Annotated in this window: 99 protein-coding genes, 2 tRNA genes and 4 pseudogenes (2 of these 105 running past the window's edge); 90 read left to right on the top strand and 15 right to left on the bottom strand. The window is 37.5% G+C overall.

Annotation, left to right across the window (positions count from 1 at the left end; translation table 11 throughout):
• From P3G65_RS07690 to P3G65_RS07650, 9 genes are all read left to right on the top strand, one after another.
• On the top strand, positions 1–696 hold the 3' portion of the coding sequence (locus P3G65_RS07690; protein ID WP_003134136.1) for a nitroreductase family protein. Its footprint begins 21 nt before the window's first position; 696 of the gene's 717 nt are visible here — the last part of the coding sequence; the start codon falls outside the window, past its left edge; its stop codon occupies positions 694–696.
• Positions 693–1,313 (top strand): pentapeptide repeat-containing protein, encoded by a 621-nt coding sequence (locus P3G65_RS07685; RefSeq protein ID WP_019291828.1) that lies wholly within the window; start codon positions 693–695, stop codon positions 1,311–1,313. Before P3G65_RS07690 ends, P3G65_RS07685 begins: the two co-directional genes overlap by 4 nt.
• A 209-nt stretch (positions 1,314–1,522) precedes the next feature.
• Positions 1,523–3,460: a PTS sugar transporter subunit IIA gene (locus tag P3G65_RS07680; RefSeq protein WP_019291827.1), complete on the top strand. Its 1,938-nt coding sequence runs from the start codon at positions 1,523–1,525 to the stop codon at positions 3,458–3,460.
• Between the two features lies 1 nt (position 3,461).
• Entirely contained in the window at positions 3,462–3,761 is a 300-nt protein-coding gene (locus P3G65_RS07675; protein ID WP_003134140.1) for a PTS sugar transporter subunit IIB, read from the top strand.
• Between the two features lie 52 nt (positions 3,762–3,813).
• A complete protein-coding gene (locus tag P3G65_RS07670; RefSeq protein ID WP_003134141.1) occupies positions 3,814–5,181 on the top strand; it encodes a PTS ascorbate transporter subunit IIC in 1,368 nt (455 codons plus the stop codon).
• A 129-nt stretch (positions 5,182–5,310) separates the two neighbouring features.
• Positions 5,311–7,311 carry a transketolase gene (tkt, locus tag P3G65_RS07665; protein ID WP_019291826.1) on the top strand — a complete coding sequence of 667 codons (2,001 nt, stop codon included), beginning with the start codon at positions 5,311–5,313 and terminating at the stop codon, positions 7,309–7,311.
• Positions 7,312–7,644: 333 nt separating this feature from the next.
• A complete protein-coding gene (locus P3G65_RS07660) occupies positions 7,645–7,860 on the top strand; it encodes a hypothetical protein (protein ID WP_017370674.1) in 216 nt (71 codons plus the stop codon).
• A 230-nt stretch (positions 7,861–8,090) separates the two neighbouring features.
• Positions 8,091–9,428 carry a H2O-forming NADH oxidase gene (gene nox / locus P3G65_RS07655; RefSeq protein ID WP_003134144.1) on the top strand — a complete coding sequence of 446 codons (1,338 nt, stop codon included), beginning with the start codon at positions 8,091–8,093 and terminating at the stop codon, positions 9,426–9,428.
• A 156-nt stretch (positions 9,429–9,584) separates the two neighbouring features.
• Positions 9,585–10,097 carry a helix-turn-helix domain-containing protein gene (locus tag P3G65_RS07650; protein ID WP_238076689.1) on the top strand — a complete coding sequence of 171 codons (513 nt, stop codon included), beginning with the start codon at positions 9,585–9,587 and terminating at the stop codon, positions 10,095–10,097.
• On the opposite strand, the pseudogene P3G65_RS07645 reads toward P3G65_RS07650, so the two are convergent.
• Positions 10,083–11,240: pseudogene (locus P3G65_RS07645) on the bottom strand (IS3 family transposase). The gene P3G65_RS07650 and the pseudogene P3G65_RS07645 sit on opposite strands and share 15 nt — an antisense overlap.
• Positions 11,241–11,322: 82 nt before the next feature.
• Between P3G65_RS07645 and P3G65_RS07640 the strand changes: the two are divergent.
• The 10 genes and pseudogenes from P3G65_RS07640 to der form a co-directional block, all read left to right on the top strand.
• Positions 11,323–12,132: pseudogene (locus P3G65_RS07640) on the top strand (RTX toxin); the annotation flags it as partial.
• A gap of 33 nt (positions 12,133–12,165) precedes the next feature.
• Positions 12,166–13,257 (top strand): WxL domain-containing protein, encoded by a 1,092-nt coding sequence (locus P3G65_RS07635; RefSeq protein ID WP_107106273.1) that lies wholly within the window; start codon positions 12,166–12,168, stop codon positions 13,255–13,257.
• Between the two features lie 154 nt (positions 13,258–13,411).
• Positions 13,412–14,245, top strand: coding sequence for an alpha/beta hydrolase (locus tag P3G65_RS07630; RefSeq protein ID WP_230318208.1), 834 nt, complete (start codon positions 13,412–13,414; stop codon positions 14,243–14,245).
• 24 nt (positions 14,246–14,269) lie between these two features.
• Positions 14,270–14,671: a hypothetical protein gene (locus tag P3G65_RS07625; protein ID WP_019291609.1), complete on the top strand. Its 402-nt coding sequence runs from the start codon at positions 14,270–14,272 to the stop codon at positions 14,669–14,671.
• A gap of 119 nt (positions 14,672–14,790) precedes the next feature.
• Positions 14,791–16,527: a ribonuclease J gene (locus P3G65_RS07620; protein WP_003134229.1), complete on the top strand. Its 1,737-nt coding sequence runs from the start codon at positions 14,791–14,793 to the stop codon at positions 16,525–16,527.
• 131 nt (positions 16,528–16,658) lie between these two features.
• Entirely contained in the window at positions 16,659–17,981 is a 1,323-nt protein-coding gene (locus tag P3G65_RS07615; RefSeq protein ID WP_003134230.1) for a TrkH family potassium uptake protein, read from the top strand.
• Between the two features lies 1 nt (position 17,982).
• Entirely contained in the window at positions 17,983–18,636 is a 654-nt protein-coding gene (locus tag P3G65_RS07610; protein WP_003134231.1) for a TrkA family potassium uptake protein, read from the top strand.
• Between the two features lie 89 nt (positions 18,637–18,725).
• The gene (gene ffh / locus P3G65_RS07605) at positions 18,726–20,282 is read left to right on the top strand and encodes a signal recognition particle protein (RefSeq protein WP_003134232.1); all 1,557 of its coding nucleotides are present in this window, start codon (positions 18,726–18,728) and stop codon (positions 20,280–20,282) included.
• 118 nt (positions 20,283–20,400) lie between these two features.
• Complete coding sequence (locus P3G65_RS07600; RefSeq protein ID WP_003134234.1) at positions 20,401–21,426, top strand: AI-2E family transporter; 1,026 nt, start codon at positions 20,401–20,403, stop codon at positions 21,424–21,426.
• Positions 21,427–21,608: 182 nt separating this feature from the next.
• On the top strand, positions 21,609–22,919 hold the full coding sequence (der, locus tag P3G65_RS07595; protein WP_004256153.1) for a ribosome biogenesis GTPase Der: 1,311 nt from the start codon (positions 21,609–21,611) through the stop codon (positions 22,917–22,919).
• Between the two features lie 65 nt (positions 22,920–22,984).
• Here the strand turns inward: der and P3G65_RS07590 are convergent, their stop codons facing one another.
• Positions 22,985–23,683 (bottom strand): LrgB family protein, encoded by a 699-nt coding sequence (locus P3G65_RS07590; protein ID WP_004256157.1) that lies wholly within the window; start codon positions 23,681–23,683, stop codon positions 22,985–22,987.
• Positions 23,683–24,078, bottom strand: coding sequence for a CidA/LrgA family protein (locus tag P3G65_RS07585; protein ID WP_019291799.1), 396 nt, complete (start codon positions 24,076–24,078; stop codon positions 23,683–23,685). The genes P3G65_RS07590 and P3G65_RS07585 overlap by 1 nt, the downstream gene beginning before the upstream one ends.
• 231 nt (positions 24,079–24,309) lie before the next feature.
• Here P3G65_RS07585 and rimP point away from each other — a divergent pair, with 231 nt between their 5' ends.
• The 13 genes from rimP to P3G65_RS07520 all read left to right on the top strand — a co-directional run bounded on the left by rimP (position 24,310) and on the right by P3G65_RS07520 (position 35,190).
• Positions 24,310–24,786, top strand: a complete 477-nt coding sequence (gene rimP, locus P3G65_RS07580; protein ID WP_004256168.1) for a ribosome maturation factor RimP — start codon at positions 24,310–24,312, stop codon at positions 24,784–24,786.
• A 91-nt stretch (positions 24,787–24,877) separates the two neighbouring features.
• Positions 24,878–26,005 (top strand): transcription termination factor NusA, encoded by a 1,128-nt coding sequence (nusA, locus tag P3G65_RS07575; RefSeq protein WP_004256172.1) that lies wholly within the window; start codon positions 24,878–24,880, stop codon positions 26,003–26,005.
• Between the two features lie 4 nt (positions 26,006–26,009).
• A complete protein-coding gene (gene rnpM, locus P3G65_RS07570) occupies positions 26,010–26,330 on the top strand; it encodes an RNase P modulator RnpM (RefSeq protein ID WP_004256176.1) in 321 nt (106 codons plus the stop codon).
• Between the two features lie 7 nt (positions 26,331–26,337).
• A complete protein-coding gene (locus P3G65_RS07565) occupies positions 26,338–26,643 on the top strand; it encodes a YlxQ-related RNA-binding protein (RefSeq protein ID WP_004256177.1) in 306 nt (101 codons plus the stop codon).
• A gap of 18 nt (positions 26,644–26,661) precedes the next feature.
• Positions 26,662–29,379: a translation initiation factor IF-2 gene (gene infB / locus P3G65_RS07560; protein WP_004256178.1), complete on the top strand. Its 2,718-nt coding sequence runs from the start codon at positions 26,662–26,664 to the stop codon at positions 29,377–29,379.
• A gap of 42 nt (positions 29,380–29,421) precedes the next feature.
• Positions 29,422–29,778 carry a 30S ribosome-binding factor RbfA gene (gene rbfA / locus P3G65_RS07555; RefSeq protein ID WP_003135548.1) on the top strand — a complete coding sequence of 119 codons (357 nt, stop codon included), beginning with the start codon at positions 29,422–29,424 and terminating at the stop codon, positions 29,776–29,778.
• A gap of 169 nt (positions 29,779–29,947) precedes the next feature.
• Positions 29,948–30,880: a cation diffusion facilitator family transporter gene (locus tag P3G65_RS07550; RefSeq protein WP_284071149.1), complete on the top strand. Its 933-nt coding sequence runs from the start codon at positions 29,948–29,950 to the stop codon at positions 30,878–30,880.
• A 69-nt stretch (positions 30,881–30,949) separates the two neighbouring features.
• Complete coding sequence (locus P3G65_RS07545) at positions 30,950–31,123, top strand: hypothetical protein (protein ID WP_153925191.1); 174 nt, start codon at positions 30,950–30,952, stop codon at positions 31,121–31,123.
• 172 nt (positions 31,124–31,295) lie between these two features.
• The gene (gene manA, locus P3G65_RS07540; RefSeq protein ID WP_004256182.1) at positions 31,296–32,252 is read left to right on the top strand and encodes a mannose-6-phosphate isomerase, class I; all 957 of its coding nucleotides are present in this window, start codon (positions 31,296–31,298) and stop codon (positions 32,250–32,252) included.
• A gap of 274 nt (positions 32,253–32,526) precedes the next feature.
• Positions 32,527–32,718, top strand: a complete 192-nt coding sequence (locus P3G65_RS07535) for a hypothetical protein (protein ID WP_232621159.1) — start codon at positions 32,527–32,529, stop codon at positions 32,716–32,718.
• Positions 32,708–32,929, top strand: a complete 222-nt coding sequence (locus tag P3G65_RS07530; RefSeq protein WP_019291794.1) for a hypothetical protein — start codon at positions 32,708–32,710, stop codon at positions 32,927–32,929. Before P3G65_RS07535 ends, P3G65_RS07530 begins: the two co-directional genes overlap by 11 nt.
• Before the next feature lie 184 nt (positions 32,930–33,113).
• Positions 33,114–34,877: an oleate hydratase gene (locus tag P3G65_RS07525; protein WP_004256186.1), complete on the top strand. Its 1,764-nt coding sequence runs from the start codon at positions 33,114–33,116 to the stop codon at positions 34,875–34,877.
• A 225-nt stretch (positions 34,878–35,102) separates the two neighbouring features.
• Positions 35,103–35,190: transfer RNA gene (locus tag P3G65_RS07520), tRNA-Ser, on the top strand.
• Between the two features lie 64 nt (positions 35,191–35,254).
• Here P3G65_RS07520 and P3G65_RS07515 read toward each other — a convergent pair.
• Both P3G65_RS07515 and P3G65_RS07510 read right to left on the bottom strand, forming a co-directional pair.
• Positions 35,255–35,327, bottom strand: a tRNA-Arg gene (locus tag P3G65_RS07515).
• A 33-nt stretch (positions 35,328–35,360) separates the two neighbouring features.
• Positions 35,361–36,353 carry a Gfo/Idh/MocA family protein gene (locus P3G65_RS07510; protein ID WP_029346236.1) on the bottom strand — a complete coding sequence of 331 codons (993 nt, stop codon included), beginning with the start codon at positions 36,351–36,353 and terminating at the stop codon, positions 35,361–35,363.
• A gap of 249 nt (positions 36,354–36,602) precedes the next feature.
• On the opposite strand from P3G65_RS07510, the gene udk reads away from it, so the two are divergent.
• The 11 genes from udk (at position 36,603) to P3G65_RS07455 (ending at position 51,496) form a co-directional block, all read left to right on the top strand.
• Positions 36,603–37,226, top strand: a complete 624-nt coding sequence (udk, locus tag P3G65_RS07505) for a uridine kinase (RefSeq protein WP_003135541.1) — start codon at positions 36,603–36,605, stop codon at positions 37,224–37,226.
• A gap of 158 nt (positions 37,227–37,384) precedes the next feature.
• The gene (gene pta / locus P3G65_RS07500; protein WP_284071148.1) at positions 37,385–38,365 is read left to right on the top strand and encodes a phosphate acetyltransferase; all 981 of its coding nucleotides are present in this window, start codon (positions 37,385–37,387) and stop codon (positions 38,363–38,365) included.
• 222 nt (positions 38,366–38,587) lie between these two features.
• The gene (locus P3G65_RS07495) at positions 38,588–38,977 is read left to right on the top strand and encodes a hypothetical protein (RefSeq protein ID WP_004256197.1); all 390 of its coding nucleotides are present in this window, start codon (positions 38,588–38,590) and stop codon (positions 38,975–38,977) included.
• Between the two features lie 103 nt (positions 38,978–39,080).
• Positions 39,081–39,776 (top strand): ribonuclease III, encoded by a 696-nt coding sequence (gene rnc / locus P3G65_RS07490; protein WP_004256199.1) that lies wholly within the window; start codon positions 39,081–39,083, stop codon positions 39,774–39,776.
• Positions 39,766–43,284, top strand: coding sequence for a chromosome segregation protein SMC (gene smc / locus P3G65_RS07485; protein ID WP_004256202.1), 3,519 nt, complete (start codon positions 39,766–39,768; stop codon positions 43,282–43,284). Before rnc ends, smc begins: the two co-directional genes overlap by 11 nt.
• An 84-nt stretch (positions 43,285–43,368) precedes the next feature.
• Entirely contained in the window at positions 43,369–45,606 is a 2,238-nt protein-coding gene (locus P3G65_RS07480) for an LTA synthase family protein (protein ID WP_284071147.1), read from the top strand.
• Between the two features lie 6 nt (positions 45,607–45,612).
• Complete coding sequence (locus tag P3G65_RS07475; RefSeq protein ID WP_004256207.1) at positions 45,613–46,035, top strand: EbsA family protein; 423 nt, start codon at positions 45,613–45,615, stop codon at positions 46,033–46,035.
• Positions 45,989–47,563, top strand: a complete 1,575-nt coding sequence (locus tag P3G65_RS07470; RefSeq protein ID WP_019292701.1) for a glycosyltransferase family 39 protein — start codon at positions 45,989–45,991, stop codon at positions 47,561–47,563. Before P3G65_RS07475 ends, P3G65_RS07470 begins: the two co-directional genes overlap by 47 nt.
• On the top strand, positions 47,547–49,640 hold the full coding sequence (locus tag P3G65_RS07465) for a hypothetical protein (protein ID WP_004256212.1): 2,094 nt from the start codon (positions 47,547–47,549) through the stop codon (positions 49,638–49,640). Before P3G65_RS07470 ends, P3G65_RS07465 begins: the two co-directional genes overlap by 17 nt.
• Positions 49,633–50,736 (top strand): YibE/F family protein, encoded by a 1,104-nt coding sequence (locus P3G65_RS07460; protein ID WP_004256215.1) that lies wholly within the window; start codon positions 49,633–49,635, stop codon positions 50,734–50,736. Before P3G65_RS07465 ends, P3G65_RS07460 begins: the two co-directional genes overlap by 8 nt.
• Positions 50,729–51,496, top strand: coding sequence for a YibE/F family protein (locus P3G65_RS07455; RefSeq protein WP_019292700.1), 768 nt, complete (start codon positions 50,729–50,731; stop codon positions 51,494–51,496). The genes P3G65_RS07460 and P3G65_RS07455 overlap by 8 nt, the downstream gene beginning before the upstream one ends.
• Before the next feature lie 417 nt (positions 51,497–51,913).
• Here P3G65_RS07455 and P3G65_RS07450 read toward each other — a convergent pair whose 3' ends face one another.
• Entirely contained in the window at positions 51,914–53,239 is a 1,326-nt protein-coding gene (locus P3G65_RS07450) for a hypothetical protein (RefSeq protein ID WP_019292699.1), read from the bottom strand.
• 322 nt (positions 53,240–53,561) lie between these two features.
• Between P3G65_RS07450 and P3G65_RS07445 the strand changes: the two genes are divergently transcribed.
• The 6 genes from P3G65_RS07445 to P3G65_RS07420 all read left to right on the top strand — a co-directional run bounded on the left by P3G65_RS07445 (position 53,562) and on the right by P3G65_RS07420 (position 61,075).
• Positions 53,562–54,371 (top strand): Cof-type HAD-IIB family hydrolase, encoded by an 810-nt coding sequence (locus tag P3G65_RS07445; RefSeq protein ID WP_004256220.1) that lies wholly within the window; start codon positions 53,562–53,564, stop codon positions 54,369–54,371.
• A gap of 8 nt (positions 54,372–54,379) precedes the next feature.
• Positions 54,380–55,681 (top strand): signal recognition particle-docking protein FtsY, encoded by a 1,302-nt coding sequence (gene ftsY, locus P3G65_RS07440; RefSeq protein ID WP_004256222.1) that lies wholly within the window; start codon positions 54,380–54,382, stop codon positions 55,679–55,681.
• 160 nt (positions 55,682–55,841) lie between these two features.
• The gene (locus P3G65_RS07435) at positions 55,842–56,813 is read left to right on the top strand and encodes a ribose-phosphate diphosphokinase (RefSeq protein ID WP_284071146.1); all 972 of its coding nucleotides are present in this window, start codon (positions 55,842–55,844) and stop codon (positions 56,811–56,813) included.
• A gap of 34 nt (positions 56,814–56,847) precedes the next feature.
• Complete coding sequence (locus P3G65_RS07430; protein ID WP_004256228.1) at positions 56,848–57,525, top strand: helix-turn-helix domain-containing protein; 678 nt, start codon at positions 56,848–56,850, stop codon at positions 57,523–57,525.
• Between the two features lie 106 nt (positions 57,526–57,631).
• Entirely contained in the window at positions 57,632–60,112 is a 2,481-nt protein-coding gene (gene leuS / locus P3G65_RS07425) for a leucine--tRNA ligase (RefSeq protein ID WP_004256231.1), read from the top strand.
• 153 nt (positions 60,113–60,265) lie between these two features.
• Complete coding sequence (locus P3G65_RS07420; protein WP_004256233.1) at positions 60,266–61,075, top strand: alpha/beta fold hydrolase; 810 nt, start codon at positions 60,266–60,268, stop codon at positions 61,073–61,075.
• A gap of 13 nt (positions 61,076–61,088) precedes the next feature.
• Here P3G65_RS07420 and P3G65_RS07415 read toward each other — a convergent pair whose 3' ends face one another.
• A complete protein-coding gene (locus tag P3G65_RS07415) occupies positions 61,089–62,258 on the bottom strand; it encodes an AI-2E family transporter (protein ID WP_004256235.1) in 1,170 nt (389 codons plus the stop codon).
• Between the two features lie 134 nt (positions 62,259–62,392).
• On the bottom strand, positions 62,393–62,746 hold the full coding sequence (locus tag P3G65_RS07410) for an iron-sulfur cluster biosynthesis family protein (protein ID WP_004256237.1): 354 nt from the start codon (positions 62,744–62,746) through the stop codon (positions 62,393–62,395).
• A gap of 255 nt (positions 62,747–63,001) precedes the next feature.
• Here P3G65_RS07410 and P3G65_RS07405 point away from each other — a divergent pair, with 255 nt between their 5' ends.
• Together P3G65_RS07405 and menA are read left to right on the top strand one after the other, a co-directional pair.
• Positions 63,002–64,984, top strand: a complete 1,983-nt coding sequence (locus P3G65_RS07405; protein WP_019292698.1) for an FAD-dependent oxidoreductase — start codon at positions 63,002–63,004, stop codon at positions 64,982–64,984.
• Positions 64,985–65,182: 198 nt separating this feature from the next.
• Complete coding sequence (gene menA, locus P3G65_RS07400) at positions 65,183–66,142, top strand: 1,4-dihydroxy-2-naphthoate polyprenyltransferase (protein ID WP_004256242.1); 960 nt, start codon at positions 65,183–65,185, stop codon at positions 66,140–66,142.
• Between the two features lie 49 nt (positions 66,143–66,191).
• Here the strand turns inward: menA and P3G65_RS07395 are convergent, their stop codons facing one another.
• Positions 66,192–67,724 (bottom strand): class I adenylate-forming enzyme family protein, encoded by a 1,533-nt coding sequence (locus P3G65_RS07395; protein WP_284071145.1) that lies wholly within the window; start codon positions 67,722–67,724, stop codon positions 66,192–66,194.
• A gap of 278 nt (positions 67,725–68,002) precedes the next feature.
• Between P3G65_RS07395 and sdaAB the strand changes: the two genes are divergently transcribed.
• The 11 genes from sdaAB to P3G65_RS07340 all read left to right on the top strand — a co-directional run bounded on the left by sdaAB (position 68,003) and on the right by P3G65_RS07340 (position 79,462).
• Positions 68,003–68,674 (top strand): L-serine ammonia-lyase, iron-sulfur-dependent subunit beta, encoded by a 672-nt coding sequence (sdaAB, locus tag P3G65_RS07390; protein ID WP_004256246.1) that lies wholly within the window; start codon positions 68,003–68,005, stop codon positions 68,672–68,674.
• A 9-nt stretch (positions 68,675–68,683) separates the two neighbouring features.
• Positions 68,684–69,556, top strand: a complete 873-nt coding sequence (gene sdaAA, locus P3G65_RS07385) for an L-serine ammonia-lyase, iron-sulfur-dependent, subunit alpha (protein WP_004256247.1) — start codon at positions 68,684–68,686, stop codon at positions 69,554–69,556.
• Positions 69,557–69,699: 143 nt separating this feature from the next.
• Positions 69,700–70,140 (top strand): CopY/TcrY family copper transport repressor, encoded by a 441-nt coding sequence (locus tag P3G65_RS07380; RefSeq protein WP_004256249.1) that lies wholly within the window; start codon positions 69,700–69,702, stop codon positions 70,138–70,140.
• A gap of 15 nt (positions 70,141–70,155) precedes the next feature.
• Positions 70,156–70,365, top strand: a complete 210-nt coding sequence (locus P3G65_RS07375) for a heavy-metal-associated domain-containing protein (RefSeq protein ID WP_004256251.1) — start codon at positions 70,156–70,158, stop codon at positions 70,363–70,365.
• Positions 70,366–70,438: 73 nt separating this feature from the next.
• Complete coding sequence (locus tag P3G65_RS07370) at positions 70,439–72,526, top strand: cation-translocating P-type ATPase (RefSeq protein WP_004256253.1); 2,088 nt, start codon at positions 70,439–70,441, stop codon at positions 72,524–72,526.
• A 76-nt stretch (positions 72,527–72,602) separates the two neighbouring features.
• On the top strand, positions 72,603–74,381 hold the full coding sequence (recQ, locus tag P3G65_RS07365) for a DNA helicase RecQ (protein ID WP_004256255.1): 1,779 nt from the start codon (positions 72,603–72,605) through the stop codon (positions 74,379–74,381).
• A 127-nt stretch (positions 74,382–74,508) separates the two neighbouring features.
• Positions 74,509–75,459 (top strand): N(4)-(beta-N-acetylglucosaminyl)-L-asparaginase, encoded by a 951-nt coding sequence (locus P3G65_RS07360; RefSeq protein WP_019292696.1) that lies wholly within the window; start codon positions 74,509–74,511, stop codon positions 75,457–75,459.
• Between the two features lie 16 nt (positions 75,460–75,475).
• Positions 75,476–76,846 (top strand): PTS sugar transporter subunit IIC, encoded by a 1,371-nt coding sequence (locus P3G65_RS07355; protein ID WP_034999585.1) that lies wholly within the window; start codon positions 75,476–75,478, stop codon positions 76,844–76,846.
• Positions 76,847–76,855: 9 nt separating this feature from the next.
• Positions 76,856–77,374, top strand: coding sequence for a GrdB-related putative oxidoreductase (locus tag P3G65_RS07350; protein WP_004256263.1), 519 nt, complete (start codon positions 76,856–76,858; stop codon positions 77,372–77,374).
• A 28-nt stretch (positions 77,375–77,402) separates the two neighbouring features.
• On the top strand, positions 77,403–78,695 hold the full coding sequence (locus P3G65_RS07345; protein WP_004256264.1) for a Sapep family Mn(2+)-dependent dipeptidase: 1,293 nt from the start codon (positions 77,403–77,405) through the stop codon (positions 78,693–78,695).
• Between the two features lie 41 nt (positions 78,696–78,736).
• Positions 78,737–79,462 (top strand): GntR family transcriptional regulator, LSA1692 subfamily, encoded by a 726-nt coding sequence (locus P3G65_RS07340; RefSeq protein ID WP_004256265.1) that lies wholly within the window; start codon positions 78,737–78,739, stop codon positions 79,460–79,462.
• Between the two features lie 23 nt (positions 79,463–79,485).
• On the opposite strand, the gene P3G65_RS07335 is transcribed toward P3G65_RS07340, so the two are convergent.
• Positions 79,486–82,080: a YfhO family protein gene (locus P3G65_RS07335; protein WP_004256266.1), complete on the bottom strand. Its 2,595-nt coding sequence runs from the start codon at positions 82,078–82,080 to the stop codon at positions 79,486–79,488.
• A gap of 45 nt (positions 82,081–82,125) precedes the next feature.
• Positions 82,126–82,905 (bottom strand): DUF4931 domain-containing protein, encoded by a 780-nt coding sequence (locus P3G65_RS07330; RefSeq protein ID WP_004256267.1) that lies wholly within the window; start codon positions 82,903–82,905, stop codon positions 82,126–82,128.
• 160 nt (positions 82,906–83,065) lie between these two features.
• Here P3G65_RS07330 and mnmA point away from each other — a divergent pair, with 160 nt between their 5' ends.
• The 11 genes and pseudogenes from mnmA to P3G65_RS07280 all read left to right on the top strand — a co-directional run bounded on the left by mnmA (position 83,066) and on the right by P3G65_RS07280 (position 94,106).
• Positions 83,066–84,190 (top strand): tRNA 2-thiouridine(34) synthase MnmA, encoded by a 1,125-nt coding sequence (gene mnmA / locus P3G65_RS07325; RefSeq protein WP_029343388.1) that lies wholly within the window; start codon positions 83,066–83,068, stop codon positions 84,188–84,190.
• 98 nt (positions 84,191–84,288) lie between these two features.
• Entirely contained in the window at positions 84,289–84,816 is a 528-nt protein-coding gene (locus P3G65_RS07320; RefSeq protein ID WP_284071144.1) for a hypothetical protein, read from the top strand.
• 192 nt (positions 84,817–85,008) lie between these two features.
• A complete protein-coding gene (gene rpsA / locus P3G65_RS07315; RefSeq protein ID WP_284071143.1) occupies positions 85,009–86,232 on the top strand; it encodes a 30S ribosomal protein S1 in 1,224 nt (407 codons plus the stop codon).
• 332 nt (positions 86,233–86,564) lie between these two features.
• Positions 86,565–86,879 carry a hypothetical protein gene (locus P3G65_RS07310; RefSeq protein ID WP_019292757.1) on the top strand — a complete coding sequence of 105 codons (315 nt, stop codon included), beginning with the start codon at positions 86,565–86,567 and terminating at the stop codon, positions 86,877–86,879.
• Positions 86,876–87,103: pseudogene (locus P3G65_RS11875) on the top strand (hypothetical protein); the annotation flags it as partial. The gene P3G65_RS07310 and the pseudogene P3G65_RS11875, both read left to right, overlap by 4 nt.
• Before the next feature lie 33 nt (positions 87,104–87,136).
• Complete coding sequence (locus P3G65_RS07305; protein WP_019292756.1) at positions 87,137–87,256, top strand: hypothetical protein; 120 nt, start codon at positions 87,137–87,139, stop codon at positions 87,254–87,256.
• Between the two features lie 16 nt (positions 87,257–87,272).
• Positions 87,273–88,430: a YncE family protein gene (locus P3G65_RS07300; protein ID WP_019292755.1), complete on the top strand. Its 1,158-nt coding sequence runs from the start codon at positions 87,273–87,275 to the stop codon at positions 88,428–88,430.
• 112 nt (positions 88,431–88,542) lie between these two features.
• The gene (locus tag P3G65_RS07295) at positions 88,543–90,171 is read left to right on the top strand and encodes an alpha-glucosidase (RefSeq protein WP_284071142.1); all 1,629 of its coding nucleotides are present in this window, start codon (positions 88,543–88,545) and stop codon (positions 90,169–90,171) included.
• Positions 90,172–90,325: 154 nt separating this feature from the next.
• The gene (gene gnd / locus P3G65_RS07290; RefSeq protein ID WP_004256279.1) at positions 90,326–91,231 is read left to right on the top strand and encodes a phosphogluconate dehydrogenase (NAD(+)-dependent, decarboxylating); all 906 of its coding nucleotides are present in this window, start codon (positions 90,326–90,328) and stop codon (positions 91,229–91,231) included.
• Between the two features lie 9 nt (positions 91,232–91,240).
• Positions 91,241–92,737, top strand: a complete 1,497-nt coding sequence (gntK, locus tag P3G65_RS07285; RefSeq protein ID WP_004256281.1) for a gluconokinase — start codon at positions 91,241–91,243, stop codon at positions 92,735–92,737.
• 16 nt (positions 92,738–92,753) lie between these two features.
• Positions 92,754–94,106 (top strand): gluconate:H+ symporter, encoded by a 1,353-nt coding sequence (locus tag P3G65_RS07280; RefSeq protein ID WP_019292754.1) that lies wholly within the window; start codon positions 92,754–92,756, stop codon positions 94,104–94,106.
• 37 nt (positions 94,107–94,143) lie between these two features.
• Here P3G65_RS07280 and nhaC read toward each other — a convergent pair whose 3' ends face one another.
• A complete protein-coding gene (nhaC, locus tag P3G65_RS07275) occupies positions 94,144–95,559 on the bottom strand; it encodes a Na+/H+ antiporter NhaC (protein ID WP_019292753.1) in 1,416 nt (471 codons plus the stop codon).
• Between the two features lie 628 nt (positions 95,560–96,187).
• Between nhaC and pyrR the strand changes: the two genes are divergently transcribed.
• From pyrR to P3G65_RS07245, 6 genes are all read left to right on the top strand, one after another.
• On the top strand, positions 96,188–96,712 hold the full coding sequence (pyrR, locus tag P3G65_RS07270; protein ID WP_004256286.1) for a bifunctional pyr operon transcriptional regulator/uracil phosphoribosyltransferase PyrR: 525 nt from the start codon (positions 96,188–96,190) through the stop codon (positions 96,710–96,712).
• 2 nt (positions 96,713–96,714) lie between these two features.
• A complete protein-coding gene (locus tag P3G65_RS07265; protein ID WP_014025016.1) occupies positions 96,715–98,001 on the top strand; it encodes a uracil-xanthine permease family protein in 1,287 nt (428 codons plus the stop codon).
• Positions 98,002–98,101: 100 nt separating this feature from the next.
• Positions 98,102–99,025 (top strand): aspartate carbamoyltransferase catalytic subunit, encoded by a 924-nt coding sequence (locus P3G65_RS07260; RefSeq protein WP_004256295.1) that lies wholly within the window; start codon positions 98,102–98,104, stop codon positions 99,023–99,025.
• A gap of 23 nt (positions 99,026–99,048) precedes the next feature.
• Positions 99,049–100,119 carry a carbamoyl phosphate synthase small subunit gene (locus P3G65_RS07255; RefSeq protein ID WP_004256298.1) on the top strand — a complete coding sequence of 357 codons (1,071 nt, stop codon included), beginning with the start codon at positions 99,049–99,051 and terminating at the stop codon, positions 100,117–100,119.
• 106 nt (positions 100,120–100,225) lie between these two features.
• The gene (locus P3G65_RS07250) at positions 100,226–100,774 is read left to right on the top strand and encodes a biotin transporter BioY (RefSeq protein WP_004256300.1); all 549 of its coding nucleotides are present in this window, start codon (positions 100,226–100,228) and stop codon (positions 100,772–100,774) included.
• Positions 100,775–100,985: 211 nt separating this feature from the next.
• Positions 100,986–101,381: an ArsC/Spx/MgsR family protein gene (locus P3G65_RS07245; protein WP_004256302.1), complete on the top strand. Its 396-nt coding sequence runs from the start codon at positions 100,986–100,988 to the stop codon at positions 101,379–101,381.
• 170 nt (positions 101,382–101,551) lie between these two features.
• Here the strand turns inward: P3G65_RS07245 and P3G65_RS07240 are convergent, their stop codons facing one another.
• The 3 genes from P3G65_RS07240 to P3G65_RS07230 form a co-directional block, all read right to left on the bottom strand.
• Positions 101,552–102,124 carry a hypothetical protein gene (locus P3G65_RS07240; RefSeq protein WP_004256304.1) on the bottom strand — a complete coding sequence of 191 codons (573 nt, stop codon included), beginning with the start codon at positions 102,122–102,124 and terminating at the stop codon, positions 101,552–101,554.
• Positions 102,125–103,153 carry a tRNA preQ1(34) S-adenosylmethionine ribosyltransferase-isomerase QueA gene (gene queA / locus P3G65_RS07235; RefSeq protein WP_004256306.1) on the bottom strand — a complete coding sequence of 343 codons (1,029 nt, stop codon included), beginning with the start codon at positions 103,151–103,153 and terminating at the stop codon, positions 102,125–102,127.
• Positions 103,154–103,502: 349 nt separating this feature from the next.
• Positions 103,503–103,856 (bottom strand): helix-turn-helix transcriptional regulator, encoded by a 354-nt coding sequence (locus tag P3G65_RS07230; RefSeq protein WP_017370431.1) that lies wholly within the window; start codon positions 103,854–103,856, stop codon positions 103,503–103,505.
• Between the two features lie 132 nt (positions 103,857–103,988).
• Between P3G65_RS07230 and P3G65_RS07225 the strand changes: the two genes are divergently transcribed.
• The 11 genes and pseudogenes from P3G65_RS07225 to P3G65_RS07175 all read left to right on the top strand — a co-directional run.
• Positions 103,989–104,195, top strand: a complete 207-nt coding sequence (locus tag P3G65_RS07225; protein ID WP_019292751.1) for a helix-turn-helix transcriptional regulator — start codon at positions 103,989–103,991, stop codon at positions 104,193–104,195.
• Positions 104,196–104,299: 104 nt separating this feature from the next.
• Positions 104,300–105,709, top strand: coding sequence for an ATP-binding cassette domain-containing protein (locus P3G65_RS07220; RefSeq protein ID WP_107106262.1), 1,410 nt, complete (start codon positions 104,300–104,302; stop codon positions 105,707–105,709).
• Positions 105,709–106,518, top strand: a pseudogene (locus P3G65_RS07215) (ABC transporter permease). Before P3G65_RS07220 ends, P3G65_RS07215 begins: the two are co-directional and overlap by 1 nt.
• 25 nt (positions 106,519–106,543) lie before the next feature.
• Entirely contained in the window at positions 106,544–108,862 is a 2,319-nt protein-coding gene (locus P3G65_RS07210) for a CDP-glycerol glycerophosphotransferase family protein (RefSeq protein ID WP_284071141.1), read from the top strand.
• A 16-nt stretch (positions 108,863–108,878) separates the two neighbouring features.
• Positions 108,879–109,676 (top strand): hypothetical protein, encoded by a 798-nt coding sequence (locus P3G65_RS07205; protein WP_019292746.1) that lies wholly within the window; start codon positions 108,879–108,881, stop codon positions 109,674–109,676.
• A 26-nt stretch (positions 109,677–109,702) separates the two neighbouring features.
• Positions 109,703–110,800: a non-hydrolyzing UDP-N-acetylglucosamine 2-epimerase gene (wecB, locus tag P3G65_RS07200; RefSeq protein ID WP_019292745.1), complete on the top strand. Its 1,098-nt coding sequence runs from the start codon at positions 109,703–109,705 to the stop codon at positions 110,798–110,800.
• A 39-nt stretch (positions 110,801–110,839) separates the two neighbouring features.
• Positions 110,840–112,456: a CDP-glycerol glycerophosphotransferase family protein gene (locus P3G65_RS07195; RefSeq protein ID WP_019292744.1), complete on the top strand. Its 1,617-nt coding sequence runs from the start codon at positions 110,840–110,842 to the stop codon at positions 112,454–112,456.
• Between the two features lie 8 nt (positions 112,457–112,464).
• The gene (tagD, locus tag P3G65_RS07190; RefSeq protein WP_029346251.1) at positions 112,465–112,890 is read left to right on the top strand and encodes a glycerol-3-phosphate cytidylyltransferase; all 426 of its coding nucleotides are present in this window, start codon (positions 112,465–112,467) and stop codon (positions 112,888–112,890) included.
• Entirely contained in the window at positions 112,891–113,322 is a 432-nt protein-coding gene (locus P3G65_RS07185; protein WP_019292742.1) for a hypothetical protein, read from the top strand.
• A gap of 6 nt (positions 113,323–113,328) precedes the next feature.
• Positions 113,329–114,528, top strand: a complete 1,200-nt coding sequence (locus P3G65_RS07180; protein WP_019292741.1) for a CDP-glycerol glycerophosphotransferase family protein — start codon at positions 113,329–113,331, stop codon at positions 114,526–114,528.
• Positions 114,518–115,343: the 5' portion of a CDP-glycerol glycerophosphotransferase family protein gene (locus P3G65_RS07175; protein ID WP_019292740.1), read on the top strand. 320 nt of this gene lie beyond the right edge of the window; the window shows 826 of its 1,146 coding nt (coding positions 1–826); the start codon lies at positions 114,518–114,520; the stop codon falls past the right edge of the window. The genes P3G65_RS07180 and P3G65_RS07175 overlap by 11 nt, the downstream gene beginning before the upstream one ends.

Here is a 115,343-nt window from a genome sequence, read left to right as displayed (position 1 = left end):
ATGATGCAACACAGTTCTGTACGTAATTTTACGGATGAAAAAATACCAGAACATGTATTAAAAACGATTATTGATGCGGGACGGGCAGCACCAAACTGGAAAAATTTCCAATCTTATTCGGTGGTTCTTGTGCAATCCCAAGAACAAAAAGATGCAATTTTTGCCCAACAGCCCCAAAAAGCCATTAAAAATTGTGCTGCTTTTTTGGTTTTTGTGGGAGACCTTAACCGAGCCAAAACAGCAGTCGAAATGAACGGTGGTGAGTTTCAACCAGAAGGTGTAGAATCGCTCCTTATTACTTCAGTTGATGCGGCAGTAGCCGGTCAAAATACATTGCTTGCTGCTCAATCTCTTGGCTATGGTGGTGTAATGGTGGGCTTGATTCGTGATCAAGCACGAGAAATTTCTGAGATATTAAGTTTGCCTGATTATACTTATCCGATTTTTGCTGTGGCTCTTGGCAAGCCTGCACGTGTAAATCCAGTAAAACCGAGATTACCTTATGAAGCTGTTGTATTTCCTGAGAAGTATATTCCACAAGATGAAGAAGTGCTGCGCCTCTATGATAAAGTTCAAGAGGATTATGCTGGATCACGGCGTCTAAATTCCACTTGGTCGAGTAGAATGGTTGAGCAATGGGGACAACCGGAACTCAAAGCTTCAACAGAGAATCTTAAAGAAAAAGGACTTTTATGAAGAAAATTCTTTCACCCAAGCTTCCTGCGGCGTTAGAAGTTGTCGATTTTACTACCCTTGAAGACAACGAAGCCTACCAAGTAGAGTTGAAAAATCAAGAAATCTATTTAGAGTATCGCCAACTTTTCAGTGGCTGTCGTCTACAAAATATCAATTTTGAGTTAGAGGTAACTGCTGATTTAGAGTTTACAGATTGTATTTTTGAAAAGTGTGATTTTTCTAACCTTGTCTTTTCTAAATTTGGTTTTTACCGTTGCATTTTTAAAGATTGTAAATTGCTCGGTACCGAATTCACCAATGCCTTTTTGCAGGATGTCCAGTTTCAGGATTGTTTGCTTAATTACGTTAATTTTTCAAGTGCTCGTTTGAAAAATGTGCTTTTTGCAGACAATATGATGAAAGAAAGTCTTTTTATTGCCAGTCAATTCAAGCATGTGCGTTTTGAAGGGAACGACTTGGAGCTTACGAATTTCTGGGAAACTTCCTTATCAGGGATTGATTTTTCAAGTAACACTTTTGAGCGCCTCGATGTGAGTCCCGAGCTGGCTAAAAACATTAAAGTCAACTTAAGTCAAGCAGCGTTTTTTGCTGCTTTACATGGGATTGAAATTGTCTAAGTCTTGGGAGATTCAAGACTTTTTATTTTAAAAGAGTTTATCAAAATTGATCGTTTAATTTAAAAATCGCTTTAAACCGAAGCGGTTTTTAAATTAAAAAAATTTTTTAAGAAGAGTCCAATCACAAAAGAAAACGTTTTCTTGTTTTGGACCGAACAGCTTAATTTCGAAGCAAAAATTAGGCTATAATTTAATTGTGAGGAAAAAAGATGCTTAGTTATAACTTAGATATCCTACTGTTTTCAGAAAGACGTTTTTGGAAACTTGATAAAATCCTTGAGGTTACTGGACTTAAAAGTCAGGAATTTCAGAGACAACTCGTCGAATTAAATCGAACATTGCAAGATAAATCTCAAAGACCACTAGAATTTACCAATAATGTGTTAGCAATTCCTGAAAAACCAGAAAATTTCGAAGAAATTCGCTTTAATATCGCAGAATATGGACGAACATTGAGTGAAGAAAAACGTCAATACCTGATTTATTTACTTTGCTTTTCTAAACGTTCAGCATTAGCCATTAGTGATTTCCAGTCGCTTTTAAATGTGAGTCGCAATACCGTCTTGTCTGATATCAAAAAGTTGCGTCAGCAGCTGGATAGCGAAAACATACGTCTAGAATACTCACGGAGGTTAGGCTTTTACCTTGAAGGTGCATCGAAAGAATTACGTAAGACGAGCTGGCGTTTTTTACAAGAACTTCATGAAGAGAGTGATTATTATGTTTTGTCGAAGCATCTCAATCATAAAAATCCACTCTTTATTTACCAAGTAGGACAGCAAATCAGTCGATTAATTGCTGAATTATGTATTCAGGTTATCCATAGTCGGTATATTCCGATGTTGATATACCTTGCCTTACTTCAATCACATCTTGGAGAAACAAATATATTCCAGGAAGATGTACTGGAAGTTGAAGCATTGTTAATTGGCATGAGTGATGGTAGCTTTGAAAGGTCTGGTTTTGATTTTCTTTATCGTATTGGCTTTGAGATTATGGAAAATGTAATGAAACTTGCAGCAGTTCAGTTTGAAGATTTTACAAAAACCTTTGCTGCCTTACGTGCCCATCTGGTCCCTGCCTATTTTCGTTTGAAATATCACTTCGAAATAGAGAATGTTCTTTTGGACAAAATAAAAACAGATTATTCCTCTCTGTTTGAGTTAATGGGCCTTGCTTTAGCGCCATTACGCGAAGCTTGTGGTGAAATTTCCGAAGCAGAACGCGCCTACTTTGTCATTCTCTTTGGTGGAGAAATTTATAAGAAAAAGTATACACAAAGTTTTCGCGCGATTGTCTTATGTGTAAATGGTATAAGTTCGAGTTTAATCATGCGTAAACGATTGGAAAATATGTTTCCAAGCATGACTTTTATTCTGAGTACAGCTGTCTCTGATTTGGACAATATTCCTGCTTTTTCTTATGATATTATTTTTTCGACAGTACCTGTAATGACTGATAAAAAGCTCTATGTTATGTCAGCTATCCCAGACAGTGAAGAAGAGACAAGACTTTACAATCGTATTGCACAAGATTTTGATTTGCCTGGTTTTTATAAACCAGATGCTAAAGCCATCTTACGTGCTATTGAACCTTATGTCGACATTAAAAGTAATGCGACCAAGAAGCAATTGACGCGGGTTATTGACCGCAAGCTTAACAATAAAAAGACAGAAAGTGAGGCATTAGGTGTAATGCTTTCAGATTTATTAACTAAAGAAAAAATTTGTTTTACAGATGAAAAACTTGACTGGAAAAGTGCAATTGAGCTTGCAGCACAGCCTTTACTGAATCAAGGTGAAATCGAGCCCACGTATATTTCCGCTATCATTAACCGTGTAGAGGAGTTCGGCCCTTATATTGATTTAGGAATGGGTATTGCTCTTCCTCATGCACGTCCTGAAGATGGGGTGAAAAAACTTGGGATGTCATTTCTTAGATGTGAACAACCGGTATATCTTCAAGATGATCCCAAACACGAGATAAAAATCTTCATTGTCCTCGCAGCAATTGATAATGAAACGCATCTTCGCGCATTATCCACACTAACACAAATATTATCAAATAAAGATGAACTCAATAAAATGCTGACTGTAGAAACAGTAGCAGAACTAGAACAAATTTTTGCAGAAAAAGAAGGAGAATAATATGAAAATCGCATGTGTATGTCAATCAGGATTAGGAACAAGCTTTATGGTACAAATGAATCTTCAAGCCCTTTTACAAGAAATGGGCTTGAACGTGAATGATTTTGAGCTTGACCATATGGATGTTGGATCAGCCACACCAGATTCTGCGGACTATTTCTTTGTAGAGTCCACATTAACAACAGCTTTGCCTAATATTCCGGAAGAAAAGATTGTACCTTTGACTTCCATTATTGATCGCGATGCAGCGCGTGAAGCACTGGTTAAAGTTTTAGATGAAAGAGGGATTGCCCACAACTAAGCAAAAACAGTAATTAAAAAAGAATCGAAAATAAACTTAGGAGAATTAAAAAATGAATGGAGTTTTAAACTTTATTGTCTCTGTTGCGACTACGCCTGCCCTTCTTGTTGGATTAATTGCCATGCTTGGACTGATTTTACAAAAGAAACCAGCAACTGCAGTTATTCAGGGCTCAGTGAAGACCTTTGCTGGATTCTTGGTCTTGGTTGGAGGAGCTGGTATCTTGGTGGGGGCGCTTGCGCCTTTTGGCGATATGTTTCAACATGCCTTTCATGTGAAAGGTATTGTCCCAACGAATGAAGGTGTTGTTGCCTTGGCACTCGTGGAGTATGGGACACCGACTGCCTTGATTATGCTTGTCGGCATGATTGTGAATATCCTGCTCGCTCGCTTTACACGATTTAAATACATCTTTTTAACAGGTCAAGCCATGCTCTACGTTTCTTGTATGGCAGCCGTGATTCTGGTTTCTGCCGGAATGGGTGAAACATGGATGACCATTCTTCTTGGAGGTATCTTTGAAGGAACACTTTTAACAGTTACACCCGCCATTTGTCAGCCATTTATGCGTAAAATCACTGGAACTGATAATGTAGCGATGGGACATACAGGTAACATCGGTTATGCTCTTGCAGGATGGCTCGGTAAAACTTTTGGTGATCCCGATCCTGAGAAGTCCACCGAAAAACTAAATATTCCTAAATCATTGGGCTTTTTGCGAGATTCTACCGTATCCATTTCCTTACTGATGGCTGCAGTCTACATTCTTTTAGCCATAGCCGCAGGCCCAACTTATGTTGAATCGGAGCTTTCTAACGGTACAAACTTTGTGATTTTCTCACTTGTTCAAGCAGGAACTTTTGCAGCTGGTTTCGTCGTTGTTCTACAAGGGGTGCGCATGATTTTAGCTGAAATCGTACCGGCCTTCCAAGGGATTGCCCAAAAACTGGTTCCCAACTCAAAACCGGCTTTAGATGTGCCAATCGTCTTTCCTTACGCACCAAATGCGGTATTGATAGGTTTCTTCGTTTCCTTTATCACAGGATGTTTATCCATGGTTGCGATGCTTGTTATGGGAACAACGGTTATCATTCCGGGTGTTGTCGGGCATTTCTTCTGTGGAGCAGCAGCAGCAATATTCGGTAATGCCAATGGCGGACGACGTGGAGCAGTAATCGGAGCAATCGCCAATGGTCTCCTCTTATCTTGGTTACCCCTTTTCATTATTCCATCTTTGGGGGCCTTCGGAGCAGATGCCTCAGCCACATTTGCGGATACAGATTACCTGATTCCAGGTATCATTGTTGGCCGAGTGGGTGAAATGGGATCTGGTGCGATTGCCGCTCTTATCTTAGGCTTCCTCGCTATTGTTTTGATTCTCAGTGCAGTCTTAAATGCCAGAGATAAAGCTAAAGCTTAAGTCAATGTCAATGTTTACAAAAATCAGTTTTCGCTCAGGAAATCTGATTTTTTAGTAAGATGAAAATAAAAAACGTTTTCAATTATGTTATAATAAAATGTATTATCAAAAGATTAAATGGAGAAAAATATGTTTGACAACACCGATCAGTTAGCTGTAAATTCAATCCGTACTTTGTCAATGGATGCTATCCAAAAAGCAAACTCTGGACATCCAGGATTGCCAATGGGTGCGGCACCAATGGCTTATGTTCTTTGGAGCAAGTTTTTGAATGTAAACCCACAAACAGGACGTAAATGGTCTAACCGCGACCGTTTTGTCCTTTCTGCAGGACACGGTTCGGCAATGCTTTACAGTCTTTTACATTTGGCAGGATACAAAGTATCAATAGATGATTTGAAAAACTTCCGCCAATGGGGCTCAAAAACTCCAGGACATCCTGAAGTAGACTGGACAGATGGTGTAGAAGCGACTACAGGTCCTTTAGGACAAGGTATCGCCAATGCTGTTGGTATGGCAATGGCCGAAGCACATTTAGCTGCTACTTACAATAAACCAGATTTTGATATTGTGGATCACTATACTTATGCCTTAAATGGTGATGGTGACCTTATGGAAGGTGTTTCTCAAGAAGCAGCGTCACTCGCTGGTAAGTTAAAACTTGGAAAACTTGTACTTTTCTATGATTCAAATAATATCTCTCTTGATGGTGATTTGGATAAATCATTTATCGATGATATTAAAATGCGTTTTGAAAGCTACGGTTGGCAACATATCTTGGTTAAAGACGGCAACGATTTGACTGAAATTGCAGCAGCTGTAGAACAAGCAAAAGCTGAAACTGAAAAACCAACAATTATTGAGGTTAAGACTGTTATTGGATATGGTGCTGAAAAACAAGGCACGTCAGCAGTACATGGTGCTCCTCTTGGTGCAGAAGGTATTGAATTTGCGAAGAAAGCTTATGGATGGGACTATCCAGAATTCACTGTTCCCGAAGAAGTTACTGAGCGTTTCCGTCAAACATTGAATACACGTGGCGAAGCTATGGAACAAGTATGGAACGATACGTTCACAGCTTACGCTGAAAAATATCCAGATCTTGCTGAACAATATGTAAAAGCGTTTGAAAATGAAACACCTGAACTTGAATTAAGCAAGCATGAACTTGGTTCAAGCAAAGCTTCACGTGTAACTTCACAAGAAGCTATCCAAGAACTGTCAGCACAAATGCCAAACCTTTGGGGTGGTTCAGCTGACTTATCAGCATCAAACAATACAATGGCTAAAAATGATACAGACTTTATGCCAGATAACTATGCTGGTCGTAACATTTGGTTTGGTGTCCGTGAATTTGCGATGGGCGCAATTATGAACGGTATTGCTCTCCATGGCGGTACACGTGTTTATGGTGGTACATTCTTCGTTTTCAGTAATTATATGCTTCCTGCTGTCCGTATGGCTGCACTGCAAGAATTGCCTGTTACATATGTTTGGACACACGATTCAATCGCGGTTGGTGAAGATGGTCCAACACATGAACCTGTCGAACAATTGGCTTCAGTACGTTCTATGCCAAACTTAGATACGATCCGCCCTGCAGATGGTAATGAAGTTGTTGCCGCATGGCGTCGTGCAGCTTCAAGCAAAAAACGTCCAACAGCGCTTGTTTTGACACGTCAAAACTTGCCAGTTCTTGAAGGAACAGCACAATTGGCTGAGGAAGGCCTCAATCGTGGTGCCTACATTCTCTCCAAAGAAGAAGGTGAACTTGAAGGAATTATCATCGCAACAGGTTCAGAAGTAGCACTTGCGCTTGAAGCTAAAAAAGAATTAGGAAAAGGCGTACGTGTTGTTTCTATGCCTTCAATGAATATCTTTGACGAACAATCTGCAGAATATAGAGAAGAAATTCTTCCGAAAAATGTCTGCTGCCGTTTGGCTGTCGAAGCAGGAACAAGCTTCGGCTGGGCGAAATATATTGGTTTAGCTGGAGCCACTGTAACCGTAGATAAATGGGGCGCTTCAGCACCTGCAAATATTGTTTTACCAGAGTATGGCTTTACAGTAGAAAATGTTGTAAAAACATATAAAGAAATGAAAGAAAACTGTCCTAAAGATTGCTGCTAATCCCAGATGGTGCCGTGAAAAGCTTTTGTTACGCGGAGACTCACAGATTATGTTATAATAAGCTTATGCGATGAGTCGATGCTCTACTTTGGTAGATTATTGAAGCACGGGAGTTCTGGAACATTGGGTTGTTCGTGCAGGAAGCATGAGAACTTGTTAGCGCGTGTGAACCGTTCTGACACAACGAAAGTTGCCCGAAAGACTTCTCTTTTGAGAGGTCTTTTTTTGTGAAATAAAGAGTGGAGTGAGCTGTTGTTTCCTTTGGAATTAATGCTATAATAGAGGTATGTAAATTTATCTATTATATTTTAGGAGAGACTATTGAGCGTAATGATGTACAGCCTTTTTGATGTAGAGGGTAATGCAGAAGCGATAATATCTTATACAGAAAATGCGATGAAAAAAGAAGGAAAAACTTCAGAAGAGATAGAATTGTATAAAGCTGAAGTTGAAAACAGTGATTATCCCGGTCTTGTCAGTGTATCTGTGAGTATGCTGGATGAGTTAAATGGGATGCACACCCGTCAAGAAGTGAAACATATAAAGTAAGTAAAAAGTGGGTATTTCAAAACTATCCATTTTTTTGATAGAAAAATAATAATGTCTTGAAAGTATCTGAAATGCAGGTAATATAAGGTTTTCTCAGCTATTTACCTTGTGAAGTTTGTGAATTCACAAACTTCACAAGCGCTTACAAAAGAAATGCGAATAAAGTGTGCTAAACTTATATTGTAAAAATATTTACAAGCTTTTACAATAAAAAAAGGAGATTTTCCAACATGAAAATCGTTATTATAGGCACAAATCACGCAGGTATTGCTGCGGCAAATACATTATTAGACAACTATCCTGGTCATGAAATTACCATGATCGATCGTAACAGTAACATGAGTTACTTGGGCTGTGGGACAGCCTTATGGGTGGGCCGTCAAATTGATCAACCGAATGAACTTTTCTATGCACGACCAGATGATTTTGAAGCAAAAGGAGCGAAGGTGTTGACGGAAACTGAAGTTTCATCAATTGATTTCGAGCAGAAAAAAGTGTATGCCACAACAAAAGCCGGAGAAGAGCACGTGGAAGATTATGACAAACTCATTCTTGCTATGGGTTCAAGACCAATCATTCCTAAAATTACAGGTAATGAATTAGAAGGTATTCATTTTCTTAAACTCTTCCAAGAAGGACAAGCAGTGGATGAGGAGTTCGCTAAAGAAGAAGTGAAACGTATTGCCGTTATTGGGGCGGGCTACATTGGTACAGAAATCGCTGAAGCGGCGAAACGTCGCGGAAAAGAAGTTTTGCTCTTTGATGCGGAAACTACATCTTTAGCTTCCTATTATGATGAAGACTTTGCGAAAGGAATGGATGAAAACCTTGCAAACCATGGCGTAGAGCTTCATTTTGGTGAAACTGCCGAGGCTTTTAAAGGCACAAATGGCCGAGTTTCTCAAATTGTGACTAATAAAGGGACCTATGATGTGGATATGGTAATTAACTGTATCGGCTTTACGGCAAACAGCACCCTTGTGGGAGATAAACTGGATACGCTTCGAAATGGAGCAGTGAAGGTAGATAAGCATCAACAGACAAGTAATCCTGATGTCTACGCAGTCGGCGATGTGGCTACGATTTATTCTAATGCTTTGCAAGATTTCACATATATTGCTCTTGCTTCTAATGCGGTACGCTCAGGGATTGTTGCTGGGCATAACATTGGCGGAACAGTCCTCGAATCAGCTGGTGTTCAAGGGTCAAATGGTATCTCGATCTTCGGCTATAATATGACTTCTACAGGTTTTTCTGTTAAAGCCGCACAAAAATTTGGTTTAGAAGTTGCTTACACTGATTTTGAAGATAAGCAAAAAGCTTGGTTCCTCCATGAAAATAATGATACGGTGAAAATTCGTATTGTTTATGAAAAATCAAGTCGACGTATCGTAGGCGCGCAAATGGCGAGCTACGGGGAGATTATCGCGGGGAATATCAATATGTTCAGCTTGGCTATCCAAGATCAAAAAACAATTGATGAACTTGCGCTTCTCGATTTGTTCTTCTTGCCCCACTTTAACAGCCCTTATAACTATATGACTGTTGCTGCTTTAAAGGCAGAATGATATCAAAGTGTAACGTTGAAATCGAAGGATATAAGACACAAAAAATCACTAAAATACTCTTTAGTGATTTTTTGTGCAATTAAGTTACATTTGTGCAATGTTGCCTAATGTTATATAATAGAAAAAATTGACGAGGTAAATGGAGGAAACAGTATTGTGTTAAAATATTTAGACGAAGATGATTTTAAAAAGCTTCAAATTTTATATTATTTAGAAAATCATCATCTCTCTACGGTACTTTTTGATGACTTAATTGAAGAATTACACCTTAATAATTATCAAGTCAAGAAGCTCTTATCTGAGATACAATCAGAAATTAAATCTTGGAAATTAGAAAATTATTACCTCATCGATCTCCAGACGCAGAAAAGTTTCGTACGTTATGAAAGAAGAACCCAAGGAAACATCATGCTTCTTTTAAATCATTACGTTAAGAGATCACAGATGCAAGCCTTGATTCGAGCAGTCTTTACTGAAGAAGTGAACAAAATTGCTGAACTCGAAGATGTTGTCTTTTTATCAAAGTCAGCCACGTATAAACTGGTGAAAAAATTTACGGATTTAACGAGGGAATACGGTGTAACAATTGATAAAAACATGCGCTTTGTCGGTGATGAATGGAAGATTAGAGAGTTTTGGACTAATGTCAAATATTTAGACACAAAATGAGCTATATTTTCTTAAAATAGTTTTCTTCTTTCTGATTTGGAGTTAAACCATTGTTTGCGGAATGAGGATTATAGTTGTTATAAAACTGTTCGATGTATTCAAAGCAAGAGAGTTGAACTTCTTGAATGGAGTGATAAGTTCTTCTGTTTATTTCCCGTTGTTTGAGGTACTTGAAAAAGGCCTCAGTGACAGCATTATCATAAGGATATCCAGGTTTGGAGTAAGAAGCAAGCAATTGATGCTCATCTAATATTTTTCTAAAGGAAGCTGATTTAAATTGGCTACCTTGATCCGAATGAAAAATGATTGGTTCCTTAGGCTTCCTCTTATTTATAGCCATCCCTAATGTGTCACAGGCAAGTTTAGCATCAATCCTGTCACTTACTTTCCAAGCAATACATTTTCTAGAGTAGAGGTCAAGGATGGCGCAGAGATAAACATGCCGTCTATGTCCTATAGAAATATAAGTGAAATCAGTTGTCCATACTTGATTCGGGGACTTAGGATTAAATTCTTGTTTAAGGAGATTATCAGAAGAAAATGCAGGAGAGTGTTTTGATTTAACTCTAGGTTTAATCGTTGACATTTTAGGGAGTGTCATAGACTTTAGAAGTCTTAAGATACGCCCCTCAGAAATATTAACGCCATAATCACGCAGGAGAATAATTTTAAAAGCTCTCGTTCCAATTCTTTTCTTGGCTTTCATATAAATCTCAAGGAGTAATTTTCTCAAGCGTTGATTTTCTATTTCACGTTTTGAGGGCTTCTTGTTTATGAAGTTATAGTAGGTGGAACGATTGACATGTAAAACACGACAGAGCATAACTGTCGTGTGTTCAAATCGGAGTCTATAGACTGCTTTTAATCTCACTTGGAGTTTTGCATGAATATGGCACTTGCTTTTTTTAAGATAAGATTTTCTTCTTCGAGTTGGGCATTCCTTTTTTGTAATTCTTGAATCTGTTTAGCAGTCAAGACCGTATTATCTTCAAGACGAACTTGAGAGTACTGGTTGATCCATTTTGCAAGTGCAGAAGGGGAGACACCATAGTCTTTACAGAGTTCGGATTGAGTTTTACCTGTTTGGTAGAGATTAACGAGAGATTGCTTAAATTCCTCGTCGTAACGTTTAAAACCTGACATAAAAGTCCTTTCATTTTTGTGTCTTAATAGACAGATTATAACACACAATTTTCTGTCCACTTTTTTTTATAGTATAGCTCCAACATTAGATGATCCTAAAGTAGTGACCCTAAATACTCTAGGAGGATCAGTTTTTGATCCCACTGTGAATTCAAGTAACAATTTTCCTATAACGATAGCAGGAAATGGATTAAGGACACATACTTCAACTACAGCAGCCGTATTTGATGCAAATCTCCCAGATTTGGTTACACCTAACCAAAATAATCTGAGCACGGGAGATATCTGGTACAGGCAAAACACAGGAACAATCACTGGCTTAGGTGCTAACGCTAGTTCTGCTTTGGTACCTAATAATTATTCGAGTGCAGATTTAACAGGTATGAAAACTGCCAAATACATATCCTGGTATCAGCCGATAGGCTTCTGGATGGATGCAGCTAAATCATCTATGGCAAGAAGTTTTAATATCTCTTTAAACCCCAACGATAGCAATGGCACACCAGCCGATAGCTCATGGTCAAATTTAATTAATGGAAATGAGACACAAACCTTGGTTGTAGGGGATGATCGGGGACAAGCACCAAACTTTAATCTTTCGGTAACCATGATGCAAAATAATTTTGCAGATAATATCGACTATTATTGGAGTAATCCTGGCAATCCAGCAGATAACAAAACGTTGGGTACTGGCTTGGCTGTGTCTATTGCCTCAGTAACTTCAGATACAAGTTTGCCTTCTTTTATTTCAATGGCGAATGCAGGGCAAAATTATACATTGACTGCTCCACAAACTTCAGGAATAAAAATTAAAGCAAAAAATACACTATTGACGCAAACAGGAACACCATCTGGTACCTTTAAATATACCATCGCAGATGGACCAGCATAGGAGGAGAGGAGAAAAATGAAACGATTTTTTATAATGGGTGCAGTTCTGTCTGTTGCTCTTCCAAGTATGCTTGCAGTTAATCAGGTGTCAGCAGCAGTTCCCGTTATTGCACCTAAGGCAACGATAACGATCACTCAAAAGCTTACAGCAGGAAATATTATTCTCTCAGAAAGTATGGCAAAGACGCTTACTGAAAGCCAACTTCAATCTTTCATGGAAGTAAAAGGGCAAGATTTATCAGGCCTAAAGCTTGATGGAAATACTTTAGCGACTGCCAATGCTGGGCTAAAGGGTAAAGATTATATTGATATTCCGGTTACATGGTCAACGACAAATGAAACAGCACAAGCACATCTTGTCGTGGTTTCTGATGATGCAGTCATTTCCTCTGATCGTCAGAGAGCGATCAATGCATATCCCGTAACTTTAGGGCAGGATATCGCGAATACGATTGGAGCAAACAGTGATCAACCAACACTTGATTATTATACGCAAGCGAAAGCTTATCATTCTGACGGAACAGTGAGTTCAGCTGCTTTAGAAGATTCTGCTGCATACTTTACGGCCTTGAAGAATGCTCAATCTAATGACATTGTCGATGTGACTTATAATTTTTCGAGCTCAGATAAAAGCATTTCAAAAACTGTTGCTATATCAATATTTACGGGGAGTCTAAATTTCACCAGTGCACCATCAACAATGGATTTTGGACAGCTAAAAGTTAAAAATAGTAATGTGGTTGATTTTCCTGCCTATACTCAAGATCTCGTGGTTACAGATACAAGACAAAGCAGCAAAAATACAGGATGGACAATGTTTGTTAAAGAAACTCAGCCGTTAGTTGAAGTTGATGCTACAGGCACACCAATTACTGGCGGTCATTCACTGGCTGGGACTTTATTCTTTAGTACTGATGGCACCAACAATACCGCGCTTTCAGCAAGTAATGCTCAAGTAGAAAGTCAGCCAAGTGGCACAAATGGTGGAACCTTTAATCTCAGTCAAAATTGGGGGAGCACAACGAAAAAAGGACTCTATCTTGATGTACCTGTGACTCAACAATATGCTGCAAAATATAAAGGAGAACTGACGTGGACATTGTCGGATGTTCCAGGTAATAAATAAGAAGAAAAAGGAGATTTTAAATCTCTTTTTTTTATGGAGAAGAAAACAAGTAAAGTTGTTACACAAGTCGTGTTATAATAGGCTCATGTTAACTTTTTTAATACTAGTGTTGGTTCTCATTTTTTTAGTTCATATGTTTAGCTTAGGTCTATTCATGTTTATTGAAAATAAAAATCGCAGCATTTGGATTCAACAACCCCAAAGCAATGATCCTCTTTATCCCGAATGGTACGCTTTTATGCAAGCCAAAAAAGAAGAATGGTGTTTACAGACACACGATAATTTAACGCTTAAGGCCTGGTATTTACCAGCGACAAAGCCGACAGATAAGACTATCTTGTTGGCTAACGGGTATAAATCTGTTCGAGACAGATATGGTGCTTTTGGTTGGCTCTTTCATGAACTGGGCTACAATGTCCTCATGCCGGATTATCGTGCAGGTGCAAAAAGTCCAGGAAAATTCATTGGTTTTGGTTGGTTAGACCGTAAAGATAACCTAGGCTGGATTAAACAGATTATTGAGAAAAATCCTAAAAGTGAAATCGCAATGTTTGGTATTTCGATGGGTGCCTCTGCAACAATGATGCTTTCGGGGGAAAACTTACCTGAACATGTTAAGTGTTTTATTGAAGACTGTGGTTATGATACGGTTTGGAACGAGTTGGCTCATAAAGCAAAGCATGATTATCATTTGCCACAATTTCCGCTGATTCACCTCCTTTCTTTTTGGTCTAAACTTTTTGCGGGGTACGGTTGGAAGGAAGCCTCGTCAATTACGCAATTAAATAAAAATACGAAGCCGTTCCTCTTTATCCATGGAGATCAGGATACTTTTGTTCCCATGGAAATGGTGCATCGAAACTATGAAGCAACAAAAGGGCCAAAGGAAATCTATATTGCAAAAGGAGGTCGACATGTGCGGTCTTACGAAATAGATAAAGAAAAATATCGCGAAGTAGTAGCAAACTTTTTAAAGACTTATTTTTAATTGAAAGAAAATCAAGGAGGTGCGATGTACATAAGCGCAAAGGAAATAGAGGACTACATATCACAGTCGCCTAATCCACAACTTTTAAGACAAGTTACGCAGTTGGTTAAGACAGTGTTTCCAGATGAAAACTTGCGTTATTTTGATAATGGAAGAACTTTTTCCGCTCTCGCTTTGGGAGCAAATCCTCATCCAAGTCCAGGATATGAAGAAGCTGGTATGCTTAATATTTCTGCTCAAAAAAATTATGTTGCGCTCTATTTTTATGGAAGTAATGTGACTTTACAGGAGCGATTTCCAAAGTCAGTTATAGGACGAGGTTGTTTGCGGATTAAAAATCAAAAGTTTTTCGCAAAATACGAAGAAGATATACGGGAAAGCTTAAAAATGTTAAGTAACGATAAACCGCATGATATGAGGGATTGACGAATATTTGATTGATTTTTTGCTTGCTTTGAGTTATACTTATAGTAAGTATTCTCGGTAGGGATTGGAATGCCAATCCCTTTTATTACGAAATAAGAAAGGTTTTAATTAATAAATAAATGGCAGATATAAAAATTACACCCTTAGGCGGTGTACGCGAATTTGGTAAAAATATGTACTTAGCAGAGGTGAACGAACAAATCTTCGTTCTCGATGCTGGTCTGAAATATGCGGACAGTGACATGTTAGGAATTGACTTTGTTATTCCAGACATTGACTATTTAGTTGAAAATGCTGATCGTGTTGCAGGGATTTTCTTGACGCATGGTCATGCCGATTCGATTGGCGCATTACCTTATATCGTTTCTGAATTACGTGTTCCTGTATTTGGGAGTGAGTTGACGATTGAACTTGCGAAGATTAATGTGCGCAATTATGATGGCAGCAAGAAGTTTAAGGATTTCCACGTGGTCAACGAAGAAACAGAAATTGATTTTGGTCAAGCTGTAATTTCCTTCTTTTCAACAACACATACAATTCCAGAATCAATGGGGATTGTCATTGGAACTGACTCCGGAAATATTGTTTATACAGGAGATTTCCGTTTTGATCCAGCAGTTGCGCTTGGCTATCGTACAAACATGCGACGCCTTGCTGAAATTGGAAGCAGTAAAGTCCTTGCTTTACTTTCAAGCTCACCAAATGCTTTGTCAACGGCTCAATCTGCAAGTGAACATGAAATCTACGAAAAAATATTTGATACAATTGATGAAGCACAAGGCCGTGTGATCATTGCTTGTAACGCAGGGAATCTCGGGCGCATCCAACAAGTCGTTGATGCAGCAATCAAGCTCGGACGCCATATCGTCTTTACTGGTCAAGATATGGACCAAATCGTCGAAACAGCAACACGTTTGAAGAAGTTGCAAATCGAAGATAAAAAAGCAATCATTAAACCAAATGAAATCAGTAAATATGCTGATAATGAGCTTGTCATCATTGAAACAGGACGTATGGGTGAACCCTTAAAAGTTCTCGGTGACATGGCGCACAAACGTCACAAATGGGTGAAAATCAAAGAAGGCGATGTAGCATTTGCTGTAACAACCCCTTCAGTAGCTTATGAAACATTAGTGGCACGCATTGAAAATGACGTTTATCGTGCAGGTGGTGTGATGAAGATGTTGGGTGGAGATTTAAAAGTTTCAGGTCATGCCAATGCGCGTGATTTGCAATTTATGATTGATATCTTACGACCTAAAAATCTTATCCCTATTCAAGGTGAATACCGTGAGTTACGTGCACATGCTGAATTAGCCATGGAAATGGGCATGCTTCCAGAGCACATCTTTATTGCGAAAAAAGGGGAATCTGTTTCATTCAACAAAAAAGACGAAATGATTCCTGCAGGTGTTGTACCAGCAGAAAACGTAATGATTGATGGTTCAGGTATTGGGGACATTGGTTCTGTCGTTTTACGAGACCGTAAAGTTTTGTCAGAAGACGGTATTTTCATTGCTGTTATCACTATCAGTAAGAGCGACCGTAAAATTATCAGTCAAACACGTGTACATACGCGTGGCTTTGTCTATGTCAAAACATCACGTGATTTGATGAAAGATGCAGGAAATTTGGTTAATGAAACCGTTGAAAAATATCTTGCAGGAACAACTTTCGATTGGTCAGAACTTAAGGGCGCTATTCGTGATGCTCTTGGTAAATTCCTCTACAACCAAACACGTCGTAAACCAGTTGTTCTTCCTGTCGTGATGGAAGCGCGTGCCCCACAAGAATTAACACGTCGTTACAAGAGCAACAAAAAGAAAGCAAATAAACCCACTGAAAAGTCTGAATAAGACTTCTAGGACAGGGTTTGTTCAAGAACGTTGAAAAATTATCATATAGTAAAGGCCTGTCTTTTGCTATATTTTTTTGATAATGGCAAGTTCCCAGGGCACAGAACTAGAGGAGAGTAAGCAAGCGACTTATGCAGAAAAATTTAAAAAAATTAACAGCTTTGCAGATTATTTTTATCGCCTTTTTGACTCTTGTCATTGTGGGCGGGACACTGTTGAGTTTACCGATTTCCTCCAAAACAGGACAATTTACTCATCCTGTCGATGCGCTCTTTACAGCTGTATCAGCAACCTGTGTTACAGGTTTAACCGTTATTGATACAAGCGCTCACTGGTCGCTTTTTGGTCAAGTTATCTTACTTTTATTGATTGAAATTGGTGGATTAGGATTTATGACTTTGGTTGTCAGTATCTTTTTATTGCTCAACCAGAAGATGTCGCTTAAGTCCCGCTTGATTATTCAAGAATCATACAGCCTATCTGATATTAGCTCGGGTGTTCGTGTTGTTATCAATGTTTTAATCATTTCTTTTCTTATTCAATTTTGCGGAAGTGTTCTCTTGTCCTTTGCTTTTGTGCCAAAGTTTGGATTGGTTAAAGGTTTATGGTACAGTGTGTTCCATGCTATTTCGGCTTATTGTAATGCCGGCTTTGATTTGTTTGGTAATTCGCTCATGCTTTATGAACATTCTCCTTATGTCTTAATGGTCATCGCCTCGATGATTGTATGCGGCAGTTTAGGTTTTATCGTTATGATGGACCTGCTTAACTACAAAAAGCAAAGAAAATTGTCTTTACATACACGTTTGGCATTGACAACAACAACTTTTCTCATCTTTGGTGGCATGATACTCTTTTTAATCTCTGATTTTGAAAGTGTAAGTAATAACCCAGCAATTTTTACCATGCAGAGTTTATTCTTATCGATTTCTCAGAGAACCGCGGGCTTTTCTATTCAAGAATACACTCTGTTTAGTCAGGCCAGTATCTTTTTGACAATTATGTTGATGATTATCGGTGGTACATCTGGGTCTACAGCAGGCGGTTTGAAGACGACAACAATCGGTGTTCTAGCACTCAATGTTCGTTCAATCATTAAACGTGACAAACATACAAGTTTTAAAAATAGAACTATTCCTCAAAGTGTTGTCAAACAAGCTTATGAGTCTGTTTTTCTTTATTTCTTTATGATGGTTATTGCAACTTTTGCCTTGCTCTTAACCAATCCAAAATTCCGTGTGGATCAGCTCTTGTTCGAAGTTATTTCTGCACTATCGACCGTGGGTTTAAGTATGGGAGTAACTCCAGGACTCAATATCCCAGGTAAAATTATCGTAGGAATTCTTATGTTTATCGGACGCGTTGGTGTCTTTACGATTATTTATTCTCTGAATGCCAAAGACAGTCATGAGTCGCTTTATAAATACCCTGAAGAAAAGGTAATGGTAGGTTAATATGAAATCATTTGTTGTTATAGGTCTGGGACGTTTTGGCTCAGCGGTTGCGAAAACGATCGCCGAAACGGAAGCAGATTTGCTCGTGATTGACCAGAACGAAGATCGTGTCAATCTTTTTAAGGATATGGTTCCTAATGCCATCATTGCCGATGCAAAAGATGAACGTGTCTTGGACGAGATAGGCATTCAAGATTTTGACGTTGCTATTGTAGCAATAGGTGAAGACATCCAGTCTTCTGTGCTAGTTACTATGCTGGCAAAAGATGCTGGAGTGCCTCAAGTAATAACCAAGGCTGTAGATAAAAATCATTATCGTCTTTTGGAAAAAATTGGCGCTGATCGTGTGGTTCTTCCTGAGGTAGAAATGGGACGTAAGATTGCCGAAAGTTTAATCTTTGAGAATATCAGTAATGTCGTGGACATTGCTGAGAATATTGAGTTCGCAGAAGTAAAAGTATGTTCACGTACAATGAATAATCGGGTTATTTCTGAAATTGATGATTTTAATCATTACGACTTAAACATCAGCTATGTTAAGCATATTAATGGAAAAGTTGAAATAGCCTCAGGAGACACTCGACTCATGATTGGGGATTCACTCTTTGTCATTGGTCGTCCTGAAGATATCCAAAAACTTTCTGAACAAAATTAGAATTTTTCCAACTTCTGGTGGATTTAAGCCTCGACAGAATATGGTATAATAAAACTATCTGAATAAAATAATAGAACTGGAATATAAATATGGCTTTTGAAAATTTAACTGAACGTTTGCAAAATGTCTTTAAAAATTTGCGTGGCAAAAAGAAAATTACAGAACAAGATGTAACAGAAATTACGAAAGAAATACGTGTGGCCCTTCTTGAAGCCGACGTTGCTCTTCCTGTAGTGAAAAAGTTTATCAAAGCAATCCGCGAACGTGCGATTGGGACGGAAGTCTCAGAAGCACTGAATCCTGCGCAACAAATTATTTCGATTGTTAACGAAGAATTGACTGCGATTTTGGGTGGCGGCGAAGCGGAGCTGCTCAAATCACCTAAAATTCCAACAATCATCATGATGGTTGGTTTGCAAGGGGCAGGTAAAACAACCTTTGCTGGTAAACTTGCTAAAAAACTTAAAGAAGAACAAAATGCACGCCCAATGATGATTGCGGCTGACGTTTATCGTCCAGCAGCGATTGATCAATTAAAAACATTAGGTGAACAGCTTGATATTCCTGTTTATGATGAAGGAACAGCCGAAAGTCCGGTAAATATTGTTAAAAACGGTCTTGCTCAAGCGCGTGAAGAGCGTAAAGACTATGTCTTGATTGATACGGCAGGTCGTCTCGAAATTGATGATAAACTCATGAACGAGTTGCAAGAGATTAAAGCTCTCGCACAACCAACGGAAATTCTGTTGGTTGTTGATGCCATGACAGGTCAAGTTGCTGCTCAAGTAGCAAAAACTTTTGATGAAAAATTAGATATTAGTGGTGTTATCATTACCAAACTTGATGGTGATACCCGTGGTGGTGCGGCTTTATCTATTCGAGAAATTACAGGTAAACCCATCAAATTTACTGGTACAGGTGAGAAACTGACCGACTTGGAAACTTTCTATCCTGATCGTATGAGCTCTCGTATCCTCGGTATGGGGGACATGTTGACCTTGATTGAAAAGGCTCAAGCGCAGTTTGATGAAGAGCAATCGATGAAGATGGCTGAAAAGATGGCGGAAAACCGTTTTGATTACAGCGACTTTGTGGAACAGCTTGACCAAGTGACAAACATGGGACCAATGGAAGACATTATGAAGATGATTCCAGGCATGTCACAAATGCCAGGAATTGAAAATGTTAAGGTTGATCCGAAAGACATTGCACGTAAACGTGCTATTGTGCTATCTATGACACCAGCTGAGCGTCAATTGGAAGTCGAACTTTCGCCCGCTCGTCGTCGACGTATTGCTGCTGGATCAGGAAATAGTTTTATCGAGGTTAACAAGTTCATCAAGCAATTCAATCAGTCTAAAGACATGATGCAAGGTATTATGAATGGCGACATGAATTCAATGATGCAGCAAATGATGGGCGGCGCTGGCGGTAAAATGCCAAACATGAAAAATATGCCTGGAGGTATGCCAGATATGTCCTCTCTAGGAGACTTGCAAGGTCTTATGGGAGGAGGAGCATCTTCCGGAACACCTGATATGAGCTCTATGTTCGGTGGTGGGCTCAAAGGTAAAGCTACACAATTTGCCATGAAACAAGCCATGAAACGGGCGCAGAAAAAAATGAAAAAAGGTAAAAAGAAATAAAATATAAAAGATACATCTTAAGATGTATCTTTTTGCATGCTAAACATGATATAATTTAGAAGCTTGAAAATGTGAAAATACAATTTTTTAATCTATAAAAATTGAAGGATGGGAATTAATGGAATACTACCAAAATTTTATAAAAAATGAAAAACTTAGAAGATGGGTCGTTTTGGCGTTTCTCATTGCTGTACTCTATTTTGTACGAAGCATTCTCCCACTGATGCTCTTGACTTTCGTCTTCAGCTACCTCGCCTATCGTTTTGTCAGCTTTATCGAGCGAAAAATTAAACTTCCTGGTAAAATAAGTGGTTTTATCCTATATGGTGTCATTCTTTTTTTAATCTACTTAGGAATTACGGAATATATTCCCGTATTGGTAAATCAGCTCACGCACCTCATCAATGCAGTAAGTAAGTTTTACCAGAACAACAGCAATGGCGAGAGTGCGCTGATGGATTCGATATATAATCTTTTTAAAGAATACAACTTGGCAGATAAACTGCAAAGCAGTTTGGGGACTTTGGTTGATTATGTAACCAGCTTTGGGAAAGGGTTACTCATTGTCGTTTTCGCCTTCTTAATGAGTTTCTTCTTCACTATTGATCGTAAAGAAACCAATAAATTTTCAGCTCTTTTCTTGGAAAGTGACTTTGCTTGGTTCTTTGAAGACGTCTATTATCTGGCAAGCAAATTCTTTACAGGCTTTGGTGTTGTCTTGGAAACGCAATTTATTATTGCTCTCGTTAATACCGCTTTGACACTTATTGCGTTAAGCTTCATGGGCTTTCCAGAGTTATTGAGTTTGGGCGTAATGATTTTCTTACTGAGCCTTGTTCCCGTTGCTGGTGTACTTGTCTCTTGTATTCCTTTATCCATCATCGGTTATTCTATCGGCGGGATTAGGGATGTCATCTTTGTGTTACTGATGGTTGCTTTAATCCATGCTCTTGAGTCTTATGTCCTCAACCCGCATCTGATGGCCCATAAGACAAAACTGCCTATGTTTTACACTTTCGTGATTCTTTTCTTAGGAGAACATTTCTTCGGTGTTTGGGGCCTTATCGTGGGAATTCCAATCTTTAACTTTGCCCTAGATCTTCTCGGTGTGAAGGAGATTCCCTTTAAAAAACTTAAAAAATAATCAAAAGTGAGCAAGAATTCCGGGCTCACTTTTAATCTGAAAAGGCAGAGCTATAAAAATAGCCAGTAAAATGTTATAATTACAATGCATACTTTTTCTCTTTTAGATGAAAAGAAGAAGATGAGGAATAAGAGAAGTAAACTTATTACTGATATTACTGATAAGAAAAGGATAAAAAATAAATGACACTACCTACAGTAGCCATTGTCGGCCGACCAAATGTCGGAAAATCGACGATTTTTAACCGTATTGCTGGAGAACGTATCTCGATTGTTGAAGATATTCCTGGAGTAACACGTGACCGTATTTATGCCACAGGCGAATGGTTGAACAAAAAATTCTCGCTTATTGATACCGGAGGGATTGAACTTTCGGATGAGCCCTTCATGACACAGATCCGTGCCCAAGCAGAGATAGCGATGGAAGAAGCGGATGTTATCGTAGCTGTTGTGGATGGAGAAACAGGAATTACTGATGCTGATGAACATGTAGCACAAATTCTCTACCGTACAGATAAACCAGTTATCCTCGTTGTCAATAAAGTAGATAACCCGGAGCGCCGAATGGAAATCTTCGACTTCTATTCACTTGGTCTGGGAGAACCTTATCCTGTATCCGCTGTACACGGCTTAGGGACAGGGGACGTTCTTGATGCAATCATTGAAAACCTGCCAACAGAAACAGAAGAAGAAAATCCAGATGTCATCAAATTTAGTTTGATTGGTCGTCCAAACGTTGGTAAATCAAGTTTGATTAACGCTATTCTCGGAGAAGATCGTGTCATTGCCAGCCCTGTCGCAGGTACGACACGTGATGCGATTGATACAAGCTTTACTGATGCAGAAGGGCAAGAATTCCTCATGATTGATACAGCAGGGATGCGTAAATCTGGGAAAATCTACGAAAATACAGAAAAATATTCTGTAATGCGTGCTATGCGTGCTATTGATCGGAGCGACATTGTGCTTATGGTCATCAATGCAGAAGAGGGAATTCGTGAATACGATATGCGGATTGCTGGCTTCGCTCATGATGCAGGTAAGGGAATTCTTCTCGTAGTAAACAAGTGGGATACACTTGAAAAAGACAATTACACTATGAAAAAATTCGAAGACGATATTCGTTGGAAATTTAAATTCCTTGATTATGCACCGATTGTTTATGTTTCGGCTAAAACAGGTCAACGTCTTCATAAGCTTCCAGATATGATTAAGGAAATTCATCATTCACAAAACCTTCGTATTTCAAGTTCTGTCTTGAATGATGTTATTATGGATGCAGTAGCAATTAATCCAACACCGACAGATAAAGGGAAACGTTTGAAGATTTTCTATGCAACCCAAGTTGCTGTTAAACCACCAACATTTGTGGTCTTCGTTAATGAAGAAGAACTGATGCATTTCTCTTATATGCGCTTCTTAGAAAATCAAATCCGTAAAGCCTTTGTCTTTGAAGGTACACCAATTCATTTGATTGCACGTAAACGTAAATAATAAAAAGCTTGAAGTTAATCTTCAAGCTTTTTATTATAACTGGTTAGAATTTCAGACAGTTAGGCTCAATAGCCCAGAATAATATGTGCCACTAAAGGTGCAAAAATCACGTACATAATCCCGGTTACGCCAATCGCTAAAGCTCCCATGGCGCCTTGAACTTTTCCTAGTTCAATAGCAGTTCCTGTACCAACGGCATGTCCAGTGCCGCCGAGCACCACACCTTGGGCCACAGGGTCTTTAATTTTAAAAAGTTTCATCAATGGCACGCCAAGGACACTGGTCAAGATTCCGGTAGCCACGACCACGACAACCGTAATCGTTGTCACACCTTGCATTTTTTCTGTGATACCAATAGCCATCGCAGTAGTTACAGATTTTGGGAAAAGGGACAATGAAGCTAATTTTGATAAACCGAAAAATTTTAACAATAAGGCCGTAATAACTGTATTAATAAGAGCAGCAGCAGCGATACTGATTAAAATTGATCTTGCATGATGCTTCATGAGCTGGAAGGTTTTATACAAAGGAATACCTAAGGCAACAGTTGAAGGACCAATCAAGTCGTTTAATATCGCGCCTCCTTTGTAATAATTCTCATAAGGTATTTTAGCTACAACCAAAATCAAAATAATAACGAGGGTTGCAAAAAGTAAGGGATTCGTCCAAGGCTTACGTATATTTTCATTGATACGTACACCAATAATAAATATTAAAATAGTAAGTGTTAGACCAAACAGCGGGCTAGAAGTAATGGCATCCATCAGTTTACCTCTCTTTTATTTTTTAACAATTCTGGTTCGAGGTAATCTCCTTCATATTTGACTTTAATAAATTGAACCAAATGACCTAAAACAAAGACATTCACAATAAGAGCAAGAAGAACAATCAAAGCTATTTGCCACCAAAAATCGGAAATCAAGGACCATTTGGCCATGATTCCCACACCAGCAGGTAAAAATAAAATCGTCATGTTATTGATTAAGAAACTCCCAACCTCATCTACATCAGTGAATTTTAAAACTTTAAATTGCAACGCAAGGAATAAAAAAATCATTCCTAAAATACTCCCGGGAACAGGAAGATGCAAACTGTTTGACAGCGTATCTCCTACGAAAGAAAAACCAAAAATAATAAGTAACTGAAAATAAATTTTCATAAACATCTCCTATAAATTACACTCTTTTTATCATAGCCCTTTAATGCTAGATTTTCAAGAATTTTCAAAGAAATTTTATGTGCGAGTTAGGAAGTTTAAACGGTACACCCTGCGTAATCATGCCTCTTGACAAACCGCAAAAATGTGCTATAATAGTCTTAAATAAAAAACTACTAGAAAGGAGCGTTCGTGAGGACGCTCCTTCTGTGTTGTTTTCTGAAAGGAGAAGAGATGTCAGAAACACTTGTAAAAACAGTAGAAGATTTCATCTTGCCTCACCTACCAGAAGAGTTTAAATTGATTGATGTTGAGTGGGAAAAACTTGGCGGAGATATGGTTTTGCGACTTTTGGTGGATAAGGCAGATGGCATTACGATTCAAGACACAGCCGATTTAAGTGAAATTCTTTCACCTTTGCTAGACACAATTTCGCCAGATCCATTTCCAACCGAAGGTTATATGCTTGAAGTTGCAAGCCCTGGTGCAGAACGTCCGCTTAAAAAAGCTGAACATTTTCAAAGTGCCATTGGTGAGTACATTCTTGTAAAACTTTATCAAAAAATTGAAGGCGAAAAAGAATTTGTTGGAGATTTGGTGAAGTTTGAGGACAACACCTTAACTGTAGAATATATGGATAAAGCCCGTAAGAAAACAGTTGAAATTCCAGCAGATAAGATTTCAAAAGCAACAACTTTAGTGAAGTTGTAAGAAATTCTAAATGCTCTGAGAGTAAGTCTCTCAACCGAAATAATAAAAAGAAAATATTTTCCAAAAAACTCAAGAAAGAGGAAAAAACAAAATGAGCAAGGAAATGCTTAACGCCTTTACAATGCTAGAAGAAGAAAAAGGCATTAAACAAGAGATTGTTATCGAAGCAATTGAGCAAGCAATCACAGCTGCTTACAAGCGCCAATATGGTCAAGCACAAAATGTGAAAGTTATTTTCGATGAGAAAAAAGGAAACTTCAATGTTTACTCAACACGTGAAATTGTGGATGAAGTCTTTGATAGCCGTCTTGAAATCTCACTTGAAGATGCCCAAGAATTAAACCCGCATTATGAAATTGGCGACAAAATCATGTTTGAAGAAAAACCAAAAGATTTTGCACGTACAGCGGCGGGAGCAGCTAAACAAGTTATCATGCAAAAAATGCGTGAAGAAGAACGTACAATCATTTACAATGAATACAGCCGTTATAAAGATGAAATCATCATGGGTACCGTTGAAAAAGTTGATGCGCGTGCAGTTTACGTTAACTTGGGCCGTGTGGATGCACTTTTGACAGCCAAAGACCGTATCAGTCAAGAAAATTATCACGTTGGTGACAAAGTGAAAGTTTATGTGACTGACGTACTTTTGACACCAAAAGGGACACGTGTCTTCATCAGCCGTACAGCGCCAGATATGCTTAAACGTATGTTTGAAAAAGAAATCCCTGAAGTTTACGATGGAACAGTAGAAATCAAATCTGTTGCGCGTGATGCAGGTGATCGTGCGAAAGTCATTGTCGAAAGTCATGATGAAAACGTCGATGCTATCGGTACAATGGTTGGTGCAAAAGGTGCACGTATTCAAGGTATTATCCGTGAGCTTGCTGGTGAAAAGATGGATATCATCGAATATAATGCCGACAAAGCAACCTTGATTGCCAACGCACTTAAACCAGCTCGTATCGAGCAAGTGGCTATCCGTGAAGACGGTTCAGCAATTGCAGTCGTTGCTCAAGATCAATTATCCTTAGCAATCGGTAAACGTGGACAAAATGTACGTCTTGCTGCACACGTTACAAACTGTAAGATTGATATCAAGTCCGAAGAAGATTTCCAAAAGGAAATGGCGGAGCTTGATGCACTTGTTGAAGAAGTAGATGAAATTGTAGAAGAAGTTGCTGAAACTGTTTCAGAAGAAGCAACAACTGAAGAATAGGCCTATGAAACAAAAAAAGACTCCCATGAGAAAGTCTGTAGTTTCTGGTGAGCAAATCGCTAAACGTGATCTTTTACGTATTGCTTTTAACAAAGAGGGGCAAATCTCCATTGACCCGACAGGTAAGGCACATGGCCGTGGTGCTTATATTGCCTTATCAAATGAAGAAGCACAGCTCGCTAAGAAGAGACATGTCTTTGATCGTACTTTCAGTACAAAAATCTCAGACGAATTTTATGACGAACTGATCAGTTATGTTGAACACCAAGTTGCACGCCGTGAATTAGCAGAAGCTACTTATTCGGCAGACTTGGCACCGGACTAAGACTAATATGAATAATACAAAAAAAGTATTGAATTTACTCGGTCTTGCTAAACGTGCAGGAAAAGTCATCACAGGGGAAGAACTTGTGGTTAAAGCCATTCAAAATGGCAAAGCCAGTTTAGTTTTTGTTGCCCATGATGCGTCAGAGAATTTGATCAAAAAAATCACCGATAAATCGAGTTACTATGAGGTAAGCGTCTTACAAACGTTCTCAGTAAATGAACTTTCAGTAGCAATTGGTGCTAATCGAAAAGTGTTAGCCATTGCTGATGATGGATTTGCAAAGAAAATGGAGAGCCTTATGACTAACTAAAAAATAAGGAGGACAACATTGTCTGATAAAAAACGAATTAATCAAATCGCAAAAGAAACAGGATTGAAAAATGCTGATCTTGTGTCAGCTGCACAAGAATTGGGCTTGGCTGTTAAAGCTCACTCAAGTTCAGTCACAGATGCTGAAGCAGAAAAAATCATTGCACGTGTGAAATCAGGAACTACTGCAACAGAAAAAACAGCTGCTCCAGCAAAAGATACCCAGTCAAAAGCGAAAACATCAAAGAAAAAAGATGACGCGCCACGCACCTTTGCAGGAAAAGCAGTGGTTGAAGATCCTGCCATCTTGGCACGTATTAAAGCTAAAGAAGAAGCAGAAAAAGCCGCAAAGGTTGAAGCTGAAGTAAAGGCTGAACCAAAAGTGGAAGAAGTTAAAACAGTAAAACAAGAAAAAACAGCGCCAAAAGTAGAGAAGAAATCAGAAGCTCCAGCTCCAGCAGCGAAAAAGCAAGAAGAAAAAACTACTGAGCCAGTGAAAGAAGAACCTAAAAAAGCATTGGATAAAAAACCAAGGATTCAAATCAAAGTCGTAAAACGCGCAGAAGATATCAAAAAAGAAGCAGCGAAAAAAGATGCTGCTCGTCAAGAACGTCGTCAAAATGATCGCCGTAACAATGACAATCGTCGCGGTGGACAAGGTCGCAATCAAAATGACAATCGTCGCAATAATGATAACCAAAATCGTGGCGGCAATAAATTTGAGAGTAAACCCTCAACAGAAGTATTTACAGCACCTGCTACTTCCGGTAAAAACAATAACCGCCGTGATCGTGACCGCAAGAAAAACGAACACGACAAATCTTCAGATGGTCGTCGCCCAGGCGGACCATTGCGTGTAAATGATAACCGTAATCAAGTACGTAATGCACGTAACTCAAACTGGAATCAAAAAGGTCGCCGTGGAGGTAAAAACCAACAATCTGCCGCACCAGTATCTACTCGTAAATATCATGAATTACCAGAATCAGTGGAATATGCTGAAGGCATGAACGTTCAAGATATTGCAAAAGCAATCAAACGTGAACCAGCTGAGATCATCAAAAAACTTTTCATGATGGGAACAATGGTTAATCAAAACCAATCTCTTGATGAAGATACTTTGGAATTAATCCTTATGGATTATGGTATTACTCCAGTTAAAAAAGTGGAAGAAGACCAATCTGATATTGAACGTCTTTTCGTTGAAGAAGGTTACCTTAACGAAGAAAACATGGTAGAACGTCCAGCTGTTGTTACAATCATGGGTCACGTTGACCATGGTAAAACAACCTTGCTTGACCGTTTCCGTGAATCTCGTGTCACTGAAGGTGAAGCTGGTGGTATCACACAACATATCGGTGCTTATCAAATCAAAACTGGAGATAAGAAAATCACTTTCTTGGACACACCAGGGCACGAAGCATTCACAAGCATGCGTGCACGTGGTGCCTCAGTAACCGATATTACAATCTTGGTTGTTGCCGCTGATGATGGTGTTATGCCACAAACGATTGAAGCTATCAATCACTCAAAAGCTGCTGGTGTACCAATCATCGTTGCCATTAACAAAATTGATAAACCAGGTGCAAACCCACAGCGTGTAATTCAAGAATTAGCTGAACACGGTGTTATGTCACAAGCTTGGGGCGGTGAATCTGAATTTGTTGAAATCTCAGCTAAATTCAATCAAAATCTTGATGCTCTTTTGGAAACTGTTTTGCTTGTTGCTGAAATGCAAGAACTTAAAGCAGACCCAACTGTCCGTGCTATTGGTACAGTTGTTGAAGCACGTCTTGACCAAGGACGTGGTGCTATTGCCACACTCTTGGTACAACAAGGTACACTTCACGTTCAAGACCCAATCGTTGTTGGTAACACATATGGTCGTGTACGTACGATGACAAATGACTTGGGTCGTCGTATTAAAGAAGCTTTGCCATCAACACCAGTCGAATTGACAGGTCTCTCTGATGTGCCTCAAGCTGGTGATCATTTCGCCGTCTTTGAAGATGAAAAATCTGCACGTGCAGCTGGTGAAGAACGTGCCAAACGTGCCCAATTGATTAAACGTCAAAGCACTCGCCGTGTAAGTCTTGATAACCTCTTTGATACACTTAAAGAAGGTCAAGTTAAAACAGTTAACATCATCATCAAGGCTGATGTACAAGGTACAGCTGAAGCGATGGCTGCTTCCTTACAAAAAATTGATGTTGAAGGTGTAAAAGTTGATATCGTTCACGCGGCAGTTGGTGCGATTAGTGAATCAGACGTTTCATTAGCAGCAGCTTCAAATGCGATTATTATCGGTTTCAATGTTCGTCCAACGGGACTTGCACGTGAGCAAGCGGAACATGAAGATGTAGATATTCGTCTTCACAGCATCATCTATAAAGTTATTGAAGAAATCGAAACAGCCATGCGTGGTATGCTGGATCCAGAATACAAAGAAGAAATTATCGGTGAAGCGATTGTCCGTGAAACATTCAACGTTTCTAAAGTTGGTACAATTGCCGGATTTATGGTTATCCGTGGTAAAGTTCAACGTGATGCCAGCGTTCGAGTTATTCGTGACGGTGTAGTTATCCATGATGGAGCTATCGCTAGCTTGAAACATTACAAAGATGATGTTAAAGAAGTCGGTAATGCCCAAGAAGGTGGTTTGATGGTAGAAAACTACAACGACATTCTTGTTGACGATACATTTGAAGTTTATAAAATGGTTGAAATCAAGCGTTAAAATTTAAAATGTTTGAGGAAAAAATAAAAAAGGAGAATGATTATGGGCACTTCCTTCCGCAGTGACCGTGTGGCTGTCGAAATCCAACGTGAAATCAATGATATTTTGCGTCATAAGATTCGAGATCCCCGCGTTCAAGATGTGAATATTACAGATGTTCAAGTGACAGGTGATTTGAGTCAAGCAACAGTTTATTACAGCTTGCTGTCTAACCTTGCCAGTGACAATGAAAAAGCTAAAAAAGGTCTGGAAAAAGCTACAGGTCTTGTTAAACGTGAGTTAGCACAACGTATGACCATGTATCGTATCCCGGATTTGAAGTTTGCCAAAGATGAATCTGTCGAATATGGTTCAAAAATCGATGAACTTCTCCGTAATTTGGATAAACCAGAATATTAATAAAAAAAATAAGCACTCATCATTGAGGCTTATTTTTTTATATATAGTCTGCAAAAATGAGGGGACTGTGCTATAATACTCATGGCAAAATGCTAAAAGTCACACTTGTATGTGCAAAGCAGGTTATTGTGTTAAAATCTAAATAAAAAGTATAATGAGGAAAAATATTATGGCAGAAAAAGAACATACTGGCATGGGATCCGTGATCGCAGCCCTTGGTGCCAATGTACTAGTGGCAATAAGTAAGTTTGTAGGTTATGCCTTAAGTGGTAGTGCGGCAATGCTCAACGAAAGTATACACAGTTTAGTTGACTGTGCAAATCAAGTTTTGTTGCTTTTTGGTGATAAGCGTGCCAAAAGAGCACAAAGCCAGGTCCATCCTTTTGGAGAAGCGCGTGCAAAATACTTTTTTAGCATGTTGGTCGCTACTTTCCTGTTTTTTGGTGGTGGCGTTATTGGTGTAATGGAGGCTTATGACAAGCTGGTCCACCCTGCTCATGAGGTCAATAATCCTTTGCTTCTGATTGCTATCTTACTCTTTGGCATGATTATAGAGGGCAGTTCACTTCGCGTTGCTTTTAAAGAAATTAAAGAGCTCAATACCGAAAAATTACCCTTGTTTAGATTTTTGCATGAGAGTCGACACAGTGAGATTTTAGTTATCTTTGCGGAGGATTTCTGTGCCATTATTGGTTTAATGTTAGCCCTTGGAGGAACAGTCCTCACTTTTCTTACAGGAAACCCCATGTATGATGCTCTGTCCGGAATCTTGATTGGTTTATTGCTCATGGCAGCAGCAGTCTTTTTGGTGCGAGAGTTCTATAGTTTAATTGTTGGTGAAAGTGTCACTGCTTCAGATTTAGAAAAAATAACACGTAGCTTTATTCGTGAAACAGTTAAACAGTTGATTGATATCAAGACAATCCACATCGGTCCAACTGAGATTCTAATTGCGGCAAAGATTGATATTCCAGCAGAGTATGAAGCACAAAGCTATGAAATTATTAATGCAATCGAAAAAGATATTCGAAAAGCACTGCCGGACAAAAAGTCTTACATATATATCGAAGTCGATGAATTTGATAATAATTATCAGCATTAAAGCGAGTAATTATCAATAAATTGGAGACTAACGATTGCGTTTTTATAATTTATCTGATATATTATGTTTATGAAACAACACTGGATGGACAAAATTGCAGATAAATTATATATTGATGGTGTTCATCCATTGGTTATCTTGATGGTGTGGGAAATTGCTTTGATTGCAATTTTATTTGTGATTATTGCATTATTTGTTGCTGAAATACCGAATGTTTTATCTCATATAAATTTTAAATACTGACTGTCACTAAAAAGCGATTTTATGAAAAGAAGATTGATACAAGATAAAAGAGCGAATCCTTAGAGGAAGCTTTTTTATTTTATAAAAATACAAAAAGATTGCTTGTGCAGGAAAAATAAACCGCTTTTGTGCTATAATGAACGAAGTATTATTAAACAAATGAGGAGAAAAAATGTCAATAGAACCATTATTTTTAGATTCCGTATTGCAAGAAAAACTCTGGGGTGGTGATCACCTTAAATCTTTTGGCTATGAATTACCATCTGATAAAATCGGTGAATACTGGGCAATTTCAGCTCATCCACATGGTGTTTCAACAATTAAAAATGGAAAATTCGCTGGACAAAAATTAGACAAGGTATTTGACCAACACCGTGAGCTTTTCGGCAATACGAAAGAAGAAGTATTTCCTCTCTTAACAAAAATCTTGGACGCCAATGACTGGCTTTCAGTGCAAGTTCATCCAAATGATGAATACGGCATGAAGCATGAAGGCGAGCTTGGTAAAACAGAATGTTGGTATATCATTTCAGCAGAAGAAGGTTCTGAGATTATTTATGGACATAATGCAAAATCACGTGAAGAACTTGCAGAAATGATTAATTCTGGAGACTGGGATCACTTACTACGCAAAGTTAAAGTCAAAGCAGGTGATTTCTTCCATGTACCTGCAGGAACAATGCATGCAATTGGTGCGGGCATTGTTATTCTGGAAACGCAACAATCAAGCGACACAACTTACCGTGTATATGATTTCGACCGTAAGGATGACCAAGGCAATCTTCGTGAATTACACATACAACAATCAATTGATGTGCTTCACATACCAGGGGATCAAACACCAGAAAATAAAGTCCAAGTTGTTAAAGAAGAAAATACAGACTTAACAACTTTGGTAAAATCAGAGTTCTTTGACGTTTATAAATGGTCAATTCACGGTACACAAGACTTTGAAGCTACAGCAGACTATATGCTCGTGTCTATTCTTGAAGGAAAAGGACAACTTACGGTGGCTGATAAAACGTATGCATTATCGAAAGGCGACCACTTCATCCTCCCTACAGGGATTGAGCAATGGCAACTTTCAGGTAATATGGAAATTATTGCTAGCAATCCAGTAGCACATTAAGCATAAAAAAGCGCCTCCTTAGGGTGTTTTTTTGTTTTAAAATTTATTAGTTTGGTCTTCAAATAAAGTGAGCCAAAAACGGCTCATTAAATTAATAGAATAGTATATAAAATTCAGTTTGACTTAAGATAAGCTTGTTAACCTTTTATTAATCAAATAAAAAGGCCTTTGATGAAAGGAGAGTAAAACTTTAAAAAGGAAACTGCAAATAAAGTGTGCTGGATGAAGTGCTTCAGCGTTAGATCAAGAAAGGGAAAATCTTATGGAGAAGAAATTGAAAAAATTTATAATTATGAGTATCTCAGGTTTAACTTTATTATCGGCATCAATGCCATCAGCCGTTGGTATGGTTCAAGCGAGTAATGTGAATGTAGAGCAAGAACCAGATTCAAAAGCGTTGGAGTTTACCTTGCACGAGTATCTCTTTCTCGAACAGTATCTATCCCATAGAGCTTATGAAAAATAATAAAGAGCGTGCTTATTACGTCTTTATATTTGTGGTGAATTTCTCTGTCTTGCTTTTATTTTCTGAATGGATAACACTTAGAGAGATTTTTCTTCTCTTCTTTGTCTCTATTCTCATACATGCTTTGGCAATCTATCATGCTAAAAAGAGACAAAAACTTAGAGCATTACATCGTGCAAAAAATAAAGAGAAAACACAGAAAAGATTTTAGTAAAAAGGTAATATACAGGGTGAAATGAAGCAAGTGGTATCAAGATAAGGAGCTGGTTTTTGTTTGAGTTTCTTTTTTACTCAAAAAATATAGACTTGTCCAAAAGAGCCAGAAGAAATTTGAAATCGCTCTCTTTTAAGAATATAATCAAATTATAAGAACAATTAGAAAAGAGGGATTGAATATGCGTTATACAAACGGAAATTATGAAGCTTTTGTTCGACCAAGAAAACCACAAGAGGCTGACAAAAAGTCTGCCTATATTGTCGGGGCAGGTCTTGCAGGACTAGCTGCGGCTGTCTTTCTGATCAGAGATGGCCAAGTCCCAGGGAATCGTATTCATATCTTAGAAGAACTTTCTCTTTCAGGTGGTTCTTTAGACGGTTCCTTTATTCCCCATGATGGTTTTGTGATTCGTGGGGGACGCGAAATGGAAAACCATTTTGAGTGTCTTTGGGATCTTTTTCATTCTATTCCAAGTCTGGAAGTAGAAAATGCTTCAGTTTTAGATGAATTTTACTATTTAGATAAGGATGATCCTAACTCTTCTAATTGTCGCATTATTGCGAATCGTGGTGAACGTGTTGCTGATGATGGACAATTTACCTTAAGTCGACAAGCTCAAGATGAAATCGTGAAGCTTTTCATGGCACAGGAAGAAAGTTTGGTAGGCAAAAAAATTGAAGATGTTTTCAGTGAAGAATTTTTTGAATCAAACTTTTGGCTTTACTGGTGCTCAATGTTTGCTTTTGAAAAATGGCACTCAGCGATTGAAATGCGACGCTACATTATGCGATTTATTCATCACATCAAAGGGTTACCAGACTTCACAGCACTAAAATTTACAAAGTATAATCAATACGAATCTTTAGTAAAACCCTTGCTTGCCTTTTTGAAAGACCATGGTGTAATCTTCCAATATGAAGCACAAGTTGAAAATATTGAAGTAGATTTTTCGAACAACAAAAAAGTAGCTAAGAAAATTATATTTGCAGATGGAAAAGTACAAGACTTGACGGAAGATGACCTTGTTTTTGTGACGAATGGTTCAATTACTGAAAGTTCAACACAAGGAAGTCCAACAGAAGCAGCTCCAATTACAAAAGATTTAGGTGGCTCTTGGAAACTATGGAAAAATCTGGCTGCGCAGTCATCCGAATTTGGGAAACCAGAAGTCTTTTATGACAACTTGCCTGATGAAAGTTGGTTTGTATCGGCGACCGTGACTTGGAAGAATCTCAAAATTCAACCTTATTTTGAAAAATTAACCCACCGTGAATTACGTTCAGGTAAAGTTGTGACAGGCGGAATTATCACTATTAAGGATTCAAACTGGCTGATGAGTTTCACTACCCATCGTCAACCTCATTTTAAGGAACAAAAAGATGGTGAAACTGTGACATGGGTTTATGGTCTCTTGTCTAATACACCAGGGAACTATATTAAAAAACCAATTGAGAAATGTACCGGTGAGGAAATAACACAAGAGCTCCTTTATCATTTGGGTATGCCTGAAGCAGAAATAGAGGAATTTGTTAAAGAAAATACTAATACGATTCCAGTTTATATGCCCTTTATTACCTCTTACTTTATGTTACGTGAGCCAGGGGATCGTCCTCAAGTGATTCCGGAAAATTCTGTGAATCTTGCCTTTATTGGGAATTTTGCTGAGACAGAGAGAGATACGGTCTTCACAACCGAGTATTCGGTACGTACCGCGATGGAAGCTGTTTATCAATTTCTAAATGTAGAGCGTGGTGTCCCTGAAGTTTTTGCTTCGGCTTACGACTTGCGCACACTAGCTCGTTCGGTTTATTATCTTTCAGACAAAAAGAAATTGATGGAAATGGATTTGCCTCTTTTGAAAAAAGAATCTTTGAAGTTTGGTTTGAAGAAGATAAAAGGTACCTATCTTGAAGATATCCTTAAAGATGCAGGACTACTTTAAAAGAAGTAAAAGTGTATTTCTGTTTCAGTTTATTTTGACTTGAGCTTCTTTTAAGGAGCAAACAGTATAATACATTTATTCCAATAAAATTTTTTCATAAAACTCCTACTCTTCCATGTCATGTGGAAGAGTTTTTTAATTATTGTTATCACAAACTACACATAAATTGGCATTTATGGCAGAGGATATGGTATAATATATTTTGAAAATTGATAATTAACATTTGGAGAATTACTCAAGAGGCTGAAGAGGTACGCTTGGAAAGTGTATAGGTGGGTAAAACCGCGCATGGGTTCGAATCCCATATTCTCCTTTATAGGTTTTATGCCTCAATTGAATAAATATAAAAAAAGCTTCCTTAAGGAAGCTTTTTTTAATGATCCCTGCCAGGTTCGAACTGGCGATTCAGACTTAGGAGGTCCGGGTTATATCCAATTTAACTAAGGGATCAGAAGACTCCGATATGGAGTCAATGATTAAATCTTATTTTTTATCAGCTTCAAAGACGATTCCTGCACTTTGGCGCATCATATAACTTGTTTCAGAAACATCTTGTGCCAACTGGTGCAAGTCTTTGTAGAGTGAACGAGCAGCAGGAGTTGAAATAGTTTCAATGATTTCAGCAAAGTGGAGAGCTTCATCAAGGAGAGAATGTTTTGGCGGTGTAACCTTGATAACTTCCTTGCTTCCATCAAAACGAATAAATTTTGCAGAGGTTATAGCATTTACACCATCTAAAATCAGGGTACCTTGATCTGTGTAAATTTCACTTGAGAGATAGCTTGTGAGGTTTCCTGCGCATTTGATTGCAACTTTGAAATCACCATAATCCAAGCTTCCAATACCAGAAATATCCACACCACTTGGCAAAACGACTGCATCGTAGCAAGCAGACTGTGGTTTGTCAAACCAATAAACGGCTGCATAGAGGAGATAAACACCTAAATCAGCGAGCAAGCCGCCAGAAAATTTGCTGTTGAATTTATTGGGAAGTTTTCCAGCTAATAGTGCAGGCATTTTTGAAGAGTATTTTGAATAGGTAAAATCAGCCCCAACAACTTTTTTATCTGCTAAGAATAAATTGATGGTCTCAAAGGCTTGTTCATGGATGTTTCGGGCAGCCTCGAAAAAGAGAACGTCATTTTCATCCGCTAACTTGATAATTTCAGCTAATTCTTGTGGATTTGAAAACGCTGGCTTTTCAACGATGATATTGTTACCTGCTAAAATAGCAGCCTTCGCTTGTTTAAAATGGATAGCATTTGGGCTGGCAATATAGATGATATCCAAATCATGCTTGAAAAAATCATCTAAATCATCGTAAAGTTCGATATCGTCAAAGTCTTCTGTAAAAGATACTGCACTCTCAAGATTACGTGAGTAAACAGCCTCAAGACTATATTTTTTGGTGAGATGGGCAGCTTCGACAAAAGATCCACTAATCCACCCAGTACCGATAATTCCAAGTTTAAGCATCATACACCCCTTTTCTTATCAAAAATTTATTAAAACCATTATAGCAAATTTTTTGGTAAAACTCATTTAAAACTAATGCATGAGCTGTGAAAATAAAAGTCACTAAATTTTTTAAGTGATAAAAAAGATTGGTTTGAAATAGTTTTTAGAGCTGAAGCTGGTTCAGTTTTATGATAAAATAGGGAGAATAACATAATATCCCTAAGAAATTGAAGTTATAGTGGATACATAAAATATGGAGAAGTAATTTTGAAAAAACCATTGATTATCGGTGTAACAGGTGGCTCAGCAAGTGGGAAAACCAGCGTGTCTCAAGCAATTTTATCTATGTTTAAAGATGAAAATATTGCTATGATTGAACATGACAGTTACTATAAGGATCAATCACAATTAACATTTGAAGAACGTACAAAGACAAACTACGACCATCCATTGGCTTTTGATACAGACTACCTGATTGCCCAATTAAAAGAGTTGCAAAATGGTCGTGCTGTTGATATCCCAACCTATGATTATGCCAACCATACACGCAGTGAAAAAACTTACCGACAAGAACCTGTAGATGTCTTGATTGTAGAAGGAATCTTAGTTTTAGAAAACGAAAAACTGCGTAACTTAATGGATATTAAGGTGTTCGTGGATACAGATGATGATGTACGCATTTTACGTCGTATCCGTCGCGATATTGAAGAACGTGGACGTACTTTAGATTCTGTTATTACACAATATATGGATGCTGTAAAACCGATGTATCATCAATTTATTGAACCAACGAAACGATATGCGGATGTCATTATTCCAGAAGGCGTTTCAAATACTGTTGGGGTAGATATCTTAACTACGAAGATCGCCAGTATTTTGCATGGAGAGTAAGAAGCAATCGCAAGATTGTTTTTTTTATTCGAAAAAAGAATGTACAGAAGAAACTCTTCTATCCATAATATTAAAAAAACGTTTACATAAGTGGGCATTTTTTGTGACATTGTGATATAATCATTATTGAAATTCTAAAAATAGTAAAAGGAAGTATTATGGAACTCTTTGAATCGCTCAAACAAAAAATTTCTGGCAAAGGCCTACAAATTGTCTTTCCTGAAGGAACAGATGCGCGTGTATTAGGCGCAGCTAACCGTCTGTACGCAGATAAATTGATTACCCCAGTATTTATTGGGAATATCTCTGAAGTAACAGGTACTTTAATCTCACGTGGGATTAATCCAGATGGTTTTCAAATCTACGATCCATTGAACTGTGAACGTTTTGAGAAAATGGTCGAAATTTTTGTTGAACGTCGTAAAGGTAAAGTAACAGAAGAGCAAGCGCGCGAAATCCTTAAAGATTCAAACTATTTTGGAACAATGCTTGTACATATGGGTATCGCTGATGGTATGGTTTCAGGTGCAGTTCATTCAACTGCGGACACTGTCCGTCCTGCCCTACAAATTATTAAAACTAAACCAGGTGTGAAATCCGTATCAGGTGCATTCATTATGGTTCGTGGCCGTGACGATAATGAAAAGTATATCTTTGCCGATTGTGCGATTAACATTGATCCAGATGCAAATACCTTGGCGGATATCGCTGTGGCTTCAGCGGAAACAGCAGAACTCTTTGATATTGATCCAAAAGTTGCAATGCTATCTTTCTCAACTAAAGGTTCAGGTAAATCAGATGATGTGACTAAAGTCGTTGAAGCAACAGCATTGGTCAAAGAAGAACATCCAGAGCTTGATATCGATGGCGAACTTCAATTTGATGCAGCGTTCTCTCCAGCAGTTGCCCGTCAAAAATCACCAGATAGCCCAGTGGCAGGACGTTCAAATGTATTTATCTTCCCAGATATCCAATCTGGTAATATTGGCTACAAAATTGCTCAACGTCTAGGAAACTTTGAAGCAATTGGTCCAATCTTGCAAGGTTTGAACGCACCAATCTCTGACCTTTCTCGTGGAAGTAACGAAGAAGATGTTTATAAACTTGCTATTATTACAGCTGCTCAAGCACTTAAATAATATAGGAGTTTAAAAAATCATGACAAAATGTTATGGTTTTTTATTATCGTTGAGTGTTTTTTATGTGTAGCGTTCATGCTACCTACAGACAGATTGGAATGATGGACGAAAACTTTAAAATTTTTTTGAGAGCTTTTCTTTCCTTTTTGAATATCTGCACTACTTTAGTGTTAATTTAAGCTTATAGTTATAAAATACAGTCATCAAAACAACGGAGAAAAGATGAAACGAGCGAAAATTTGTGCCTTGATTGGGAGTGTTTTTACAACCCTTATTGCTGTATTAATGATGTTTGCCTTTATTCGATTCATAATTAACTGGGAAGAAAAAGACCTGGAAATGACTCTGACCATTGCAGGGCATAGTGGCCTTTTTCTATTGAAACTTTTTGCTTTAGTGTTTGTCATTGTTATGTCAATCATGATTGTAAATTGGGTCTCCTTTATTCGGATGGATCGACCAACAGGTGGAATATGGCAACTTTATCAGTTAGTTATTGGAAGTTTCTATATTTTAATTTCAATGCTAAATTTATACGTGATGGTAGTGGCTCTACCATTAGGGCTCTGTTTCGTTCTAGCCTTTATATTAGCGCGTATGGATAGTGTGTAAAAGAGTTTGCCTGTGCAAGCTCTTTTCTTTGTAGTCTACACCAAAAAGGCACAAAAATTTGGTATAATAACTAAGTTAATAATAAAATTTAGGAGGAATTTTTATGTTTGAGCTTCAAAATAAGCTTAAAAATGAATTTGGTATAAAATTTGCTGATGAAGAATTGTTAAAAATAGCTTTTACTCACTCGAGCTACACGAATGAAGAACGCCTCCCAAAGGTTGCAAACAATGAACGTTTGGAGTTTTTGGGAGACGTCGCTCTGTCTTTAATCATCTCAGAATATCTTTATCGTACTTATCCAGATAAACTTGAAGGTGAATTATCGAAGATGCGTTCTAGCATTGTCCGCACAGAATCTTTGGCTAATTTTTCGCGTCAGTGTGAGTTTGGACGTTTTCTACGTTTAGGTAATGGTGAGGAAAAAACAGGCGGACGTAATCGTGATACCAACCTAGAAAATCTCTTTGAAGCTTTTCTAGGTGCTCTTTTCTTAGATGCAGGTATGGAAGAAGTTCGTCGATTTATAAATCGAGTGGTTATTCCGCATGTAAAAGCTGACGATTATTTTAAAGTCATTGATTATAAAACAAACCTGCAAGAGGTTCTGCAAGTTGATGGTGAGACGATCATCGAATATAAAATTTTAGAAGAAACAGGCCCAGCACACGCGCGTGAATTCGTCGCTGCAGTTTATAATAATGGAAAAGAGCTTGGACGTGGGCGAGGTAAATCAAAGAAAGTTGCTGAACAAAAAGCAGCGGAAAATGCAATAAAAGGTCAGATTCATGTATCTTAAAAAAATGGAAATTGTCGGTTTTAAGTCTTTTGCTGACCGCACGAAAATTGAATTTGACCAAGGCGTTACAGCTGTTGTTGGACCCAATGGTTCCGGTAAGTCAAATATAGTTGAAGCACTACGCTGGGCTTTAGGAGAGCAATCAGCTAAGTCACTTCGTGGCGGGAAAATGCCGGATGTTATTTTTTCAGGTACAGCAAAGCGTAAGGCACTAAACTATACTGAAGTTATTGTAACTTTTGATAATGCAGACCAGTATCTTACAGGTTATGAAGAAGACGTGGAAGTAACTATTACACGTCGTCTATATCGCAATGGTGATTCGGAATTTTTGATTAATGGGCGTAAGTGCCGCTTGAAAGATATTCATGAACTTTTTACAGATACAGGGTTGGGGCGTGATTCTCTTTCGATTATTTCCCAAGGACGTATCGAATCAGTCTTTAATTCGAAAGCAGAAGAACGTCGAGCAATTTTTGAAGAAGCAGCTGGTGTTTTGAAGTACAAGACACGGCGTGCTGAAACAGAGAGCAAACTACAGACCACACAAGATAATCTCGATCGTCTCGAAGATATTATCTTTGAACTTAATGGTCAATTAACACCATTGCGTGCCCAACGTGATGTTGCTTTGCGTTTTCAAGATTTAGAGGCACAACGCTCTGAGCTTGCTCTTTCTGTTTTGGTGGCTCAACTTCTTGAGGAGAAGGAAAAGTATGAACAAGCGAAAGATGACTTAAATGCAGTAGAAACTGAGCTTAGTACTTTAAAAAGTCAACAAGAAAGCTACGAAGAGCAGCTAACTAATCTTAAAAAAGCGCGTTTGAAAGTAGAACAAGAGCAAGAGAAAGTCCAACAAGACAGCTTGTCCTTAACAGAACTTAAGTCTGATTTACAACATAAAATAGAAGTTTTCGATCTGCAAAAGTCCTCTTCTCAAAAATCAGCTGCAGAACGTCAAGAGCGTATTGAAGAACTTGATGTTAAATTACAGGAAGTTTCGCAACAGAAAGAAACTTCAGAAAAGAAAAAAGCGGAACTCAAAGATAAAGAGAAGGCAGCCCAAGAACAACTTGAGCAGTTAGAAAAAGAATTGGAACGTTTTGCTGAAAGTCCAGAAACTTTAGCAGAGCGACTTCGCGAAGACTATTTGCAATTGGTGCAACAAGAGGCAGAGTTTTCTAATCAATTAACTAAAAATAAGGCTGAATATGAAAATATTTCACGTCGCCTAGTGGAATCTGATGAAAACGCAAAAGAAAACACAGAAAAGTTTCAAACGATTTCTGCTGATCTTACAAAAGCAAAAACTGCTTTAGGCGCGCTCACTCAAACTGCTCAAAAACTTGAAAAGGAACTACAAGAAAAGAGCGCGACAGAAGCAAAATATGTTGAAGCAGAGCGTCAAGGTCAAAATGTGATGTACGATCAGATGCAACAGCTTAGCAAGTACAAGGCCAATCTTGCAAGCATGGAAAATATTCGGGACAGTCACAGTAATCTGTATCAGGGTGTACGGGCTGTTATGACACAAAGTGCTGCACTTGGTGGTGTTATTGGCGTTGTTGCCGATCTTTTAACTTTTGATAAAAAATACACCACAGCTATTGATATTGCTTTAGGTGGTGGCAGTCAAAATATTGTGGTAGAAGATGAAAACTCAGCCAAAAAAGCTATCGCTTATTTAAGAGAAAAACGCTTGGGTCGTGCAACATTTCTCCCGCTTACAACAATAAAGCCTCGGGAGTTTCGAAATTACGAACGTCTAGTGACAATGGAGGGGTTCATTGACACTGCTTTAAATTTGGTTAATTTTGAACCACGATTGCAAAGAGCAATGTCAAGTTTGTTAGCAACTACCGCCATTGTTGATACAGCTGAACATGCAAGTCAAATAGCACGTACAATGAACTACACTATTCGTATCGTTACCTTGGATGGTACGCAGATTAATCCGGGTGGTTCTTACTCTGGTGGTGCAGCAAAACGTAACAATACAACTTTTACCAGCACAGAAATTGATCATCTGACTGAAGTTATCGCTTTAGCAGAAAGTAAGTTAAAAGCAGTCGAAGACAAATTACAAAAACAACAGCTTTCACGTCAAACTTTGAGTGGTCAACTTGAAGCTTTACGTTCCAATATTCAAGAAAAACGCCTTGCGGAACAAAGCTTACAGTTGCAGATTAAGCAATTATCAGAACAAAAAGCAAATCTGCAAGATTTGGTTGCGGATACCGAAAATACGGAAGCGCACCAAGCACTGCAAGAATTATCAAAGAATAACGAAATGCTGATACAGCAGCTGTCTAAAATTGCTGAGGACAAACAATCCTTAGATAATCAACTTGAAGAAGTTAAATCTAACAGTCAAAGTTTCAATGCTCTTAAAGAACAAAAAAATAGTGCTTATCATGAAACGAAATTACTCCTGTCCAGTCTAAAAAATGAATTACGTTTTGCTCAAACCGAGCAAGAGCGCTTAAGGCAAGAATATGAAGCTTTAGGTACTGAAAAAGCTAAGTTGCAAGCAATTGGAGAAGCTCAGATCGATGAAGAAAGTCGTAATCTTTATGCTTACCAATTGAAAGAGACTGAGGCTAAACTTCAAGAAGCTAATGTGAAGTTAGTGAGCTTACGCTTTGAGAGGGACGATCTTCAAGCTCAAGCAGAAGAATTAGAAGAACAAAATCGGGACCTATTGGAACAAAATCAAGTGCTAAATAATCAAAAAGCGCGTTTGGAAGTAAGGATTGAACAATCAGAAAAGCTCTTGAAAAATCGTCAAACCACACTCTTTACTGAGTATGAAATGAGTTTCGATGAAGCTAAAATGAAGGCTAAAACCCTTGAAAATCTTTCTGAATCAGAGCAACAGCTCAGTCTTTTAGAACGCCAAATCCGTGCGCTCGGTCCGATTAATTTGGATGCTATCACTCAGTATGAGGAAGTATATCAACGTCACGCATTTTTGAGTGGCCAACGGGATGACCTCTTGGAAGCTAAAAATATGCTACTCGAAACGATTCAAGAGATGAATGAAGAGGTAGAAATCCGCTTTAAGACAACATTTGAACAAATTAGAGAAAGTTTCCAACTAACCTTTTCACAAATGTTTGCCGGAGGAGAAGCTAATCTTGAGTTAACCAGCACTAATCTATTGGAAGCTGGTGTCGAAATCAAAGTACAACCTCCAGGTAAAAAATTAGCCAGCTTGAATCTCATGTCTGGAGGAGAAAAAGCCTTAACTGCTCTGGCATTAATTTTTGCTATTTTACGAGTTAGAACGGTTCCATTTGTGGTCTTGGATGAGGTAGAAGCAGCATTAGATGAAGCGAATGTTAAACGTTTCGGAGATTACATGAATCACTTTGATAACTCCAATCAATTTATTGTTGTCACACATCGTCGTGGGACAATGGCAGCAGCAGGTACCATGTATGGTGTCACAATGGCTGATGCAGGGGTTTCTAAGGTCATTTCTGTACGATTAGAGGATGAAGTTTAAACAGATCAGCCATATGAAGCTTAAGCTTAGCTCAAGGCTCATTTGTTAGAATTATTCCCAATGTAAAAAAAGGAATTTAATCTTGTGCAAATAAAAAATAAATTGAGGTTTACCTTGAAAAAATTACTTAATAGTTTTAATACACGACTAGGTTTAGTATGCTGGTCGACCTTCTTTATTTGGGTCAAAACCATGATTGCTTACTTTTCTGTCTTTAAGGGTTTGAACTCTTCTAATCTTGCAGATTATCTATTGGTTATTGTGAATCCCATAGGCTTTACAGCAATCTTCTTTAGCTTGATACTGTTTATTAAAAGAAAGCAGCTTTTCTATCTAGGTATGCTATTAATGAACTTGATTGGAAATTTGTTAGTCTACGGAAATATCCTTTACTATCGTGAGTTTTCAGACTTTCTTACGCTTAACACCTTAACGGGGGGAGCAGGGATGGTCGGAAAAGGTTTCGATTTAGGTTCAATCGCTATTTCTTGGGTGGACATCGTGTTCTGGATTGACATTATTGTTATTCTTGTGCTTTTTCTTACCAAGAAGATTAAAATGGATGAACGTCGTCCTACGAATATTTTTGCCTTTAAGGTTTTCAGTGCCTCTGTCATGATTTTTGGCTTAAACTTTTGGATGGCGGATCTTACTGAGCATCGTCTAGTTTCACGACAAGCACAATACGATGCCACTTATGTTGTCCGTTATTTGGGCTTAGGCCCATGGTTAGCGACCAATAGCTGGTATACTCATGTGTCCAACGAAACTCGAGCTATGGCTTCTAAAACTGACTTTACAAAAGTTCAAAAATACATTCAAGAAGATCGTTATCTTGCGCCAAATGCCAAGATGTTTGGGATTGCGAAAAACCGTAACGTTATCGTGATTCACCTTGAATCACTGCAACAAGATGTCATTAATATGAAGGTAAACGGTGAAGAAGTTACTCCCTTCTTGAATTCACTTTATAATAATAATCCTTCTGTTTATTCTTTCTCAAATTTCTTTAACCAAGTTGGGCAAGGAAAAACTTCTGATGCAGAAACCATGCTTGAAACTTCAACATTTGGTTTATCATCTGGTTCACTCTTCTCAAGCCTAGGAAGTACACAAACTTTCCAAGCTATGCCAGCCATTCTGCAACAAAAAGAAGGCTATTCAAGTGCGGTTTTCCATGGGAATGTTGGCTCATTTTACAGTCGTAATAACGTTTATCGTAATATGGGTTATCAAAACTTCTTTGACCAATCATTCTATGATCTCACACCAACGAACTCTACTGCTTGGGGCGTTAAAGATAAATATTTCTTTAACGATTCAATTCCATATCTTGAGCAGTTACAGCAACCTTTTTATGCGAAATATTTGACGGTTACAAATCATACGCCTTATACAGGTCTTGAAGATTATGAGATGAATCCAAAACTTTTAGAAGGTGGTTCAGGGAACTCAGTCGTTGACAACTATTTTGTTACCGCTAATTATCTGGATTCATCGGTTAAAGATTTCTTTGATTACTTGAAAAAATCTGGACTTTATGAAAAATCCGTTATTGTTCTTTACGGTGATCACTACGGAATTTCTGGTTCAGATACAAAATACTATGCCCCATTCATTGGTAAAAGTGCAGATAACTGGACAGAGTATGATAATACAATGATGCAACGTACACCGTTCATGATTGATATTCCTGGTCAAACATCTGGACACATCAGTGATGAATTTATCGGTGAAATCGATGTTATGCCAACCTTGGAGCACTTGCTTGGTATTTCAACAAAATATTATATCCAGTTTGGACAAGATGTCTTTGCACCAAAACGCGAACAATTCGTTGCACTTCGAAATCGTGGTTTCGTCACACCAACAATCACCAAATCAAGTGCGACAAGTTCGGTTTACCATGACACAAAGACCGGAGAAGTTCTGAAGTTAACGGAAAGTCAACAGAAGTATGTGGATAGCATCCAAGAAAAAGTTAATAAAATGTTAGACATGTCAGATACCTTCAATACGGAAGATCTCCTTCGTTTCTACACTCCGCCTGAGTTTAAGCCGGTACAGCCGGGTAACTATAGTTACAATGTCACTTCAACAAGGAATCGTTTGAAAGAAGAACAAGATGTCTTGAAAGCTCGTTCCACATCTCTTCTTTCCGAAAACCAAGGAGTATCTACAGTTGATCTCTTTAACGATCCGGTCTTGGCAGCGAAAAAAGCTCAAGAAGAAGCTGAAGCAGCAGCAAAAGCAAAAGATAAAGAAAAAGAAGATGCAAAAAAGGCACCTTCCACCAGCAAAAAAGATGAGAAAGGAAAGTAATATTTTATGAAATCAGGATATTTTCAGCCTTTAAGTAATATTTATAAAATAGCCTGGATGTGGTGGGTTATTCTCCTTTCTTTCCAACAAGTTCTTTTCTATGAAAACAATCTTCGAATGAATTGGTTTCAAATAACTATTCTGGTCTTTCTGGTTCTCGCTTTCTATTTCTTAGTGAGACAACGTCGCTTTTTTGCAGCAGAAAATGCACTGCATTTTTCTCGTGATTTTCGTTTAGGTATGCTTGAAATTGACTTCAATTATATGAGCTCAGTAAAACTTACGCCAAGAACGCTTCGTTTTATCTATATAGGAAAAGAATATCATTTTGTTGTATTGGGGAAATCCAATCAACTACTACAAAACGTTTTAAAGGAAAATAATGTTGAATACACTACATCAACACTTAAAAGATCCGCGAAAGTGTAAGATCTTTTGGTCACTTATCTTTGGCCTCATCTGGCTTGGAACAAATATCTATGTAATCATGGAAACACCTGTTTGGAATGAAAAGTACATCACAGCTTTTATCCTCGGGAATATCTGTATGTTTATCGCAGCAACTTACATGGTTTTCGTTTATCGATCAGTTAAGAAAATCGACACACTTACAGAAAGTAAAATCCAACATTACTATAAAATGTCAATGTGGATTTTAGGGCTTGCAGTATTGCTTGTGCCTTTTTTCTTCATTATTCATGTGCCTGACACAGCACATGACTGGGATTTCTTTGTAATATTTAGAGATACCATGCAGCTTGGTGGTCGTTCATTTACACATCTTCCAATGACTGAAGATGAACTTCTCTATTTTTTACGTTATCCCAATAATCAGTTTTTCGGTATTGTCTATAACACTCTTTTTGCTCCTTTCACAACCAACTTATCGAGAATCATTGCGACAACTGTAGTAGCAGCAATTCTGACAAGTCTTTCTGTTCTAGGTGGTTCATTAATCATTAAAAAGATTTCTAATCTTAAAATGGCTTTGATTTACAATTTAGTTGCTTTTGGTTTTATACCGTTTTATCTTTATGGAGCACAGCTCTACACAGATACAGCGACCTTACCTTTTGTCATTTTTGGCTTACTCTTTATGATTTATGCACTGCAGTCAGAGAAGACCAGCAAGATGATTATCTGGTGGATAGCAGCATGCCTTGTTGTATTCTTTGGCTATAGTATTAAACCTACTGTTTTCATCCCAATGATTGCTGTCTTTTGTTTCCTTGTGCTTAACCGTAAATGGAAAAAACTGCTCATTATGGTTCCTGTAGCAGCATTACTTTTTGTAGGTGTGCATCAAGGTGTTAAGGCAGTTATCGCAAATGAGCCAGCTTTCTCAGAACAAGCTAATGACCGTTACAATCTGCCGATGATTCACTGGGTAACAATGTCTTTTGATCCTATCAATAAGTATGGAGGCTTCAATCCTGATGTCTTGGCCTACTCTCAATCATTTACAGATGTAGCATCAAAGAAAGAAGGGATAAAGCGTCGTTTTATTGAAAATCTCAAGGAAATGGGTGTTCCAGGTGTTCTGGTTCAATTGTGGCGTAAAATCATGTATACGTGGTTTAACGGTGATTTGAGTAATTTCTTCTATACATATCGTCATTCTAATCCCTTTATATTCCGTTATTTTGACTGGACCAGCTTTGCGCCAGAAGAAGGGAATATTACGGGCTGGTTGTTGATTAAAGCAGCACAAACACTCTATTGGTTAGCCATCGTCCCATTGATGTGGTATGAAATCTTCCTAGGTATTTTCAAGAAGCATAAAACAGAATGGTTCATTGTTGGACTTTCAATGGCCGGTTTGACAGGCTTCTTACTACTTTGGGAAGCTAATTCACGTTACCTTTATAACTTTGCACCAATAATGCTTATTCTAGCAACCATGGGCTTGGTAGACTTTATTCAACGCAGTAGGAGGAAAAATGGAATTTCTGAATAAAAGCATGTATCGTATTCTGCTTTGGCTCTTTATGGCAGCTTTAGCTATTATGGCTGTGCAACCTTTTACGGATGCTGGTTTTGTCGAACCTATTTCTGTTGTGTTGTGTGCTGGTTTGCTCTTTTTCATCCTCCGTTTTGCCTATAGAAAATTTCAAAATATGAATAAAAAAGGCTTGAAAATATTTATTTTCGCCTTTTTTGCAGTTTTTCTTCTCTTACAGATTTTATCTGTGACTCAAATTCATACGATGGTTTTCGGAGACCCTTGGCATATTCAAGCACAGGCCACACGAATTATGCAAGGAGATATGGTTTGGGATGTTTGGATTAGGCAATATCCTAACCTCGTGCCTCTGGTAGCTTTGAATGTTGGATTTATGAAGCTTGCAGAAGTACTCCATATCTCTTACTACTTCGTCTTTTATGCTTTTAATATCCTTATCAATACAAGTATTTGGGCATTGCTGGTTCGCTTCCTATGGAAAAAAAGACCAGATTTAGCAACCTTTGTGGCCCTTTTGATGCTTATGCTTCCAATGAATTATGACTTCTTATTGAGGGTAGGATATTCAGATGGATTTGCGATTTTAGTTTTATTGATTGTTGCACTGCGTTTTGATAAGGCTCAACGTACAAGTTCATTCGGTATTTGGCAATTTGTCAGTACGGCAATCTTATTTACTCTTGGATTCCTTGCGCGCCCCAATGTGATCATCATTCTGATTGCTTTAGCAATTTTGGGCTTAGTGGCCTTTAGTCAACGAAAAAAATATAAAAAATTGTGGCTTTCAATAGTTAAGCTCATTTTAGCTTCTTTTGTTGGTATTGTTTTGGCAATGGGAGTAACTCGTGGTTTAGCAAGTGCTATGCAATATGACTTAAAAGGACCAGATGTTTTTCCAACAGTAAACTGGATTTATGAGGGCCTAAATACAGAATCAATGGGCGAATGGACACCTGTTGATCGTGACTATACACTAAACCACTTTGGTTTTGAAACGGCCAAAGAAGGTAATATTGCTGGAATCAAAGAGCGTTTAGTACATTTAGGAAAAAATCCATGGATGATTCCAATACTCTTATTGGCGAAGTTTGGTCAACTTTGGTCTTGTGGGACTTTTGCAACGGCTACTGATTATCAGCTTTTTTCTGGGTATTACAATTGGACGAAAGCTCCAGGTTGGGTCATTGATAATATTGGTGCTATTAATATCTTTATCTCAACTTATGCTAAAGCGCTGATGACCGTATTTCTCTTTGCCATTGTTTACCGCCTTTGGAAGACAAAAAAAGAGGAGATATCAGTTTTTTCTCTAGCAATTTTAACAACGATGGGAATTACACTCTTTCATACTTTACTTTGGGAAGTTAAACCTCGTTACCAATTCATGACCTTTGCTTTAATCATTCTTGCGGCTGCACTCAGCTTTGATAAAATTTTTTCGGAAAAAACTGTCTTTAGACCTGAAAAAGGGCGAAGCAAGCTCTTGAAGATAGCTTATCCAATTATGGCTTTGTTGTCTTTAGGGTTGATGCTAACATTGATGCAAAAACAACCAAAACAAGCAATTGTCGTGAACGCGCAGCAACATTCGGTTAATCACTTTGGTTATAGCAAAGGCAGTATCGACTTAGGAGCAGGGAAAAGTATTTCTCAAGCATTTGATTTAACTACATCAGCCAATCGTATTGATTTCAACTCTTACGCGAATATGGAAATGAAATTGATTCTTGAGAAAAAAGAAGCTGAGCAATGGAAAGAAGTTGGTGAAACCCCAATTCTGGCAGAAGATGCGATGACTGTTTTGAAGACGGAAATGCCAGTTGGTCATTATCGTCTGCGAGTAGAAAATATTCAAAAAGTTCCTGTTACGTTGGCCTTAATGACCAATACAGAAAATCTAGACTATCCGCATCTGATTGAGCTGCCCAACAGCAAGTACGCTTCTTTTGGTTTCTCTATTTCACAAAATGAGCCAAAAACAAAATTCTCCTTAGGACTGATTCTCACCTTTGCGGTTATTTATATCTTAGGATATTTTGTAATTTTGACTGTGGTAAAAAATAATGATTAAATTCTTTCTGAAAAAAATTATTCTGCCCTGCTTGGTTGCAGTGGCAGCTTTTGTTATCGTCGATCATAATGCACGATTTTATCATGAACCTTTGGGGATTATTGAAGACGTAAAAACCGTGGAAAAGACAGCTTTAAGTGATAACTTCAATAATAAAGATACAGAAGTGCAGCAAAATCTTAAAGTTAGGCTGCTCAATACTAGGCAAAAAAATCAGGTTTTAAATCTAAAAAATATCTCTAATCAGTCCCAACTTACTGGACAGCTTTATCGTAAAAATCAAAAGATTTTATTGCGTGAAAGTGCGGGAACGATGCAGATCGTTGGCCAGAAACGAGATGCATTGATTGTGAGTTTAGCTGTTCTTTTTATCGGACTAACCTTAAGCTTTATTCGATGGCGTGCAACACTCTTCCTTACATTGTCCTTGCTACTTAACCTTTTATACTTTGTTTTAGCACTCGCTTTTGATATTCAGTTTACTTCTGTAAATGCGCTTATCACTTTTTCTTGCTTAGCATTGGTCTTTGCGATCAGCTCACTAGGTTTTGTTTTAGGATTTACACGGCAAATGTTATTTACGCTATTTACCACAGTTCTCACTAGCCTTTTGACATTTCTGCTGACCTTTTCTGTTTTAAAACTTACAGGTAATTCAGGTATTCATTTTGAAATGATGAATTATGTGACTCAAAACCCGATTTTATTCTTTTTCGTAGGTGCAATCATCAGTGTCTTAGGTGCAATTATGGATGGTACTGGAGATATCGTTGCTGGTTTATTTGGACTTTATCGTCAAAATCAGCTTAATGAAATAAACATGTCTCAAAAAGACTATATTAAGTCCGGCATGGAAATTGGAAAAGAGATTATTGGGACTTTAACAAATGTGCTCTTTATGATTTTTATGGCAGAAACGATTCCCATGACTTTGCTCTTGCTAAGAAATGGGAACACATGGAATTATATTGCAGGAACTGCCCTTAATCTTGGACTTTTACAAACCATTATCTCTGCGATCGGTATCGTACTTGCAGTTCCGATTACGGCTGTAGTGACAAGTTTTGGACTAAGAAAGGAAGCAAGAAATGAATAGTTTAATTGTTCTCTTTATTATTTTGACTGGCTTACTGATTTTAGTTTCGGGTGTTGAAGGTATAAGAAATCTCGTCGGACTAGGGCTTAATTTCATTTTGATTTTTGCAATGATAACCTTGCTTTCTTGGGGAATGAACACATTTGTTCTCTTAAGTGTTGTTTCAGTACTCATTTTGGCAATTGCCATATATATGTCTTCTGATGATAATATGGTAACAAACATTTCTTTTAAAACAAGTCTCATTGTTGTATTTTCTCTTCTTATTTTGGCTGTGCTTGTACAGTATGTCGGTAACCTACAAGGTTTTGCAATCGAAGATACAGAGGAGTTAGAAGAATTATCCCTTACAATAGGGTTAAATTTTTCTAACGTTGCAATTGTGGTCATGGTTATTTCAATGTTGGGTGCAGTTGCAGAAGCAGCTATGGCTTTGGTTGCTAGTTTATCTGAAGTTGTAGAACAAGATGAGCAGATGACATTGCTGCAGTTTAAGGAACAACGCTTTATAATTTCACAGCAAATTCTAGGAACTGCTGTAAATACACTCTTTTTTGGTTTGTTAGGATCATCTCTAAGCCTTATTCTTTGGTTTGTTCGGCTACATTATAGCTTTGCTGAGATAATAAACTCTAAATTACTTATGGCAGATATGGCATCAATGCTTTTAGGAATGCTTGGAATTCTCTTTGCTATTTGGCTCTCGGGATATTTTGTTGAAAAAGAATTTGAAAAAATGGAAAGCGAAGTAAAACAATAACTTTTTAGTTATTGTTTTTGAGGAAGTGAATTTTAAATTAATCTTTTTGTAATTTAAAAGAAAACAAAGAAATCATGTTGCAAACTATTAAACTTTTTGATATATTATACATATGAATAAAAATATATTAGATGGGATTGCGGATCGTTTACACATTAAAGGTCTGAACCCGTTACTTTCACTAATGGTTTGGGAGTTACTTTTATTATTAGTTTTGCTTCTTGTCGTTCTACTCGTCATCTCAATGAATTAAAAACAATGGATCAAGCGATTGTTTGCTTTTTAATATACTTTTATTTATATAATTTTTTGAGAAAACAGGTGTCACGGCTGACCAAGGGGCTGAAATTATTATTTTTATTTTAATCACGACAGTATAAAACCATATTCATAAGTGAATATGGTTTATTTTTTATATTACTTTTCTAATGCGGCGATCTTTGCCTCAAGAGCTTTGATTTCCTTTTCTAATGCCTCTTTTTGCTGGGGATCTGAGGCAGCTTGAAGCTCTTTCTTCATTTCTTCTAAAGATTGTTTATGATATGTGACGAGCTCTTTTTTCTTATCTGTTATTTTTTCTAAAAGCTTGTTTTTATCTTCTTCATTAAGTGGGGTGTAAGCTGGAAGTTTTTCATTTTGGAAATAATCAGCTAATAAACTCATTGGTGTAGTGTCTTTATCTTTCATGAGTTTCATTTTCCATGATGAATCATAATTATCCAATAATAAACCTGCGAAAGCACCAATATCATATGATTCTTCTACATTTCCAGTAGAACTGCCGTATCCTTTAGTTTGCTTCCCTAAGGTTTGGATTGCATGAGTGATATCCTTATCGGTGCTAAGTTGATCTGGGAAGTAGGTATATAAAGCCGTCATAATTTCCATATATTGTGCAGAACCTTCAGTACGATCCCAATAGTGTGCATTATCAAAGTCAGTTTTATGCTTTGTTTTATATTCATTATATGTTGCGATGGCTTGCAAAACTAAGGTCTTATCCTTTGGATGAGTAACAGCCTTCATCAAGTTTTGAATTAATTGGTAACGTAGAATACGTGCTTCGGTTTGTCCTAGATGTTGGTCTTTTTCTGAACCTATCTTAGCAATCTCCGTTTCTGATAGTTTATTCCATTTTGTTTGTTCAAATATATGGAAATTCTCATGTAAAACAAAGACCAAAGCATCGTATGATCCTAAGTGTGGATAGCGATTCCACATCTCTTTATTTTTGAGTGCAGCGCTATCTAGTGAAAAATACATTCCACCACCTTCAAGAGTTTTTCCCTCAAGGCTATATTGAGCATCTACACCAAACTTATCAAACTGCTTGCCATAATCCCCCCAAGTCCCCGGTGCTTCAGAGCGTTCAACATTCAGCTCCTTAGCTTCTTTTTCAGAAAAATCACTGATTTGTCCATCTGGATTTATTTTCCACATTTTTTTACTTTCTGTATCTTCTAAAACTACAGGGATGCCCGTCACGGCATTTTTGGGCCAAATTTTTTCAGCGACTTGATTATATTTTTTTAATTGCTGAGCAAATAGCGGTAAAAAATCTTTCACTGTTTCAGGTTGATTTTTATTGGAGATAAAATTAAAAGAGGAAATGTTTTCTTTAGATTGATTTGTTTTTTCTTTTGAAGTATCTGTCGTCTTGCTATCCCCACTTGCACAGCCCACGAGAACTGTACCCATTGTGAGGGATAAAATGGAAGTAAGAACAAAGAGTTTTTTTGTCATAGTTGTTTCCTTTACTAAAACTGAGGTGGCTTTTGCCACAGTCTAATTACTTGGTTAACTCTCTTTAGAGAGTTCTTGATGGAAAATGGTTTAATGTTACTGTTTTTCTAGAGTTTTATGACTTTTCCTCCTCTCTTCTGAAGTACCTAGAGAGCTAAAATCTCAAGGAAAAGACTTCAAAAATTTTCCTGTTAAAGCTCATAAAACCTTCCTTATTTCTTATACGTAAAAAGAATATGCCTTTCACTCTTTTAATTTCTGGTCTAAAAAAATGCATCTTAGGGAGCAATTATCGTAGGGCAGAGTATGTTATAATATAAACATGACAAATGATGTAAAATTGATCGCTTTAGATCTTGATGGAACACTGCTGAACAGTGCAAAAGAGATTTCTGCTCCAAATATTGAAGCAATCCAAAAAGCACGTCAGAACGGTGTAGAAGTAGTTTTAACAACTGGCCGCCCTCTTGCAGCAATTCAACCTTTTTTGAAAACATTGAAGATGCTAGATTTCAATGACTTTAGTATTACCTTTAATGGTGGGTTAGTGCAACGTAATACAGGGGAAATTCTTTCAAAGAAAGTATTGACTTATGATGATGTTCGCCTCATCAAGCAGGAAACTCAAGCTTTGGAAATTCCATGTGATGTTTTAAGTGATGACATTGTCTATGTCACGGAGAGTGCACGACAATCTCAATATGGCTTTATCAACAGCCTTTTGGAATTTCACCCCGTAAAATTTGAAGAGCTTGCTCCTGATGCAATTTATAATAAGATTGTTTCTTGTACAGATGCGGCTTTTCTGGATGCACAGATTCCTAAATTTCCCAAAACATTATTTGACCAGTTTGAAATTTTTAAAACACGTGATATTTTGTTAGAATTCATGCCTAAAGGAATAAATAAGGCCTTTGGTTTATCAAAACTGATTGAACAATTGGATATCACACCTGAAAATGTTATGGCGATGGGTGATGAAGAAAATGATTTAAGCATGATTTCATGGGCTGGTTATGGTGTTGCAATGGGAAATGCTGTACCGACTGTGAAGAAGGAAGCCAATATTATTTCAAACTTTACGAATGACCAACATGCAGTTGCAGAAGTCATTCAAGAATATGTTTTGTAGGAGGAAATATGGGATTATTTGATCGTTTATTTGGTAAGAAAAAGGAAATCGAAGATGTTCCTGAAGAAGTTGTTGAAGTAAAAGAACAGCCAGAGGTTGAAGCAGGGGAAGTCGTAGATGAAGAAGTAGAAACTGAAGAACTCGTTCAGAGTGAGCCAGATGAAGAAGTTTTAACAGAAACGATGCCTGAAGTTGTAGCTGAATTTGCAGATGAGCCTTCAGCTGCAGAAGCCGAAGAAAAAGAAGAATTCCAAGAAGAATCTGATATTCTAGAAGATGAAATTGAAGAGCTTGAAGCAGCTGAAGTCGAAGCAATTGCCTCAAAGGAAGAAGTCTTAGAAGAGAATGAAGTTTCAGTAGATTCACCAACTCAAGAGGAAGAAACTACCAATATTGAAGAAAAATACGACAAGTCTTTAGAAAAAACACGTAAGACTTTTGGTCAACGTTTCAATGCCTTTTTAGCTAATTTCCGTTCTGTGGACGAAGAATTCTTTGAAGTGCTTGAAGAAACACTTATTATGTCAGACGTTGGTGTTGACTTAGCTTTAGAAGTTACAGAAGAGTTGCGGAACGAAGCCAAATTGGCAAATGCAAAATCACAAGAAGCATTACGGCAATTAATTGTTGAAAAAATTGTAGATAAATTTGATGATGAAAAAGTACCGTCTGAGTTAAATATCCAAGATGAACTCACTGTTTTCCTTTTTGTTGGTGTAAATGGTGTAGGTAAGACAACAACAATTGGTAAACTTGCTCATCGTTATAAAAATGAAGGTAAAAAAGTCCTTCTTGCAGCTGCTGATACTTTCCGTGCTGGTGCGATTGATCAACTTGTGGAGTGGGGCAAACGCTCAGAGGTTCCTGTTGTCACGAAACCAGCAGGTTCAGATCCAGCCAGTGTAGTATTTGATGCTGTCGTAAAAGCAAAAGAAGAAAACTATGATATTCTTTTGATTGATACAGCTGGTCGTCTTCAAAACAAAGATAACTTGATGAAAGAACTGGAAAAAATAGGAAAAATTATCAAGCGTGAGTTGCCTGCTGCACCACATGAAGTGATTCTTGCTTTGGATGCAACAACAGGTCAAAATGCTATTCAACAAGCTAAAGAATTTAGCGCAGTAACACCGATTACGGGGATTGCTTTGACCAAGTTAGATGGTTCCGCAAAAGGGGGAATTGTTTTATCTATCGTTCAGAGCTTGAAAATTCCGGTAAAACTTGTCGGACTGGGCGAAGGGATTAATGATCTTACAGACTTTGATGAAGAATTCTTTGTACGTGGTTTATTTAAGGAGCTCATCTAGTAAAAAATGTCTATCTGTAAAAGATAGGCATTTTTTCAATTTTAGGATGAAAATGGTAAAGCCTCGCTTTAGGATAGTTTATCGGGACTTGAAAAAAAACACAATTCACGATAAAATGGAAAGGTCTAATTAGAGAACTGTTTTATATAGAAAGGCTATCATGTCGTATTCAAATTTGAAGTTATTTGCACTTTCATCTAACCAAAAGTTGGCTCATAAAGTTGCAAAAGAAATTGGTATCCAAGTTGGAAAATCACGCGTGCTCACTTATAATGATGGTGAAGTCGAAGTCAAAATCGATGAAAGTATCCGTGGAGAACACGTCTTTATCCTCCAATCAACAAGTGCCCCTGTTAATGAAAACTTAATGGAACTGTTGATTATGATGGATGCCTTAAAACGTGCCAGTGCTGCCTCAATCAATGTGGTAATGCCTTACTATGGTTATGCCCGTCAAGACCGTAAAGCACGTGCACGCGAACCAATCACATCAAAATTGGTCGCAAACATGCTTCAAATTGCTGGTGCAGACCGCTTGATTACCTTTGATTTGCATGCTGCTCAGATTCAAGGTTTCTTCAATATTCCTGTGGATCACCTTATGGGCTCACCATTGATTGCTGATTACTTCCGTCGTCACGGCTTTGCCAATGGCGATGATTTAGTAATCGTTTCTCCTGACCATGGTGGTGTGGGCCGTGCACGCAAGTTAGCGGCTTTCTTGAAAGCACCAATCGCAATCATTGATAAACGTCGTCCACGTGCCAACGTTGCTGAAATTATGAATATTATCGGTGATGTTAAAGGGAAGAAGTGTATCTTGATTGATGATATGATTGATACAGCTGGTACAATTACTTTGGCCGCAAATGCCTTGAAAGAGCTTGGTGCTACTGAAGTTTATGCTTCATGTACACATGCTGTTTTATCAGGTCCAGCTATTGAACGTATCGAAAGTTCAGGAATTTATAAGTTGGTAGTTTTGGATACTATTGAAATACCAGATGAACGTCGCAGTGATAAGATTGTTGAGATTTCAATCGCACCATTGCTTGCCGATGCCATTATCCGTATTCACGAGAAACGTCCATTGTCACCACTTTTCGAATTACACATCCCTACGGAAAATTAAGAGCAGAGTGACCTTTAGGTCACTTTTTTGAAAAATGGAAATAGAAAAGATAAAAAAACTTTACCGCAACGTGGAAGAATCAGAGCTTAATCAACGAGAGCGTACTTTAATAGCCTTACTTTCAGAGCAGACTACTGACTTTTCGTCTTTACCTATAGGACGATTTCGTATCTTGCAATTTGCTGTTGCGGATTTTTCAGAACTTGTAGAAAATATAAAATTTATCTTGCCCGATGTAATACGAGAAAATGCTGAAAAACAATTCGTTATTGAAGAATATACTGGGAATAATCTGAGTAAATCAGAGCTTACAGATAGTCTAAAAGTCTTGTCTCAAGATATGGGTGAGAAACTTCAATATTACCTCGGAAGCTTTGTGTCCAACGAAGAGCTCGAGCAAGTCTATCAAGAAGAAACACAGTTTTTTCAGCAAAAAGCCAGTTTTAGTGAGTCTATTCTGGCTCAGGGTCTCCATCATGTCGAGAGTTTATTATTGAATAACATCAGACAAGAGCTTCTTCAAAGTCCTGAAGATAAGGCGTTAGTACGTGCCCTTTACACGACATACGGCAACCAAGCAGCTGCAGCAAAGCTGCTCTATGTTCATCGGAACACCTTACTCAATAAAGTAAAAAAATATGAGCAGAAATATGGCTTACAACTTGTAGGCAGTGACTTAGTTTTAGCATTTGGTCTAATCGGTCATGAATAATTTTCTGCTACAGATAAAAAGCAGCAATCTGCTTTTTTGATTTTTTTGATATAATAGAATTTGAGATTTGTAAATATAATTTATAAAAAACTTTAAGGAATGAAATATGGAATACAAACACATTGACATTGAAGCCAAGTGGCAAAAATACTGGGCGGACAATAACACTTTCCGTACAGGAACAGACAAAAACAAACCGAAATTTTATGCACTCGATATGTTTCCTTATCCATCAGGAGCAGGTCTTCACGTGGGGCACCCTGAAGGTTATACAGCAACAGATATTCTGAGCCGCTATAAACGTGCGCAAGGCTATAATGTCCTTCATCCAATGGGTTGGGATGCTTTTGGCTTGCCTGCTGAGCAGTATGCAATCGATACAGGTAATGATCCTGTCGAATTTACAGCGAAAAATATTGCTACTTTTAAACGTCAAATCAACAGCCTCGGTTTCAGCTATGACTGGGAACGTGAAGTAAATACAACTGATCCAGAATTTTATAAATGGACACAGTGGATTTTTACGAAGCTGTATGAAAAAGGTTTGGCCTATGAAGCTGAAGTAGCTGTTAACTGGGTTGAAGAATTAGGAACAGCTATCGCCAATGAAGAAGTGCTCCCTGATGGTACTTCAGAGCGTGGCGGCTATCCAGTTGTTCGTAAACCGATGCGTCAATGGATGCTGAAGATTACAGCCTATGCGGAGCGTTTGCTTAATGATTTGGAAGACCTGGACTGGCCAGAATCAATCAAAGAAATGCAACGTAACTGGATTGGTAAATCTGTTGGTGCGGACATCAACTTTAAAGTTGAGGGTAGCGATGAAGAATTTACAGTTTTCACAACGCGTCCCGAAACACTTTTTGGCTCAACATTTGCTGTTCTTGCACCAGAGCATCCATTAGTAGAAAAAATTACTACTGCTGAACAAGCTGATGCTGTAGAAGACTATAAACATCAAGCTAGCCTTAAGTCAGATTTGGCTCGTACAGACTTGGCAAAGGATAAAACAGGTGTTTGGACAGGTGCATACGCAATTAATCCAGTAAGTGGCAAGAAAATGCCTATCTGGATCGCTGATTACGTTCTTGCAAGCTATGGACATGGTGCCGTTATGGCAGTACCTGGACATGATGAACGAGATTGGGAATTCGCTAAGGTCTATGACTTAGAAATCGTTCCTGTTTTTGATGGTGGAAATGTTCAAGAAGCCTGCCATACAGAAGGTGGAAAAATTATAAATTCTGATTTCTTGAATGGTATGGAAAAGGAAGAAGCGATTGAAAAAATGGTCGCTTATCTGGAAGAAAAAGGTATCGGCTCTCGTAAAGTGACTTATCGTCTACGTGACTGGCTCTTTAGTCGTCAACGTTATTGGGGCGAGCCAATCCCAATTATTCATTGGGAAGATGGCACAACTACTGCTGTTCCAGAAGAAGAACTGCCATTAGTTTTACCAAAAACTTCAAATATTAAACCGTCAGGTACTGGTGAATCACCTTTGGCGAATTTAACAGATTGGCTGACTGTGACACGCGAAGATGGTGTAAAAGGTCGTCGTGAAACAAATACAATGCCACAATGGGCCGGTTCGTCATGGTATTACTTGCGCTACATTGACCCTAAAAATAGCCAAGCTATTGCTGATCCAGAGCTGATTAAAGAATGGCTTCCTGTTGATATTTATGTCGGCGGAGCCGAACATGCGGTTCTTCACCTTCTCTATGCAAGATTTTGGCATAAAGTTCTCTTTGACTTGGGTGTTGTTCCAACAAATGAACCCTTCCAAAAACTTTTCAATCAAGGGATGATTTTGGGAACTTCTTATCGCGATAGTCGCGGTGCTTTGGTTGCTACAGATAAGGTTGAAAAACGTGATGGCTCTTATTACAATGTTGAGACTGGCGAAGAGCTTGAGCAAGCTCCAGCTAAAATGTCTAAATCATTGAAAAATGTGGTTAATCCCGATGATGTCGTTAAACGTTACGGAGCCGATACTTTACGTGTTTATGAAATGTTCATGGGACCTTTAGATGCAAGTATTCCTTGGTCAGAAGAAGGACTGGAAGGTGCACGTAAATTCTTGGATCGTGTGGTTCGTTTGCTCAGCAATAGCACAATCACTGAAGAAAATGATGGTAGCCTAGATAAAGTTTATAATGAAACAGTTAAAAACGTTACCGAGCGCTTGGATCACATGTTGTTTAATACAGCAATTTCTCAATTGATGATCTTTGTAAATGCAGCCAATAAGTCTAAAACATTACCGCTTGAATATGCGAAAGGCTTTGTTCAACTTTTAGCTCCGTTTGCACCTCACCTTGCAGAAGAACTTTGGGTTGAACTCGGTAATGAAGCAGGTATTTCGTATGTTGCGTGGCCATCATTTGATGAAAGCAAACTTGTTGAAGATGAAATAGAAATTGTCGTTCAAATCAACGGTAAGTTAAAAGCTAAAGTCATGATTGAAAAAGATTTACCAAAAGACCAACTTGAAAAAGTAGCTTTAGAAGCAGTCGAAGTGGAAGGAAATATCGTTAAAGTTATTGCGATTCCGAATAAATTGGTAAATATTGTTGTTAAATAATCTAAAAAGAGCGAGCAAATTTCGCTCTTTTTCTATTCCTCACCAAACATTAAAGCAAAAAATCAGGATTTCCTCGTCTTTTTTGCTACAATATGAATAGTTTTTGCTGTCAGATATGTACAGTAAAAGATTGAGCAATAGAAAGAAGAAACAATGCCTTTTTATACAACAAATGATGGAGTTCAGATCAATTATCATAGCTATGGAGCAACAGAAAATCAAGCAATCGTTTTTATTAACGGCTATTCTGCGAGTGAAGTTACTTGGGCTTTTCAAGTCGATTATTTTGTTGCTGCAGGTTATCGTGTAGTCACTTATGATCACCGGAGTCATGGACAAAGCCAAGAAGTAGATTATGGGATGACCTTACATCGTTTGGCGACTGATTTAGAAGAGTTGATGAATGCTCTGCAACTTTCTCGACCTGTATTGGTTGGACACTCGATGGGAGCAGCGACCATTATGGCATATGAAGAGCTTTTTACAGACGGAAAGTTAACAGCAATCGTAACAGAGGATCAAGCACCTACATTTATGAGAGCACCGGACTGGTTAGATGGACAAACAGGTAAAACTCTTGGTGAATTATCTGATTTTATTAAAGATTTTCCGCGCACAAAATTAACTCATCGTCAATTGACAGATCAAGTAAAACGTGTGTTAGGTAAAGGGATGTTGCCCTTTAATTTTCAAAAGCACCAAGCCTTGCTTCAAAATGTGATTACGCAAGATTGGCGTCAGAATCTTATGCGCGAAACGGTTCCCCATTTGTTCTTTGCTGGTGGGTGTTCGCCTATTTTTCCCCCAGAACATGCTCAGGCAGCACGGAACCTACAACATAACGCACAATCAGAGGTAAGTATTTTTGAAGATTGTGGTCATATTCTTCATGTGGAAAATATTGAGGCTTTTAACCAAAAACTCCTTAATTTTATTCAAAAAGTCCAAGAAAAAAAGAGTTAGAAATAACTCTTTTTTATTTTTTGTGAGGAGTGAGAGAAAGTTTACTTTCCTTAGCCTCTAAATACTCCATAAAAATAATTTTAAGTAAGGCTGCGACAGGTACAGCGACGAACATGCCTAATATACCAAAATAAGCACCGCCAATCGAGATAGAGATAATAACGATAATGGGGTTAACATTCAAAGCACCACTCATTAGTTTTGGTCCGATGATATTTCCATCAATTTGCTGAAGGATGATGAGCATAATAATCGTAACAAGCCCTGCTTCCCAACCGCCGGTAAAAAAAGCGATAATCATTGCGACAATTGAAGCAAAGATTGAACCAAAATAAGGAATCATGTTGCAAATACCAATAAGCAAACCTAAGGCCACTGAGAAGGGATTATGAGCAACGCCCGTTATGTGGAGGATAAATAGTAAGAACGTGGATGAAATCCACATGATGCATGCATCAATGAATTGTGTGGAAATAAATTTATAGAAGATAATATCTGTTTGGCGAAGATAATATTTTATTGCTTGGAGATGCTCCTGCTTAGCAGAAATCTTCCCAAAGCGGGAGAGAATCTGTAAGATACTTTCTTTATATAACAAAAGATAAATTGAAATGATAATGCCAACAACAATACGGAAAAGCTGTGAAGCAAGTGTGAAAGTAAAGGTACTCAGAGATTCAATGCCGCTGGTAATGTAGCGTGCGGCGTCCTGTGCACTAAACGCATTGACAAAAGAGCGAATAGAGTCTTCGATTTGTAAAAAATTATCTAACTCTTGAAATTGATTACTGCTGAGCCATTGATAAATGTTTTGGTAAATCGTAGGTAATAAGCGTAGAAACTCGAGTAAGTTACGAACCACAATGGGAAAGAGATAATAAATAACAAAAAAGAGGAGAAGTAAGAAAATCATATAAGTGACAAAAATACTAAATTTTCTTGCATGATGTTGGATAAATTTTACATTCAAACGTCTAAAAAGCAAGCTAAGTTTATGAATAGGTTTATCTAAAAAGTATGCAACGATTGCTCCGAGAAACAAAGGAGAGAGAATTTGTAAAAAATTGCCAATGCTTTTTGTAATCGGGGTAATGTTTGAAATGACATTAAAAAGTAAGAAAAGCACAACGAAAAAAAGTAGTCCGTTAAGCCAAAGGTTCCAGTTGATTTTTATTTTTCCCATGGGCGAGATGTCCTTTCGGGTAACTTGATATAAAGTAGTTCCTTTTATTGTAATATCATTAGAAAACTCTGTCAATTATTTTAAGAAAAAACCACAGAAAATTTCTGTAGTTTGGACAAAAATAGGATAACTATTTATTGGTGACGATAGTCAACAATTTCAATATGTGGGGCTATCTTTTCGCCATCGCCCATAATCTCAATCAAATGATTGGCCGTAACACGGACACGCATATTTTCATCAAAATACATCATCCCCCAAGCCTTGCAGTAAAAATCACCTAAAGGTGAGCTGATTTTCCCATCAAAAACTTTAGGAACTTCTCCTTTATTAACGGCAACAATACGATAACGTGTAATGCCACAACAGCTGCTTGGGAGTGTCTCATTACTTAAAGTATGATCAAAGTCTAAGACAAAGTCAGCAGGATCATCTTCAATAAGCGCTAATAGGCGCTTGGTGATAGTATCATCAAATGTAAGCTTCATAAAATAATTGTACTACATAGCTAGGGGGATATGCAGCAATTCAGCTTGAAAAAAAGAAGCTAGGTACTCTTATAAAATTTTTAATTTTGACTTTAAAAAGAGGATAGGGTATGTATAAATTCGTCAACTAACTTTTATTTGTCCGCTTACTTAGTAGAAGCACAATGTCGGACTTTACAAAGCAGCATGAAAGCGATATAATGTTAGATGGAAATTTTTTTCATTATTATATTACTAGTAGGAGACCGATTTTAAATGACTAAGAAAAAAATCGTAGTCATCGGTGGTGGTGTTGCTGGGGTTCATGCAACACGTGAGCTTTCGAAAAAGCTTAAAGCGAATGCTGACATCACTTTGATTGACAAACACAGTTATCATACATCTATGACGCAACTTCATGAAGTTGCAGCAGGACGTGTGCCATTCACAACAGTTCAATATGACTTCCAAAAACTTTTGGGAAAACGTAAAAATGTGAGCCTTGTAACTGATGCTGTTGTCACTCTTGATAAAGATAACAAAAAGGTTATCACTGAACAAGGAAGCTACGACTATGACTATGTTGTAGTTGCTCTTGGTGGTGAACCTAACGACTTTGGGGTACCTGGTGTTAAAGAACACGGTTTTACTCTTTGGTCACTCGAAGATGCTATGCGTATCAAACGTCAACTTGAAACTGTTGTTCAATATGGTTCAACAGAAGTTGACGATGAAAAACGCCGTGCACTTTTGACTATCTCTGTTGCAGGCTCAGGTTTCACAGGGATTGAAATGGCTGGTGAATTGATTGACTGGCGTAAGAAGGTTTCAACAGATTGGAAAATTCCTGAGGAAGAAATCACAATCAACGTTGTTGAAATGATGCCAACAATCTTGAACACATTGGACCGCAAGCAAGCAGACCGTGCACACGCATATCTTGAAAAGAAAAATGTCAATGTATTGACAAATCACGGTATCGTTGAAGTTGCAGAAGATCACATCAAAGTAAATGTTGGTGGACGAGACGAAGAAAAAGTTTCAAAAGAAATCCCAACACACACATTGATTTGGACTACAGGTGTTCAAGGGAATACAGCAGCACAGACTAATCTTAACGAAACAGAACGTGGACATCGTCTCCAAGCCAATGAATTTATGGAAGCAGTTGGATTTGAAGATAAAGGTATCTATGTAGCCGGAGACGTTTCAGGTTATATCGAACCTGATACAGGTCGTCCAACACCACAAATCGTTGAAGCGGCAGAGCAAACAGCGCACACAGCAGCTTCAAATATCATCGCAGATATTAACGGTGGAAGCAAACATAAACACGAAAGCAAATACCAAGGAACAATGGTTTCTATCGGTTCAACTTGGGGTGTTGCTAAAGTCGGAAGCATGCGTTTGACAGGTTTCTGGGCAATGTTGATGAAAAACATTGTTTACTTTATCTACACATTGCAAATCCGTTCCGCTCATTATTTCTGGCGTTATGCTTTGGATGAAGTTTTCCGTACAAAAGATGATCGTAACTTCATGCGTGGTCACACTTCACGTTTAGGTAACGTACTCTGGGCTGTGCCACTTCGTATCTTCTATGGTCTTGTTTGGTTGACAGAAGCAATGAAGAAAATTGTTGGTGAAGGTCAACTCTTTAATCCTACAACTTGGTTTGGTAAAGGTTCTTGGTTCACAGACGATCTTAAATTCCCATTTGCTTGGTTGCAAGAAGTACCTAAACATGCAGATGCTGCTGCTGGCGCAACAGGTGAAGCTGCAACTAAAGCTGCAGATGCTGCTGCTGGTGCAACTGGCGCTGCTGCTAGTGGTGGAGCAGAAGCTGCACACAAAGCGACAGAATGGGGTCTCTCATATGCTTATGGTACAGAGCCAATGCCAGTACTTGAAAAAGTACCACATTGGATGGAACCTATCTTTAAGTTCATGATTCCAAATCGTGATGTTGCATTGTTCATGCAAAAATTCATGTCTATCGTTGAAGTTTTACTTGCTCTTGCTATTATCTTTGGTCTCTTTACTTGGATTGCATCAGCTGTAACTGCAGCATTGACAGTGATGTTCGCACTATCTGGTATGTTCTTCTGGGTAAACATCTGGTTTATTCCAGTAGCAATTGCCTTAATGAACGGTTCAGGCCGCGCATTTGGTTTAGATAAATGGGTTCAACCTTGGATTCAAAAAATACTTACCCAAGTATGGTATGGTAAATCTCGTTCAATTTATAAAGGACGTTAATTAAAAAATAGCTCATTAGAGCTATTTTTTATTTCTGATAAATTCCTTCGGAAATTGATTCTGGAGTATTTATCAGCTATAATATAGAGTGTTCATGCTGTCTGGAAAAGATGAGCATCCTAAGAAGAATTAAACATCTAGGAAGTTTGATTGTTTGAAAACCAAAGAAAATATAGTGAAGGATATCCCAAACGCTTTATGACATTTAAAACATTTTTAGAACTTGTTGAAATTAAAACCAAAATTGCCAGTATATTTCCTTATATTATTGGCTTACTTTTCAGTCTGAGTTATTTTAAAACATTTAATGCTGGCCTATCGTTTCTTTTTTTATTGGCTATGCTTATTTTTGATATGACGGTAACAGCGATTAACAATTATCAAGATTTTCAAAAAGCTAAAGATGAAATTTATCAAAAACAAGAAAATATTATTGGTAAAGCTAATCTGTCACCACATTTTGTTAGAAATTTGATAGTATTCATGGTTCTTGTCAGCCTGGGTTTGGGTTTCCTTTTGGCTTATTTTACGGGCTGGCTCTTTTTGGTGCTGGGAGGCATCGTCTTCTTTATCGGCGTTTTTTATACTTATGGTCCGATACCTCTTTCTCGTATGCCATTGGGTGAAATCTTTTCCGGTGGAACAATGGGATTTGGAATCTTTGCAATGGTGATTCTCATCAATAGTGCAGAAAATCCTATTTTTAAACTTGATCTCAACTTTGCGGCAAACTCTTTTGCGCTTTCTGGAGATATAGTTGGTGCTATAGCAATGGTAATTGCGAGTTTACCGTTAGTCTTTACGATTGCAAATATTATGCTGGCTAACAACTTGCGTGATTTGGATACAGATATTAAAAACCATCGTTATACTTTAGTTTATTATATTGGACGTAAACAAGGTATTCAGCTTTTTCAACTGCTTATGTACAGTGCATATTTCTTCATTATTTTAGGTTTTTTCATTGGAATTTTTGAATGGCCAACATTATTGACTGTTCTTTCCTTTCCGATAATTCAGAAGAACTTGAAACACCATGCAGCAGAAGTTCCTGCGCCTCATAGCTTTGTTTATTCTTTAAAAAATATGGTTTTATTTAATAGCTCTTATGCTTTCTCTCTCCTTTTATCGCTTCTGTGGCAAGCAGTAGCAAAATAATTTAAAAAAGGTAGTTTCCTCTTGGGAACTACCTTTTTGTATATGATATTTATTTTTTAGCTGCTGCAAGTTCACGCTCAAGAGCTAATCTTTGAACTTTCATTGTGGCTGTACGAGGTATCGCATCATAGTCCATGAGAAGCGGCTCATTTAGGAATGGCATGTCAATGATAGAAGACCACCAAGCTTTCCAGTCCATTTCTTTACCTTCGGCAAGCGCCAAAATAGGTTGAGGATGTCCAGAAGCATCGCGGATAATTATTACTTCGTCAAGAAAGTCGTGTTGATCGAGGAGGAGATCTTCAATGGCTAAGTTTGACTCCACTTTGTCAATAAGATCAACTTGACGATCATAGAGGAAGAGCACACCGTCTTCATCCATAATCCCCCAGTCGCCTGTATCCCACCAGTCACCATAAACTTCTTCAGCAAAACGACTATCATCTTTATAGTAAGTAAGAGCACGCCCTTTAGAGAGGAAATGAATATGACCAGGTGTACCAGCAGGAACAACATTTCCGTCAGCATCTGTTACGCGCGCTTGGGAAAGTCCAGGCATGCCGATGCCCATTTCACGAGCATTTGTATTTGGTAAGGTACTAAGGCGGTGTTTTTTCCAAATCATTGGACCGCATTCAGACTGACCGTAGATTTGCAAGAAAACAGGATTTTCCTCTTTAGAAGCCGCAAGGAAAGTATGCATTGTATCTTTGTTAATTGCATCAAAAGTAGAGTGGAGATAGCGAATAGAAGCAAAGGCCTCGGGTGTTTCTTTTACAACATTTGCTAGGCGAACAAAATGGTTTGGGTGTGTTTCGAAAGCTGTAGGGCGATATTTTTCAAACATGCTAAGCACAGTATTTTTTTCTAAATTAGAAAGTGGCATAAGATCAAAGCCGAAGGTCATGGCTGATGATATACCAATGTTAAAGCGGGAATGAACAGGTGAAATATGGAATGCCAACAGTGAAGATTTGTCTGGCATCCAATCCATTACTGTACGTTGCAAGACCCAACGCCAGCCCATAGATTGAGCTGAGTGTGCAATCAGTTTCGGAATTCCAGTAGTACCTGAGGTATGTGTGAGATAAGCAATCTCATCCGTAGCTAATTGTTGATTGCTTACCTCAGGACTATTAGTGATTGAAGCAAAGTCAGAAACAAAGAGTTTGTGATCTTCGTTTACATTTTTTAATTCCTGAACGACAGCATCTGTATCTTCATCAAAAATGAGCCAAGGAGTTTCAAGGCGTGCAGCAAGAGTATCCATTACTGGTGTAGAAAAGTGATGGGAAATCATTGCAGGCACAGCACCCAGATAGGACACAGCAACGGCAAGAAGATAAGTGTCAAAAGCACTTGATTTAAAAATAATGACCTTGTCTTCTTTTTTTATTCCCAAGGCTGACAAATTATAAGCTTTTTGCAAGACTGCTTCGTGAACGCTTTGATAATTTGTTTCAAGCTCTAATTCCGGGAAAGCGTTTAACTTTTTATCGAAAATAAAACGACTTTTGGGGAACTTTTCAGCAGATTCTTTGAAATTTACATAAAGATTCAGAGGTTTGTGATTGAATTTCATTGAAATCTCTCTTTCTATTTTTCTAAAGTTTATTATATCACAAACTATCGGCGAGAATTGAGAAAAAAATGTCCTTTTTGCATTTTTAATCATTAAAGAATAGTCTGAAAAGTCCACGTAAAATGGGAAAATTAGCAAACTTATCTTTTTGCTACAGCCCCAGTTTTATATAGATATGAAAGCGTATTAGTGTTATAATGATTTTAAGAATAAATTGTTTCGTTGGAATATAAAAAATTCGAACGAAAAGCTTTGCTGAGCAAAGTTGCGGAGGAAATATGGAAAATTTACGTTACAAAAGTGTATTTGACATTATTGGTCCTGTAATGGTTGGTCCCAGTAGTTCTCACACTGCCGGTGCTGCCCGTATAGGAAAGATTATTCGTTCAATTTTTGGCGAATTGCCCGAGAAGGTTGAGATTCATTTGTATGAGAGTTTTGCCAAAACTTATCGTGGACATGGAACAGATGTTGCTTTGGTTGCTGGTGTTTTAGGTATGGATCCTGATGATCCTCGCTTACGAGATGCACCGCGCATTGCTCACGAAGAAGGGATGGAAGTGACATATGTGCCTCATCCAGAAGATAAGGCAGACCATCCTAACACAGCGCGTCTGATTTTGAAAAAAGGGGACCGTGACATGAGCGTCACAGGGATTTCTATTGGCGGGGGCTTGATTCAAGTGACCGAACTCAATGGTTTCGATATTTCTATTTCAGCAGGGATGCCAACTTTTGTTATTGTCCATCAAGATGCACCAGGTATTTTGGCGCGTCTCGGAGCTATTTTTGAAAAGCATGATATTAACGTGGCACAAATGAATTTGACACGTGAAGCTAAAGGTGAAAAAGCAATCATGATTATGGAAGTAGACAGTTTCGATGTCGAAGAAGCTTTTGAGGAAATGAAACACATTCCGAAACTTTCTGCTGTAAATTTCTTTAAATAAGGGGTAATTATGTTTTCAAATGTACAAGAACTGCTTGAAGATGCAAAAGCATATCCATCAATTGCTGAATTGATGATTGCAGAAGAAATAGAACAAACCGGTGCGAGCCGTGAACAAATCATTGAGATGATGGAACATAACTTGGCGACAATGATGTCATCAATTGAGGAAGGACTACTTGGGAATAAGTCAACAACAGGACTTACAGGTGGCGATGCCAAGAAGATGGATGAATACATTAAATCAGGAAAAGCGATATCAGGTGATGTTATTTTAGGAGCAGCGCGTGATGGCGTAGCTGTAAATGAAGTCAATGCTCAGATGGGACTCATCTGTGCGACACCGACAGCTGGGTCAGCTGGATGTCTACCTGGTGTGCTCTCTGCAGCAACGAAGAAGTTAGGGCTTACACATGAGCAGCAGGTAGAATTTATCTTTACAGCTGGTGCTTTTGGTTTAGCAATCGCAAACAATGCAACGATTGCAGGTGCTGAAGGAGGATGTCAAGCAGAAGTTGGGTCGGCATCGGCCATGTCCGCAGCCGCTTTGGTTATCATGGCTGGAGGTACGGGCGAGCAAGCCGGAATAGCTTTAGCCTTGACACTCCAAAATATGCTGGGCCTGATTTGTGACCCTGTCGCAGGTTTAGTAGAAATTCCTTGTGTCCATCGTAACGCTATGGGGGCTTCTCAGGCGATGATTTCCGCCGATATGGCTTTAGCTGGTGTTAAAACAGTTATACCTGTTGATGAAGTGATCACATGTATGTACAATGTAGGACGCTCACTGCCCTCTGCTCACCGTGAAACTGGTGAAGGTGGGCTTGCTGCAACGCCAACAGGACGTGAAATTATGGAACGCATCTTTGGTGACGGAAAATAATAATATTGAAAATAAACGACCCTTTTTGAAAGTCTATACTTGCCTTAAAGGGTTTTTTTATTTATAATACAGAGTTGTGACTTGACATTTACAGTTTACAGTTGTAAACTGTAGTTGTAGTAAAAATAAAGTAAGGAGCGCCAATGAACGAAACAGAATTTAATATATCAAATGCAGAATTGATTGTTATGCGTGTTATATGGTCGCTCGGCGAAGCACGAGTTGATGAGATTTCTTGTCAAATTTCGCCCGATTTGGATTGGTCTCTAGCAACAGTTAAAACTTTGCTGGGGCGCCTCGTGAAAAAGGGAATGCTAAGTACTGAAAAAGAAGGTCGTAAGTTTGTTTATCGCCCTTTAATGGCAGAATGTACAGCTATTCAAATGATGGGACAGTCTTTACTTGAAAAAGTTTGTGAAACAAAACAAGTGAAGCTCTTAGCCGATATGATCGCCTTGTCAAACTTGACTTCAGAAGATGTAGCAAGTTTGCAAGAAGCGTTAAAAAATAAAGAAACAGTTCAAGAAACAACTTGTACTTGTTTAGAAAATTTTAATTCTTGCAGCTGCCAACACGTCAGCTAATATGGAGGAGAGATAATGGAAAAAGAAAAATTCGTAATCAAAGGTATGACTTGTGATCACTGTGCAATGCATGTGACTTCAGCACTCGAAGGGCTTACTGGTGTAAAATCCGCAAAAGTCTCTTTAAAAAAGAATGAAGCACTTGTGAAATTCGATGCAGCGACAACACCCGTAGAAGATTTAGCAATGGCTGTTAAAGAAGCTGGCTACGAATTAGTAAAATAAGAAGGCTGTCCTTAGGGGCAGTTTTCTCTGGAACACAATGTTTACATTTGTAAATTTAATGAAGGAGTAGAAAATGAGAAGTCAAAACTTTGTCATCACGGGTATGACCTGTGCAAACTGTGTGAATACCGTATCCAAAGCATTGAATAACTCGAATAAAATCCAAGAAGCAACAGTTAACTTGGCAACTGAAAAAGCAAAAGTCATTTTTGATGATAGCATTAGTGATCAAGATGTGATCAATATAGTTGAAAAGGTGGGCTATGGTGCTATTGTAAACGATAAAGCACATCAAGAAAAAATTGCAGCTCAAGCGCGTAGAAGGAATCGTAATTTACGATTGTCATTGATCGTGTCAGTAATTTTGACTCTGCCTTTAGTACTTGCTATGTTTGAAGGAGTATTGGGCACACACTATTTGATGTTTCTACACACTCCTGTTTTACAACTTATTCTCGCAACACCTGTTCAGTTTATTATCGGTTGGCGCTTTTACGTCGGCGCTTATCATGCATTGAAAAATGGAAATGCAAATATGGATGTTCTAGTAGCACTTGGAACTAGCGTTGCATATTTTTCGAGTTTAATTTTAGCGGTATTTTTAGGACAAGACAATGCTTTGAATTTTGAATCAGCTATGGTTATTATTACCTTGGTTGTTTTAGGAAAAGTACTTGAGCACAATGCTAAAGAAAAAACAAGTCAGGCAATCACGAGCTTGATGAGTAGTAGGGTTAAAATGGTTCACACAGAAGAAGGTGAGCGCCCGCTTGAAGAAGTCCAAATCGGGGATGTTATTCAAATTTATCCGGGAGAGAAGGTACCTTTGGATGCAATGATCCTTAAAGGTAAAGCATCTTTTGACGAAAGTCACTTGACTGGCGAATCTTTACCTGTTGTCAAAGCAGACGATGATACACTATTTGAAGGGGCTGTGAATTTAGACGGTTCCATTAAAGCTGTTGTTGTTCGAGATGTTAACGATTCGACTATTTCTCGGATGGTTGAAATGATGGAAGAAGCGCAAGCCTCAAAACCTGATATTCAAAAATTCGCGGATAAAATCTCAAATGTCTTTGTTCCAATTGTTTTGGTCATTTCACTTGTGACTTTTGTAGCAACATGGGCTATTACTGGGACATTATTGACTGCCATTATGCATGCTGTGGCAACATTGGTTATTGCTTGCCCATGTGCGCTTGGTTTAGCGACACCAACCGCAATTATTTCAGGAACAGGACTTGCTGCTAAGAATGGCTTGCTGTTGAAAAATGCCAATGCTTTAGAACTAACAAATAGCGTGACAACAGTTTTCTTTGATAAGACAGGGACGATTACGACAGGTGAATTTGAGTTGTCTCAATTTGAGGGCAACGATGAATCATTTAAAATTTTAGCAAGTTTAGAAAGTCATTCGCACCATCCGTTAGCTCAAGCCGTAAAAACTGAGGAAATCTACCCCGTAGAAAACCTTAAAGAAATTGCTGGTCGTGGACTTTCAGGAGAAATAAATGGCCGTCAATATTATGCAGGAAATGCAAAACTTATGGAAGAGCACGGGTACGATGTCACATCAAGCACAGATACTGTTATTTATCTTGCGGATGATGTAAGCCATATAGCTACAGCAACCTTTAAATCTTCAATTAAGCAAGAAAGTGTGCAGACCGTAGCTGCACTGAAAAAAGCCGGCATTAAAACTGTGATGTTGACAGGGGACAATGAAGATTCTGCTAAAAAAATCCAAGAAATTGTCAATTTGGATGAAGTAAAAAGTAATCTATCACCTGAAGACAAAGCTAAAATTGTCCAAGAAACTTCACATTCCATTATGGTAGGCGACGGAATAAACGATGCTATTGCATTAGCAAGTAGTACTGTGGGTGTTGCCATGGCAACAGGCTCAGATATTGCGATGGAAGCAGGAGATGTGACCATTATGGGTGGTAAAATCCATAAATTACTCGATCTCTTTAAGATCTCTCGAAAAACCTTAAGTAAAATCAAACAAAATTATTTTTGGGCCTTCATTTACAATATTATTGGTATCCCGCTGGCAGCTTTTGGATTACTCAATCCAATGATTGCTGCAGCAGCAATGAGCTTGTCTAGCGTTTCCGTAATTTTGAATTCCTTACTTTTAACTAAAACAAAAAATTGAGGTACTCTAAAAATAAAAGAAAAAAACTCACTTTTGTTCGTGAATTTTTTTAGTATTAAACGTATAATAGGAAAAGATGAATTTAGAAGCAAAACTCAAGGAAATATTTGGCTATGAAAGTTTCCGTCAAGGTCAAAAACAAATAATAGAGCAAGTTCTACAGGGAAAAGATACTCTGGGGATATTGCCGACAGGTGCAGGGAAATCCATTTGCTATCAATTACCTGCCCTTTTACAAGAAGGCGTTACTCTTGTGGTCTCGCCTTTAATTTCCCTGATGAAGGATCAGGTGGATCAGCTAAATATTGCAAATATACCAGCAACATTTATTAATTCGACAGTAGATGAGCAAGAAGCTTATTTCCGAATGCAACAGATCGAAAATGGCGAGGTTAAAATCTTGTTTGTTGCGCCTGAACGGTTTGAATTAGAATCTTTTAACTATTTTTTGCAACACCTTCCTATTGATTTGGTTGCAATTGATGAAGCACACTGTATCTCTCAATGGGGACATGATTTTAGACCTTCTTATGTTACTTTTGCGAAACGATTGGCTGATTTGCCTACTTCACCAACAATCTTAGCACTAACAGCTACAGCCACACCTCGGGTATCTGCAGATATTCAAGACTTATTACAAATCTCTGAAGACAACACTGTTAAAACAGGTTTTTTACGCGAAAACTTACGCTTTGAAGTTGTTAAAGGAAAAGATAAACGTGACTTTTTAAAGTCCTACTTAAAAGAACATACTGACGAATCAGGCATTATCTATGCCAACACACGTAAAGAAGTAGAAGAAGTTACGGAATGGTTAAACCGAAATAATTTTCCTGCTAAACGTTATCATGCCGGTTTAGCTGAGGGAGAGCGCCAAAAAAACCAAGAAGATTTCCTTTATGATGAAGTTCCTATTATGGTGGCAACCAATGCTTTTGGAATGGGGATAAATAAGAGCAATGTTCGTTTTGTAATTCATTATGGGATGCCTGCTACTATTGAAGCCTACTATCAAGAAGCAGGTCGTGCAGGAAGAGATGGACTTGATTCGGATGCTATCTTATTATTTTCGCCCAATGATGTTCGTCTCAGAAACTTCTTGATCGAGCAAGGCGAAGGGAGTGAGCAACATAAGGAGCAAGAATACGAAAAACTAAGGCAGATGCAAGCTTATACAAGCTCAGAAACTTGCTTGCAGGGTTATATTTTACAGTATTTTGGTGATGCGGGAGAGGACTGTCATAAGTGCTCAAACTGTTTAGACGACCGGGAGCGTACAGATGTTACGCTTGATGCACAAAAAGTTATGTCTTGTGTTATTCGGATGGAACAACGTTTCGGAAAAACAGCAGTCGCACAAGTTTTAGTAGGCTCTAAAAATAAAAACTTAGCACGTTGGAATTTTGAAAAACTCTCAACTTTTGGCATAATGAAGGGATATTCGCAAAAAGCAGTTGGAGAACTGATTGATTTTTTAGCGGGGGAAGGTTACTTAGCTGTCTCCGCAGGCAAATTCCCCTTACTTGGGGTTTCTGATCGTGGGATAGCTGTTCTACAAGGTAGAGAGCAAGTCTGGCGACGTACAGCTTTAAGCACTACTAAGCAACAGTCTGTAGCTAATGGTACATTTAATTTGGAGTTATTTGAAGAATTACGGACGTTACGTCTCGATATTGCCAAGTCAGAAGGCGTTCCTCCTTTCATGATATTTTCCGATGCTTCATTGAAAGACATGACAAGAATTATGCCTTTAGACGAAGAGACATTTTTAGAAGTTTCCGGTGTAGGTCAAGTGAAGTTGAAAAAGTATGGTCATGTGTTCCTAGAGGCATTAAACATCTATAATCAAGAATAGTATAAAAATAGAGAAGCATGAGTCTTTCTCTATTTTTATTTGTGCCTTGACAAATGTAAGCGTTTAATTTATAATGTATGCAAATAGTATATACTAGATTGTATATAAAATAAAAAAAGGGGTATTTATGTGGGGAATTATTGCAACGTGGCGAATGGCTCATGATGGGGTTTGTAAAGCTGAAGAGCTTTTGAGCAAAGGAGGAGAGGCTGGAGAAGCACTAGAACAAGCTATAAAAGAGGTTGAAGATTATCCTTATTATAAGTCTGTCGGATATGGTGGACTACCAAATGAAGCAGGAATTTTAGAAATGGATGCTGCATATATGGATGGAGATAGTTTTAAAATTGGTGCAGTGGCAGGCATTACTGATATTGCTAATCCAATAGCAGTAGCAAAAGCCTTATCTGAGGAAAAATTTAATAGTATGCGAGTCGGTCCAGGCGCAAGACAATATGCTATTGAAGCAGGCTTTAAGCAGAAAAAAATGTTAACAGAGCGCGCCAAAAAAATATGGGAGAGACGTTTAGAAGAAATGAAACGTACAGGTCTTTCGGCTTATGATGGACATGATACGGTGGGTATGGTTGCCTTAGACAGTAGTAGAAAAATGGTGGCAGGAACTTCAAGTTCTGGTCTCTTCATGAAAAAATCTGGCCGGGTTGGTGATTCACCACTCTCAGGTTCCGGCTTTTATGTGGATAGTCAGGTTGGAGGGGCTACAGCAACAGGACTTGGTGAAGATTTGATGAAAGGAATTTTATCCTATGAAATCGTTCGTCTCATGTCTGAAGGCCATACGCCCCAAGAGGCTTGTGATCAGGCGGTGTATTCTTTTGAAGATAAATTGAAAGAAAGATACGGTAAAGCAGGAGCTTTTTCACTTGTCGCACTGGATAAAGAAGGAAACTGGGGCGTTGCAACTAATGTAGAATTTACTTTTAGTGTGGCCACTCACAAACAAGAACCAAGAATCTTTATCGCCCACCCAGAAGCAAATCACAAGACAAAAATCGAGCCCATTAGCCAAGAATGGTTAGATGCTTATGAAGCAAGAATTAAAGCACCTATCGAATAGGTAGAAGGAGAAATTGATGTTTTCAAAGCTTGAAAAAATTATGTTGCCCCTGGCTGAAAAAATAGGACGTAACAAGTATCTTATTGCAATAAGAAATGGTTTTCTCGTTTCAACACCACTATTGATTGCGGGATCTTTCTTTTTACTTTTAGCAAATTTCCCTATTCCTCAATGGATTAATTTTTTGGAAACGACGGTTATTAACAGTAAGACCGGGACGACCTTAGCTGAAATGATTACTAAGCCTGCAGATGCGACCTTTACGATCATGGCCGTGTTTGCAGTTGTGGGGATAGGTTATTCTTTTGCGAAAGAAATTAAGGCTAACCCCATTTTTGGAGCGGCAGTTACTTTAATGTCTTGGTTTCTTCTGATGCCATACTCTGTGACTGGAGAGGTAACAGTTGAGGGGATGGCAAATCCGGTATCAGCTACCTTAACAGGTCTCCCACTTTCTTGGGTCGGAGCAAAAGGGATTTTTATCGGGATTATTTGCGCCTTTGTTTCTGTTAATCTTTATCAATTTGCTGTCAACAGAAAATGGGTAATCAAAATGCCTGAAGGTGTACCACCCATGGTTGAAGATTCCTTCGCTGCTTTGATTCCAGGTGCTTTTGTCATGCTAATATTTTTTGCACTGAACTTGGTATTGAACATTTTTGGCACAAATGCTTTTGACTTAGTTTTTAACTTTTTACAAATACCGCTGCTCCATCTCGGAGATACAGTATGGGCAATGATTATTGCTTATATCTTTCTTCATGTTTTCTGGTTTTTCGGCGTCAACGGAAGTTCAGTCGTGGGTGCGGTTTTTAATCCTATCCTGCTGACGCTCTCTCTTGAAAATGTAGAGTATTTTAAAAATGGAACCGGAGCACCTCATATTGTAAATGCTCAATTTCAAGACTTATTTGCAACCTTTGGAGGTGCTGGATCAACACTTTCTTTATTAATTGCAATGCTAATTGTTTGTCGTTCAAAACGAATTAAGGAGTTAGGTAAGCTTGCTTTGGTTCCAGGCATATTTGGGATAAATGAGCCGATTATTTTTGGTCTTCCTATTGTACTTAATCCTCTCATTTTTATTCCTTTTGTCTTAGTACCAACCTTTAATATTATTGTTTCTTATATTATGATGAACCTTCATCTTGTGCCAATCACCAACGGTGTTTTGATTCCCTGGACTACGCCCATTATTATTTCAGGTTTCTTAGCAACAAACTGGGCCGGAGCACTTTTGCAACTCGTTTTGCTTATCATTGGTGTATTTATCTACATTCCTTTTATCAAAATTATGGATGTACAATACATGAATGAAGAACGACAAGCTGCTGATGCAGAATTAGAAGCTATTACAGAGGAAATGTTGAGCTTTGATAATCTATAGGAGGATAGAATGAGACTTGTAATGATTTTAAATCAAATTCAAGCGGGAATGGGAACAAAGGATGATGTAAAAGTTCCACTTACTGCTACAAAAGAAGTGATTGGACCAGGAGTGACTTTGAAACCCTTACTTGCTGAGCATGAACAAAATTTGCTGGTTACGATTTATATGGGAGAACAAACCTACAGGGAAGCACCAGATGTTGTTCAAAGAAAGATAAAAGGGATGTTGCAACGGCTTAATATTGAGGGCGTGATTTGCGGACCTTCCTTTAACTACCCTGAGTTTTCCAAAATGTCATTGGAGCTTGCTCAAGATATACAAAAAAATACATCTCTCAAAGTAGTTTGTGCCATGTCTGAAGAAAACCAGGCTTTAATTTCTGCTTACAAAGAAGTAATTGATATTGTAAAAATGCCAAAAAAAGGTGGTGTCGGACTTAATGAATCTTATAAGGCAATTTGTAAAGTTTTACAGGCAAAGGAAAATAATAAGTCACGAGAAGCATATAAACAGTTCGTTTTTTAAACAGCAAAGCATTCTAAAGAGGTAAAAAATGTATAGGACAGAAATTGAACAAAATTGGGAGGACTATGTATCCCTTTTGGAAGGAGCAATTGCGATTCCCAGTGTCAAAGGCGAAGCCGAAGCTGGTGCCCCTTTTGGAGCAGAGCCACGTCAAGTTTTAGCTTATGTCATGGAAAAAGCACAATCTTATGGTCTGGAAATACAAATCGTCAAAGATGCAATGGGTTATGCTCAATTAGGGGAAGGTGAGGATTATATTGGAGTAGTTGGACATCTTGATGTGGTTGCTGCGGAGGGCCCAGGCTGGTTATCGCCTCCCTTTAAGCTTGAGGAGCGTGAAGGCTATTTCTATGGGCGAGGTGTGTTAGACAATAAGGGACCAATTCTGTCCTGTCTATTTGCTTTGAAGTTATTAAAGGAAAGAAAATTCAAACCTCGTCTACCAATACGCATTATTTTTGGAACTGATGAAGAAAGTGGATCAGCAGATGTGCCTCTTTATTTGTCAGAAGAAAAGGCACCGTTTTTTGGTTTTACACCAGATTGTAAATTTCCAGTAGTTTACGGGGAGCGAGGTGTTGTTGCTCTTGAGTTGACGACAAGATTTGCTCACGGTGTATTGGATTCATTGGGCGATTTTCATGGTGCAATGGCTAAAGACTTTGTTCCTGATGACATTCAACTTTCTGGTGGACGTCAAACTTATAGTGCCAAAGGATTGCGGACGCCAAGCAATGCGCCAGAATTAGGGAAAAATGCAATTACAGCCTTGGCAGCCTTACTTCAAAATAATTTAGAAAATAAGGAGCTGAGGCACTATTTCTCATGGCTCACCCATAGTTTTCATGAAAAACATTTTGGTCAAGGAGTAGGTATTGCTTTTGCGGACCAAGAAAGTGGGCGTTTAATACTTACGCCATACAAAATCAAAAGAGAAAATAATCTTATTCATCTGTCACTTAGTATTCGTTATCCGGTAACTGTGACAGAGGAGCAAGTCATTAATGCTTTAAGCGAAAATCTTTACCCAGACACAAGTTTCAAAATTATTCGCAGTCTGCCCGGAACCTACGTTGACAAGATGAAGCAAGAAATACAAGATTTATCAAATATTTATGAAGAAGTGACAGGATTAAATGGTCAACCCGTCACAACTACAGGAGCGACTTATGCGCGGTCAATGCCAAATATTGTAGCTTTTGGGCCATCTTTTCCGGGGGAAAAAGGAATTGCCCATAAGGAAAATGAATATATAAAGATTGAACATTTAAAACAAATGATAGAAATTTATATGAAAAGTATTGAAAGACTTGGTCAATAAGAAACTTTTAAAAAGAAGATAAGCGTGATAAAATAAAGGTAATGAATACTGAACGAAAAGAAAGCAAAGCAAAGTTTTTAGTTGTTTCTCAAGAAATAGAAAAAAGAATTGAGCAGGGCACTTATGTATCTGCTCAAAAACTTCCATCCGAATACGATTTGGCATTGGAGTTTGGCGTGAGTCGCTTAACCGTACGTAAAGCCATGGAAGATTTGATGACAAAACAAATTGTAATCAAGAAAAAAGGAAAAGGCGCCTATGTGATTGAACAACCCAAGATTCAAAGTGGAGGTATGGGTTTGAAGTCCTTTACCGAAGCAGCAGAGGCTATGGGAAAAGTTGGGCAAACACGTTTACTAAATTTTAAAAAATTGAAGAAAGTGCCAGAGGAAGTTGTAAAAGCACTGAACACCACAGCAGAACTGGTGGAATTACAGCGATTGCGTTTACTTGATAATGAACCCATGACTTTAGAAAAACTCTATTTTGCAGAACAATTAATCACGGGAGCAACTGAGAAAGAATTGACTGGATCCTTGTTTTCCATTATTGAGGAAAAAATAGAAATTGGCTATTCGCACCAAGAAATTGAAGCGATTCTGGCTACAGAGGAACTTGCTCAGTTACTGGAAGTGAAAGTGAACAGTCCAGTTTTCCGCGTACACTCCACGGCTTTTGCTTTAGACGCTCGACCTATCTTATACGATATTTCTTATTATCGTGCGGATAAATATTCTTTCAAGAATACTTTGATTCGCCAGCATTAAAGTTAAATAGAAAAAAACAGCACTTAAAGCTGTTTTTTTCTATTTAAGAAATCATAAAGAGCAAAGAGAGCGATTCCACCTATAAAACATGCTATCCCTGCTTTTAAGCCTTGAGGGAAGAAAGTAAGTTCGACAACATGTTCACCTCTAGGGGCAGTAACTTTCATGAAACCTTCTTGTGCTTTATCTAAGGTTACGGAATGTCCATCCAGTTTGGCTGACCAACCTTTATCATAAGGTAATGTGAGGAAAAGATCACCAGAGGTATTGCTATTATAAGTCAAACGAAGTCCGTTTTTTACTTGTTCGGTTTTCACCTGTGTTTGCTTTAGAGTATCCATAGCTGCTTGGTATTTGGTGTTATCCAAAGCCCAAAATCTTGTTATGCCAAAGGAAACTTGTGAGTTTTCTGGGAAGGAAACACTCACTGTTAGTTTTGTTTCCTTTTCAGAAGTTCCTAAATTATAAAAGTTACCAACATCTTTACTATTGACATTATAAGAATGAAGAACTTTTTTTCCTGAATGAATCGTAATCGTAGTCATTTTTGAATTATCATTAATGTAGCTTACATTAGGTAACTCAAGATAGGCTTGACTATGTGCGGGTACGGTAAGCTCATAGGTCACTGAAACGCCGCCGTCTTCTTCGACTTTACGTATCAGTGTAACTTGTTCTTTACCACCGGTTATCGTACTGTTACTGTTTTCTGAGTCTGGGTAAATCTGCGTGAAATATTTTTCTTTACTGTGCGTCAATTGATGGAGAAAGGCTTCTTGATTACTGATTGTTGCTCTTTCTGAACTGCTCAGAGCTGCATCTTGGTACCCATCTTTTACAAATATTCCAACCGATTGTGCATTGTGATTCTCAAATAAAGAAGGTTTTATTTGCTTAAAACCGTATTTCTCAGGTTGAAATTGATTGATATTATAATTAATGGAAAGAAGCGAATCCATGAGTAACGTGTTTTCAGGGTAGCGGAGATTAAGGAAGGTGCTGTCTGTATGAAACCCTAAAAGTCCTAAGACCCGGCTTGAATTACTATTACGGACAGAAGAAAACTGCGATAAGGCATTATAATTATATTTCATACCATCATTTGCCGTATCGGGGACCGTGTTTTCTGTACGCACAAAGGTATCTCCAGAACGTTCGACTACATTTTGGACGAGAGGTTGAATGAGTTTTGTTTGGGTATTGTAGTAAGCTCGGCTTGCAAAATTCCATTCTTTCTTAACTCCTGCAAGCTGGTAGTATCCATTTAAACCTGCTTCTGCACACATGAACAAAGCAAGGATGGCAACTAAAACTTTCCAAGGGAGCCATTTTTTAAAGAAGGTAAGAAGAACCAAGAAATAAGCCAAGGCAAAGAGCAGAGTCAGAGCAAGCTGTAGCGTATCGAGATAAGCATAATCCCCGAGTAAAGCAGCAGCAATAAAACCAAGGGAAAGCAGCACAAAGGGTACTATAGTCATCCAGAGTTTTAAAGACTTGAAGCGCGTGAGAACTTCACAGGCCATAAGTAAAATGAGAAGAGAGAAAAGGAAAGCGTAACGATGTAAAAACATGTTTGGAGAATGCATCCCTTGCCACGCCAAATCTAAAACTTGTAGATAAAAAGAGGCAGTCAGAAATGCAAGTAGGACACCAAAAGCTATTTTGGTCTGCCATTTCACTTGAGGAAGGAAGAAGAAAGTAAGAGCAAGAAGGAAGGGGATGAGCCCTAAATAAATCATTGGGACAGCATTATACTGTGTTGTATCATAGGCTCCCACAAAGTTTTTAGAAAAAAGATCAAAAACGGCAGAATTTTGTGTCCAAAAATCATTAATCTGGGAAACAGCTTGAGTATTATTTGCTTTCAAATCAAGATACATTGGAAGAAGCATAACTAAACTTGTTACAGCAGACAATATAGAAGTAATCGCAAAATCAAAAAACTTTTTCCATGACCACTTGGTAAATGTTGAACGTGCTATAAAATATAACACTAAGAAAATTGCAACCATAAAGCCAAAATAGTAATTTTGGATGAATAGAAGGCTTAAGCTGATGTAATACAGTTTACGCTTGCCGAAATCTTGAAGTCCGTGCAAGCCCCACATGATGAGAGGAAGCCAGATGAAAACATCGAGCCACATGATAATTTCAACTTGACTCGTTAAGAAGCTCATCAGGGTGAAAGATGTGGATAATGCCATCGTGATAAGAGAGGGGATGGATTTATACATGTTTTTCAATGCAACAAAACTTGAGAGACCAATCGTTCCAAACTTTAAAAGTGTAATCAGATAAAGTGCATCTGGCATAGTATGAACATTGAAAAAATAAGTAAGGGGCATGAAGAAACTTCCCATGTAGTAAGCAGAGAAAGCATAAAGGTTTAGCCCCAAACCATTCGTGAAAGTATAGAGAAAGCCTAAGTTACTATTATGAAGAATATCCCGATAAAGCGTGTGAATAGCAACATATTGATGATATGCATCACCAGCGAGGATAGAAGTGTCACTTCCCCAATAAATACCGAGGAAGGCAAAAGCTACCGCAAGTAGTCCAGCAGGGAGGATAAAACTTCCGAGCATTAGCCAAATATTTTTCTTGATAAAATCAAACATACACTTATTATAACCTAATTTTTTATTTATAAAAGAAAAACTGGACTAGTCCAGCTTTGTTTTTAATTCTTTTGCGATTTCTTCTAAGCGATTGTCTTTGTTGACCTGAGGTATTTTATAGCCGATGTAGTAAGGAGAAGTGATAAACCGTGGTACAATCTTACAAATATAACGCTGGCTGTCCGGCATTTTGTAGAAAAAAAGATTGTAAGAATCACAGCGTCCGTTCATATAGTCATTCAGTAAATACTGTGTAATAAGCTGAACCTTATCAGCCAAATGATCGATATATTCAAGTTGGGAAATGATAACATTAAATTCCACAAATCCCATAATCGGACGAGTAGAGATTGTAATATCGACACTATTTTCTTTAAGTGTTACACCTTCAAAATTTTCAGGAGAGATATGTTCATAACCATCTGCCTCTTCCAAGCCAACAATCTGCATGTGTGGATGACGTAATGTTCCGCCAGAATGGGGGCCAAAGTTTTTAAACATAAGTACTGATTTATATTGGGGATTATCCAATAGCTTCTGCCAACATTCAAAAGCAAACCGAAAGACTTCTCTATTTTCTTGAACAGAGTAGGTAGAGACATCTCCGAGGTGTTTATCTGACTCGATAATCACAGTCATCAAAGAATTTTCGACAGTGGGAAATTTGTTTTTAAGCCAAATTTTGTGCCCTTGTCTGTCCAAAATATCTTTGAGATTGGGTGTATCGCAAAAAGGACAAACTCGCTTTGTTTCAGCAAGGTTTGCGTATTTATTTTTATTGATTTCCATGTTAAAAATTAAAGGATTATCTGTGTGTTCAATCATATTTCTATTATAGCATTTCACAGTCTATTTATTTCTGGAAAAAACTGGTATAATAAATCGTTACCTATTATTTACTTCAGCCTTCAACTGAATGTAAGCTTTTTTGTTTTTCTAAAGAAAAATAGGAAATCTAATAAAAATAGAAAGAGATGGTGAACAAATAATGGATAATTCAAAAACAAGAGTCGTTGTCGGTATGTCTGGTGGCGTCGATAGTTCAGTTACAGCTTTAATGCTGAAAGAACAAGGTTACGATGTCGTTGGTGTTTTCATGAAAAACTGGGATGATACTGACGAAAATGGTGTATGTACTGCTACAGAAGACTACAAAGATGTAGCAGCAGTAGCGGATCAAATCGGTATTCCTTACTATTCTGTCAACTTTGAAAAAGAATATTGGGACCGTGTATTCGAGTATTTCTTGGCGGAATATCGTGCAGGCCGTACACCTAACCCAGATGTTATGTGTAATAAAGAAATTAAGTTTAAGGCTTTTCTTGATTACGCAATGGAACTTGGAGCTGATTATGTAGCAACAGGTCACTATGCACGTGTAACAACAGATGAAGATGGCACAGTTCATATGCTTCGTGGTGTGGATAATAATAAAGATCAAACTTATTTCTTAAGTCAATTGTCACAAGCCCAACTGAAGAAAACAATGTTTCCGCTTGGTCATTTGGAAAAACCGGAAGTACGTGCAATTGCTGAACGTGCAGGACTTGCGACAGCAAAGAAAAAAGATTCGACTGGGATCTGTTTCATCGGTGAAAAGAATTTTAAAGAATTTTTGACAAACTATCTTCCTGCAACTTCAGGGAAAATGATGACATTAGATGGTGTAGAAATGGGAACTCATGCAGGACTCATGTATTATACCATTGGTCAACGTGGTGGTTTGGGAATTGGCGGTCAACATGGTCAAACAACAAGTGATCCGTGGTTTGTAGTAGGGAAAGATCTTAGTACAAATACACTCTATGTTGGACAAGGTTTCCATCATGAACATTTGTATTCTGATAATTTAACTGCCAGTGAATTGAGCTTTACTCGTCCAATGCCAGAAGAATTTGAAATGCATTGTACAGCCAAGTTCCGCTATCGTCAAGAAGATACAGGAGTAACAATCTCTGTTAAGGGAGATAAAGTTGCTGTCAAATTTGATGAACCTGTACGTGCCATCACTCCAGGACAAGCCGTTGTTTTTTATGATGGTGATGAATGTCTCGGCGGTGCCTTGATTGACTTTGCTTATAAAAACGGCCAAATTATGCAATACCAATAAAATAAGAGAAACGTGGGGCAACCCGCGTTTTATTTTTGATTAAATTTTAAATTTGTTATAATTTATTTATAATCAAAAACTTATTTATGGGTGCGGATATGAAAAAAATTGGAAAAGGAAATATTGTTTTACTTGCATTAGTATTGTTAACGAGCCTCGCATTTATTTGGAGTACAAATTACAAAGAACAAAGCAAACTATTAGCTGACAATATCACACTTCCATGGTTGAGACCAAGTTTTGATCAAGAAGGAACCACAGATCAACTCGTTGCGCAGATAGCTCAAGGAGATTACTCAAGTATACAAGGTAAATGGGCAAGTGAGCGTGGTGTGAATTACGAAATCGATGGGTCACGATTTCTTTTTGGTAAGCGTGAATATTATATGATAAAAGGTGGTTATGATGACTACGGAATTCCTTATATTATGACGGACAATAGGCATTCGGCAAAACTATATTTTTATCCAGCAGAAAAACCAATTCCTACGCTTCAAGAAGATGGCACGGTTGTTGTTTCAGATATAGCAGATCCGAGTGATACAAGTAAAAATCGTCTCTTATTTGCACAAACAGTACTCCCTTCAGAGCAAATAAAAGAAAACGTTTTCTATCACGAAAATTAAGCTGTAATGGCTTAATTTTTTTAGCGATAAATACTGTAAAGACAAGTCGAAATAAACTTTTAGACTATTTAAAGGTATTCTTTATAAAAAAGAAGAAAAAAAGTATTAAAAAGCTTTCATTTCTCTCATAGTTGTGATATACTAAGTCATAAGACTGTAGACAGTCAAATTGTTGGAGGAATTTTTTTACAAATGAATGAATTTGAAACATTGTTAAACAGCGTTGAGGACGTTAAAGTACGTGACGTCGTAAAGGGTGAAATCCTTACTATCGAAAACGGGCAAGCAACAGTTGCTATCGTTGGTACAGGTGTTGAAGGTGTCCTTACACTTCGCGAAATCACAAACGACCGTGATGCTGATATCAATACATTCGTAAAACCTGGTGATATTCTTGATTTGCTTGTTATTAAACAAATCGTTGGTAAAGATGCTGAAGGTGCAAATGTATACCTTCTTTCATTGAAACGTCTTGAAGCTCGTAAAGCTTGGACTGAACTTGAAGGTAAAGAAGGCGAAATCCTTACAGTTAAAGTTACTAAAGACGTTAAAGGCGGACTTTCAGTAGACTATAACGGTATTCGTGGATTTATCCCAGCGTCTATGATTGATACATACTTCGTTAAAGATACTAAGAAATTTGTTGGTCAAGAAATTGAAGCTAAAATTATCGAAATCAACGCTTCTGAAAACCGCTTCATCCTTAGCCGTCGTGCTGTAGTTGAAGCTGAAACTATCGAAATGCGTAAAGAAGCTTTTGCTCAATTGAACGAAGGCGATATCGTTGAAGGTACTGTTTCACGTGTTACTAACTTCGGTGCATTCGTTGACCTTGGTGGTATTGACGGACTTGTTCACGTTTCAGAACTTAGCCACCACCGTGTTAAACGTCCATCAGACGTTGTAAAACCTGGTGATAAAGTTGAAGTTAAAATCTTGAAACTTGATGAAGAAGCTGGTCGTCTTTCACTTTCTCTTAAAGCTACACAAGCTGGCCCATGGGAACAAGTTGAAGAAAAAGCACCAGTTGGCTCAACTGTTGAAGGAACTGTTAAACGTCTCACTGACTTTGGTGCATTCGTTGAACTCTTCCCAGGCGTTGAAGGACTTGTTCACGTTTCACAAATCTCTTGGGAACGTGTTGAAAATCCAAAAGACGTACTTAAAGTTGGTCAAGTTGTGAACGTAAAAGTTCTCGACGTGAAACCTGAAGAAGAACGTATCTCACTTTCAATCAAAGCATTGGAAGAAGCTCCAGCTCGCCCAGCTCGTAATAACGAAGATGGCGAAAAACGTGACCGTAAACCACGTGCTCCACGTAAAGCAGCTAAACCAAGCTACGATCTTCCAGAAACTCAAGAAGGTTTCTCACTCGCAGACTTCCTTGGTGAAGACTTCGACATCAACGATTTGTAAGAAAATCTCCAGAAAAGTCGCTTAAGCGACTTTTTTTGATCTTAGATAAAAATTTCTTTTGGCAATTTGAAATTGACTTCTGAACTTAATAGTTCAGGAGTTTTTCTATTTTATTGAGATTTCTTTGTGTTGATTGCGAAAGCTTAAAGCATTTCGAGAGCTTTCTATTTATTTCTTTGATTTAATTTTTCTTTATAAAACAGAAAGATTATAGGTGTTAAATCTATGTTAAGATGAAAGAAAAAATTATTGGAAAAGAGGAAATTTATGATGAAAAATAAAAAACAAGTATCAGTCGGACTGATGAGTTTTGTTTTATTAACCTTAGGGGAGTGGGCCAAGTCCAAGCCGAATCCTTGGAAGACTTGAAAGCAAGGATGGCAGAACATGTCAAAAAATTAGAAAGGAGTAGCCGCTCATCAGATTCCGAAGAAACAAGAAAAATGGAAAAAGAACTGGAAGAAATATATCTCAAGATGGTTGATCAAGAAATGAAGGAAAATAAGATCATGGAAAAGATCGATAACTTACCAGTAGTTCCGGATAAGACAGGGCGAACACGTGCGCGACATGGCAGATGGACCTGGCGTGATGGCGTTATCGCTGTGACAAACAATGGAATTTCTGGAGCTGGCATGCGGGAATAGTAGCGCCACAAAAATCATGGGTTACTGCAGAATCTTCCCCAAAAACAGGGGTTAAGCTTCAATATAACTTTGAGGGTCGTGGAAAAGTAGGAAAATATAATGTCTGGCAAACAGGTGTAAAGTCAACGACTGTCTCACAAGATTGGCATGCGGGTCATTGGGCGGGGAGACAGGTAGGCAAGCCTTATAATTATAACTTCTACAGAACCAATAATAGGAACAGTTTTTACTGTTCGCAGCTGGTTTGGGCAGCCTATATGGATGTTGCCAAGGTTAATCTCAATACCTCCGCTTACGATATCCCAGGTGCACGTGCTATCCATCCTTCCGAGTTGCTTTATAATAATAAAGTCCAGTTGATTTATCGCGCAAAATAAGGATGTCTATCGGATAATGAAAAAAATAATACTACGAGTCCTAGCTACTGTTTTACTCTCGCTCGGTGCCGTCTTTTTAGTCTATAGAAGCTTCCCTAAAGGAGAACAGACCTTTAAAACGAGTAAAAAAACTGACTTTTATATCATGTCGTATAAAAAGATTGTAGGTTTTGAGCGGACAGATAAAGGGGCAAAGAAACGCTCAGAAGACAAAGTAAAGCTAGGAGAGCAGACCGCAACCCATAATCTCCAACCAGATTCTAAAAATAATCATTTCTTTGTTTTTGAAGATTTCACACCAGGACCTTTTCCAAGAGGTCCACAAACAGTCGTTAGCTTAGATATTGAAAAAGGCAGCTTATCGAAAGCAGAATACCCAGAAGAACCAATCACGGGAGCGGGATTTGATGGCAAGTTTTACTACCCTATGACCAGTCAACCAGAGGGAGGTTCGGTTCATAAATATGATAAGTCGAAAACACTAAAAAAGCAATTTAAATTCCCAGATACGGCTGATAATGTGATGTCTGCAGCAGCAACGGATGAGAAAAATCTCTATGTTTTGAATAATGTGATGAATGTGGGCGATAAGTACACACACAATAATCTTGTGACTTTTGATAAAAAGACTTTAAAGAAGGTAGATGAAAGATTAATCACTAATGCAAGTGCTGCTGTAGCAAACTCAGAAGGTTTTTTGGATATGAAATTAATAGGAAATAAATTTTACCTGACAAATACAGGGAATCGCTTGAAAAGTAATCCTTATGAACCCACTCCACAAGATAAATTGGTTATCCTTGATAAAGACAGTTTGGCACGCAAGGAAGTTAGCTTGGGGCAAGATGAACCTCACAAAATAGCAGTATCCAATGATGAAAAAACTTTAGCCATTAGTCATGCGAATGACAGTTTTGATACCTCAATGATAATAAGTTTCTACGACATAGATAGCCAAAAAATCAGTCGTTTAGCACTTGATGAATCACTCATGGAGAACTATTCTACAGAAGATATGCTAATTAATGTCGACTTTGATAAAGGCGGCAAAGTTTGGATTTTAACTTGGAAAAATCTTCTTGTCTATGATTTAGAAAAGCAAGAAAAAATTTTCGGACTTGATTTAGTAAAATATGATTTAGAATACGCACATTTATTAGCTTTGAAGAAATGATACCTCACGTGATAAAAAATATTCTTTACCTTTTTGTTGCTCATTTTGTTTAAAAATGCTATCATATTTTTAAGCAACCGCTTGCGTAAAATGAAAAAAGGGGAAATAAATAATGAATCAACAAAATTGGTGGCAAGAAATTGTGATGTATCAGATTTATCCGAGAAGTTTTCAAGACAGTAATGGAGATGGTATAGGCGATATTAAAGGTATTATATCGCGTTTAGATTATCTTGCTGAGCTAGGTATTGGTGGTATTTGGCTCAGTCCTGTTTATCAGTCTCCCAATGATGATAATGGTTATGATATTTCAGATTATGAGTCTATTATGGACGAATTTGGCACGATGAGAGACATGGAAAGGCTTATTTCTGAAGCAGATAAACGTGGTATCAAAATTATTATGGATCTAGTTGTTAATCATACCAGCGATGAGCATCCATGGTTTATTGAAGCAAGAAAATCTAAAGAAAATAACTACCACGACTATTATATCTGGAGAGATGCACCATCTGATGGCAGTTTGCCTAATGATTTGAAGTCAATCTTCGGAGGCCCTGCTTGGCAATGGGATGAAGTTGTAGAGCAATACTATTTGCATTTGTTCAGCAAGAAGCAACCGGATCTCAATTGGGAAAATGAAAAACTCCGCCAAGCCATTTATGAGATGATGAACTTTTGGATAGATAAAGGTATCGGAGGTTTCCGTATGGATGTCATCGATTTGATTGGGAAGCAACCAAATCAAGGTATTACAGGAAATGGACCAAAATTACACGATTATTTGAAGGAGATGAATCAGGCGACTTTTGGGGATAAAAATCTGCTGACTGTAGGAGAAACTTGGGGCGCAACACCTGAAATTGCGAAACAATATTCTAACCCAGCCAATAAAGAGCTCTCGATGGTATTCCAATTTGAACATATCGGTTTAGATGAAGCTGAAGGAAAAACCAAGTGGGATTTGATGCCACTAGAGATTCCAAAATTAAAGGAGGTCTTTAGTAAATGGCAAACAGAATTAGGAAATGAAGGCTGGAATTCACTCTTTTGGAATAACCATGATCTGCTAAGGATTGTCTCACGTTGGGGTAATGATAAAGAATACCGTGTAGAATCGGCTAAAATGCTAGCTATTCTCCTACATATGATGAAAGGAACTCCGTACATTTATCAAGGAGAAGAAATTGGCATGACCAATAAACCTGTAAATGATATTGAACAAATTGATGATATTGAAAGTCGAAATATGTATTTTGAGAGATTGGAGGAAGGTTACAGTAAGGAGGATATTCTTCATTCAATCAACGCAAAGGGACGTGACAATGCACGTACACCGATGCAATGGAGCAATGAAAAATCAGCTGGATTTAGTGCAGGCCATCCTTGGTTAGCCATTAACCCTAACTATGAAAAAATTAATGTAGAGGCAGCCTTAGAGGATGAAAATTCCATCTTTTACACTTATCAAAAGTTGATTGCTTTACGTAAAGAAAACCCAATCATCGTCTGGGGCAAGTTCGAGCTACTTAAAGATACAGCGGAAGAAGTTTTTGCTTATATTCGATCTTACAAAGGTGAAAACTGGTTAATTGTGGCTAATTTCAGTACTAAGAAAAATCAATTTTCTTCCTCATATGAAGTAAAAGAGGAAGTAATTCATAACTATCCTGAGGCTATCGATAATGTGGAAGAAATTGTCCTCAAACCTTATGAAGCCTTTGTTGCTAAACTTAAATAAATTACAAACCACCTTACTCAGAGTAAGGTTTTTTTGTGCATCTTTTAACAGAAAAACATTTACATTTAAATTGTTGACAAATGAAAAAGAATTACTTATAATAAAAGAAAGCGTTATCAAAATATTGACAGATAATTTAAGGAGAGTAGATATAATGAAATTTGGAATAATCGGTCTTGGAAAAATGGGCTACAACTTAGTACAAAATGCTGTGGATCATGGTATCGAAGTGGTGGCTTTTGATCAAAATGAAGCGATTGCGCATGAAGCAGAAAAATATTCTGAAAAAATAACCGCAGCTCATAGCTTGGAAAATCTTTTAAGTAAACTTCCAAGTCCTAAAATAGTATGGGTAATGTTGCCAGCCGGAGAAGCGACAAATTCAACAATTGAACAGCTTTCTGAACAACTCTCTGCGGGTGACATTCTTATTGATGGCGGAAATTCTAATTATAAAGACAACTTGAAGCAAAATGAAGAACTTAAAAAGAAAGGAATTCACTTTTTCGATGTTGGAACTTCGGGAGGGATGGCTGGTGCACGCTCTGGCGGGAACTTTATGATTGGTGGAGATGACGAAGCATCTTGGAAAGTTCTTGAACCACTATTTAAAGCCTTGGCGCAAGAGAACGGTTATCTCTATACTGGAAAATTAGGGAGCGGTCATTATCTCAAAATGATTCACAATGGGATTGAATATGGCATGATGCAGGCTATTGCTGAAGGTTTTGAAATTTTAGAAGCCTCACCTTATGATTATGATTACGAGGCGGTAGCAAAACTATGGAATCATGGATCGGTTATTCGTAGCTGGTTGATGGAGTTGGCTGAAGCACAGTTTGCTCAAGACCCAAAATTAGAAGATATTGCAGGAAAAGTTGCAGCTTCGGGTGAAGGAAAATGGACAGTGGAAGAAAGTCTAGATTTAGAAGTCCCTGCCCCAATCATTGCTCTCTCACTCATGATGCGAAATCGTAGTTTGCAAGAAGATACAATGACAGGAAAAGTTGTTGCTGCCTTGCGCAATGGTTTTGGTGGACATGCAGTAGTAGAAAAGTAAGGAGAAAAAATGGAATATTTGATTGGTCTTGACCTAGGGACGACTGCAACTAAGGCAGTTCTCTTTAAGAAAGACGGAGAAATCGTGGCTAGTAGCAGTCATGGCTATAAACTTCATCGAGATTCGACAGGAATGGCAGAAGAATCCCTGGAAGACATTTTCGAAGCTGTTTTGATTACTATTCGTGAGGTTTCAATTCATCTAGAAGAGGAAGATGAGCTCTTAGCTGTATCTTTCAGTACACAACTGCACTCGCTTATTGCTTTTGACCAAGAGTGGCAACCTTTGACAAGAGTAATTACGTGGGCAGATACACGAGCAGTTGCTTTTACAGATGAACTGAAGTCTTCAGGACAAGGTTTTGAAATTTATCAACGAACAGGAACACCGATTCATCCGATGGCGCCACTCTCAAAACTTTTATGGCTAGCAAGTGAACGCCCAGAAGTTTTTGAAAATGCAGCGCACTATCTTGATTTGAAAGGCTATATTTTCTATCGTCTCTTTAAAACGAACAAGATGGACTTGTCGGTCGCAACTGGAACAGGAATTTTTAATATTCATGAGTTGAACTGGGACAAGGAAGTTCTAAAACTAGTGAAAGTTTCCCAACAGCAACTTCCACAAGTCGTTGAACCTTATGAGATTGAAGAGGGAATGCCTTCAGAATTTGCCAAGAAGATGGGCATTCCTGAGACAACTAAGTTTGTCTGGGGCGCAGGAGATGGTCCACTTTCTAATCTTGGTGTTAATGCCATTAAACCAGGAGTAGCTGCAATTACTATTGGGACTTCAGGCGCGATTCGGGTGGTAACAGACAAGCCACGTGTCGATGCTAAAGCACGGACATTTACCTATGCTTTGGACAAAGAACATTGGGTAGTTGGAGGTCCAGTTAACTCTGGTGGCGATGTTTTCCGTTGGGTAAGGGATCAAATTTTCGATGAGGAATTAAACTTTGACGAAATTACTGAGATTGCCGCGCAGATAGAAGCGGGAGCAGAAGGGCTGCTTTTCCATCCTTATTTGGGTGGTGAACGTGCCCCTCTTTGGGATGCTAATGCCAGAGGCTCCTTCTTTGGCTTAAACCATGGACATAATCGAGATCATATGGCCCGCGCAGTTTTAGAGGGTGTAATGTTCAATCTTTACATGGTGGCTCTAAGTTTGATTGAGGTGACAGGAGATTTAAAGCAAATCCAAGCAACAGGCGGATTTGTCAGTTCAGAGTTATGGACACAAATTTTAGCTGATATTTTTGAACAACCAATTAATGTGCCAGAAAGCAAGGAAGCAGGCTGTTTAGCAGCTGTGGTAATGGCAGAAAAATCCTTAGGATTGATTGATGATTTGGATGTTGTTGAGCAAATGATTGGATCTAATGCAACCTACAAGCCTAACAGCAAGAATTTTAAAGCTTATAGAGAATTATCAATTATTTTTGTACAATTGGCCCGTAGTTTTGAAGAAAGTTATAAGGCTATAGCTGACTATCAGCGTAAATAAAAGTTAGGAGATTTTTATGGATTTACTTATCGTTTTGGTCGGAGTATTGATCTTGCTTTTCTTGATTGGGAAAGCTAAGTTTAATACTTTTGTCTCTCTGGTTATCGTTTCCTTTATTGTTGCGATGCTTCTTGGGATTGATTTAGCAAAGATTCCAACTTCTATCGAAACAGGGATTGGCGGGCAGCTCGGTCATTTAGGAATTATCTTTGGGTTTGGAGCCATGCTTGGCCGCTTGGTCTCAGATGCCGGCGGTGCCTATCGTATTGCGCACACGCTGATTGACAAATTTGGGAATAAAAGGATTCAGCTTGCTGTTGTTTTAGCTTCCTTTATCATTGGAATCGCACTTTTCTTTGAAGTCGGTATGGTTCTTTTAATTCCAATTATCTTTGCGATTGCTGCAGAACTCGCTATTCCAATTCTCTATTTGGGTATTCCGATGGTTGCAGCTCTGTCTGTGGCCCATGGCTTCCTCCCCCCTCACCCTGGACCTACAGCCATTGCAGGTGTTTACGGGGCAAATATGGGTTTAGTCCTTCTTTACGGTTTTATTATTGCCGTACCTACAGTTCTCATCGCAGGACCTCTCTTTACAAAATTTGCGAAAAAGATGGTACCGGATGCTTTCTCAAGAAAAGGCAATCTGTCAACAGTTGGAGAATATAAAGAGTTCAGACTTGAAGAAACACCCTCTTTCTTGTCAGCAACGCTTACCTCACTTATGCCAGTTCTTTTGATGGCCATTTCTACTTTATACGTGATGGTGGCACATGGAGGCAAAACACCAAAAAATCCAAGTGCGCTAGATAATATAGTTGCTTTTATTGGTAGCCCGGATGTGGCAATGCTTCTTTCACTACTTATCGCTATCTTTACCATGGGTATTTTCCGTAAGATTCCAATGAAACGTTTAATGGCATCAGCAGAAGCTTCTATTAAACAGATTTCCATGATGCTCCTAATTATTGGTGGTGGTGGTGCCTTTAAACAAGTCCTTATTGATGGTGGTGTGGGTGACTCAGTTGCTCAAATCTTCCAAGGTAGTCGTCTGTCACCCTTGATTTTAGCTTGGTTAATTGCTGTTGTTCTACGTTTAGCTTTGGGTTCTGCCACAGTTGCAGCCTTAACTGCAGCTGGACTCGTTTTACCTTTAATGGCAGCTACAGGTACAAATCCGGCTTTGTTAGTTATCGCTACAGGAGCAGGCTCACTTTTCTTTAGTCATGTCAATGACGCAGGTTTCTGGATGTTTAAAGAATATTTCAATCTTACAGTCAAAGAAACGCTGTTAACATGGTCGCTTTTAGAAACATTAATTGCCATTGTTGGGCTCGTTGGAGCACTTATATTAAATGTGTTTGTATAAGAAAAAAAGCCATTAGAAGTTCTCTAATGGCTTTTTATTACAAACTTTGCACTGTAGAAACAACATCTTTTGTTTTCATACTGGAAATCTTTTTAACCCCAAGGCCAGTAAAAGCGCTGATAAGAGAAAAGACAGGGGAGAACAAACTAAAGAAGACAAAAGGTAAGTAAGTCAGAGTTGGTACGCCGAAAGTACTGGCAACGAAACTCCCTGCAATTCCCCAAGGAATAAGGTAGTTGATGACTGTTCCGCCATCCTCAAGCGTACGTCCCAAGACAACGGGGTCAAGATTGGCTTTTTTGTAGACCTCTTTAAAAGCATTTCCAGGAAGAATTATCGAAAGAAATTGCTCACCAATAAAGATATTTACACCGATACTAGTAAACAAGGTCGTTGTGATCAAACTCTTTGGTGAGGCAAGCTTATGTGCAACCCGGTCCATGACTGTCGAAACAAGTCCTGTTTTCATGAGGAGACCGCCAAGAGATAAGGTAAGAATGATGAGTGATACTGTTGACATCATGCTTTCAATTCCACCACGTGAAAGTAGGAGGTCAATTTCTTGATTTCCTGTTGCTGATTTAAAACCAGAATCAATTAATAAACCGAGGTCAGTAACTTTTGTATGTGGGTTCTGAATAAATATCATTACTAAAGCGATACCGATATTTAAAAGAATAGTAAGGATGGCAGGGATTTTTTTCCAAGCACAGATAAACATAAGGAGGATAGGAATGAAGGCCCAGCCAGAAATTGAAAAATGAGCATGTAGAACTTTTGTGACTTCAGCAATCTTATCTAGACTCGTTGCTTGGTTGCTGACACCTAAAATGGCAAATAAGACTAAGGAAACCAAAAATGCTGGAAGGGTTGACCACATGAGATTTTTGATATGCTTAAATAAATCCGCATCAACAACGGCAGCAGTAAGGTTTGTTGATTCTGAAAGTGGAGACATTTTATCTCCGAAAACAGCACCCGAGACAATCGCCCCAACGATGAGAGCAGGATTTAGTCCGAGCGTTGCACCGATACCAAAGAAAGCAATACCGATAGTCGACATCACGGTAAAAGCACTTCCTACGGCACTCCCTACAATTGCACAGACAATGAAGACTGAAGGTACGAACCATTTGACACTGATAATATCAAAGCCAAGGACCATAAGAGTAGGAATAATTCCAGCTTGAATCCATACAGCGATTAAGGATCCTACTAAAATAAAGATAAATATTGGGATGATGCCAGGTTTTATTCCAGAGATAATACCATCATGAATTGCATCGAAGGGCATACGTTTTACAGACATGTAAATCATGACAATACCGATAGCAAACAAAATGGCAATATTGGGAGCAATCTTAAAGCCGATTACGGAAAGGGCAATTGTTGCGATGACTAAAGTAAGCATGAGACAGGCTTCCATCATGCTGGGTTGTTTTATTTTTTTCATATATTTTTCCTTGTAGATTAACTTGTGTTTTGCAATTGTTTATGAACGTTTGTTAAACAATATCGGATAATTCCTCCACAGGATAAATAACTTATGTTCTGTGAGCTCATATCTTTCCTCCTTTTGAAATAAAAAAACACCCTCAGCTTAAGAAGCTAAGGGCGAATTTCTCCACGGTACCACCTTATTTTTAAAACAGCGAGTGTTTTTCTTTATCATTTCATTTATTATTTTTATCCGCTCATTTTAGTGTAATTCAACAAATAGTCCTGATCGGTTCGCAGCAACCACCGACTTTCTGAACAAGAAAACTATTTCCTACTGGGTTAAAATGTTTTTTAGCTTATGTACAAGAATATATTAAAGTTTTTAATTTGTCAAAAATATTTACTCAAAGAATAGAAATATTCTGTATATTGATAATTATTTTAATTTTGAAAGGGGGATCTGTCGTAAATTCTTGCAAAAAAATCAAGGATTTGCTATAATCACTATAACCTTTAAGTGTGTCCAGAGAGGCAGGCAAGGTCAGAATCTTGAATGAACTTAATTAAAGTATATTATAGAGTATTTTCTGATACCTTCCCTAGCCCTTGGACTAGGGAATTTTTCTATATTGGAGTGTTTTATGGCAAAAAAAGAAATCATTGATGAAATCACAATGAAACGTGCGATTACACGTATTACTTATGAAATTATTGAACGAAACAAGGAATTGGATAAACTGGTCCTTATCGGAATTAAGACACGTGGTGTGTACTTGGCTCAACGAATCCAAGAGCGTTTGGCCCAATTGGAAAATATCGATATGCCTTTAGGCGAACTTGATACACGTCCATTCCGTGATGATAAGAAAGCGACAGAAGATACAACAGAAATTAACGTTGATATTACAGGGAAAGACATTGTCTTAGTAGACGACGTGCTCTATACTGGTCGTACGATTCGTGCAGCGATTGATGGTTTAGTTGACCGTGGACGTCCTGCGCGTGTCCAGTTAGCAGTCTTAGTGGATCGTGGGCATCGTGAATTGCCGATTCGTGCGGATTATGTTGGAAAAAATATTCCCACATCCCAAGGTGAAGAAATCATTGTCAACATGTCAGAAGTTGACGGTGAAGATAGCATCTTAATTAAGAAAGAAGAGGCTTAATCGTGTCCAGTAATACAGATATTCTTTTAAAAGTTGACGAAAAACCAAAAGGCGGGCAATGGTTTGGCCTTTCATTCCAACATCTCTTTGCCATGTTTGGCTCAACGGTTTTGGTTCCTATCCTTGTAGGTATTGACCCTGCGATTGCGCTGCTTAGTTCTGGTTTAGGGACTTTAGCGCATATGTCGGTGACACGTTTTAAGGTCCCGGCTTATATGGGTTCAAGTTTTGCCTACATCGGGGCAATGCAACTCCTGATGAAGCAAGGTGGAATGCCAGCAATTGCTCAAGGTGCTTTAACCGGTGGTTTAGTATACTTGCTTGTTGCCATTATTGTTCGCTTTGCTGGGCAAGGCTGGATTGACCGAGTTTTACCGCCCATCGTTGTAGGTCCAATCGTTATGGTTATCGGTCTTTCCTTGGCACCTGTAGCTATCAATGACTCCATGTACACTAACCCGGGAGCAATGACAGGATATAGTTTGCCTTTCTTAGCTATTTCCATGATTACTGTCATGGCAATCGTTATTTTCAGTATCTACGGCAAGGGTTTCCTTTCTGTAGTTCCGATCTTGCTCGGAATTGTTACCGGATATGTCGCAGCCATTATCATTGGTAAAGTAACTGGTCAAAGCATTGTTGACTTTTCAAATGTTTCCCAAGCAAGCTGGCTCTCACTTCCTACAATGGAAATTCCGTTTTTAAGTTATAAGTGGGCCTTTTATCCTTCAGCAATCTTGACGATGGCGCCTATCGCCTTTGTTACAATGACGGAGCACTTTGGACACATCATGGTTTTAAATTCCTTGACGGGCAAAGACTATTTTAAAGAGCCAGGCCTTGACCGTACTTTAGCAGGGGATGGGGTAGCACAAGTTATTGCTTCATTTATCGGTGCGCCGCCAGTAACTTCATACGGGGAAAACATCGGTGTTATGGCCATTACGAAGATACATTCGATCTATGTTATTGCCGGTGCCGCTGTTCTTGCGGTAGTAGTTAGCTTCATCGGGAAATTGACAGCCTTGCTGACTTCCATCCCAAGCCCGGTTATCGGTGGAGCTTCCATCGCCCTCTTCGGAGTTATTGCTGCAAGTGGTTTGAAAATTATTGTTGAAAATAAAATCAACTTTGATATCAAACGTAACTTGTTAATTTCAAGTGTCGTACTGGTTATCGGTATCGGAGGTATGGTTCTTGACATCACGCAAAATCTACAAATTTCATCTGTAGCTATTGCAACAATTATTGGTATTGTGCTTAATCTGGTTTTACCGGAGGAAGCTTAATATAGAGTTTTGCTCTTCAAAGAGCAAATCACAGTCGTTCATTCACATTTTTAAAAATCATGCTACAGAGAGAGCATGATTAGGGTAAAGGAGACCTATAATGTCAGTAACAAATGGTTTAGTAAGCTTGTCACATTTGACAAGCATGGAAGTTTTGTCAACAGAAGAAGTTATGGCTTTGATCAAACGTGCTTCAGAGTTTAAAAAGGGAACAGCAAAATTTGAAAGTGATCGCCAAATTTTCACTTCCAATCTTTTCTTTGAAAACAGCACCCGGACACATAACTCTTTCCATATCGCTGAACGTAAATTAGGCTTAGATGTACTTGAGTTTGATGTTGGGACAAGTGCGCTGAGCAAAGGTGAGACACTGTACGATACAATTTTAACTTTGGACGCACTTGGCGTTGAAGTTTGTGTAATCCGCTCTTCTGAGGAGCATTACTACGATCAGTTGATTAATTCAGACAATATCCATTGTGCCATTGTAAATGGGGGAGATGGAAGTGGACAACATCCAAGCCAATGTTTGCTGGATTTGATGACGATTTATGAAGAATTCGGAAAATTTGAAGGTTTAAAAATTGCCATCTCAGGTGATTTAACCCATTCTCGTGTCGCTAAATCAAATATGATGATGCTTCAGAAATTAGGGGCTCAAATCTATTTCACTGGACCTGAAAAATGGTACAAGGAAGAAGAATTCGGAGCTTATGGTAGTTATGCGCATCTGGATGATATCTTGCCAGAACTTGATGTGCATATGTTACTGCGTGTGCAGTATGAGCGTCATACAGCAGGAGATATTATTTCTAAAGAAGATTACCATGAACGCTATGGTTTAACCGTAGATCGTGCCGAAAAACTGCGTGATACCGCTATTATTATGCATCCTGCACCAGTAAACCGTGATGTTGAAATTGCGGACAGCTTAGTAGAATGTGCGAAAAGCCGTATTGTCCAACAAATGACCAACGGTGTTTACACCCGCATGGCTATTTTAGAAGCCGTATTGCGCAACTAAGCGAAGAATTATTGGAGGAATCTATGAAGCGACTGTTAATATTAGAAGATGGAACCATTTTTGAGGGGCAAGCCATTGGTGCCAATACAGATATCACTGGAGAACTTGTTTTTAGTACGGGAATGACCGGTTATCAAGAATCCATCACGGACCAATCTTATAATGGACAAATCTTGACCTTTACTTATCCATTGGTTGGAAATTACGGCGTCAATCGAGACGACTACGAATCAATTCATCCAAGCTGTAAGGCAGTCGTGGTGAGTGAAGCAGCACGCCGTCCGTCAAACTGGCGTATGCAGATGTCATTGGATGAATTCTTAGAAGCTAAAAATATCCCTGGGATTTCAGGCATTGATACACGGGCTCTGACGAAAATTATTCGTCAACATGGCACTATGAAGGCAGCATTGGTTAATGCTAAAGATGAAATAGAGCACCAAATGAGCCAACTTAAAGCCACTGTTTTACCTAATAATCAAGTGGAAAAAAGCAGTACTTTAACAGCATACTCTTCCCCCAATACAGGAAGAAAAGTAGTTGTTGTTGACTTTGGTCTTAAACATTCAATTCTACGTGAATTATCAAAAAGACATTGCGACATTACTGTTGTGCCCCATAATACGACTGCAGAAGAAATTTTAGAGATGAGCCCAGATGGTGTCATGCTCACAAATGGTCCTGGAGATCCGACAGATGTTCCTCAAGCGGTGACAATGATTCAACAGATTCAAGGTAAAGTTCCGATTTTTGGAATTTGTTTGGGACACCAACTCTTTAGTCTAGCAAATGGCGCAACAACATATAAAATGAAATTTGGCCATCGCGGCTTTAACCATGCTGTCAGAGAAATTGCAACAGGCCGAATTGACTTTACGAGCCAAAATCATGGGTATGCCGTATCATCAGAGGATTTACCAGAAGAGCTTTTGGTTACCCATGTAGAAATAAACGATGGGTCCATTGAAGGGGTACGCCACAAACGTTATCCAGCCTTTTCGGTACAATTTCATCCAGATGCGGCACCCGGCCCACATGATGCAAGTTATTTATTTGATGACTTTATGGACATGATGGATGAATATCAAAATTAAAAAACAGCTGAAAAGGCTGTTTTTTTAATAAATCATAAAGTTTAAGATTGTATTCTTTTATAAAAGCTGATATAATTTTATCTATAAAACAAAAAAGGACTTTTTCATGAAAATTTCTAAAACATATTCTATTACCCTTATCGCTTTAGGGGCGGCGATTATTGCAGTACTTTCTCCCTTGGCTATTCCTGTGGGGATTGTACCCATTACGCTTCAAACTTTGGCGATTGGCCTTATTGCAACCTTGTTGCAGCCTCGTGAGAGCTTTTTTGCATTACTGATTTACCTCGTCTTAGGAGCAGTTGGTTTACCCGTTTATGCCGGAGGAGCATCAGGGATCGGTGCTTTATTTGGTCCAACAGGTGGCTTTTTATTCTCCTTTGTACTCGTAGCTCCCCTCCTTTCGTACTTTTTAAAGAAGACTGAACGTAAATTTTTCTCTATTTTACTGACCAATCTTCTTGCTCAGTTTTTGATTCTTGTACTGGGTACCGTATGGCTAAAATTCTTTATCGATGCACCTTGGGGAACAGCCTTTGGTATTGGCTTTGCTCCTTTTATTCTCGGAGCAATTATCAAGGCAGTGATTGTAGCTGCAGTTGGTGTAGCACTCCTTGATATTCTTTTTAAAACCAATCCTTATTTTTCTAAATAACAATTTATAAAAAGCTTTCCAAATTATTGGAAAGTTTTTTAGATAAAGAAAGGTGCTTTGTATTTACCAAGCTTTGTCTTATTTTCTCATAGAATTGATATATAATTTTTATTATGGGAAATAAAGTGATTCAATATTATAGAGAAAGTCTCATTGTACAAAAGAATAGGTCACTTCCTGTTTTCTTATTTAAAGAATACGGGAGGAAAGTATGATTAAATTTTACTATAGACAAGGCCGTGGTTCTAGCCAAAAAGCAAAGTCATGGTTTGAAAAGTATAAAATAAATGTAGATATGAAAAGAATGGGTGAAATCTCTAAGCAAGACTTGCAAAAAATTTTGTCCTATATGGATGGAGGAATTGAGACAATTACCAAACGGTCGAGCATGAGTAACCCCCAGACACAGAGCAGTTTAGACATGCTTCTAGAAATGAATCTGGACGAAGGTCTAGAATATTTATCTCGAAATGCTTATCTGCTTCGTTCACCGATAGTTTTAGATGAAAATAAAGTTCAAGTGGGGTATAACATGGATGATTTACGTCAATTCTTCCCAAGAGAGTACCGCAGGTTAGAACTAGCTACAGACCAAGGTTTTATCTAAAATTAAAAGAAGAATTGGAATGAACAAAATGAAAAAATTTTGGAAAAAAGTAGAAGAAGGTATGGAATATTTTGTTTATATCTTGTTTATCATTATGTTCTCAATCTTATTGGGATTTAATTGGCATATTATCCCTTGGATATGGGTAAAATAAAAAAAGAGACTCAATGCTATGTCTCTTTTTTTATTACTTCTTGGAAGACCGTTTTATTGACAGTCTTTGAGCTTTCTGCAATCCGGTAAAGGGCGTTACGCTGCAATAACTGTATCTTAGGTAGAAGAGATTGCCCATCTTTTAGATAAGTGCTAATCAGCTTATTAGGATCAAAGTCAATGTCATCAGGAGGAAAGGAAATTAAACTTGAACCAAGATAGTCCATCGTCGAGAGCTTTCCTTCTTCCATATGATAGGTTCTTGCTTGTGGCTGTCCATTGTTAAAGAAGGCAATAACAGCATTGTAGGCAACTTTTTTAGTTAGCCCGTAGCGTTTGTCCTTATAACGGAGCAATGCGCTGAGAAGGAACTCCTGAGCTTCGAGGGGGATAAGCTGCGGTTGATAATGGAGTTGTACTAGAATTTCTTCACTTATCTTGTGAAAACCTGTAATCCCCACTAAAAAGCCATTAGGACTCACATAAAATTTTTTAAAATGTGTACGAATAGCTTGCTCATTTTCGGTAATTTGCCCATCTGAAAGGACAGAAATAAAATTCTTAGTGAGTGCTAAATTAAGAAAGCTCATTTATTTTACGAACATCGCGTCACCAAAGCTAAAGAAGCGATAGTGCTCATCAATTGCATGTTGGTAAGCTTCAAGGATAAACTCTTGCCCAGCAAAAGCAGCAACCAGCATAACCAGTGTTGATTTTGGCAAGTGGAAGTTCGTGTTGAAAGCATCAACGACTTTCCATTGATAGCCAGGTTTGATAAATATATCTGTCCAGCCAGAATCTGCTTGAATATCTCCATCAAATTTTGTTCCAATCGTTTCCAATGTACGGATAGAAGTTGTACCGCAAGCAATGACACGATGTCCAGATGCTTTAACAGCACGAAGTGTTGCCGCAGCCTCTTCCGATAATTGATAGAATTCACTATGCATATGGTGTTCTTCAATATTATCAACGCTCACGGGACGGAAAGTACCCAAACCGACATGTAAAGTAAGTTCCACAACATGAACACCTTTAGCACGAATCTTATCTAATAGCTCAGGTGTGTAATGTAAGCCGGCGGTTGGTGCTGCAGCAGATCCGTTTTCTTTTGCAAAGACGGTTTGATAACGTTCTTGATCCTCTAGTTTTTCATGAATATAAGGTGGAAGTGGCATTTCGCCTAAACTTTCTAAAACTTCAAGGAAGATACCGTCGTAACTAAATTCAACGATACGTCCGCCATGTTCCAATTCTTCAACAACTGTTGCTTTTAAACGTCCATCGCCAAAAGAAAGTTCTTGACCAATGCGCATCCGTTTTGCAGGCTTAGCTAAAGTTTCCCATTGATCACCTTCAGTGTTTTTAAGAAGGAGAAGCTCTACATGTCCTTGAGTTTCTGGCTTAACACCATAAAGACGTGCAGGAAGGACACGGGTATTATTGAGAACAAGGGCATCACCAGGATTAAGCTCATCCACAATATCATAGAAGTGTTTATCTTCCATAGAATGGCTTTCTTTATCCAAGACTAAAAGCTTTGACTCAGAACGCTTTTCAAGAGGTGTTTGGGCGATAAGTTCTTCTGGTAAGTTAAAATCAAAATCATTAATGTTCAAAATATATTTTCTACTGCTTTCTTAAATTTTTAATTTTCCTATATTATTGGATCCCTATGAAAAAGATGACTTTTTCGAAAGAAGAAGAACTTTTTCATTAAATGATGGCCCCTAATATAAAAATTTATAATATAGATTTCCATTCTCTTCCTATAAAAAGTAGAGAACAGATAACAACAATATTATATCACAAATGAAAAGCTTAGATTAATCTTGCTTCTTTTTAGAGTAAAGTTATCTACTTCTATCACTTCGTACAATTATTCCGCAAAAATAAATTAATGAGCCATTATATAATGGTGTAAATAAAAAAAGCTACCCTGTTGAGATAGTTTTTTATTTCCCCAGTTTAATCCTTGTTTTTAGAGTAAAAATAAGCATCGAGTGTCCTTTTTAAGAATACTCGATCTTTCTCTTCAATTATTTCTTTTTTATAGAAAAGAGCCTCATCAATCAGGCGATCAAGGTTAAGAGAGAGTTTATTTTTGTAGGTAGTATCAATATCAGATTTTTCAACTCCCAAAATATCGGCCATTTTTTGAATTACACCTTGTGAAGGTGTGATTCGCATATTAAGGTAATCTGATAAAGTAGAAGGAACTATCCCGATTTTAGAAGCGAAATCTTTCTGCTTTATACCGCTCATCTGAAGATACTTTTTAATATTAGTTGCGATAATAGCGCGATGTTCTTGAGTATCCATGTATTTATTATAGCGTTAAACACAAACGCAATCAAGAAAAATAGTGCGGGTTTGCCTTAATTATTCATTTATAACGTATTATAATTAAAATAATTGTGTTCATTTATGTTCAAATTAAGAAATGAGGTTTTTATGCAACAGAATTCTTTAAAAGGTTGGAGAGAAAAAGAAGGTTTGTCAAAGGAATTACTTGCAAGTAAATTGAATTTGACTGTCAGTGAGCTTGGCGATTTAGAGAAAGATTCTTCTCGGATCTCTAAAAAAAAGTTAGAAAGAATTCTCGCATTATTTAATATTACCTACGATGAAATTATTTTAGGTAAGACAGAAAATCATTAAAATTTATACGAGAAAAATACGTTTTTAACGTATTTGGTTTCTGCTAATTAAAGAGATGTTTTTGAAATTGTAGGACAGAAGTGTCAAAGGAGAAAAAAGTACACGTGAAGCACAGCAAAATAAAAGCCGAGTATTTGTCGAAGAAATTTGAGATGCTGCCGGTGAAAGATACACGGAACAAGGCAAAATCTTTAATAGGAGCAAATGAAAAAAGTCAGAAAGATTTTTGGGCTTTACGTAATGTAAGCTTTGAAATACATGAAGGAGAATGTGTCGGAGTCATTGGGCTGAATGGTGCAGGAAAATCAACACTTTCTAATATCATTAGCGGTCAAATTGCGCAAACTACAGGACAAGTTGAAATTAATGGTGACGTTTCGATTATTGCAGCTAATGCAGGCATGCAAAACAATCTTTCTGGACGTGAAAATATCCGTCTGAAGGGCTTGATGGTCGGTATGAAAAATAAGGAAATAAAAGCCAAGATGCAGGATATTATTGATTTTTCTGAACTTGGACCTTTTATTGACCAACCCGTTAAAACGTATTCCTCAGGTATGAAGGCAAAACTGGGTTTTTCTATCATGGTACATCAAGATCCTGACATTATGATTATTGATGAAGGACTTTCTGTTGGTGATAAAACCTTTGTTGACAAATCGAAAAAGAAAATGTTTGAATTTCGGGATCAAGGGAAAACAATCTTGATGGTTTCACATGATATGCGCACGGTTAAAGAGTGGAGTGATCGCGTTATTTGGCTGAATTACGGAGAAGTCAAGGCATATGGAACGCCAGAGGAAGTTATACCAGAGTATGAAAAGTTTGTCCGTTGGTTTAAATCCTTATCAAAAAAAGAACAAGAAGCTTATAAACAAGAACAACGTCAAGCCCAATTTGACTACTCTGTTGAGGAGTTAAAAAAAGAAATTATTAGTCAAAGTTCTTCGAAAAGTCGTCGTGTTAATCGTGAAGTGACCCAAAGTTTGAAAAAGAAGAAAGACAATCACAAACTATCTTTCTTCTCAAAAATAGTAGTGGCACTTTGTATGCTGGTTTTTCTCTGGATTACTCTCGTTTCTTTGAGTAACACGACATTGAAAAAATCAGTCCAACACCCCGTAAAATTTTTCTCACACAACCTTTTTAAAGCAAAAGAAGTATCTCGTGAAGATAAACAAACTAATAAGACAACAGAGAGTACTATAACCACTTCTTCAAGTTCAGAAAATGAAGAAGCAATCTCTCAATCTACTTCACAACCAAGCACAAGTGAAAGTGTGACAAGCACGAGTGAATCTGAACCAGGTACGGCAGAGGAAACAACATATGTGATTCAAGCAGGGGAATCGCTAGGAAGTATTGCTGAAAGTAAAGGCTTAACTGTGGATGCAATTCAAGCGGTTAATCCAGGAATTGACTTTGATGTTATCCGACCAGGTCAAACTATAAATTTACCAACAACAGCAACCGATGCAACCACAGAGCAACCAGATGGAGGGGTAATTCAATAATGAAAGATGCTATTCTTTACCTTAAAGAGCAGATTAAATATTTTCCTATAGCTATCAATTTATCAAAATACAGTACCAAAAGCACGTCGATGCAAAATAAGTTTGGACGCATATGGGAAATTTTGGATCCTCTAGTACAACTTGCCATCAACTATATTATTTTTGGTGTATTGATGAACCGCTCGGCTCCAGATGGTCTTCCCCCACTGCCTTGGATGTTTATTGGTATGGGCGTATATTCTTTTATGCAGCATGTTATTGTAACTGGAGCAAAGAGTGTTTCTACACAATTTAAAACGACTGCGAAAATGAAATTCCCTGTAAGCATTATGCCTACAGCATCAATGTTTGGCTTTTTAACAGAATTATACATCATGGTGGGAATGGGATTAATTATTGCAATGTTTTCAGGCTACTATCCATCCATGTATTGGTTGCAATTGCTATATTACTTCCCCATGTTAATTATTTTTTCCTTAGCAATGTCACTTTTATGTTCTTCAATCGAAGTTGTATTTCCTGATTTTAAATTCTTTTTGAATTATATCTTTAGATTTTTAATGTATGGATCAGGTGTCATTTTTTCATTGGATCATTTTAAAATTATTCCTCAATTTTTGATTCAATCACAATTGATTAATCCTTTTTATTATCTAATAGAAGGGTTTAGGGATATAGCATTTGGGAGAGCCTGATTTTGGGAAAAAGGTATGTATAATGTGGGCTTTATTTTGTTGCTAATAATTTTACTAATAATCGGGGCCAATATGCATATGAAGATTCGAGATAGAATTTCAGATTATTTATAAACTAAGGATTAGAAAAGAGTAAACAGTGGAAGTATTATTTATTAATAGCAAATTAGGTTATGATTACCAGATAGAAGACGAAGGTAAAGGAATATCAATTATTAGTAGTGAAGGTAATTTAAGTTATTTTAAATTTAGTGAAGCTCCTTTCAGAGAGGGCCCTCTCTATAAAAATGAAAAAATAATAGCACAAGTTTCCTTCAACTCTACTCACTTTTTTTATGTTATTGAACAACAAAAACAATTAATATCTGTACAACAAAAAATTAGAGATAAAAATCACTTTTTTGATAGACACATTGAAATTTATGATAAACATCTTACAATAAATAAAACAGGTATTGCTTCAATGACGCTTTATATTCACGAAGGTAGAAAGCGATTATTAGGAAAGAGAGTGAACGGACTCCTTTCAAGGAAGCAGCAAAATGAATGGTATACAATGAAGCTTCCGATAAAAAATAAAAAAATCCTGGGTTCAATAAAATATAATAACAAAGCTATTTTTATTACTTACTATCCTAATAAAGATAAGTTATCTATATCAAAAATATTTCTTGAAGAGATAGATGCAAGGTTTCAAAAGGTAACTATTAATAATAGATCAAATATTGAATTTATGTATGAAAACGAAAATTATAATTTTGATTTTAGAAAAGTTGAAAAAGACCATGGTATAAAAGTAAGAGGCTCTAAAGCAAAGCTTCCAATAGGGATAGTTCTTAAGTTAAAAATCAACAAAACATGCTTCTATATATATTCCTATAAAGGAAAAAACTATTTAACCTGTTGTCCAAAGAAGTCTTATGGTATCAAATCAGATCTTAAGGTATCTTTTGTGAAGGATACAGTTATTATATACGGAAAATATAGTAATACATATAGGCAGTCTACAGGGGAGTACGATTATATTTATATTAAAGGGAATGATAAACCTATTTCCAGTTTTCGAAGATTATCTACTGGTATAGGAAAAAGTTTTGCCTTTGCAAAAATACCAATAGAATTTTTAACAGATACAGAAGAAATTCATAGAGGACTTTATTTAGGAAATGAAGTAGAAAAACTATATCCCCTTTATATGAAGAATTATTTAAAAGAAGATTTTGAAGTTTTTGCACGAAAAAAAATTAATAGCAATATCGTAATATTCAGAGGAAATGTGGGTGAAGGGACAAGTTGTACAATATTACCTTTTTCAGAAGAATATTCGCTTTCAAACATACTGAAACAGAATATTGCAAGTCTTACAAGAAAAAAAGGAGATAGAGCTCCGATAAATTTATATTTTGAAAAATTCTCAAAAAAAGCAGATGAATCTGCAATTAAGGTTTTTGATAAAGTCTTGGCAGAGAATACTCTTTCGAAAAACTATTTTATATTAGATAAAAGAAGTAAAGACTTCCCACTGCTTAAAGAGAAATATGGCAACAAATTAGTAAAAAAATATTCTTTAAAGCACTACAGCTTGATATATAATGCTGATCACTTTATTAGCACAGAATTTTCAAATCATCTTATTAACGACAGAATATTTATTAATAAACTAAGAAGCAAAATTACAAAAACGCCCTTGATATTTTTGCAACATGGGATTATGTTTGCCAAGCCAATTGAAAATCCAATGGCTGCTGGTTTTCATAAAAAGAATATAAAGATAAATTTAAAAAAAGTTGTTATTAGTTCGAAATTAGAAGCAAAAGAATTTTATAAAGTGGGATATCAACCTGATGATCTTCTCCTAAGTGGGTTGGCGACTTTTGATTATCCAGTCATTAATGATCTAAAATTTTACTCATATATGCCAACTTATAGATATTGGGAAGAACATTTAGTTTATGAAAATAGGTTAGAAGAAACCAGTTATTATCGGGATATTATCTCAGTCATTAGAGCCTTTGAGGAAAATAATTTACTAGAAAAACTATTGATTGTACCACATAATAAATTTGCTGATTATATCGTGGATCATTTTCCAAATTATAAAGAAAATATCTGTACGAATCCTTCAGAGGCATTAACAGTTTCAAAAATATTTATATCTGACTATTCTAGTGCGATTTATGATGCTATCAATCGTGGTGCTTATCCTATTTTTTGGTGGAAAGAAAAGGATATGCTGATAGAGAAGTACCAGGCACAGCCGTCCTTAAATGAAGATACAGCTCCAGGTCCAATAGCCTACACTGAACAAGAACTTATTGAAACAGTACTTAATGCAGAGAGAAGAGGATTTCAATTGGAGGAAGTTTTCATAGATAAATATAAAAAGATAAATAATTTTTCCGATAATAAGAATACAGAACGAATTGTAGATTACTTAAAAACAGAAAAAATTATTTAAGATTTGGAGGGAAATCATGTCTGGTAAATATGTAGATAATGGTTCAGATAAATTAATAATAGTGTTTCAATCTGCTGGAAGAGTTCCACAAGAAGCTATAATATCTTATCTCAATAAAGAGGTAACAGATGAGGACATTGGACGCTACCATGAGAAATATAATTGGTTTAATTGGACTAAAAAAATAGAAGAGGCAGATTTCTATTATATTGAAGACCACTATTCTGGAATATATGGCTGGTACATCAGTGATTTTGGAAAAAATATTATCAATGATATACAGAAAGAAATCAAAAGTATTGTAAGTAAGAAAAATTATCAGATGGTGATATCTTTTGGAAGTAGTAAAGGAGGGACAGGAGCTTTGGTTCATGGTTTATTAAGTCCTTATATTAGTAAAATTTTTAGCTTGGTCCCCCAAATAAAAATTACAGAGTATATTAATAAACATCTTTCAATGCTTAAACCACTCATTTATGCAGAAAATCAAGACAATATAAATGAGAGTACTATGAATGATATCAATAATTTTATCCACCCTCTAAATATAACACGAAAGAAAACAATTTTCTTTTATACTGGTGTGGCAGATGAACAATTTAAAGAAACAAAACTATTTTCAGAAAAAATAGTTAATTATGGCGTTTCATCTACTCTAATAATTAATGTTGAAAAGAAAAAGCACTCACCAATGGTAATGGATAATGTGGAATTCATTGAAAATTTATTAAAAAACATTCTTTCTAATAAACGAACAAAAGATAAAAATCTTTTTGAGTTGGAGCCTAAGACATTTTTATATTTAGGAAAGTAGAAAACAATAAAGAATAAGGAGAAAAAATGAAAAAAATAATGCTAGTATTTGGTACAAGACCAGAAGCAATTAAGATGTGTCCTTTGGTTAATGAGCTAAAAAGTTGTCCTAATTTTGATGTTAAAGTCTGTGTGACAGGGCAACATAGGGAGATGTTAGATCAAGTTTTACACATTTTTGATATAAAACCAGATTATGATTTGGAGATAATGAAAAATAATCAAACTTTATTTGATGTAACTTCAGCTATTTTAATGAAAATAAAACCAATCTTAGAAGAGGAAAAACCGAATGTATTATTGGTACATGGTGACACAACCAGTACATTTGCTGCATCTTTAGCTTGCTTTTATCTCCAAATTCCAGTTGGCCATGTTGAAGCTGGTTTACGAACTTACGATATTTATTCTCCATTTCCAGAAGAGTTTAATCGCCAAGCTGTAGGTTTAACCGCGAAATTCCATTTTGCGCCTACAGAGATTTCTAGGCAAAATCTATTTAGAGAAGGAAAAAATAGTTCTGATATTTATGTGACCGGAAATACAGCTATTGATGCCCTAGCCACAACAGTAATTAAAGATTATAAACACCAACAATTAGAATGGGTAGAAAATAGCCGGTTAATAATGATCACAGCACATCGTAGAGAAAATTTGGGAAAACCAATGGAACAAATGTTCCGAGCAATTCGTCGTATTGTTGAAGAACATGGTGATGTAAAAGTTATTTATCCAATTCATCTAAATCCTAAAGTTAGAGCTACTGCTAAAAATATTTTAGGAGATAATGATAGAATTCGTTTGATTGAACCTTTAGAGGTTATTGACTTTCATAATTTTCTTGCGAGAAGTTATATGATTTTGACTGATAGTGGTGGAATTCAAGAAGAGGCACCATCCTTGGGCAAACCTGTTTTAGTAATGCGTGATACTACTGAACGTCCTGAAGGAATTAAAGCAGGCACTTTAAAACTTGTAGGTACTGAAGCAGAAACGATTTATCGAGAGTTTAAAACTTTGCTTGAAGACAGAAATGAGTATGAAAAGATGAGTCATGCAAGTAATCCTTATGGAGATGGTAATGCCTCAAAAAATATTGCTGATATTTTAACTCAAAAATTGTAAGAGATATTTTAAAGTAGAGGAAATAATATATATTTATTAATGACCAAAATAACAGTAAAAACTATTAAAGTTTTAAAAACACAAGTTAAAATCAAGGTTAAAGTGCCCAAAGAACTAAGCAAAACTTTATTATATGTGAAGTCTCGAAAAGATGAACAATATTCGTTTACTGTATCAGCAAGTTCCTTAACGGATACAGAAGTAGTTTTTCTGTTACCGCTTAAAGCAATATCTCCTTTTAGTCTCTATTATGATCTTTACCTAGAATACCAAAATGAAAATGGAGAGCAACAATATCAGAGGATCTGTAATCATTCGAGATTACAACGTCAAGCGATAAATTGGTTACATTTGAAATATCAAACAGTAATAAATGTTAGAAAAAAATATTTAATCACAGCATATTTTGCAGTTGGAGGATATTTAGCTTTACAGATACGAGAAACTGATGAATATGATGCAATTAGGTATAAATTAAAAGAAGTAGTTGCTTTGCTTTTAGTGCCCTTTGTTTACTGGTATTATAAGGATTTAAGGCTTATATACGAAAAATTCTCTAATTACGCGCGTGATAATTCCTTCTATTATTTTACTTATGTGCAAAATAATAGAAAAAATAAACTATTCTATATTATAAAAAAAGACTCACCTGACATATCAAATTTGTCTCCATTCAGAAAAAATATAGTTTATTTTATGAGTGTTAAACACATTCTTTTGATTGTTATTTCAAAATATTTTATTGCTTCAGAGTCTAAGGGACATGCTTATGCATGGAGACACAATCAAAGTATTGCACGCTTTTTCTTGAACAAAAAGCCATTTGTGTTTTTACAACATGGCGTTTTAGGCTTAAAGAAAGTGGATCGAACTTTCTTCGCTAATAATAAACTAAATCATGCAGATTTATTTATTACCAGTTCATTTGTTGAAAAGAATATAGTTTTAGATTATTTAGGTTACGATGAAAAACAAGTTGCAGTTACAGGTTTAGCACGCTGGGACAATGGAAAACAAATAAAGAAGCAAAAAAAAATATTCATTATGCCCACCTGGCGTACACACTTAGAACTTTTATCACATGAAGAATTTTTGAGAAGCAATTTTTATAAAGAGTATTATAATTTAATTCATTCTGAGATTTTAGAAGATATTTTATGTAAATATGATTATTCCTTACATTTTATGATGCACCCTAAATTCATTCAATTCGAAAAGTATTTTACATCAAGTAGTGATCATATAAAAGTGTTATATCAAGATGAACATCCACTAGATGAGGAATTACGATCAAGTGAACTAGTTATCACAGACTATAGTAGTATTATGTGGGATTCGCTTTATTATAATATTCCAACACTTTTATTCCAATTTGACCAAAAGGAGTATTTAAACCTTCAAGGAAGTTATCTAAATATGGAGAAAGATTTATCAAAAATAGTTGTACTTGACGCAGATAGTTTATTACAAAAAATAAAAGCTTTTATTGTTAAGAATGATACACCAGAAATAATGAGCTACCATATGAAATACTTTACTTTTTATGATGCTGAAAATTCGAAAAGAATTGACGAAGCAGTGAGAAGTTGGGAAGAGGAATTTCAATTTATACCTCTTTTAAAAAAATTATTAAGACGGAAATCAAAAAAATGGTAGGTAAAGAAATGAACAAAGAAAAACGCATCCTCGTCGCAGGTACCTTTGACATTCTCCACGAAAGCCATGTAGACATGTTACGCAATGCCAAGAACCTTGGCGATAAGCTTATCGTCATGCTTTCGACAGATGAATTCAATGCCCAAAAAGGGAAAAAAGCTTATCAAGAATATGCAACCCGTAAGTATATTTTGGAGTCTATACGTTATGTTGACCTTGTGGTGCCTGAGCAATCTTGGGAGGACAAAGCGCTCTATATCGATATGTTTGAGGTGGATATTTTTGTCATGGGTGATGATTGGAAAGGAAAATTTGACTTCTTGAAGGAGCAATTTCCTGAGTTGAAAATCATGTATTTCCCACGTGGTAAAACTTCATCTTCAAGTATCAAACAAGATTTAGGGAAGATGTATATTTCTAATATTAAAGAATAAATGAACGATATAAAAAAGATTCTCTTAAAGTTAGGATTGGTTATTAATCCGCTTAAATTAATAAAACTATTGAAACAAGTTGATTATTTATTCAAGCATCGCCAAAATAATTACCCTAATGATCGCAAGGCAACCGACTTATATTTGAAAATTGATAGTAGCATGTATACTTTTCAAGGAAAGAAGTTTTCTAAAGTAGAAAAACTACCTGAGGTGTGCAGTTTAATAACTTTAAGTGAAGAGTCGGTGACTAAAAGCTTAGCAATTTTAGGAAAAACGGAACAAACAGATATCAATGCTTTATTAAAAGCTTTAAGTAAAGTAAAAAATACAGATACTTTTCAAAAAGTGATTGATGAAATTTCAGAAGATTTTTCTACAAATTTATCACTGAATCAGTTCGTTAAAATAGTAGGGAAAAAATTTATTTAGAGTGTAATGAAAGGGACAATATTGATTTTATTAGCGAGACTAAGATTATTTTTTATAAGAACAATAATGTACCCCTTTTTGTTTATTTTAGGAGTAGTTTTTAAGACAAATTCAAAGATTATTTTGTTGACCTCATTTAATGGGAAATCCTACTCGGATAATCCACGCTATCTGTTTGAATATATGAGAGATTCGGAACAGTTTTCTGATTATCAACTCATCTGGGCTTTCCAAAAAAAACAAGCCATAGCAGGAGCAAAAACGGTAAAATTTAACTCGCTTCAATATTATTACTATCTTTCTAAAGCCAAATATTGGATTTTCAACTCCAAAATGGCACCTTATTATTATAAGAAGTCAGACCAAGTTTACTTACAAACTTGGCATGGCGTTCCCTTGAAGCGATTAGGGCATGACATCATAGATAATGGTTCAACTTATTATCGAAGCAAACAAAGCTACAAACAGATGGTAAAGTCCTATGATAAGGACCGGAGGCATTGGGATTATCTTATCGCTTCTAGTCCCTTCTCGGCTCAGGTATTTGAAACAGCATTCGCTTTTCCGCAGCCCAAAATGCTCCATATTGGTTACCCACGTGTTGATTGTTTGGTGCATCCAGATCCTGTAAAGATCGCAGAATTAAAGAGGAAGTATCATTTGCCAACAAATAAAAAAATAATTCTTTATGCTCCAACATGGCGAGATAATGCTTATAGTAATACGGGCTACACCTTTGAATTAAAGGTCGATTTTTACAAATGGAAAAGGGCGCTTGGAGAAGGCCACATTGTTTTGTTTAAACCGCATTACTTGATTTGTAGCACTTACCATATCCCTCGTGATTTAAAGAATTTTGTGTTTTTCATGAATCCAAATCAGGATATTAACGAGGCTTACTTGGTGAGTGATGCCCTGATTACAGACTATTCAAGTGTGTTCTTTGATTATGCACAAATTGGAAGACCGATTTACTTTTATATGTACGATCTTGAACATTATGCTGAAGAATTACGAGGTTTTTATCTCAAAGTCCCTGATGATTTACCTAATGATGTCGTAAAAACAGAAGAAGAACTCCTAAAAATGATTAAAGATGATTGTTTTGACTACCAAAGGCTGCGCGCCTTTAACGAGAGATTTAATCCGTGGAATGATGGCAGTGCTTGTGAAAAAATTGTAAGTGAGGTTTTTAGTGAAACTTAAATCTATCGTGTTGACCATCATTTTGGCACTCTTCTATCCTTTTACTTTTCTTTTTCGTGTGCATCAGAACCGGATCACTTTCATTTCGCTTGAGCATGATAACCTATCCAAGGATTTCAAAATTCTGCATGATGAGTTAAACGCAAAGCAAGAGTATGAGATAAAACCCCTGCTTTTCAAGTTCCAGCCCACTTTCCTGGGTCAACTCCAGTATGGACTGGCTTGTATCCAGCAACTTTTCGTCCTTCAAAGTTCAAAACTGGTGATCATTGACTATAACAACTTTGTCATTTCCAAGTTTCCTCATCGTAAAGAAGTCAAAGTCCTAGAGATTTGGCACGCCACTGCAGCTCTAAAAAACTTTGGCAACTGTGTCCAAAGGGATTACGAAATTAAAAACTACGATTATGCTATCGCCAACTCCGACTTTTACAAAGGAGTATATGCCCAAGCTTTCAATCTTCCTGAAGAAAATGTCCTTGTTACAGGTATTCCTAACAATGACAAAATCTTCGATGACCATTTTGTTCAAGACACCAAAGTACGACTTCTTGAAAAGTATCCAGTTTTGGCCAATAAAAAAGTCATTACTTATGCCCCAACATTTCGTGGACGGATCAGTACATATTTTAAAGAAGCCAAGATTGATTTGGCGCGCGTGCACCAAGCCTTGGGTGAAGATTATGTCATTATCTACAAGGCGCATCCACTTATTTCAGGTTCGGCTTATGAGAATAATCCTCATGTCCTTTTCATCGAAGAAGAACCGATCTCCTCGATTTTCTGCGTCACGGATGTTTTGATAACTGATTATT

Origin of the sequence: Lactococcus sp. bn62, assembly GCF_029492705.2 — a bacterium.
Lineage (GTDB): Bacteria > Bacillota > Bacilli > Lactobacillales > Streptococcaceae > Lactococcus > Lactococcus petauri.
This window is presented reverse-complemented; position numbering and strand designations above follow the sequence as displayed.

Coding starts and splice junctions, on each gene's coding strand:
- P3G65_RS07395 (WP_284071145.1), bottom strand. CDS start 67,724: ATGAAATTCAATCACAAACCTCTGAATCTTTATGTAAATTTCAAAGAA.
- P3G65_RS07675 (WP_003134140.1), top strand. CDS start 3,462: ATGAAAATCGCATGTGTATGTCAATCAGGATTAGGAACAAGCTTTATG.
- ffh (WP_003134232.1), top strand. CDS start 18,726: ATGGCTTTTGAAAATTTAACTGAACGTTTGCAAAATGTCTTTAAAAAT.
- P3G65_RS07620 (WP_003134229.1), top strand. CDS start 14,791: ATGGCAGATATAAAAATTACACCCTTAGGCGGTGTACGCGAATTTGGT.
- P3G65_RS07660 (WP_017370674.1), top strand. CDS start 7,645: ATGTACAGCCTTTTTGATGTAGAGGGTAATGCAGAAGCGATAATATCT.
- P3G65_RS07245 (WP_004256302.1), top strand. CDS start 100,986: ATGATTAAATTTTACTATAGACAAGGCCGTGGTTCTAGCCAAAAAGCA.
- P3G65_RS07545 (WP_153925191.1), top strand. CDS start 30,950: ATGAAACAACACTGGATGGACAAAATTGCAGATAAATTATATATTGAT.
- P3G65_RS07320 (WP_284071144.1), top strand. CDS start 84,289: ATGAAAAAAATTGGAAAAGGAAATATTGTTTTACTTGCATTAGTATTG.
- P3G65_RS07445 (WP_004256220.1), top strand. CDS start 53,562: ATGACAAATGATGTAAAATTGATCGCTTTAGATCTTGATGGAACACTG.
- P3G65_RS07300 (WP_019292755.1), top strand. CDS start 87,273: ATGAAAAAAATAATACTACGAGTCCTAGCTACTGTTTTACTCTCGCTC.
- der (WP_004256153.1), top strand. CDS start 21,609: ATGACACTACCTACAGTAGCCATTGTCGGCCGACCAAATGTCGGAAAA.
- P3G65_RS07465 (WP_004256212.1), top strand. CDS start 47,547: ATGGAATTTCTGAATAAAAGCATGTATCGTATTCTGCTTTGGCTCTTT.
- P3G65_RS07180 (WP_019292741.1), top strand. CDS start 113,329: ATGAAAGGGACAATATTGATTTTATTAGCGAGACTAAGATTATTTTTT.
- P3G65_RS07405 (WP_019292698.1), top strand. CDS start 63,002: ATGACTAAGAAAAAAATCGTAGTCATCGGTGGTGGTGTTGCTGGGGTT.
- P3G65_RS07430 (WP_004256228.1), top strand. CDS start 56,848: ATGGAAATAGAAAAGATAAAAAAACTTTACCGCAACGTGGAAGAATCA.
- pta (WP_284071148.1), top strand. CDS start 37,385: ATGGAACTCTTTGAATCGCTCAAACAAAAAATTTCTGGCAAAGGCCTA.
- P3G65_RS07525 (WP_004256186.1), top strand. CDS start 33,114: ATGCGTTATACAAACGGAAATTATGAAGCTTTTGTTCGACCAAGAAAA.
- gntK (WP_004256281.1), top strand. CDS start 91,241: ATGGAATATTTGATTGGTCTTGACCTAGGGACGACTGCAACTAAGGCA.
- pyrR (WP_004256286.1), top strand. CDS start 96,188: ATGGCAAAAAAAGAAATCATTGATGAAATCACAATGAAACGTGCGATT.
- P3G65_RS07670 (WP_003134141.1), top strand. CDS start 3,814: ATGAATGGAGTTTTAAACTTTATTGTCTCTGTTGCGACTACGCCTGCC.
- P3G65_RS07460 (WP_004256215.1), top strand. CDS start 49,633: ATGATTAAATTCTTTCTGAAAAAAATTATTCTGCCCTGCTTGGTTGCA.
- P3G65_RS07350 (WP_004256263.1), top strand. CDS start 76,856: ATGAGACTTGTAATGATTTTAAATCAAATTCAAGCGGGAATGGGAACA.
- P3G65_RS07355 (WP_034999585.1), top strand. CDS start 75,476: ATGTTTTCAAAGCTTGAAAAAATTATGTTGCCCCTGGCTGAAAAAATA.
- P3G65_RS07345 (WP_004256264.1), top strand. CDS start 77,403: ATGTATAGGACAGAAATTGAACAAAATTGGGAGGACTATGTATCCCTT.
- P3G65_RS07335 (WP_004256266.1), bottom strand. CDS start 82,080: ATGTTTGATTTTATCAAGAAAAATATTTGGCTAATGCTCGGAAGTTTT.
- P3G65_RS07600 (WP_003134234.1), top strand. CDS start 20,401: ATGGAATACTACCAAAATTTTATAAAAAATGAAAAACTTAGAAGATGG.
- P3G65_RS07340 (WP_004256265.1), top strand. CDS start 78,737: ATGAATACTGAACGAAAAGAAAGCAAAGCAAAGTTTTTAGTTGTTTCT.
- P3G65_RS07475 (WP_004256207.1), top strand. CDS start 45,613: ATGAAATCAGGATATTTTCAGCCTTTAAGTAATATTTATAAAATAGCC.
- P3G65_RS07370 (WP_004256253.1), top strand. CDS start 70,439: ATGAGAAGTCAAAACTTTGTCATCACGGGTATGACCTGTGCAAACTGT.
- P3G65_RS07410 (WP_004256237.1), bottom strand. CDS start 62,746: ATGAAGCTTACATTTGATGATACTATCACCAAGCGCCTATTAGCGCTT.
- P3G65_RS07585 (WP_019291799.1), bottom strand. CDS start 24,078: ATGAAAATTTATTTTCAGTTACTTATTATTTTTGGTTTTTCTTTCGTA.
- P3G65_RS07630 (WP_230318208.1), top strand. CDS start 13,412: ATGTTTATTGAAAATAAAAATCGCAGCATTTGGATTCAACAACCCCAA.
- sdaAB (WP_004256246.1), top strand. CDS start 68,003: ATGGAAAATTTACGTTACAAAAGTGTATTTGACATTATTGGTCCTGTA.
- gnd (WP_004256279.1), top strand. CDS start 90,326: ATGAAATTTGGAATAATCGGTCTTGGAAAAATGGGCTACAACTTAGTA.
- P3G65_RS07590 (WP_004256157.1), bottom strand. CDS start 23,683: ATGGATGCCATTACTTCTAGCCCGCTGTTTGGTCTAACACTTACTATT.
- P3G65_RS07565 (WP_004256177.1), top strand. CDS start 26,338: ATGAATAATACAAAAAAAGTATTGAATTTACTCGGTCTTGCTAAACGT.
- P3G65_RS07550 (WP_284071149.1), top strand. CDS start 29,948: ATGGCAGAAAAAGAACATACTGGCATGGGATCCGTGATCGCAGCCCTT.
- P3G65_RS07435 (WP_284071146.1), top strand. CDS start 55,842: ATGTCGTATTCAAATTTGAAGTTATTTGCACTTTCATCTAACCAAAAG.
- P3G65_RS07625 (WP_019291609.1), top strand. CDS start 14,270: ATGTACATAAGCGCAAAGGAAATAGAGGACTACATATCACAGTCGCCT.
- ftsY (WP_004256222.1), top strand. CDS start 54,380: ATGGGATTATTTGATCGTTTATTTGGTAAGAAAAAGGAAATCGAAGAT.
- P3G65_RS07415 (WP_004256235.1), bottom strand. CDS start 62,258: ATGGGAAAAATAAAAATCAACTGGAACCTTTGGCTTAACGGACTACTT.
- nusA (WP_004256172.1), top strand. CDS start 24,878: ATGAGCAAGGAAATGCTTAACGCCTTTACAATGCTAGAAGAAGAAAAA.
- P3G65_RS07680 (WP_019291827.1), top strand. CDS start 1,523: ATGCTTAGTTATAACTTAGATATCCTACTGTTTTCAGAAAGACGTTTT.
- P3G65_RS07185 (WP_019292742.1), top strand. CDS start 112,891: ATGAACGATATAAAAAAGATTCTCTTAAAGTTAGGATTGGTTATTAAT.
- P3G65_RS07295 (WP_284071142.1), top strand. CDS start 88,543: ATGAATCAACAAAATTGGTGGCAAGAAATTGTGATGTATCAGATTTAT.
- P3G65_RS07450 (WP_019292699.1), bottom strand. CDS start 53,239: ATGACAAAAAAACTCTTTGTTCTTACTTCCATTTTATCCCTCACAATG.
- P3G65_RS07380 (WP_004256249.1), top strand. CDS start 69,700: ATGAACGAAACAGAATTTAATATATCAAATGCAGAATTGATTGTTATG.
- manA (WP_004256182.1), top strand. CDS start 31,296: ATGTCAATAGAACCATTATTTTTAGATTCCGTATTGCAAGAAAAACTC.
- P3G65_RS07205 (WP_019292746.1), top strand. CDS start 108,879: ATGTCTGGTAAATATGTAGATAATGGTTCAGATAAATTAATAATAGTG.
- smc (WP_004256202.1), top strand. CDS start 39,766: ATGTATCTTAAAAAAATGGAAATTGTCGGTTTTAAGTCTTTTGCTGAC.
- wecB (WP_019292745.1), top strand. CDS start 109,703: ATGAAAAAAATAATGCTAGTATTTGGTACAAGACCAGAAGCAATTAAG.
- P3G65_RS07250 (WP_004256300.1), top strand. CDS start 100,226: ATGAAAATTTCTAAAACATATTCTATTACCCTTATCGCTTTAGGGGCG.
- tkt (WP_019291826.1), top strand. CDS start 5,311: ATGTTTGACAACACCGATCAGTTAGCTGTAAATTCAATCCGTACTTTG.
- sdaAA (WP_004256247.1), top strand. CDS start 68,684: ATGTTTTCAAATGTACAAGAACTGCTTGAAGATGCAAAAGCATATCCA.
- P3G65_RS07615 (WP_003134230.1), top strand. CDS start 16,659: ATGCAGAAAAATTTAAAAAAATTAACAGCTTTGCAGATTATTTTTATC.
- P3G65_RS07225 (WP_019292751.1), top strand. CDS start 103,989: ATGCAACAGAATTCTTTAAAAGGTTGGAGAGAAAAAGAAGGTTTGTCA.
- P3G65_RS07195 (WP_019292744.1), top strand. CDS start 110,840: ATGACCAAAATAACAGTAAAAACTATTAAAGTTTTAAAAACACAAGTT.
- tagD (WP_029346251.1), top strand. CDS start 112,465: ATGAACAAAGAAAAACGCATCCTCGTCGCAGGTACCTTTGACATTCTC.
- P3G65_RS07420 (WP_004256233.1), top strand. CDS start 60,266: ATGCCTTTTTATACAACAAATGATGGAGTTCAGATCAATTATCATAGC.
- nhaC (WP_019292753.1), bottom strand. CDS start 95,559: ATGAAAAAAATAAAACAACCCAGCATGATGGAAGCCTGTCTCATGCTT.
- P3G65_RS07455 (WP_019292700.1), top strand. CDS start 50,729: ATGAATAGTTTAATTGTTCTCTTTATTATTTTGACTGGCTTACTGATT.
- P3G65_RS07255 (WP_004256298.1), top strand. CDS start 99,049: ATGAAGCGACTGTTAATATTAGAAGATGGAACCATTTTTGAGGGGCAA.
- nox (WP_003134144.1), top strand. CDS start 8,091: ATGAAAATCGTTATTATAGGCACAAATCACGCAGGTATTGCTGCGGCA.
- P3G65_RS07230 (WP_017370431.1), bottom strand. CDS start 103,856: ATGGATACTCAAGAACATCGCGCTATTATCGCAACTAATATTAAAAAG.
- P3G65_RS07375 (WP_004256251.1), top strand. CDS start 70,156: ATGGAAAAAGAAAAATTCGTAATCAAAGGTATGACTTGTGATCACTGT.
- rnpM (WP_004256176.1), top strand. CDS start 26,010: ATGAAACAAAAAAAGACTCCCATGAGAAAGTCTGTAGTTTCTGGTGAG.
- P3G65_RS07635 (WP_107106273.1), top strand. CDS start 12,166: ATGGGTGCAGTTCTGTCTGTTGCTCTTCCAAGTATGCTTGCAGTTAAT.
- rnc (WP_004256199.1), top strand. CDS start 39,081: ATGTTTGAGCTTCAAAATAAGCTTAAAAATGAATTTGGTATAAAATTT.
- leuS (WP_004256231.1), top strand. CDS start 57,632: ATGGAATACAAACACATTGACATTGAAGCCAAGTGGCAAAAATACTGG.
- menA (WP_004256242.1), top strand. CDS start 65,183: ATGACATTTAAAACATTTTTAGAACTTGTTGAAATTAAAACCAAAATT.
- P3G65_RS07610 (WP_003134231.1), top strand. CDS start 17,983: ATGAAATCATTTGTTGTTATAGGTCTGGGACGTTTTGGCTCAGCGGTT.
- P3G65_RS07260 (WP_004256295.1), top strand. CDS start 98,102: ATGTCAGTAACAAATGGTTTAGTAAGCTTGTCACATTTGACAAGCATG.
- P3G65_RS07510 (WP_029346236.1), bottom strand. CDS start 36,353: ATGCTTAAACTTGGAATTATCGGTACTGGGTGGATTAGTGGATCTTTT.
- P3G65_RS07330 (WP_004256267.1), bottom strand. CDS start 82,905: ATGATTGAACACACAGATAATCCTTTAATTTTTAACATGGAAATCAAT.
- P3G65_RS07360 (WP_019292696.1), top strand. CDS start 74,509: ATGTGGGGAATTATTGCAACGTGGCGAATGGCTCATGATGGGGTTTGT.
- rimP (WP_004256168.1), top strand. CDS start 24,310: ATGTCAGAAACACTTGTAAAAACAGTAGAAGATTTCATCTTGCCTCAC.
- P3G65_RS07470 (WP_019292701.1), top strand. CDS start 45,989: ATGTTGAATACACTACATCAACACTTAAAAGATCCGCGAAAGTGTAAG.
- rbfA (WP_003135548.1), top strand. CDS start 29,422: ATGGGCACTTCCTTCCGCAGTGACCGTGTGGCTGTCGAAATCCAACGT.
- P3G65_RS07305 (WP_019292756.1), top strand. CDS start 87,137: ATGGATGTTGCCAAGGTTAATCTCAATACCTCCGCTTACGATATCCCA.
- P3G65_RS07280 (WP_019292754.1), top strand. CDS start 92,754: ATGGATTTACTTATCGTTTTGGTCGGAGTATTGATCTTGCTTTTCTTG.
- P3G65_RS07530 (WP_019291794.1), top strand. CDS start 32,708: ATGAAAAATAATAAAGAGCGTGCTTATTACGTCTTTATATTTGTGGTG.
- rpsA (WP_284071143.1), top strand. CDS start 85,009: ATGAATGAATTTGAAACATTGTTAAACAGCGTTGAGGACGTTAAAGTA.
- recQ (WP_004256255.1), top strand. CDS start 72,603: ATGAATTTAGAAGCAAAACTCAAGGAAATATTTGGCTATGAAAGTTTC.
- P3G65_RS07495 (WP_004256197.1), top strand. CDS start 38,588: ATGAAACGAGCGAAAATTTGTGCCTTGATTGGGAGTGTTTTTACAACC.
- P3G65_RS07685 (WP_019291828.1), top strand. CDS start 693: ATGAAGAAAATTCTTTCACCCAAGCTTCCTGCGGCGTTAGAAGTTGTC.
- P3G65_RS07240 (WP_004256304.1), bottom strand. CDS start 102,124: ATGAGCTTTCTTAATTTAGCACTCACTAAGAATTTTATTTCTGTCCTT.